Consider the following 110,743-nt stretch of genomic DNA (forward strand, 5'->3'; position numbering starts at 1 on the left):
CAAGAACGGCCTGATCGAGCAGGGCATTCATATCATCACCGACAATGAAGCTCTTGTTCATGTGTCCGGCCACCCGCGCCGCAGCGAGTTGCAGCAGATGTACCAATGGGTCCGTCCGCAGATCCTCGTGCCGGTGCATGGCGAAGCCGCACATCTGACCGCGCACGGCGAACTTGGCCGGCAGTCAGGTATCGCCAGCGTTCCGCGCCTGCGCAACGGCGAGATGCTGCGATTGGCACCGGGTCCTGCTGAGGTCATCGATACCGTGCAGCATGGCCGCATCTATAAGGACGGTTCGCTGATCGGCGATTTTGAGGAGATGGGCATCGGCGAGCGTCGCAAGCTTTCCTTTGCCGGACATGTCTCCGTCAACGTCGTGCTCGACAATCGTTACGATTTCCTCGGCGATCCCGATCTCGTTGCGGTCGGCCTGCCGGAGTTCGACGACGAGGGCGAGGACATGGAAGACACGCTCTACGACGCGGTGCTTGGTGCAGTCGAAAGCATTCCGCGCGCCAAGCGCAAGGATCTGGCCATGCTGCAGGAGGCGGTGCGTCGCGCGGTGCGCAGCACGGTCAACCAGATCTGGGGCAAGAAGCCCGTGGTCACGGTGTTCGTCACCAAAGTCTGATTTTCTCGGAGCCCCCGCCGTCGTAGACGTGCGGGGGTCTCTTTTTGCAGGTTGGAGGATCGTGATGCTTGGACGGGTCAACCACGTGGCAATCGCCGTGCCGGATCTGGCATCCGCCACGGCAAGCTACCGCGCGACGCTCGGCGCGACGGTAACGGAGCCACAGGCCCTGCCGGAACATGGCGTGACCGTCGTCTTCGTCACGTTGGCCAACACCAAGGTCGAGTTGCTCGAGCCGCTCGGCGAGACTTCGCCGATCGCGGCGTTTCTCGCCAAGAACCCCTCCGGCGGCATGCATCACATCTGCTACGAGGTCGAGGATATCCTTGCCGCCCGCGATGCTCTCAAGGCGTCCGGCGCGCGCGTCCTCGGCGACGGAGAACCGAAAATCGGCGCCCATGGCAAGCCGGTGCTGTTTCTGCACCCGAAGGATTTTCAGGGCACTTTGATTGAGCTTGAACAGGTGTGACAGTTGATCGCGTGGCGCGGATTTGTGTGATCGCGCCCTTGGCGTTATAAGCACTGCGAGAATGTCGAGAGGATCGTTTCCCTCTGCAGGAAATGATCTTCATCAGGAGCCGGAAATGCCGATTTTTTCCACCTTTGCCATCTACTTCATTATCTGGTGGCTGACGCTGTTTGCCGTGCTGCCGCTCGGCGTGCGCACACAGGCGGAAGAGAACGAAGTCGTGCCCGGCACCGTCGAAAGTGCTCCAGCGCGGTTCCGCGCCAAGCGCGTCCTGCTTTTGACGACAGCGATTGCCGCTGTCATTCAACTCGCCTGGTACATCGTATCGGTGCGGCTCGGCTACGGCATCGACAGCATCCCGCGCTTTTACCCGAAGTTCTACTGAGGCATCTGCCGAGGGGGGCCAGACGTGCTCGGCAGCGGTCGGGATCGAGCGCCGGTGTTCGAGTGCCAACAATCCCCAGTTAAACATCCGCGAATTTTCAGCTGAAAGTCTCGCCGAAGGGCTTCGGACAGCCCTCGGAGTGAAACCCGGGCATTCCTACGATTGACCGCCTCTAAATTGACATATTTCAAGAACGCATGACTGCTTCGTCATTGGCTTGCTTGCTGAAAGGCAAAAAAAAACAAGGCTAAAAGCCTTGTTTTTCAAGTATCGCGTGATCTTTAATCCGTTTCCGGCGGCAGCGGCGAAGCGCGCCTAAGATCTTATCCTCCCAAGACTTGACCGCGAAAGTCGGCAAGAATTTAGACTTCATGCCTGTTTTGTGAGCCGAAATTAGCCCAAACATTGGGCGATGTCACCCTGTTTTTTTGCATTTTTGCTACAGTTGGATAAAATTTCTCCGTTGACAAGCATCGTCGTAATCCTGTTACTAGCGTGCTCTTTTGACGCAGCTTTCGCTTGCTGTCGCTTCCTCCGATCTCTCCATTTGGGTCTGCGCTGTTCTTGCCTCAGGCAGGGTTTTCATCGGGGCGCGAAGCGGCTATGAACGCAGGGCTCGGAAAGGTTCCTGCCGATTTGTCGGCGACGGAAATTTGAGAGCCGACCCCAAGAAGCAATGGTCGCCTTTGCCTGTTTTCGGTGAGACCGGCGTGCCTGCGCTCAACGTCATTTCGCCCGAATCCGTCGATAGTGCGACGTTCATCAAGTTCTGGAACCCGTCATGCGCCTGTCCCGCTTTTTCATGCCCATCTTGAAGGAAAATCCGAAGGAAGCGGAAATCGTTTCCCACCGTCTTATGCTCCGGACGGGCATGATCCGGCAGCAGTCTTCGGGCATTTATACCTGGCTGCCACTCGGAAAGCGGGTTCTCGACAAGGTCAATGCGATCGTTCGTGAAGAGCAGAACCGCACAGGCGCAAACGAGCTGCTGATGCCGACGTTGCAGTCGGCCGAGCTCTGGCAGGAAAGCGGCCGCTACGATGCATACGGCAAGGAAATGCTGCGCATCAAGGACCGGCAGGACCGGCCGATGCTCTACGGTCCGACTAATGAGGAGATGATCACCGACGTCTTCCGTTCCTACGTGAAGTCCTATCGTGATCTGCCGCTCAACCTCTACCATATCCAGCTGAAGTTCCGCGACGAGATCCGTCCGCGCTTCGGCACCATGCGCTCGCGCGAGTTCCTGATGAAGGACGCCTATTCCTTCGACCTCGATCGCGAAGGCGCAGAACACGCCTATAACAAGATGTTCGCCGCCTATCTGCGGACCTTCTCGCGCATGGGACTGCGCGCCATTCCGATGCGCGCCGACACCGGTCCGATCGGTGGCAATCTCAGCCACGAATTCATCATTCTCGCCGAAACCGGAGAGTCCGAAGTGTTCTGCCACAAGGACTTCCTCGGCTTCGACATTCCCGGAGAAGATACCAATTTCGACGATGTCGCCGGCCTGAAGACTATCTTCGACAAGTGGACCTCGCGTTACGCCGCCACCTCTGAAATGCACGACGAGGCTGCTTTCAACGAAGTCGCCGAAGGCGACCGCGTTTCGGCGCGCGGCATCGAGGTCGGCCACATCTTCTATTTCGGCACCAAGTACTCCGACGCGATGGGTGCAAAGGTTCTGGGACCCGACGGCAAGGAGCACGCGGTCCACATGGGATCCTACGGCATCGGCCCGACACGGCTGGTTCCGGCGATCATCGAGGCTTCGCATGACGACAACGGCATCATCTGGCCGAAGTCGATCTCGCCGTTCGATGGCGTGATCATCAACATGAAAGCGGGCGATGCCGCTTGCGACGCAGCCTCCGAGACGCTCTATTCGAAGCTCGGCGCCGCCGGATTCGATGCGCTGCTCGACGACACCGACGACCGCGCCGGCGCAAAGTTCGCGTCCGCCGATCTGATCGGCGTGCCGGTCCAGATCATCGTCGGACCGCGTTCGATCGCCAACGGCGAAGTCGAGCTCAAGGATCGCAAGACCGGTGAGCGTGAAACCATGACTGTCGAGGCGGCCCTCAACAAGCTGATCGCGACGAAGTAAGTGAGGCAAGGGGAGGCAGGATGACCGCCGTGACGGAAGATCAGGTTCAGGCCGCTGGCCAGTCCGCAAAGTCCGCCAGCCGCCCCTTTTCCGCCTTCGAGCGCATGGTCGCCTGGCGCTACCTGCGCTCGCGGCGCAAGGAAGCCTTCATTTCGGTGATCGCCGGCTTCTCCTTCATCGGCATCATGCTCGGCGTTGCCACGCTGATCATCGTCATGGCGGTGATGAACGGCTTTCGCACCGAACTCATCTCGCGCATCCTCGGCATCAACGGTCACATGATCGTCCAGCCGATCGATGGTCCGCTCAACAACTATGCCGATCTTGCCACGCGCTTTTCCGGCGTGAAGGGCGTGACGATGGCGATCCCGCTCATCGAGGGCCAGGTGCTGGCGCAGGGGGTCGGCGACAGCTCGACAGGCGCGCTCGTGCGGGGCATCCGCGCCGATGATCTTGGCAAGATGAAGTCGGTCTCCGAGCACATCAAGTCCGGCGACCTCGTCGGCTTTGCCGCAGGCACCGGTGTCGCGATCGGTTCGCGCATGGCCGATCAGCTCGGCATCCAGGTGGGCGGCACCATCACGCTGACATCGCCGAATGGCGACGTTACCCCATTGGGCATGAACCCGCGGGTCAAGGCTTATACGGTCTCGGCGGTATTCGAGATCGGCATGTCGGAATACGATTCGTCGATTATCTTCATGCCGCTTGAGGAGGCTCAGCTCTACTTTAACGCCGAGGGGCTGGCGCAGCAGATCGAGATCTTCGTCGAGCATCCCGATCTGGTCGACGAACTGCGACAACCGGTCGAGGATGCCGCCCAGCGGCAGATCTTCATCACCGACTGGCGCGACCGCAACAAGACCTTCTTCTCTGCGCTCGAGGTCGAGCGCAACGTGATGTTCATGATACTGACGTTGATCGTGCTGGTCGCGGCGCTGAACATCATCTCCGGCCTCATCATGCTGGTGAAGGACAAGGGAAGCGACATCGCCATTCTGAGGACAATGGGCGCGACGTCCGGGTCCGTCATGCGGATTTTCTTCATGACCGGGGCTGCGATCGGTACGGCCGGAACCGTTGCCGGCGTGTTGCTCGGCGTTGTCGTCTGCCTCAACATCGAATCCATCCGGCAGTTCTTCTCCTGGATTTCAGGCACCACGCTGTTCAGCCCGGAACTCTATTTCCTGAGCCAGTTGCCGGCAGACATGAATGCCGACGAGACGATCCTCGTGATCGTCATGGCGCTCGGACTGTCGTTCCTTGCCACCATCTTTCCGGCATGGCGCGCCTCGCGTCTCGATCCTGTGCAGGCCCTGCGTTACGAATGACAAGGACATCATCTGAATGAATGCGCGTGTGGCACTGCAGCTTTCGGGCATCGAGCGTAACTACGGGCAAGGGGATACGTTCCTCTCGATCCTCAAGGGGGCGGACTTCACGCTCATGAGCGGCGAGACGGTCGCTCTGGTGGCGCCCTCCGGCACCGGCAAGTCGACCCTGTTGCACGTCGCCGGGCTGCTGGAGCGCCCGGATGGCGGGAAGGTCGTGGTCAACGGTCTGACCTGCGACGGTCTAAACGATGACCGTCGAACGGCTATTCGTCGCAACGAGATCGGCTTCGTCTACCAGTTCCATCATCTGCTCCCGGAATTCACTGCGCTCGAAAATATCATGATGCCGCAGTTGATCGCCGGCCTAGGGAAGGCGGAGGCCGCCGAGCGGGCGAGGGCACTGCTCGACTACATGCGCATCGGCCATCGAGCCGAGCATCGCCCGTCGGAGCTTTCAGGCGGCGAACAGCAGCGCGTGGCGATTGCCCGTGCCGTTGCCAACGCGCCGCTGGTATTGCTGGCCGACGAACCGACCGGCAACCTCGATCCGGAAACTGCAGGTTATGTCTTCGAGGCGCTCGAAGCGCTGGCGCGCCAGTCGGGGCTTGCAGCCCTGATCGCCACGCACAACCACGAGCTTGCATCGCTCATGGACCGGCGGGTGACGATCGAAGATGGCAAGGTCGTCGAGCTGAAATAACGCGCGAAGCGCTTTTGGCTGACCTGCACTTCATCACTTTGTATCGACCCGGGGCATCAGGTCGATATCGACGTACTTTGCCAGCCTTGGCCTAAGGTACGATAAGACCGCCGCGATAGTCGAGCTCGTAGGCTTCGTCGCCGTCGACGAAGATGACCTCGCGGCCCGAAAAGTGCCCCGTGTCACCGCGGCTGCTGTCGATGTAGGTGCCGAAGGCGTGTCGATACTCCATGCCCCCGAGGAAATGCCGCTTCTCGCGATACATGGTCTCGAGCGCAGCCTTGATGACGATGCCGGCGCGTTCGCCATCGATCAGATCCGGACGGACGACGCGGCCGAAATAATTCATGACCCAACGGGTATCGCCGTCGAGCCAGACGGTTTCCTGCCCGGCGAAATCCGTCCCACCGAAATAGCTGTCGAGATATTGCCACCGGTCGCGCTGGTAGCCGATATCGCGTGCGCCGGCGCGTGATGCCGGACTGGCCGTGCCGCCACCGATATAGGTCTTCGATTTCGCTTCCACGATGAAGTCTTTGAGCTGTTCGATGCTGGCCATGGGACACCCTGCTTGTTCCCTTGGAGCATGCCGCGACATCGCAATGATGTAAAGAACAAAAAGAGAACGAAGCTTCGATTATTGGATCCCGCAGGCGCGCTGACCGCGGTCGTCGGTCCAGTCCTTGAGCAGTACCAGTTGACCCTTGGCGATGACGGGCTTGTCGTTCGCCTTGCCCTTTCCGGTGAGCACGTTCAGGTCGCATTGCGCGGTGTTGTTCGGCTCGAGAGTGTCGTAGGAGGCATAGGTGTAGCCGGCGACAACGAAGTCGAAGTTGCGGTAGGCAACCGTCAGTTTCTGTTCCCAGCGATCGCGGCCGATCGCGTCGTTATGGGTGGTAATCACCAGCGAGCCATTGGCAAGCGCGGTGATGGTCGGCGCCTGGCCGGCCATTCCGTATTGACCCCAGACCTTGTTTGGGATCGCTGACTTGAGCGTCAGTGGACCGTCCTCACCAGCAAGGTAGATGTAGACCCCATTGTCCTCATCGGTCCCGTCTTCTGGTTTGACGAGCAGAGCCAGGTCGCTTGCGCCGTCCTTGTCCCAGTCGCCGGTTGCGGCCGAAACGATGCGGCTGGGGTCGATTGCCTCGGCGGCAACCGCCAGGGAAGGAAGCAGGCAAAGCAGGGGCAGAATCAGGCGTGCGGTCATGTCGCTTGTGCTCCGTGTGATGCTCCGGTTCTAAGCGGGTTGAACGATGCGCTCAAGCGTTCGGTTAATTGCCTCGATCGGTCCGTCTGGCCGCGGTTAACCATGCGCAGTGGAAAGCGGGCGCTGTGTTCAACGGCGATTGACGCATGAACAAAAATAGAACAAAGTAAAAACATAACGGAAAAGGAGCCATGTTATGACTGATTTTGTTCGTGACCTCGCCGCCTTCACATCGATGGGCCTGTTCGTCGCAAGCGTAGCCTTTATCGCGCTCGGTCTTTGATCCCCGGGCATCTATGCGAATTGATGCGATCCCGTTGCGGGGTCGCGTGATCCCATCCCGGCATCGCACCGTTGAAAAGAACGCTGGCTCACGACGCAAAACTGGACATGGCGGGTGAGAAACGGGATATCCTGACACCCTGAACGGAATCAGGGTGTGGCAATGGCGGATCTAGGCAGCGTGGAACGGAACGATCAGGTGGCGGCGGACCCACAGTTCGTGCATCTGCGCGTCCACTCGGCCTTTTCGCTGCTTGAAGGCGCCTTGCCGATCAAGAAGGTCATCGGCAAGGCCGTGGCCGATGCCCAGCCGGCGATCGGCATCGCCGATACCAACAATCTCTTTGCAGCGCTCGAATTTTCCCAGAAGGCGGCCGACGACGGCCTGCAGCCGCTGACCGGTTGTCAGTTGTCGATCGACATGCAGGACGAGGGCGAAGGCGATCGTCGTGGCAACGCACAGCAGCTCGCCAAATTGCCGGCGATCGTTCTGATCGCGGCAACGGACGACGGCTATACGCGCCTGGTCGATCTGGTCAGCCGCGCCTATCTCGGCGGAGAGGGCAGCCAGGTCACCAGGATCACGCGGTCGTGGCTCGAAGAGAGCGGTACGGAGGGGCTGATCGCGCTTTCGGGTGCCGGCGGCGGGCCGATCGACATGGCGGTCAGGTCCGGATCGATGGCCCTGGCCGAAGCGCGCCTGGAAGCGTTGACGGACCTTTTCGGCGACCGGCTCTACATCGAACTTCAGCGACACGGCAACTTCGATCGCCGCCATGAACGTCGCATGATCGATCTTGCCTACAAGTTCGATGTGCCGCTGGTCGCGACCAACGAGGCGTTCTTTCCCGCGCCCTCCGACTACGAAGCCCATGACGCGTTGATGGCGGTCGCGCACAACGCCATGGTCTCCGATGACAGCCGTTTCCGCCTGACCCCTGATCATTATCTGAAAACCCGCAAGGAAATGGCGGCGCTCTTTGCCGATCTGCCCGAAGCGCTCGAAAACACCATCGAGATCGCGCGACGGTGTTCGTTCATGCTGAAGACCCGCGGGCCGATCCTGCCGCGCTTCACCGGCGCATCCGATGATCCGGAGGAGGCCGAGCGCGCCGAATCCGGCGAGTTGCGCCGACAGTCGGAAGAGGGGCTCGACGACCGCCTGCGCACGCTCGGCATGGCGCCCGGCTACACCGAGGAAGAATACCGCGAGCGACTGGCGTTCGAACTCAGCGTCATCGAGCGCATGAAGTTTCCCGGTTACTTCCTGATCGTTGCCGACTTCATCAAATGGGCCAAGCAGCACGACATTCCCGTCGGTCCGGGCCGCGGTTCGGGCGCCGGATCGCTGGTCGCCTATGCGCTGACGATCACCGACGTCGATCCGATGCGGTTCTCGTTGCTGTTCGAGCGCTTTCTCAATCCTGAACGCGTATCGATGCCCGACTTCGACATCGACTTCTGCCAGGACCGGCGCGAAGAGGTCATTCGCTACGTCCAGGCGAAGTACGGCCGTGAGCAGGTCGCGCAGATCATCACTTTCGGTTCGCTGCAGGCGCGCGCCGCATTGCGCGACGTCGGCCGCGTGCTCGAGATGCCCTATGGCCAGGTCGACAAGATCTGCAAGCTCGTGCCCAACAACCCGGCCAACCCGACGCCCTTGTCAAAGGCGATCGAGGAAGAGCCGCGCCTCCAGGAAGAGGCCGAGAAGGAGCCGGTGGTCGCCCGTCTGCTCGATATCGCGCAGAAGATCGAGGGTCTTTACCGCCACGCCTCGACGCACGCAGCCGGTATCGTCATCGGCGATCGACCTCTGTCGAAGCTGGTGCCGATGTACCGCGATCCGCGCTCCGACATGCCGGTCACCCAGTTCAACATGAAATGGGTCGAGCAGGCCGGGCTCGTAAAGTTCGACTTTCTCGGCCTGAAGACGCTGACCGTGCTGAAGGTGGCCGTCGATTTCGTCAAGCTGCGCGGCATTGAGGTCGATCTCGCCAGCATTCCGCTGGACGACGAGAAGACCTACGAGATGCTTTCGCGTGGCGAGACGGTCGGCGTGTTCCAGGTGGAAAGTGCCGGCATGCGCAAGGCGCTGATCGGCATGCGCCCCGACTGCATTGAGGACATCATCGCGCTGGTGGCGCTGTATCGCCCCGGCCCGATGGAGAATATTCCGGTCTACAACGCCCGCAAGCACGGCGAAGAAGAGATCGAATCGATCCATCCCAAGATCGACTATCTGCTCAAGGAAACGCAGGGCGTTATCGTCTATCAGGAGCAGGTGATGCAGATCGCCCAGGTCCTGTCAGGCTATTCGCTCGGCGAAGCCGACCTTCTGCGTCGCGCCATGGGCAAGAAGATCAAGGAGGAGATGGACAAGCAGCGTGCCCGCTTCGTCGACGGTGCGGTCAAGAACGAGGTGTCGAAGCCGCAGGCCGACCTGATCTTCGATCTGCTTGCGAAGTTCGCCAACTACGGCTTCAACAAGTCGCACGCCGCCGCCTACGCCATTGTCTCCTACCAGACTGCCTTTATGAAGGCGCATTATCCGGTCGAGTTCCTGGCGGCGTCGATGACGCTCGACATGGCCAACACCGAAAAGGTCAATGATTTCCGCCAGGACGCAGGCCGTCTCGGCATCCAGGTGATAGCGCCGTCGGTGCAGTCGTCGTTCCGGCATTTCCAGACCGGCGACAAGCGCATCTATTATTCGCTGGCCGCCATCAAGGGCGTTGGCGAATCGGCGGTCGAACACATCGTTGCCGTTCGCGGCGATCGCGAATTCGCGAACCTTGAAGATTTCTGCCTGAGGATCGACCCCAAGCTCCTCAACCGGCGTGTGTTCGAAAGCCTGATTGCGGCGGGCGCCTTCGATTGTTTCGGGTACGACCGAGCGGAACTCGTCGGCGGTCTCGACCGCATTCTCGGCTTTGCCCAGCGCGCGCAGGAAAACAAGACAAGCGGACAGGGCGATATCTTCGGCGCAGGGGCCGCGACTGGACCGGAACGGATCTCGCTTCCATCCTATACGCCGTGGCTTGCATCAGAGAAACTGCACCGCGAATTTCAGGTGCTCGGGTTCTATCTCTCGGCGCATCCGCTCGATACGTACAATCCGCTGCTCGCCAAGATGCGCGTCCAGACATTTGGCGATTTCGCCGGCGCCGTGAAAAAGGGAGCAACGGCCGGCCGCCTTGCCGGTACCGTCACGTCCAAGCAGGAGCGCAAGACCCGAACCGGCAACAAGATGGGCATCATCGCCTTTTCCGATTCGTCCGGTCAGTTCGAAGCCGTGCTGTTCTCTGAAATGCTGCATCAGTACCGGGACCTGCTCGAGCCCGGCAAGTCGCTGGTCATGACCGTGCAGGCGGAGGAGCGGCCGGAAGGCATCGGCCTTCGCATCCAGACACTGCGCTCCCTCGAGGAAGAATCGCTGCAGATGCAAAAGGCGCTGCGCGTCTATGTGCGCGATTCCGGTCCGTTGAAGTCGATCGCTGCCCATTTGAATGCGCGCGGTGAGGGCCTCGTTTCCTTCATCGTCATCAAGGACAATGGACAGCGCGAGATCGAGGTCGAGCTCAACGAAAAGTTCCGGATCTCGCCGGAGATTGCGGCAGCCCTGCGCTCGGCCCCGGGCGTGGTGGACGTCGAACTCGTCTGACCCGCGCCGGCCCGAATGCATGGGGCTCGCTCCGGCACTTGCTTGGACGGCCTGATGCCGCCCCTGAGGGCGGCGTCGTTGGGCTTTGCGGGCTCACCCCCGCGGCGATGCCCGCGTGATGGTGATGAAATCCGTGCCGTCGCCGGTGTCAAGCCCGCTCTCCACGTCGGAAATCGACAAGGAAGAGCCATCCGCAAGCAAATGGCCGATCCGTTTGCGCACGTCGTCGGCAACAGTCAGACGTCCGAGCGTGCGCTGGATGGCGTTGAAAGCGGAGGGGTCGGCGTCCGTGGTAATACCAAGGCGGTTCTTCGCTGCGGTCGGCAGGTGGTTTTCAAGCGCCACCCCGTACCATTTTCCTTCGCCTCCGTTGGCGCCAACGTCATGAAATTGCAGGAAATGGGTGCCGAGGGCCTGTTCCGGTCCGTCGATAGACACATCCGCCTCGAAAATCGGCTTGAAACCTTGGCGAACAAGGATGACGCCGTTGGCGGGCGCGTCGCGCCCCGCCTTCTTGAAGATGGCTTGCGTCAACTCTGGCGACAGCTTGCCATCAACGGTCAGCTTCTCGCCCGTCTGGAAGGCACGAATGGCGGCGGTCGTGTCCGGGCCGACGTGGCCGTCGGCGATACCGGCGATGTAGCCGAGTTCGTTCAGAGCCGACTGGACGTTGCGCCGGATGTCGCGCTCGCCGCGCCGGGTGATCAGCATGCGGATCGGCTCGCGGTCTTCAGCAGCGACGGCCGGCTTCCCGGTCGGGGCCTCCGTCATTGCCACTTCGACGGGCCCGTTCGCCGCCTGGCTGATTGTCGGGCGGAGCGGCACGTCCGACAGCGGCGCGGGCGTTTCGCCCGGCGCCGGTTCGGGTTGAAACAGCATTGTACTCGACACTTCGACGGGGCTGACTTGCCGGTCCGTCACGAGCACGTGCATGCCGCGCGATGTCATCTTGAAGAGGTCGGCTGCAAACTTGCTCGGCAGGCGCACGCAGCCGTGCGAGGCCGGGTAGGCCGGGACGTGGTTTGAACCGTGCAAGGCGATGCCCGACCAGGTCAGCCGCTGCATGAACGGCATCGGAGCGTTGGAATAGATATTGGACTTATGGTGACGTCGCTTTTCCAGGATCGAGAAGATGCCCGTCGGGGTCGAATGCCCGGCCTTGCCGGTCGAAACCGCCGACGTCGCGATCACCGCGTCGCCGTCATAGACGACGAGGGATTGCTGGTTCTTCGAGACGATGATTTGCAGCGGAGCGCCGTTGCCGGCAACTCCGGCTGCAGGCGAAAACAGGAAGACGACGACGCTGGCCGTGAGAGCGAAACGCGATACCATACACTCATCCCAACACGTAAACTGGCCGGCGAGCTTAGCCTGCAAACTTTAAAGAATTCGTCCGCACCCGGCGCAGGAAGCGTCAAGGGGGCGCCGATAACGCACTATTGATCGCGCTTGCGGCTGCCGAACGTGTAGCCGGTCTCGACGCTTGCCTTGCCGAACTTGTCGCGCAGCCTGTTGATGGCGTCTTCTGCGGCAGCGCGCCGGGTCGCCGCCGGATCGACGAGATCGGGCGGGTCGGCGAGATCAGGGCTCGAAAGATCGCTGACGCCGATGCCGATCAGTCGATACTTCGTGCCATCGACCTCTTTTTCCAGCAATTGCAGGCCGGTGCGGAAGATCCGGTCTGCGAGCCGCGTCGGGCTGTCGAGGCGCCGGTTGCGGGTCCTGGTCTTGAAGTCGGACGTCTTCAGCTTCAAAACCACCGTCTGCCCGGCGAGCTCGGATTTGCGCAGCCGGTGCGCGACCTGCTCGCTCAGGCGGCGCAGGTGCGTCACGAGATCGTCGTGACGGGCGAGGTCGTCGTTGAATGTCGTCTCCGACGACACGCTTTTCGCTTCGCCATCGATCTCTACCGTCCTTTCGTCCAGGCCGCGAGACAGGCGAAAGAGCCTTTGACCCATGGTGCCGTAGCGGCGCATGAGGTCGGCCTCCTCCATCGTTTGCAACTGGCCGATCGTGCGGATGCCATCGCGCTCCAGCGTGGCAGCGAACGCCTTGCCGACGCCCCAGATCAATGTCACCGGCTTCTCTCTCAGGAATTCGAGTGCCTCGGTCTGGCCGATCACTGAAAAGCCGCGTGGCTTCTGCAGATCCGACGCGACCTTGGCGAGGAACTTGCAATAGGAAAGCCCGACGGAGACGGTAATGCCGATTTCCTGTTCGACCCGGCGGGCAAAGCGTGCGAGCGTTCGGGCCGGGGGATCGTGGTGCAGCCTCTGCGTACCGCTCAGCTCCAGGAACGCCTCGTCGATGGAGAGCGGTTGCACCAGGGGCGTCAGCTCCTGCATCAGCGTGCGAACCTCGCGGCCGACGCGAACGTATTTTTCCATGTTGGGTTTGATGACGATGGCCTGCGGACAGGCTTCGAGCGCCTTGAACATCGGCATGGCCGAGCGCACCCCGTGGATGCGGGCGATATAGCAGGCGGTGGAAACCACGCCACGCTTGCCGCCGCCGATAATCACCGGCTTGTCGGCAAGCTCGGGATTGTCGCGTTTTTCGACGGAAGCGTAGAACGCATCGCAATCGATATGGGCGAGCGTCAGATCGAAGAGTTCCGCATGGCGCAGGATACGCGGACTGCCACAGGCAAGGCAGCGTCGCGCGGTCGCGGTCTGATCCCTGAGGCAATCACGGCAGAAGCCTGGAGTCTGAGAACCACTGTCGAGCATATCTGGAACAAATGTTGAACATTGCGAGCTTACGCTCTACTCTGGCGAGTCTCAAGGGAGGCGGCATTGGAAATTGCCTTGCATTTGCACTTGCCGATGACCACCCGCCGGACAGTTCCGGTGTGTCGGGCGGCATTTGCGTCAGCGCTGAAAATGCGCGTGAATGGCGTTGGCGGCGTCGGTCCAATCGGCGGCGATGTGAACGCAGTCCGCCGGAGCGGGCGCGAGCGCGCGAAACTCCTTGTTCGCCATCAGATTGATCAGCAGGCAGGACGGCGCGTGGGCCTGCACGGATTCCAGATTGCGCGCGATGTCGTCGATGAAAACGACAGGAAGCGCGCGCCCGGCATGCAGTCGCTGAACGATCGGTCCTTTCGGGTCCTCGGACGCGAGCAACGGGTAGGGGAGGCCGAGCCGGTCGAGCAGGGCCCGACGCACGGTCGCATGGCGCGGCGGCATGGCCGTGAGGAAGACGATATCCGCGTGGCGCGACAGGCCGCGCAGGGTTTCGACAACGCCGAGTGTCGGCGTCTGCCAACGATCCTGCGTCGCATAGAATGTTTCGAGCAACTCGTTGACCGCCGCCTCGCTCGCGGCCTCCTGCGTTTCCCGGTGGACGACGTTGCCCGTCAGCCGGAACGAGCGCGGCAGCAGAACATGGTCGCAGCTTTCGAGATAGGCTTGGAATGGGCTGAGGAATTCGAGCACCACCTCGTCGATGTCGCTGACGACGAGCGGGCGATCGCCAAGCCGGATGTCGCCTTCGAGGATGGTATCGCTCACGTTCAGCTGTCCTGCAGGTCGGCGGCGCCGGAGAGTTTCTCATGCGCCCGCACGACATCCTGGGGTGCAGTCCCCGTTGCCTCGCAGAAAGCAATCAGTGTCGGCTCGTGGTCCATGAGAAAGGCGATGAGCCCGCCCATGAAGCCCGGTTCGCCGATTGCATTGCGCAGCGAAGATGGATCCGTGCCGGTCAGCGCCAGAAATCGGGACAGGAGGTCCGGCTCACCGGCAAGCCAGGAAAGAATGTCGATGGCGATTTCGTCGGCGCTCTTCAATGTATTGGCCTCCTACTGTTTTTACGCCCGGAATTACCTATTTTTCAACCAAATAGGATTATCGTTGAACTCGAGGAAATGGGTCGAGTCGTTTGCTCTGCAACTTAGATGTCTTGAGAAGACTTGCAAGAAGACGACGGACAACAAGGGATCGACATGCCCAAACAGGTAATGATTGTTGAGGATAACGAGCTGAACATGAAGCTCTTCCGAGACCTGATTGAGGCTTCCGGTTACGCGACGATCCAGACGCGCAACGGGATGGAGGCGCTCGAGCTGGCGCGGAAGTATCGTCCCGATCTGATTTTGATGGACATCCAGCTGCCGGAGGTCTCCGGTCTCGAAGTGACGAAGTGGCTGAAGGAAGACGATGAGCTGCACGTCATTCCGGTCATTGCCGTCACGGCCTTCGCGATGAAGGGCGATGAGGAGCGTATCCGCCAGGGTGGATGCGAAGCCTATGTTTCCAAACCGATTTCTGTGCCAAAGTTCATTGAGACGATCAAGACCTACCTTGGCGATGCCTGATTGGCGGGAAAATTGATATGACTGCGCGCATTCTTGTTGTCGACGACGTGCCTGCCAACGTTAAGCTTCTCGAGGCGCGTCTGCTCGCAGAGTATTTCGACGTACTGACCGCGAACGACGGCTATGCGGCTCTGTCGCTCTGCGAGACGACGCCGGTGGATCTGGTGCTGCTCGACATCATGATGCCAGGCATCGACGGGTTCGAGGTCTGTGAGCGTCTGAAGGCCAATCCGCGCACCGCCCACATCCCTGTCGTCATGGTGACCGCACTCGACCAGCCTTCCGACCGGGTCCGTGGTCTGAAGGCCGGTGCCGACGATTTTCTGACGAAACCGGTCAATGATCTGCAATTGATGTCGCGGGTGAAGAGCCTCGTCCGTCTGAAGAACGTCAGCGACGAGTTGCGGCTGCGGGCTCAGACCGCGCAGACCATCGGCTTGCAGGAACTGGCACGCCAGGACCGCCCGGACGAGCCGGGCAATATCCTCCTGGTCGATGGCCGCGGTTCGTCGCAGGAACGGCTGCAGCGCACGCTGAAGCCGATCGCCGACGTTTCCGTCATCTCGGACCCTCAGGCGGCACTGTTCGAGGCAGCGGAGAACAATTTCGACCTGGTCATCGTCAACGCCAATTTCGACGACTACGATCCACTGCGACTGTGCTCGCAGCTGCGCTCGCTCGAGCGCACGCGGTTCATTCCGATCCTGCTGATCACCGAACAGGGCAACGATGAGATGATCGTGCGGGCACTCGATCTGGGTGTCACCGATTACATCATCCGTCCGGTTGACCCCAATGAACTGGTCGCCCGCTCGCTGACGCAGATCCGGCGCAAGCATTGCAACGACATGCTGCGAAAGAGCGTGCAGCAGACGATCGAGCTGGCGGTTACCGATGGCCTGACGGGCCTGCACAATCGTCGCTACCTGGACAATCATCTGAAGCTGTTGCTCGACCGGGCGGCAGCGCGTGGGCGCCCGCTGTCGATCTGCATGACCGACATCGACCGGTTCAAGCAGGTCAACGACACCTATGGCCACGATGTCGGCGATGAGGTGCTGCGCGAATTTGCCAGCCGCATCCGCTCGACCGTGCGCGGCGCAGATCTCGCCTGCCGCTTTGGCGGCGAAGAGTTCGTCGTGGTCATGCCCGATACATCGCCGGAGATGGCCGCGACTGTCGCCGAGCGGCTGCGTCACATTATCGAGAGCCAACCGTTCTCGATACCGCACGTCGACGGTGCCCTGGTCATCACCGCATCGATGGGTATCGCCGGGCTCAAGCCCGATAGCGATAGCGCCGAGGCGCTGCTGAAGCGGGCGGATATGGCGCTCTATCAGGCGAAGAACGAGGGGCGAAACAGGGTGGTCGCGGCCGCCGCCTGACACCTGACTGCGTTTCCGCCGTCAACGCAAACCCGGACAGATTTTTAAGGTCGCCTCTTGCGGAGTGACCTTAAAGTTGTATTCTTCGACGCGCCGATGCTACCGAGGGGTTTGGTAGCGGTGGCGCGCAGGCTTTCAGATGTACCGGTACGATACAGAATTAACCATGCGCTGAGCGAGACCGCTTAGCGCATTAAGAATTCATTGATTTTTTTCTATTTTCAGGTGATGCTGATAAATACGGGGGCATAGCTTCCATCAGTATCGGTTACCCCATGATGCTCAGGTCCGCCGCATCTCCTGGGTCGTGGGGTCGGTCGGTTGGCTTTTGACACCTGCGGAATCCTCGTGCCGCGGTTAGAAGCCAGCCGACCCCCAATTCACAGCGCTGTTCCGCAAGGGGCGGCGCTTTTTGATTCGTGACCAGGTATTCCCGCTGCCGCGCCGACTCAGAGCTTATGGACAGGGCGAAATGTGATCTTTCTCGCTCGAGGCAAGGCAAGGATGTGGCGCGTTTCCATGACCCTGTTTGAGCCGTAAACGCGGCAGGGCAGGGTCCCTGCGACTGGCGCGGCGGTATACGGTGCACCAACGGAAAGGGGCGCCAAACCTTGCGGTCGGCGCCCCTTGATCCCACGAAACGTCAGATCTTACTTGATCTTGGTTTCCTTGAATTCGACGTGCTTCTTGGCGACCGGATCATACTTGGTCTTCGTCATCTTGTCCGTCATGGTACGGCTGTTCTTGGTCGTGACGTAGAAGAAACCCGTGTCGGCTGTCGACAGCAACTTGATCTTGATGGTGGTGGCTTTTGCCATGGTCGTCCTGCCTTTATGAAATTGAAAGCCGTGGACAACCGGTTGCGGGCCACGGGCAAGGTTGGCGCGAAACTACAAATCGCGGCCGAAAAGTCAAGGCCGTTTTGGATTCAAAACGATCCTTACAACCGAAAGCGCGACGTAAAGGCCGAAAAACCCGGCAATTGCCCAGGCAAAGCCGTTGTTGCCGGCCACATCCATAGACGCGCCGATGACCTGCGGGCCGGCGACTGTGCCGACCGCATAGGAGAAGACGAACGCGGCGTTGGCAGCCGCAAGGTCTGAACCCTGCAAGCGGGAGCCGAGATGGCTGAGGCCGACCGTATAGAGCCCCGAGACGCAACCGCCCCAGAACAGCAGCACTACCGCCATCAGGAACCAGCTTTCCGCCAGCATCGGCAGGCAGAGGGCGCCGATAAGGCCGATGACGGTCATCCCCGACAGCAATGTGCGCCGGTCCTTCACGCGATCCGACAACATGCCGAGCGGGATCTGGAAGATAAAGTTGCCGATCCCCATGACCGTCAGCAGCAATGCGGCCTGCGATTCGGTGAAGCCCGATCGCGTTCCGTAGATCGGAAAGAGCGACAGTCCGCCTGATTCGACCGCGCCGAAGATGAAGACGGCAGCGGTGGCCGTGGGCACGAGGAATATATAGCGCACGAAGTGCCGGTCCGGCTTCTCGTCGATCACGGGGCTCTCATTGCGCGCGATGACGATCGGCACGGCTGCAAGCAGGATGACGCCAGCGCCGACGACGAAAGGCAGGACGCCTTCGCTGCCAAGGATGGAGAACAGCAGGGGCCCGGTGAGGAAGCCCAGCGACAGGCCAGTGCCATAGATGCCAAGCACGAAGCCACGTCTTGCCGGCGGGGCCGTGGCGTTGATCCAGAACTCCGACAGGATGAACAGGACGGTGATCGCGCCGTGAAAAAGGACGCGCAGCGGAAACCAGAGCCAGAAATTGGTGATGTAGTAGAAGCCGAAGGCACTGATGGCGGCCAGGAGCACGGCCCAGAGCATTGTGGGCGCGACGCCGTGGCGATGGGCGAACTTGGTGGTGAACGAGGCTGCCACCATGGAGGCGAGACCCGCCATGGCCGAATTGAGGCCAATCAGCGTCGACGAGATGCCGCGCTTTTCCATGATGATCGACAGCAGCGGCAGCCCAAGACCGATGGCGATGCCGACGGCGCTGATGGCGGAGACCGCGGCAATCAGCGACGGCCAGTGAATTTCCTCAACCGGTGCTGGGCACCCGGGCGTCGGCTGTGACATGCGGCTGTGGTCCTTAGAGAAGCGTGCGGATGAACCGCCCACGGCGCGTGAAATAGAAAGGCACGGAGCGCTCATAGGGAAGCGTCGGGTCCGCATTAAGGCCGCTTCTCAGATCCGCAAGGATGATGGCGGTTATCTCCGGTATCCGGAGCGAGGGCAGGTCGTTGACATCGATCCACTGCAAATCCTGGAGCTCCCGGCTTTCCAGAACGCTCGACGTATCGACGTCGGCTTCGTCCGCGAAGATCGCGAAAAAGCGTGTATCGAACCGCCTCGAGTGCCCCGGAGGAGTTATGGCACGAGCCATATAGCGCAAGTTTGCAAGATCTGGAAGAAAGGGCAGGGGCGCTTCGGTCTCCATGTGGCTCAAGCCAAGGGGAACACCCGCTTCCTCGTAAAGCTCCCGCAGCGCTGCCAGCGCCAGCGCCCTGGCGCGGGCGTCACTGACCGGTTGCCCCACAACGCTTTTCAGCGACTGGAGAACCACGGGGTTGAGGTCGCTCGAAAATGCCAGACGGTGGTCGGTCGGATCTCTTCGGCCACCGGGAAAGACGTATACGTCGGGCATGAAGGCATGGGCGCTGCTGCGCCGTCCCATCAACACCCGCACGCCGCTGCCAGAGCGGTCGAGCAGCATGATCGACGCTGCGTCTCGTGGCCTCACGCGCCGCTCGGGGCCGTTTGATGCCGGAGGGACGCTTTGGCGTCCTTGCGTCATGCGGAGGGGTCTCGTGCCGGCAAGACATCCTCGGGGGCATCTTCCTGGCCGCCGAAGCCGTGCATCTTCAGCGCCCACTGCAGGCCGATAACGGCACCCTTGATCGGCTGCAGCAGCGCCAGCGAGCTTATCACCGTGATCGGTGTCCAGATGGCAAGATGCTGCCACGAGTTCAACGGCAGGATCATATCGGTCATCATGTAGCCGACAAGCACCAGGTGGCCGACGATGGTGACGACGATATACGGCGGAAAGTCGTCAGCGCGCTGGTGATCCATGCGTTCGCCGCAGGCCGCGCACGCATCGACCGCCTTGACGTAACTGCGGAATAGCTTGCCGCTGCCGCAGGCAGGGCAGGCGCCGAGAAAGCCGCGGCGCATGGCGCGGCCGACAGGACGTTCCTCGGTGGCATGACCTCCGAGATGAAGCGTTTCCTTGTCCGTTGCCGTCATGTGAATTCTCTCCTTGTCGCCGTCGCCGGCCACATCATTGCCTAGCGCTTTCCGCGTGGCGGTCGTGTTCCCGGCTTCTTGCGCGGGCCCGAGCGATCACGACGCCCCGACTTGTGGAAAGAGCGTGTGGCGGTCGGCATCTTGCGCCCTTCGCTGAGCATTTCGAAGCGAAGCGCGCCGGCGAGCGGCACCGCTTCGACCAGCTTGACCTCGACCTGATCGCCAAGACGGAAGCCGAGCCCGGTCTTTTCGCCGGAAAGGGCCTGATGGGCTTCATCATAGATGAAGTAGTCTCGCCCGAGCGTGGATATAGGCACGAAGCCGTTGGCGCCATAGGCCGGCAGGGTGACAAAAAGCCCCGCCTTGGTCACGCCGGCGACACGGCCCTCGAATTCCTCGCCGATGCGGCCGTTGAGGTGATGGGCGATCAGCCGGTCGACGGTGTCGCGCTCGGCAGCCATGGCGCGGCGCTCGAAGGTCGAGATTTCGGCGGCGATATCGTCGAGAACAGCTTCTTCCTGCGGCGTCAGGGCGCCTTCGCCGAGCCCGAGCGAGGACACGAGCGCCCGGTGCACGATCAGATCGGCGTAGCGCCGGATGGGCGAGGTGAAGTGCGCGTATTTCAAAAGGTTCAGGCCGAAATGGCCGATGTTCTCGGGGCTGTAGATCGCCTGGCTCTGGGAGCGCAGCACCATCTCGTTGACCATGGTCTCGAACGGCTTGCCCTCTGCCTTGGACAGGATGCCGTTGAAGTGGTTGGAGCGCATGTTACCGCCCTTGACCAGCGCGATGTCGAGCGTGGCGAGGAATTCGCGCAGGCTCTCCTGCTTGGCCAGCGAGGGCTGGTCGTGCACGCGGTAGATCAGCACCTGGCGCTTCTGCTCGAGCGTCTCGGCGGCAGCGACGTTCGCCTGGATCATCATCTCTTCGATGAGCTTGTGCGCGTCGAGGCGGTCGGGCACGAAGACGCGATCGACCGTGCCGTCGGACTTCAGGATGATCTTGCGCTCGGGCATGTTCAATTCGAGCGGCTGGCGGCGGTCACGACCGCGCGTCAGGATGCGGTATCCCTCCCACAGAGGCTTCAGGATCGTTTCGAGGATCGGGCCGGTCTTGTCGTCGGGGTTGCCATCGATCGCCGCCTGGGCCTGCTGATAGGAGAGCTTGGCAGCACTTCTCATCATGATGCGGTGGAAGGTATGGCCCGCCTTGCGGCCCTCCTTGGAAAAGCGCATGCGAACGGCGAGCGCCGGCCGGTCGACGCCTTCCTTCAGCGAGCAGAGATCGTTGGAGATCCGCTCGGGCAGCATCGGAACGACGCGATCGGGGAAATAGACGGAATTGCCACGCTTCAGCGCCTCGAGGTCGAGCGCCGACTTCGGCCTGACATACCAGGAAACGTCGGCGATCGCGACGGTGACGATGACGCCGCCCGGATTGTCCTCGGAGGTGTCCGGCTCCGCATGGACCGCATCGTCGTGGTCTTTGGCATCGGCAGGGTCGATGGTGATCAGCGGCAGTGAGCGCCAGTCTTCCCGGTGCGCCATCGTGGCGGGGCCGGCGTCCGCGGCTTCCTGCATGACGCGCTCGGGGAAGACGTGCGGTATCGCGTGGGCATAGATGGCGATCATCGAAATCGCCTTTTCCGATGCGACGGAACCGACGACGTTTTGAACCTGGGCGCGCGGCAGGCCGTAGCGGCCGAGGCGGGTCAACTGCACCTCGATCAGGTCGCCGTCCTTGGCATCGCCGACGAAATCAGGATCGACAAGGATTTCCTCGCCGCGCTTCTCGATCGGCATCAGTCGGCCACCGCCACCGGGGGTCGCGCGGAAAACGCCGAGGACCGCGTCCTTGCGCTTGTCGAGCACCTTGATGATGCGTGCGGTATAGGCAGGACCACCCCGGTCCTTGGCCGGGAAAATCTTGGCAAGCACACGGTCGCCAAGGCCGCCGACCGGCGTCTTGCCTTTTTCCTTGCCAACCGTCGACTGCTTGATCAGTACGGCCGGCGCAACGCCGTCCTCATCCAGCCACTCGGCCGGACGGCCGATCAATTCGCCATCGACGTCGCGCACGGTGATATCGAGAACGGCCACAGGCGGAAGGGCGCCGGGGCGCACAAGCGACTTGCGCTTCTTCTCGACCAGCCCGTCCGCTTCCAGCGAGCGCAGCAATGCCTTGAGTTCGACGCGGGTGTCGCCCTTGAGGCCGAAAGCCTTGGCAATTTCCCGCTTGGAGGCGCGGTCCGGATTCTCGGCAATGAACCGCATCAGCACGTCGCGCGGAGGCACCGCGCCGTGGATGATCGCGGTTTTCTCCGGTGCCGGCGCGGCCCTTGCCGCGCGGCCCTCTTTCCTGCCGGAGCCTTTTCCGGATCTTTGGGTCGGGTCGCGCGGTATTCTGGTCAAGATCAGTCCTTCTTGGCCTTCGCGGCCGTCTTTGGTTTTGCTTTGGCGGGCGCCTTGGCCTTGGTGGCCTTCTTGGTCGCACCGTCAGCCGCAGCCTTCGTCGACTTCGTCGCCGTTTTTGCCTTGGCCTTCGTTGCCTTGCCCTTGCCGGTGCCGCTCTTGGCCGCGCGTTCGGCGATGAGCGCGAGCGCCTCTTCGACCGTCACGGACTGCGGGTCCTTGCCCTGCGGCAGGGTCGCGTTCACCTTGCCCCAGTTGACATAGGGTCCGTAGCGACCGTCGCGGACGGTGACCGGGCCACCTTCCGGGTGCTCGCCAAGCTCCTTCAGCGCGACAGCAGCCGCACGGCCACGACCGGCGCCGGCCTTCGACTGCTTGTCGGCAAGCACCGACACGGCGCGGTTCAGGCCGATCGAGAACACGTCTTCGATCGATTCGACATTGGCATAGGTGCCGTCATGCAGCACGAACGGCCCGTAGCGGCCAAGGCCCGACGAGATCATCTTGCCGGTCTCGGGGTGCGCGCCGATGTCGCGCGGCAACGAGAGCAGAGCCACGGCTTTTTCGTGGTCGATGGTGGACGGGGTCCAGCCCTTGGGCAGGCTTGAGCGCTTGGCTTCCTTGCCGTCGCCGCGCTGGACATAGGGGCCGAAGCGGCCGCTGCGCAGCGTGATTTCCTCGCCGGTATGCGGATCCTTGCCCAGCGCCTGCGGTTCGTTCGAGACCGAGGCCTCGGCGTCACTGTTGCCGTCGGAGGAAAGCTGGCGGGTGAAATTGCATTCAGGGTAGTTCGAGCAGCCAACGAAGGCGCCGTACTTGCCGAGCTTCAGCGACAGCTTGCCCGTGCCGCAAACCTGGCAGATGCGCGGATCGCTGCCGTCTTCGCGCTTGGGGAAGACCAGCGGTGCCAGTTCCTCGTTCAGCGCGTCGAGCACGTTGGTAACGCGCAGTTCCTTGGTTTCCTCGATCTGGGCGAAGAAATCCTTCCAGAAATCGCGGAGAACGTCCTTCCAGTTGACCTCGCCGGCCGAGACCTGGTCGAGCTTTTCCTCGAGCGACGCGGTGAAGTCGTAGCCGACATAACGCGTGAAGAAGCTCTCCAGAAACGCCGTGACGAGCCGTCCCTTGGCCTGGGGCACGAGCTTGCGCTTGTCGTTGGAGATGTAGTCGCGATCGAGCAGGGTGGTGACAGTCGCCGCATAGGTGGAAGGACGGCCGATGCCGAGCTCTTCCATCTTCTTGATCAGCGTTGCTTCCGAGTAGCGCGGCGGCGGCTCGGTGAAATGCTGGGAGGCGTTGATCTTCTGCTTGGCCAGGCTTTCGCGGGCATTGATCTCCGGCAGGCGGCCGTCTTCGTCGCCGTCGTCGGTCTGCTCGCCGTCTTCCTTGGCATCGGTATAGGCGGCAATGAAGCCATCGAAACGAATGACCGAGCCGGTGGCGCGCAGGCCGGCCTTGTTGCCGGCGTTGTCGGCGGTGATTTCGGCGGTCGTGCGCTCAATCTCGGCAGAAGCCATCTGGCTGGCGATACCGCGCTTCCAGACGAGATCGTAAAGCTTCAGCATGTCGCCATCGAGGAAGCGGCGAACCTGATCCGGCGTCCTGTTGAAGTCGGTTGGACGGATGGCCTCGTGCGCTTCCTGGGCGTTTTTCGCCTTTGTCGAATAGATGCGCGGCTTTTCCGGCAGGTAGCGGTTGCCGAACTGGCTTCCGATCGCCTCACGCGCGGCTTCGATCGATTCCGGCGCCATCTGCACGCCATCGGTACGCATATAGGTGATCAGACCGACGGTTTCCCCGCCGATATCGACGCCTTCGTAGAGCTTCTGTGCGACCTGCATGGTGCGCGACGCGGAGAAGCCGAGCTTCGACGAGGCCGCCTGCTGCAAGGTCGATGTGGTGAATGGCGGTGAGGGGTTCCGCTTGACCGGCTTGGCCTCGATGCTGTCGACCACATAGGTCGCGCCATCGAGCAGGCTCTTCAGTCGGTTGGCTTCCTCGCCATTGCCGATGGCACGCGGGGCCAGACGCTTTCCGTCCGCCGAGACGAGGCGTGCCTCGAATTCGTCGCCGCGCGGCGTCTTCAGGAGCGCTGACAGGTTCCAGTATTCTTCGGAGACGAACCGTTCGATTTCCGATTCGCGGTCGCAGACCAGCCGCAGCGTCACCGACTGGACGCGGCCGGCGGAGCGCGCTCCGGGCAGCTTGCGCCACAGCACCGGCGACAGGTTGAAGCCGACGAGATAGTCGAGCGCGCGCCGTGCCAGATAGGCATCGACCAGCGGGATGTCGAGTTCGCGCGGATGGGCGATGGCGTCGAGAACGGCCTTCTTGGTAATGGCGTTGAACGCCACCCGCTTGACCGGCTTGTCGCCGAGGACCTTCTTCTTGCGCAGAAGATCGAGCACATGCCAGGAAATCGCTTCACCTTCGCGATCCGGGTCGGTCGCGAGGATCAGGCCATCGGATGCCTTCACGGCATCTGCGATATCCTTCATGCGTTTGGCCGACGCGGCGTCGACCTCCCAGGACATCTCAAAATCTTCGTCAGGACGCACGGAGCCGTCCTTGGCAGGCAGATCCCGCACATGGCCGAACGATGCAAGAACCTTGTAGCCGGGGCCGAGGTACTTGTTGATCGTCTTTGCCTTCGAAGGCGATTCCACCACTACAACATTCATCGTCATTTTTCTGAGACAACCGGGTTTGGCACTGCACCAGCGCTGTTCGCACCGAGCGTCGCCGAATATCGATGCCCCGAAATGGACAGGGATTCGAGCGCGGTCAAGGGGTTTCCTTCAAAATAGCGACAGGGCGGCGTTATGCAGCCATCGCGGGAACGGGTAAACACATCGCGTTTTAATTGAGCCGGACGCATTTTCTTCGTATCTGCGAATGTACTTTTGTGTTGCCGGTTGTCGACAGGATCGTGCGCAAACAAGAAGTTTTATTGCTCGCCTTCGAGCGACACGAGGCCCGACACATGGCGGTTGAGGCGGCCGGCGAGGTCGAGCTCGATCAGTGCCAGGTAAACCTCGGCCGCGGGCAGCCCGGTATGGCGAATGACGTCGTCGATATCGACGGGCGTCGGGCCGAGCGCATCGGTGATGGTCACGCGGTCACGGTCAGCGAGCGGTTGCGGCTGTCTCGAGGGGAATTCCTGGGCCGGCTCACTGGCTCCCGTCGGAAAAGGCAAGGTAGGCTGGCTGAGCGGAGCGAGGGCATCGAGTACATCGTGCGATGTCGTCGTGACGATGGCCCCCTGCTTGAGGAGGTCGTTGGTGCCGTGGCAACGCGGGTCAAGCGGCGATCCGGGAACGGCAAACACCAGGCGGCCGAAGTCGGCGGCATAACGCGCCGTGATCAGTGAACCGGAGCGGTTGGCCGCCTCGACGACCGCCACGCCGAGGCTGATGCCGGCGATCAGGCGGTTGCGTCGCGGGAAATCGCGCGCACGCGGCTCCCATCCGAACGGCATCTCGCTGACGGCCAGGCCTTCGCCAGCCATGATGTCGTCAAGGAGCCCGATGTTTTCGGGCGGATAGGGCCGGTCGATACCGCCCGCAAGCACGGCGATCGTTCCGCTCGCAAGACTTGCTCTGTGGGCGGCGGTGTCTATGCCGCGCGCAAGTCCCGACGTGATCGTGTAACCGGCCTGTCCGGCGTCACGCGCCATCATGCCGGCAAATTTCGCGCCGCTGACCGAGGCGTTGCGCGAGCCGACGATGCCGAGTGACGGACGCCTTGCGGCATCGAGGTTGCCCTTGACTGCAAGAAGAGGAGGGGCGCCGTCGATCTGGCGCAGAGCGAAGGGGTAGTTCGGTTCGCCGATGGCGATGAAGGTCGCGCCGAGACGGTGGGCGATTTCGAATTCGCGCTCCGCTTCGGCGGTTGTTGCGACACGGAAGGTTCGCGCGCCGGCGCCGCGCCTGGAGAGTTCCGGGAGCGCGTCGAGTGCAGCGTCGGCGGTGCCGAAATGATTGATCAGATCGCGGAAGGTGACCGGGCCGACATTGTCGCTGCGGATGAGCCGCAGCCAGGACATCTTTTGTTGATCGGTCAGCGCAACTCCGGTTCGTCGTGCGCTGACATCCAACATTATCCCTTGTCTCCGATCCTGCTCTCGGTGCCTGCGAGCAGCCGCTTGATGTTGGCGCGATGCTTCACCCATGTGATCAGGGTCATGACCGCGAACAGCAGAGCGACTTTCTCGTGTCCTGCAAAGTAGAGTACAACCGGAATGACCGCCGTTGCAACCAGGGCCGAAAGCGAGGAATAGCGGCTGAGTTTCGCCATCGCCAGCCAGATCGCGGCAAAGACGAGAACCATCCACGGCACGAGGCCGAGCAGCACGCCGATATAGGTGGCCACGCCCTTGCCGCCCTTGAAGCCGAGCCAGACCGGGTAGAGGTGGCCGAGGAAGGCTGCAAGGCCGGCGGCGATGCCGGCTTCGACACCCCAGTGCGATGCGATCGCGGCCGCCGCCGTGCCTTTCAGGGCATCAAGAAGAAGCGTTGCCGCGGCAAGCTTCTTGTTGCCGGTGCGCAGGACGTTGGTGGCGCCGATATTGCCCGAGCCGATCTTTCGAACGTCGCCAAGGCCGGCCATGCGCGTCAGGATGAGCCCGAAGGGGATCGAGCCCAACAGGTAGCCGAAGGCGAGGCTCAAGGCTGTCAGGGGCAGCCCGAGCTGCCAGGAAAATAGATCCACCGGTTCCTCCCGCGCGACCGCTGTCGCTTATGCCGAATGCACGAGCTTGCCGGCAACATAGGTTTGCACAACCCGCCCGGTAAAGCGCGCATTTTCGAATGGCGTGTTCTTGGACCGCGAAACGATCGCTTCCTTGTGGAGGACCCAGGGCTCTTCAAGGTCGATGACCGTGATGTCGGCCTTGGCACCCGGCTTCAGCGTGCCGGCGTCCAGTCCGAAGATCGCTGCGGGGCGCGTCGACATCGCATCGATAAGCCGCATCAGGGGCACCTGACCGCTGTTGTAGAGACGCAGGGCGGCCGCAAGCATCGTTTCGAGCCCGATCGCGCCGTTCTCGGCGTCGGAAAACGGCAGGCGCTTGGTGTCGACGTCCTGGGGATCGTGCGAGGAAACGATGATGTCGATGGTGCCGTTGGCAAGGGCTTCCGCCATCGCGACCCGGTCGTCCTCTCGGCGCAGGGGCGGCGAGAGCTTGAAGAACGTCCGGTACTCGCCGATGTCGTTCTCGTTGAGCGCAAGATGGTTGATCGAGATGCCGCAGGTAACGTTGGCGCCGCGGTTGCGGGCCGTCAGCACGGCGTCGGCCGATTCGGGAACCGAGATCTTGGCGGCGTGGTAGGCGGCCTTGGTGAGGCTGGCGATGCGCAGGTCGCGTTCGAGCGGGATGATCTCCGCCTCGCGCGGCACGCCGGCAAGACCGAGCCAGCTTGCAAGCAGCCCCTCGTTCATCACGCCGTTGCCGAGATACTTGTCGCGTGTTTCGAGCGCGATGACGGCGCCGAACTCGCGGGCATAGGTCATCGCACGGCGCAGCATCAGTGTGTCGTGGATCGCCCGGCGACCGTTGGTAAAGCAGACCGCGCCTGCCTCGCGCAGCAGTCCGAATTCGGTCATCTCTTCGCCGGCGAGCCCCTTGGTCATCGCGGCTGCCGGATAGACATTGACGAGCGCCTTGTCGCGCGCCGTCTTCTGCATGAATTCGACGAGCGCGATGTCGTCGATGACGGGGTCTGTGTCCGGCATCGAGATGAAGGACGTCACGCCGCCGACCGCGGCCGCCCGCGACGCCGATTCGATCGTTTCGCGATGTTCGGCACCCGGCTCGCCGACAAAGACACGCGCATCGACGAGGCCCGGTACGGCCGTCAGCCCGTCGCAGTCCTTGACGAAGGCGCCGTCCGGCGTGCCCTGGTTGTGGGCATCCTTGCCTGCAGCGAGGATCCGGCCGTCGTCACCGACGATAACCGTGCCGGTTTCATCGAGATTGCGCGAGGGATCGATGATGCGGAGGTTTCTAAGAACGAGCGGTCTGGTCATGTGCGCGGCCCCTGGTTCTGCGAAAGAAGAAGCGTTTCCATCACTGCCATGCGCACGGCGACACCCATCTCGACCTGCTGTTCGATCACGCTCTGCGGACCATCGGCGATCTCGGAGGCGATCTCCACGCCGCGGTTCATCGGGCCCGGATGCATCACGAGTGCGTCTTCCTTGGCAGCTTTCAGCTTTTCGGCGTCGAGGCCGTAATAGTGGAAGTATTCGCGCACCGACGGCACGAAGGAACCGGCCATGCGCTCGCGCTGCAGGCGCAGCATCATCACCACGTCGGCATCCTTCAGCCCCTCGGCCATCGAGTGGTAGACCTCGACGCCCATGTCGGCGATGCCCGACGGCAGCAATGTCGCCGGTGCGACGACGCGTACCCGTGCACCCATCTGGTTGAGAAGAAGGATGTTGGAGCGGGCAACCCGCGAATGCAGCACGTCGCCGCAGATCGCCACGATGATGCGCGAGAGCTTGCCCTTGATGCGGCGGATCGTCAGCGCGTCGAGCAGCGCCTGGGTCGGGTGCTCGTGCTGACCGTCTCCGGCATTGACCACCGAGCAGGATACCTTCTGCGCCAGAAGGGCTGCGGCACCTGCCGAAGAGTGACGCACGACCAGCACATCCGGGTGCATGGCGTTCAGCGTCATCGCCGTGTCGATCAGCGTTTCGCCCTTCTTCACCGAGGAATTGCCGACCGACATGTTCATCACGTCGGCGCCAAGCCGTTTGCCGGCGAGTTCGAAGGAGGATTGTGTCCGCGTCGACGCTTCGAAGAAGAGATTGATCTGCGTCAGTCCACGAAGGGTGGACGTCTTCTTCTCTCGCTGACGGGAGATCTTGACGGCTTCATCGGCACGATCGAGCAGGTGCGTGATATCCTGCTCCGTGAGACCTTTGATGCCGAGCAGGTGGCGATGCGGGAAAGTGGTCATGGGCCGCCCTTGCGCTCTGGAATGTGGCTCGCTCTATAAGACGTGACCCCCGGCACGGCAAGCGGTGCGCATGCCCGTCCGCAGAAAACTTGGGTGCGGCATCCTATCTTTCCCGGGCCCCGTTTCGTGGCCGGCAAACTTGCGCTAGAACCGGCCCATGAATCAGATGAACCGGACCGAACAGAAACTCGCCGAGCTGAACCAGCCCAAGCCCTGGTCCGGCATTAATGCCTATCGTTCCGATCCGCTGGTCGTGGACATCACCTCGGGCATGACGAAGGCGCTGCGCGACGAATTCGACACGCTCGGCCGCTACGTGACCTCACCGGAGGCGCAGGAACTGGCGCGCATGGCCAATGAAGGCGCGCCGAAGCTGAAGACGCACGGTCCGCGGGGCGAGCGCCTCGATGTCGTCGAATTCCATCCGGCCTGGCATGCACTGATGCGGCGCTCGATGACCTCGGGCCTGCACGCATCCGCCTGGGAAAACCTGCCCGACGAGCGCAACCAGTCGCACAAGACGCGCGCCATCCGCTTCTATCTGACCGCGCAGCTGGAATGCGGACATCTCTGCCCGCTGACGATGACGAGCGCTTCGCTGGCCGCGATCACCGCATCGCCAGCCGTCCAGAAGGAATGGGCGCCGAAAATCCTGTCACGCAAGTATGATTCGTCGAACAAGCCCTGGATGCAGAAATCCGCCGTCACCGTCGGCATGGGCATGACGGAAAAGCAGGGCGGCACCGACGTGCGCGCCAACACCTCGACCGCCGAGCGCGTGGGCGAGGGCATCTATCGCCTCAATGGGCACAAATGGTTCATGTCGGCGCCGATGAGCGACGCGTTCGTGATGCTGGCGCAGACCCGCGACGGCCTCGGTTGTTTCCTCGTGCCGAGACTGCTCGAGGACGGTGCCGCCAACGGCCTGCGCTTCCAGCGGTTGAAGGACAAGCTCGGCAACCGGTCCAACGCATCCTCCGAAGTCGAGTTTTCCGACACGTTCGGTTTCGTGCTAGGCGCCCCGGATGCCGGCATCCGCACCATTCTCGACATGGTGACGCTGACCCGTCTCGATTGTGCACTTGCGTCCGCCGGCATCATGCGGGCTTCGCTCGCCGAAGCGGTGCACCACACGCGTGGAAGAAAAGTGTTCGGCAAGCCGCTGGTCAGCCAGCCGATGATGACCCGGGTTCTGGCCGATATGGCGCTCGACGTTGCCGCCGCCAGCGCCCTGTCGTTCCGCCTTGCCGATGCCTTCGATAAGGCGCATGGCAGTTCGGAAGAGGCAGCCTACGCCCGCATCATGACGCCGGTCGCCAAGTACTGGTGCTGCAAGATCGCACCGGCGCTGATCTATGAAGCGATGGAGTGCCTCGGCGGCAACGGCTATGTCGAGGAACGGGCATTGGCGCGGCACTATCGCGAGGCACCGGTCAATGCGATCTGGGAAGGCTCGGGCAACGTCATGGCGCTCGATGTCCTGCGCGTGCTTCTGAAGCGCAAGGACCTGTTCGAGCAGCTGTTCGCGGTTCTGAGCCGCGATCTCGGCCCGGCCGGTCGCAAGACCATCGACGTGCTGCGCGCGGCGATGTCCCTGTGTGAGCGCGACGAGGGCGCCGCCCGCATGCTGGTCGAGCAACTTGCGCTCGCCGCGGCTGCCGCCGAACTCTATCGGCTCGGTGCCGGCCGCATCGCCGATGCCTTCCTCGAATCGCGCCTGGCCGCCGGTTGGCGCTCGACCTATGGCATGCTCGATTCGCGCTTCGATTCGGCCTACATTCTCGACCTGCTCTATCCGGCTGCGACGTAAGCCGTCACCGAGAGCACCAGCGGTATCGTGAAAAAGGAGACGACGGTCTGGACCGTCGCCACCGCCGCATAGAGCTCGGCGTCTCCGCCCATCTGTTTGGCCAGCAGGTAGCCGTTCATCGCTGTCGGCACGGCAGCGCCGAGCGCGATGACGCACAACGCGTCGCCGCGGATGCCGAGCAGGAAGCTGGCGCCGACCATGAACACCGGCATGACGATCAGCTTCAGGAAAACCGCGAGCAACGCGGAACCGGTCGGCTTCAAGGCGTCGGACACCCGCAATCCGGCACCGACCATCACCAGCCCGAGACTGAGCGACGCGCTCGCCAGCATGTCGATCGTCGTCATCACCGGCCCATAGACCTTGATGGCCGCGAGGTTGAAGAGGATGCCGAGTACCGATGCGACGATTAACGGATTGGTGACGATCTTGGCAAAGAAACGCCGGAAATCTCGATTGCCGCCGCCGAACCAAACCAGCACGCCGACGTTGTAGAGATTGATCGGGATGATCACGAGGGTCATCACCAGCGCCGTCAGCGTCAGCCCGATCGGACCATAGAGTTTCTGGGCGATCGCCAGTGCCATGAAGCCGTTCCAGCGCGTCGCCGTCTGGAAAACCGAGGTGAAGGAAGCGCCGGAAACCTGCCTGCTGCGAAACAGCGGCCAGAGCGCAAGCACGAAGATCGACATCAGGCTGACGCTACCAATGGTGGCGATCGCGGTTGCATCAGCCTTCATGCCGGAAAAATCGGCCTGGGCCAGCGTCGAAAACAGGAGGGCGGGGAAAAGGATGTAATAGCCGAACTGTTCGAGGCCAAGCCACAGGTTCTGATCGACAAGCGTCGTGCGCTTCAGCCACACGCCGAGCAGGACCAGAAGGAAGATGGGAAGGATGCTTTCGAAAACGATGATCATGGCGGGCCCGCTCGGGAGAGGGCCTCACCGTTACTGCATAATGCCCCGGATCGGAATCCATTTCAGATGAAATTCGTGAGGAGACATCTTGGTCCTGCGGTCTTTTCGCAAGGCCGGAAGGACCGCCAGCGGCAGGCGGCCTGTGAAAATTAACCTTAACAAATGGTTTACATTGCGCGATCGGAGCCGAGCGTGGACAGTGGTCGGGTAACGCAATGAAATCCGGAATGGAGCGGTTCGGTGAGAACTGGTCTTTTGATCATCATGATGATGTTTTTCGCCGGACTGGCGCTCGATATCGTGGTCCCCGCGACGGTTCTGCTTGCCTTGGTGCTGGCAGACCGTGCACTCTATCCACTGTTGTCCAGGCGCCTATCGGAAAGGGGGGCCGCATGAAGTGGTTTCTGATCCTGTGGGCTTGTCCCGTCATGCTTCTGGCCGCTTGGTACGGCCTTTCCTACTACGACATGAGCTTCGGCTTCTTCATGCTGACGCGCCAGACCCACGACATGGTCTTTCAGGTCTATGGCAACGTGCTCGGCATTCCGCCCGAGAGCATTCCGCCGCTTGTTGCGCGCGCCATCATCGTCGACAGTTTCATAGTTCTCGGCATCATTGCCTTTCGCAAGCGGCGTGAGCTTTCCGCCTGGTATCGCCGACGCTTCGTGACATCCGGCGTTCAGTCGCGCGATGCGCCGTCCCTGGCAAGGGACGCCAGCCTGTCGAGCGCACCCTGAAGAATGAAGGATGCGGCGGCCGAGTCGATGCGCTCGGCCCGCTTCTTGCGTGAGACGTCCATCTCGATCAGCACCCGCTCGGCCGCGACCGTCGACAGTCGCTCGTCCCAGTAGACAAAGGGCAGGGGTGTCTTCTCGACCATGTTTCGAACGAAGGCGCGGGTCGCCTGGCATCTGGGCCCCTCGCTGCCGTCCATGTTGACCGGCAGGCCGATGACGAAGGCCGAAACCCGTTCCTTCTCGGCAACCGCCAGAAGCGTCATGGCATCGATGCCGAACTTGACCCGCTTGATGACTTCACGCGGCGTGGCGATCCGGCGTCCAAGGTCTGACACCGAAATGCCGATCGTCTTGGTGCCAAGATCGAGGCCGGCGATGGCCTGGTTGGGCTGCAGATGGCTCGCAAGCTCTTCGATGGTCAGAATTGTCATTTGGTTTGCCGATTCGATCTTTGCAGGGGCTCGTTTCGTTCCATATAGCTGGATCAACGCACAAATCATCTGGGAGAATGTCATGAAGATCAAATGGCTTGGCCATTCCGCCTTTCACGTCGAAACGGCAGCGTCGAAGATCCTGATCGATCCCTTCTTTACGGGCAATCCCGCGTTCCTCGACAGCGAGCGCCGGGAGGTAACCTCCGGGCTCACCCATATTCTCTTGACGCATGGGCACGGCGACCATGTCGGCGACACCGTCGCCATTGCCAAGGAAACGGGAGCCGTGGTCGTTGCCAACTTCGATCTCTGCATGTGGCTCGGTCGCCAGGGTGTTTCGGCGATGGAGCCCGGTAACACCGGCGGCACCATCCATCTCCCGGGCTTTTCCGCAACCTTCGTCAATGCGCTGCATTCGTCGGCACAGATCACCGAAGACGGCGTGTCGCATTCGCTCGGCAGTGCCAACGGTCTCGTCCTGCATTTCGAGGACGAGCCGACGCTCTATCACATGGGCGACACCGACATTTTCTCCGACATGGCGCTGATCGAGGAGCTGCACCAGCCCGAGATTGGCCTCGTTCCGATCGGCGACCGTTTCACCATGGGCGGTGCCGTGGCCGCGCTCGCCTGCCAGCGCTATTTCAAGTTCTCGACCGCCATTCCCTGTCACTACGGTTCCTTCCCGATCATCGACCAGACGCCGGAAAATTTCATCGTCGGCATGGATAGCGCCTCGACCAAGGTCGCGACACCTGCGGTCGGCGGCGTCGTCACCGTTTGACGGCAAATGCCGTCGGGGCATCGGCAGGCGAGCGATCGGGCGATTCCCCCGTTGCGCGCCTCGCCGCGCACCATTATAGCGGGGGAAAGTTCCAGAGACCGGAGACGACCATGTCCGTAGACCTTGCCACCGTGAAGCGCGTCGCGCGCCTCGCACGCATCGCCGTCAGTGAAGATGAAGCCACGCGGATGGTGGGCGAAATCAACGGCATCCTTGGTTTCGTCGAGCAGCTCTCCGAGGTCAATGTCGAAGGCGTGGAGCCGATGACGTCGGTAACGCCGATGGAGATGAAAAAGCGCCTGGACGTCGTGTCCGATGGCAGCAAGGCCGACGACATCGTCGCCAATGCTCCCAATACCGATCGCAACTTCTTCCTCGTCCCGAAGGTCGTCGAATAATCCGACTGCCTGCCGCCCCGACGTCCCTGATTGCGAAAGCCCGATTTCACCATGACCGAACTCACCAGCCTGACGATCGCCGAAGCCCGCACCAAGCTTGCCGGCAAGGAAATCACCGCCGTTGAACTGACTGACGCCTATATCGCCGCGATCGATGGCGCCAACGAAGCGATCAACGCCTATATCGCGGTCACGCCCGACAAGGCGCGCGAAATGGCCAGGGCTTCGGATGCGCGCATCGCCGCCGGCAAGGCCGGCGCGCTCGAAGGCATTCCGCTCGGGATCAAGGATCTCTTCGGAACCGAAGGCGTGCACACGCAAGCCTGCAGCCACATCCTCGATGGCTTCGCGCCGCGTTACGAATCGACCGTCACCCAGAACCTCTGGAACGACGGCGCGGTCATGCTCGGCAAGCTCAACATGGACGAGTTCGCCATGGGCTCCTCCAACGAGACGTCCTATTACGGCGCCGTGAAAAACCCCTGGCGGGCCAAGGGCTCCAACCTCGATCTCGTTCCGGGTGGCTCGTCCGGTGGTTCTGCGGCAGCCGTGGCTGCCCATCTGTGCGCCGGTGCCACCGCAACCGATACCGGCGGCTCCATCCGTCAGCCGGCAGCCTTTACCGGCACCGTCGGCATCAAGCCGACCTACGGTCGCTGCTCCCGCTGGGGTGTCGTCGCCTTCGCGTCCTCGCTCGACCAGGCCGGCCCGATCGCGCGTGACGTGCGCGACGCCGCGATCCTGTTGCAGTCTATGGCAAGCGTCGACGCCAAGGATACGACTTCCGTCGATCTGCCGGTGCCGAACTACGAAGCCTCGATCGGCCAGTCGATCAAGGGCATGAAGATCGGCATTCCGCGCGAGTATCGTGTCGAGGGCATGCCCGAGGAAATCGAAGCCCTGTGGCAGCAGGGCATTGCCTGGCTCAAGGACGCCGGTGCCGAGATCGTCGACATCACCCTTCCGCACACGAAATATGCGCTGCCGGCCTATTATATCGTCGCTCCGGCCGAAGCGTCGTCGAACCTTGCCCGCTATGACGGTGTCCGCTACGGCCTGCGCGTCGACGGCAAGGACATCGTCGACATGTACGAAAAGACCCGGGCCGCGGGCTTCGGCCAGGAGGTCAAGCGCCGCATCATGATCGGCACCTACGTGCTTTCGGCTGGCTACTACGACGCCTATTATCTGCGCGCCCAGAAGGTTCGCACGCTGATCAAGCGCGACTTCGAGCTGGCCTTCCACGCCGGTGTCGATGCGATCCTGACGCCGGCGACACCGTCCTCCGCCTTCGGCATCGCCGACGAGGATCTCGCATCCGATCCGGTCAAGATGTACCTCAACGACATCTTCACGGTGACGGTCAACATGGCCGGCCTGCCGGGCATCGCCGTTCCGGGCGGCGTCGACCACAAGGGCCTGCCGCTTGGCCTGCAGCTGATCGGCAAGCCGTTCGAGGAAGAGACCCTGTTCAAGACCGCACATGTGATCGAACAGGCAGCCGGCCGCTTCACGCCCACCAAGTGGTGGTAAGAAACTGAAGGCGCAGCGCCCCAGGCGGCTGCGCCTTCGACGCCGTCTGGCAAACCCGGCGGCCGCATGATCTAGTGACGCGGAGAGGGGGACCGCGCCATGCCTTTGATCCGACATGCCCGCCAGGATGAGGTCGACGCTCTGATCGCGATCGGCCTGCGCGCCTGGGAAGGCGCGATCACTGGCCTTGCCGACGTCAATCGGATGCGACGCCTGGCAGAAAACGCCTTCGCCGATTTTCTTGCCGCCCACTGGCTTTCCGTTTCCCTGGTCGAGCTTGACGGCAGACCGCGTGGCTGGGCAGCGCGGGAAAATTTCGACGAGAGCATTTCCGACCTCTGGATCGAGCCCGAGGCGCAGCGGCGGGGGCTCGGCGGTCTCCTGCTCGCAGATCTCGAGCGTCGCATCGCAAGTGACGGCTTCGAGGCCGTGCAAATAAAGACACATGCACAGAACACGGCAGCCATCGGCTTCTTCCGCAAGCAGGGCTATGGCGTCAGCTGGCTGTCGACTGCCTATGCGCCGAGGCTCGATCGGGACGTCGAGTTCATCGGCCTGAGCAAGTCGCTGGCGGTCGCCGCTCCCGATCTCTACGGCCGCTGAGCTGAAAGGCATGATGTTTTTTGCGAGATAAGGCTCCCTGCCGAATATTCACCTCGCATTCATTCGACCCATGAAATATTAGGGGTATTGAAACTACGTGGCGACGCAGGGGACGTTCGTTGCAGATCCTCCAAAATACCGTAGAGCAATCGGCGTCTTATAGGTCATCCGTTCGCCCGCTATGGCTTGTCGGCTTCGGCCTGGCGATATTCTCAGCCTGCCTGCTCGGTATTTTCAGCCGCCCTTTTGGTATGCTCGCTTCCGTGTGGCCGGCTAATGCCATCCTGCTCGGCTTGCTGGTGCGTCATCCCGCGTTGAGCACGCCGACCGCCTGGACCTGCGCAGCCCTGGCTTACCTTTTGGCCGACCTTCTGACCGGCTCGGGGCTCGGCGCAGCCGTGGCGCTCAATGCCGCCAATCTGATCGGCGTCGGTGTCGGCTACATCCTCTTCATGCGTCTGTCGACAGAGCATCGTCATCTGCGCCGGCCCCTGGCCGTGCTCTACATGTTTTCGATCGCGGTCATGGCCGGCGGCAGCGCGTCGATTGTCGGCTCGCTCGCGGTTGTGCACTATTTCGGTGAACCGGCCTCGCGCGCCGTTGTCGCTTGGCTGATGACCGAGCTGGTCAATTACGTCGTCATCCTGCCGGTGTTTCTGGCAATGCCGGGGCTGGTCGACCGGGAGCGGATTGTTCCTGCGGCGGGCGTCAATCCCTGGCCGATCGTTTCCCTGGTGGCGTCTTGCGCTGCCGCACTTTTGATCGGTGGTCCGGGCGCAATTGCCTTTCCCGTGCCGGCGTTGCTGTGGTGCGCCTTGACCTACCGATTGTTTGCCGTCGCCGTGCTGATGGCAATCGTCTGCATGCTGGCCCAGGTCGCCGTTGCGTCAGGCGCCCTGCATCTCGGCGGCGATCGTCTCGCCGAGGCGACACTCATATCGACGCGCCTCGGCATTACGCTTCTGGCGCTCGGGCCGCTGACCGTGGCAAGCATCGACGCGGCGCGCCGAACCTTGATCGCCCGGCTTTCCCATGCGGTCGACTATGATTTCCTGACGCAATGTCTTGCCCGCGCCGCTTTCATGGTGCGGGCGTCCGCCTCCATCGAAGCCGAAAATCGGAAAACACCGATCTTCGCCATGATGCTGGATATCGATCGCTTCAAGGTGATTAACGATACCCACGGTCATGCAGCAGGCGATCGTGTGCTGCAGGCGGTGGCACGGACCGTCCGCATGACGCTGCGCTCCGACGACCTCTTCGGCAGGCTCGGCGGCGAAGAGTTCGCGATACTTCTTGTCCGGCAGGCGCCGGCGAATGCGGATCGCGTTGCCGAGCGGGTCTTAGCCGCCATCCGTGCACTCGGTGTCGAGCTTGAGAATGGCGAGACGCTCTCGGTGACAGCCAGCATCGGCATTGCCGAGCGGCTGCCAGCCGGTTCCGGACTGGAGGCCATGCTGTCGCAGGCCGACAGGGCGCTCTATGTCGCCAAGGCGGAGGGGCGCGATTGCATCCGCACCTTTGCCGACGGCACGCCGGCAGCCGATACGACGGTCGCGCGGCTCGATGCTGTACGCCAGCGATAACGCGCAGTGCCGCCCCGCCATTCGTGCGTGAAGCAAGGAGGCCTTCCGCATGCGTGGGGAGGCAGGTGCGAAGATGCCAGGCTGCGGCCCGGCATCTTCTCTGATGTGCCCGGTTACCGATTGTTGAGTTCGGAGCGGACGAGAAGCAGGCCTTGCTGGGTGATGCGGTAGGGCTTGCCTGACGATGACGAGATCGCCTTCTTCCGCTTCAGTTTGCGGAAAAGCTCGAGGTCAAAGCTTGGATAGACCCATCCGTCACGGGTGAAGCATCGGATGTCGATGATCGCCTTGCCGTCGCGGGTGATTTCGATGCGGCCGCCCTGGGCCAAATGATGAAGGATGCGCTGCTCAGCGCGTGAGATATCCATTTCTGAATGTTCCGGAATAGCGTTCGTAAGAACGCAGAAAAACGTTCCGCAAATCTTGGGAAAAGCGGGGTTACGTTTCCGGCCCGTGCGCGCAGTCTTTAGAAGAAAGCGGGCAGGGGCCCTTACCGGGACTCAGACGATGAGAACATCAAAACTCCATTCGAACGGGTCTGACCTAGAAGAGGCGAGCGAAGGTGTCAAGAGCGCCGCTCGCAAGGATTGCGAAAGCGATTGTCGCAATCGTCTGAAGCCGGACGATCAGAAGCAGACGTGTGCGAAACGGTTCCTTGCGCGTCTTATGCCTGAAGACCTTCCGGCCCGCCAGGGCACCGATGCTACCGCCGAAAAACGCCGATTGCAGCAATGTGCGTTCACGGATACGGCGCCAGCCTTTGCGTGCGGCGTGCTTGTCGTACCAGAACAGGCAAAAGCTCGTGACGTTGATCGCTGCGAGGGCGTACAGGGCGATGATGGTGATGGCGGGCATGTTCGATTTTTGCACGCGGGACGCTAAGCGTCGGTTAAACCGGGCAACACGTCGGCGCACGCCGGGCGATTGCGCCTAACAACTTGCACCATTGCGGCAATTGCTCTACCGAGAAACCAAGAATTCAGGCTTCAAAGAAGAGCATGATATGAGCATTGTCGACGTCCGTACCCCCGATTCCAAACGCTTCATCCCCGGCGCCACAGGCGACTGGGAAGTCATCATCGGCATGGAGGTCCATGCCCAGGTGCTTTCCAATTCGAAGCTGTTCTCGGGTGCGTCGACCGAATTCGGCAAGCCGGCGAATGCAAACGTGTCGCTCGTCGACGCGGCCATGCCAGGCATGCTGCCCGTCATCAACGAGGAATGCGTCAAGCAGGCGGTGCGCACTGGCCTCGGCCTCAAGGCCGTGATCAACAACCGCTCGATCTTCGACCGCAAGAACTACTTCTACCCCGATCTGCCGCAGGGCTATCAGATCTCGCAGTTCAAGGACCCGATCGTCGGCGAGGGACAGATCGTCATTTCCGTAGGGCCGGATCGCCAGGGCCAGTTCGAGGATGTCGAGATTGGCATCGAGCGCCTGCACCTGGAGCAGGATGCCGGCAAGTCCATGCACGACCAGCACCCGTCGATGTCCTATGTCGATCTCAACCGCTCCGGCGTTGCCCTCATGGAAATCGTCTCCAAGCCCGACATGCGTTCGTCTGACGAAGCCAAGGCCTACATGACCAAGCTGCGCTCGATCGTGCGCTATCTCGGTACCTGTGACGGCAACATGGACGAGGGCTCGATGCGCGCTGACGTCAACGTCTCGGTTCGCCGCCCCGGCGAGGCTTTCGGCACGCGTTGCGAGATCAAGAACGTCAACTCCATCCGCTTCATTGGCCAGGCGATCGAGTATGAAGCGCGTCGCCAGATCGGCATTCTGGAAGATGGCGGTTCGATCGACCAGGAAACCCGCCTGTTCGACCCGAACAAGGGCGAAACGCGCTCGATGCGTTCCAAGGAAGATGCGCACGACTATCGCTACTTCCCGGATCCGGATCTGCTGCCGCTCGAATTCGACCAGGCCTTCGTCGATGCGCTCAAGGCCGACTTGCCGGAGCTGCCCGATGACAAGAAGGAGCGCTTTGTCAGTTCCCTGGGTCTGTCGGTCTACGATGCCTCCGTGCTCGTTTCGGAGAAGTCGATCGCTGACTATTTCGAGGCTGTGGCCGAGGGGCGTGACGGCAAGATCGCCGCGAACTGGGTGATCAACGACCTGCTTGGCGCCTTGAACAAAGCCGGCAAAGCCATTGAGGAGACTCCGGTTTCCCCCGCCCAGCTCGGCGGTATCATCGATCTCATCAAGGCGGAGACCATCTCCGGCAAGATCGCCAAGGATCTTTTCGAAATCGTCTGGAACGAAGGCGGAAATCCTGCTGAGATCGTCGAGGCGCGCGGTATGAAGCAGGTGACGGACACCGGCGCCATCGAGAAGGCCGTCGACGAGATCATCGCCGCCAACCCGGATCAGGTCGCCAAGGTGCAGGCAAAGCCGTCGCTCGCCGGCTGGTTCGTCGGCCAGGTGATGAAGTCGACTGGCGGCAAGGCCAACCCGCAGGCCGTTCAAGCCCTGGTCAAGGCCAAGCTCGGTATCGAGGAATAATCGATGTTCTTCGTCCGCACGGCGAGTGAGCGTGATCTGGAAAAGGTTCGCGTGTTGCTCGCCGAGACGTGGCACGCGACCTACGACACCTTCTATGGTGTCGAGAAAGTCAACGAGCTTACAGGGCGCTGGCATTCACTGCCGGCGCTGAAGAGCCGGCTGGAACGCAAGAACGCGGAGTTTCTCGTGGCCGACGACGGCCGTAACATCGGCGGCATGGGCTATGCGGCGATGTCCGACACATTGAAGAAGACCGTCGTGCTCCACCAGCTCTACGTCCTGCCGAAATTGCAGCGGCAGGGGATCGGCCGGGATATTTTCGCTGAATTGGAAACCTGTTTTCCGGACGCCGAGCGCATGCGCGTCGAAGTCGAGCCGCAGAACCTTCACGCGCTTGCCTTTTATCGCGCTCATGGCTTTTCCGAAGTCGGCCGGACAAGCGATTGCGGCGACGCGTCAGGACTTCCGGCACTCATTCTCGAAAAACCGTTGGTCTGAGCCGCGTTCCCTTGGAGCTGGTGCCTTCGCCTTTCTTTGTGGAAAAGACAGGGTTCGCGATTGGTTGTCACGAAGCCGTAGCCTCGTGATGATTGACGGTTAGTGTTGATGGTCACTTGCGGAGGACGATATGGACGCGACGACCGACCTGGAAATTCGCAAGGCCGCTCGGACCGATCTTCCCGCCATCATCGCGCTTTTTGCCGCCGACAGCGTTGGCGGACATGACGACACGACCGCGACCGAGGCGTTTTCCGATTATCTCGCAGCTTTTGAGCGCATAGAGGCATCCGAGCTGCAAACCCTGTACGTTGCCCGACTTGGCGACGACGTGGTCGGCACGTTCCAGACGACTTTGTTGACGTCGCTTCCAGGGCGTGGTCAGCCGAGACTATTGGTCGAGGCGGTGCAAACCCGCGAGGATGTACGCGGGCGCGGTATCGGCGAACGCATGATGCTCTATGCGATCGAGCGGGCGCGCGAGAGGGGCGCTGCAAAAGTACAGCTCTCCTCGAATGCGACGCGGGCAGCTGCTCATCGGTTCTATGAGCGTCTCGGTTTCGTGCGCAGCCATTTCGGCTTTCACATGCCGTTGAAATGACCGGGTTCGCCTCGGAAACACTGGACAAGGCCGGAGTGGCGGGGCATAAGCGGGGACATAGTTTTGGTATCCGGCCGCCTTCCCAACGGTCGGTTGAGGACGGCATCCATGAAGCTCCTGCTGCAGATTTTCACCTGGTGGAACCAACAGACGATCGGAACGCGCTTCCACACCTGGCGTAACGGTCAGCGTGTCGGCGAAGACGAGCTCGGCAACGTCTATTATCAGGGCGGCAAGGACTCGGAAGGCCGCACGCGCCGCTGGGTGATCTACAGCGGCTACGCCGAAGCCTCGGCGATTCCGGCCGGCTGGCATGGCTGGATGCATCACCGTACCGACGTATCGCCGGCTGACGAAAAGTATGTCGCTCGCGAGTGGCAGAAGCCACATCGCCCGAACCCGACCGGCACCGCCAACGCCTACAGGCCGCAGGGTTCGATCGCAGGTGCCGGGGCTCGTCCGCGTGTGACCGGTGACTACGACGCCTGGACGCCGGGTTCCTGAGACACTTGTTCTCGGACAAGCGTGCGCCGCTTCGCCAAATGGTCCGGTGACCACGGGGCGGCCACATTTCATGTTTAGCGCCTGATACTCATCAACAGTGAATGCAAGGCGCGCGGGAGACAGGCGGGAATGGCGGGTTCTTATCTGCGGAAATCAATCGGCCAGACATCGCGCCGGCTCTGTGTTGCCGCGCTTGCTGCGCTGCCGATGGTTTCCTCGATCGGCACTGCCGAAGCCGCGCGTATCAACAACGCCGTCGCCGTCTTTTCCGGCATCGACAAGATCACCGGCCGTATCACGACCTTCGACGTCTACATCGGCGAGACTGTGCAGTTCGGCGCCCTGCAGGTAACGCCGCGCGTCTGCTACAACAGGGACGATACCGAAGCGCAGAAGATCACCACCTTCGTGGAGGTCGACGAGATCACCCTCGATCGCAAGATCAGACGGATCTTTACTGGCTGGATGTTTGCCGACAGCCCGGGTCTCAATGCAGTCGAGCACCCGGTCTATGACGTCTGGCTGCAATCCTGCAAGGCGACTTCGGATCTGCCGCCACCCGATACCGCGTCCAAGAAGTAACGAGCCCTAACGGACACGCTTGTCGGCGCGCAGCAAAGGTTCTGCGTGTCTTTGCGCACTCATCCTGACAGGAAAAATGGAACCACCGGGCTGGTGACCCTGGCAAGGCGGGCGATATCGTCTTGCCGGACGACGTCGGGCGCGGGTGCAGCGCGCTTGCGCCGGGCGAACGAGCGTAGCGTCGGAAAACGGGTCAATACAAAGAGATAGAGCGTCGGCATGATTCAGTTTGCGAATGCTGACGCTGGCCCCATATGCCGCGAAGGCGCGCAAAAATGGACGGCGCCTGCTTTGTGATAGCGACCGCAATGCCAGCGATCCGGCGTTGTTCTCAGAACGTCAAATCAGGTGAATTCATCGCATTGGCGAGCATGATCTCATACTCGGCCTTCGGCACGTCGACCGCACCGAACGACTTGAGATGTTCTGTCGTAAACTGTGTGTCCAGCAGTTCGAAGCCGCGTGCGCGCAGGCGCTCCACCAGATGCACAAGGCAGATCTTCGAGGCATCGGTCCGTCGGGAAAACATGCTTTCACCGAAGAATGCAGAGCCGAGCGAGACACCGTAGAGACCGCCGACCAGAGCGCCATCCTTCCAGGCTTCGACGCTGTGGGCGTAGCCCATCGCGTGGAGGGTGGCGTAGAGGGTGCGGATCTTGCCGTTGATCCAGGTGGTCGGACGATCGGGCGCCGGCGCAGCACAGCCTTCCATGACCGCTTCGAAGGCGGTGTTGAATCGGATGTCGAACTGGCTCTTGCGGATTGTTTTGGCGAGGCTGCGCGAGACGTGAAATCCATCGAGCGGGATAACGCCGCGGATCTCCGGCTCGACCCAGAAAAGTTCCGGGTCGTCGGCCGAATCGGCCATCGGAAACAGGCCTATGGAATAGGCGCGCAGCAGCATGTCCGGTGTTACGTCGGGTTGCTTGCTGCGCGTCCCTTTCAATGCACGGTCCTATTCGGACGTGGAGGCCAGATGATTCTCCAGCCAGTGGATATCATACTCGCCATTCGCGATATCCTGATTGTTGATCAGGTCCTGGAACAGCGGCAGCGTCGTCTTGATGCCGTCGATGACGAACTCGTCGAGCACGCGGCGAAGGCGCATCATGCATTCGACGCGGGTACGGCCGTGAACGATGAGCTTGCCGATCAGGCTGTCGTAGTAGGGGGGGATCCGGTAGCCCTGATATGCGCCTGAATCCACGCGAACGCCGAGGCCGCCCGGTGCATGGAAATGCGTGATCGTGCCCGGCGAGGGGACGAAGGTGCGCGGGTCCTCGGCATTGATGCGGCACTCGATCGCGTGACCGGAAAACACGATGTCTTCCTGCTTGACCGAGAGCCCGCCGCCCGATGCGACGCGGATCTGTTCGTGCACGAGATCGATACCGGTGATCGCCTCGGTGATCGGATGCTCGACCTGAAGACGGGTGTTCATTTCGATGAAATAGAACTCGCCGTTCTCGTAGAGGAACTCGACCGTGCCGGCGCCGCGATATTTCAGCTTGCGCATGGCGTCGGCGCAGATTTCGCCGATCTTCATGCGCTGTTCGACGTTGAGGGCGGGGGAGTTTGCCTCTTCCCATACCTTCTGGTGACGACGCTGCAGCGAGCAGTCGCGTTCGCCGAGATGGATCGCGTTGCCCTGACCGTCACCGACGACCTGGATTTCGATATGGCGCGGCTTGCCGAGATACTTTTCCATGTAGACCGCGTCATTGCCGAATGCGGCAAGCGCCTCGGAACGAGCGGTCGACACGGCTTCTTCGAGATCGGCTTCGCTCTTGGCCACCTTCATGCCGCGGCCGCCGCCGCCCGCGGTTGCCTTGATCAGGACAGGGAAGCCGATCTTGCGCGCGACTTCGAGCGCATTTTCGGGGCGCACTTCGCCGTCGGAACCCGGAACCACGGGGATGCCAAGTTCCTGCGCCGTCTTCTTGGCGGTGATCTTGTCGCCCATGATGCGGATATGTTCCGCAGTCGGTCCGATGAAGGTGATGTCGTGCGCTTCGAGGATTTCGGCAAACTTGGCGTTTTCCGACAGGAAGCCGTAGCCCGGATGCACGGCATCGGCGCCGGTGATTTCGCAGGCCGCGACGATCTGGTGAATGTTCAGATAGCTATCGCGCGACGGCGGAGGGCCGATGCAGACGCTTTCGTCGGCGAGACGCACGTGCATGGCGTCGCTGTCGGCCGTGGAGTGCACGGCCACCGTGGCGATGCCCAGTTCCTTGCAGGCGCGCAGTACGCGAAGTGCGATTTCGCCGCGATTGGCAATGAGAATTTTCGAGATCATCGCAGCGCCGCCTTATTCGATTACGATCAGCGGCTCGCCATATTCGACGGGGGCTGCGTCCTGGACGAAGATTTCGGTCACCTTGCCCGAACGCGGGGCAGGGATCTGGTTCATGGTCTTCATCGCTTCGATGATCAGAACCGTCTGGCCTTCCTTGACCACGGTGCCGACCTCGATGAAGGGGCGGGCGCCTGGAGCGGGTGCGAGGTATGCCGTGCCGACCATGGGGGCCGTGACAGCGTTCTTGGAAGTGCGGCTGGTCTCCGCCGGGGCGGCGGCAGCGGCTGGCTGTGCGGCATGGACAGCCGGCTGGGCCTGGTAGGTCGGCATCGAGACAGCGACCGGCGTGCCGGCGCGCGATACGCGGATGCGGAGATCTTCCTGTTCCACTTCGATCTCGGTGAGATCCGTGTCGTTCAGGATATTGGCGAGATCGCGGATCAGCGCCTGGTCGATACCGGGTTTCTTGTCAGCCATGGGATATGAGCCTCGTGTTCTTTTTATTTCGACGTTTCTGTCAGGTTCTTTAGCGCATGCAGCGCCAGAATGTAACTCTGCGCACCGAAACCGCAGATCACGCCTTTGACCGCGGGCGCGATCATCGACTTGTGGCGGAATTCTTCACGCGCGTGGATGTTGGAGAGATGCAACTCGACCACCGGAATGCCGATGGCGCGGATGGCATCATGCAGCGCGATCGACGTGTGGCCGTAGGCGGCCGGATTGATCGCGACGCCTTTAGCCTTTTCGCCGGCCTCGTGCAGCCAGTCGACCAACGTGCCTTCGTGGTTGGATTGCCGGAAATCGACCGCGAGCCCCAGCGTCTTGCCTTCCGTGGTGCACATCGCCTCGATGTCGGCGAGTGTCTGGCCGCCATAGATCCCCGGTTCACGCTTGCCGAGCGCATTCAGGTTGGGGCCGTTCAGCACGAAAATTTTGGTTGGCATGCGGGATTCCGGTCCGGTGATGGTGGGTTACCTATAGACTGATGGTCCCGCGAGGAAAAGCCCTTTGGGTCCTCGCGGGATTTGTCCACAGTTGGGGCAGATCGTCCAGGGGTGCAGGTCAGCAGGCGGTCTTGCCACAGCTGCGCATATTGGCAACCTTGCTGCTGATTTCCTCGGCGCCGACGGCGCCAAACACGGCCTCGTTGCCGATCACGTAGGAGGGCGTGCCGGTGATGCCGAGGTCGTTGGCGAGGGTATAGGCCTCGCGCACCGCCGCGTCATGCGGCTCCTTCTCCATCTTGGCGCGCAGCTGCTTTTCAGTCACGCCGAGCTTGCCGGCAACGGCAATCGCAGTTTCCTCGGTCGCGCGGTCCTCGCCACCCAAAAGGGCCCGGTGGAATTCGCCAAACTTCTCGGGCGCCACCAGACGGAATGCGGCGCTGACCTTATGGGCGGCCAGCGAATCCGGGCCGAGGATCGGCAGTTCCTTCAGCACGAAGCGGACGTTCTTGTCCTTGGCAAGGATGTCTTCCATGTCCGTCAGTGCACGTTTGCAGTAGCCGCAGTTGTAGTCGTAGAACTCGACGACCGTGACGTCTCCGTCCGGGTTGCCAAGCACCATGTCGTACTGGGAATTGAAGATCGCCTTCTTGTTCTCGGTGATCGCGCCTTCTGCCGCTTCCTGCTGCTTGGCGCGCTGCTTGGTGGCCAATGCTTCCTGGACCTCGAGCATGATCTCGGGATTGGCCAGCAGGTATTCCTTGATGAAGGCGCCAAATTCGTCCTTCTGCTTCTGGTCGAGCGCGAGAGCGCTTTGCGGCAAGCTGACGCCTGCCAGGAACGCGGCCAGCGTTCCCGCGGCAATCATTTTCGTGCTGAAATTCATATCGTCCTCGTTGTCTCTGCTTGCCCTGTCTGTCGTCCATGTCGCGATACACGGTCAATGCGTGCTTTAAAAGACGACAGGAATCTCCGGCCCCGCAACACGGCGGCAGCATAGGGTGGCGCCCGGGGAAACGAAACGGCAAAATCGGCGGAAATACGGCGCTCGCGGACTTGTGAAGCTTCAGATGATCGGGCAAAGGGGCTCCCTGGGTATCAGCGCAGGTTGCTCCGCGCCGCTTCTTGAGGAAATCGCCTTGGTAGAATTGTCGAACCGCAGCGCCGTCGAACCTTTCCACGCCATGGATGTCCTTGCCGAGGCGACGCGCCGGCGCGACGCCGGCCATCCGGTGATTTCCATGGCTGTCGGCCAACCGGCGCACGCCGCGCCGAAGGCTGCGCTGGATGCGGCGCGCAAGGCGCTCGAGCATGGCCGGCTGGGTTACACAGATGCGCTCGGCACGCTTTCGCTTCGAACCGCGATCGCCAGGCATTATCAAAATCGCCATGGCATTGCGCTCGACCCGCAACGTATCGCCGTGACCACCGGCTCGTCGGCCGGGTTCAATCTTGCTTTCCTTGCCCTGTTCGACCCGGGCGATTGCGTGGCGATCGCGCGGCCGGGCTATCCCGCCTATCGCAACATTCTTGCAGCCCTCGGCCTGACGGTCGTGGAGGTGGAAGCCAATGCCGAGAGTGGCTTTACGCTGACACCGGAAAACCTGGCGCGGGCCGCCGCCAGGGTCGGGCGCCCCTTGAAGGGCGTGCTGCTGGCGAGCCCGGCCAATCCGACCGGAACGGTGACGGGCAGGGCGGGTCTGAAGGCGCTCGCCGACTATTGTCGCGCCGAAGACATCGCCTTCATCTCCGACGAGATCTATCACGGCCTGACGTTTGCCGGCGAGGAGGCAAGCGCCCTGGAGGTGACGGACGACGTCGTCGTGATCAACTCCTTCTCGAAATATTATTGCATGACCGGCTGGAGGATCGGCTGGATGGTGCTACCGGAAAAGCAGGTCCGCGGCTTCGAACGCATCGCCCAGAGCCTCTACATCTCGCCGCCGGAATTGTCGCAGATCGCGGCGGAGGCATCCCTTGGCGCACAGGTCGAACTCGACGGCTATAAGGCCGCCTATGCCGCCAATCGCGAGATGCTGCTGAAGCGCCTGCCGGAAATCGGCTTCACGATCGCCTCGCCGATGGATGGCGCCTTCTACGCCTATGCGGATGTCAGCCGCTTTACCAATGACAGCATGGCGTTTGCCCGCCGCATGCTGGCGGAAATCAATGTGGCCGCGACACCCGGCTTCGATTTCGATCCGCTTGAAGGTCATAGGACGATGCGTTTCTCCTATGCCGGGTCGACCGCGGACATGAGCGAGGCCATGGACCGCATTGCCCGCTGGATTTCCTGATCGGCAGTCATTTCAACGGCTTGGGTCCGTCACCGGATTCTCGTTGAGAAACCCTTGATTCAAATTGTCAGGTAGACAGGCACTCTGGTCTTGTCGCCGGGCGCAGGCTTGCGCCCAAACGAGCCGCGCGTCGCCGACCGTCACGTTTCCCAGAAAAATGTGCAGCAGTCTTGCGTCAGACGTGCGTCGAGACGGACACACCGAGCATTTCGATGTTTCCTGATAAATCGAAAACGCCCCAAACGAGAAAAGCCCGGACCATGTCCGGGCTTTTCTGTTCTTTCGAAGGTGAGCGGGTCGCTTAGAAGAACCCGCGACGCTGCCACCATCCGCCCTTCTTGGGCTTGGACTGGTCTTCCTCGGCGCCTTCGGTCTTGTTCGTGACCGTCGAGGTCAGCACCGGCTCCGAGGCGATCGTCGAGATGTCGCGGTTCGCGCGGGCGGGCTTGCCTTCGTCGAGATCAGCGGCAGCCTCGACGATTGCTTCCGGGACCGGCTCCTCGGCTGCCGTTTCCGGCTGTGCTTCGACCGCGCTCTGGGCAGCTTCGTCGGCGCTCGTCACAGGCTCCTCGGCCTTGACGGCCTTCTTGCGTGTGCGCTTCGGCTTGGCGGCCTTCTCGGTGACCGGTTCCACGGCTTCCGCAACGATCTCGGCTTCGGCAACCACGGCGACCGCTTCAATCTCGGCTACCGACGGTGCTTCCGCATCGCCCTGTTCGTCGGCTTCGCCGTCGGCAGATGCAGCAGCCTGCTCTTCGCCCTCGACTTCACCTTCGCCCAATTCTGGACGGTTGCGACGGCCACCGCGCTTGCCGCGGCGGCGACGCTTGCGCTTCTGTTCGCCGTCGGCGGTCAGCGCATCCGTATCGTTTTCGTCCTCGTCGCCATCGGTCTCGGCGGCGTCTTCGGCATCATCGGCGGTATCGCCGTCCTGCGCGGCAGCGCCTTCAGCCTGCTGGCTGCCCTTGCCACGCCGACGGCGGCGACGCTTGCGCTTGCGGCCGTTCTGGTCGTCGGCCTGGGCGGCAGCCTTCGGCTGCTCCTGGCGCTGTTCGACCACGACTTCTTCTGCTTCTTCTTCGTCGAGATCCTCTTCGATGACGATATCGTCGTCCTCTTCAGGCTCCGGCTCGAAGTGCAGGATCTGTTCGATCTTGACCGGGTTTTCCACCGGTTCGCCGCGATCGATCGCGAAGTGCTGCGCGCCGACATGGGCGTCAGCCTCGATGATGATCGAGACGCCGAAGCGCTGCTCATAATCCATGATCGTGGAGCGCTTGTGGTTGAGCAGATAGAGCGCGATATCCGGGATCGTGCGCACCGTGATGTTGTGCGTGGTGTTCTTGAGCAGATACTCTTCGATGCCACGCAGGACATGCAGCGCGACCGACGACTGCGAACGGACGTGACCCGTGCCGTTGCAATGCGGGCAAGTCTGCATCGTCGATTCGAGAACCGAAGCGCGGATACGCTGGCGCGACATTTCGAGCAGGCCGAAGTGCGAGATGCGACCGACCTGGATACGGGCGCGATCGTTCTTCAGGCAATCCTTCAGGCGCTTCTCGACAGAGCGGTTGTTCCGCTTTTCTTCCATGTCGATGAAGTCGATGACGACGAGACCGGCAAGGTCGCGAAGGCGCAGCTGGCGCGCAACTTCTTCGGCGGCTTCGAGGTTGGTCTGAAGTGCCGTGTCCTCGATCGAATGCTCGCGGGTCGAGCGGCCGGAGTTGACGTCGATCGAAACCAGCGCTTCCGTCTGGTTGATGATGATGTAGCCGCCGGACTTCAGCGTCACCTGCGGCTGCAGCATGCGGTCAAGCTGCGCTTCGATGCCGGAGCGCGAGAAGATCGGATGCACGTCACGGTAAGGTTGAACCACCTTGGCGTGGCTCGGCATCAGCATCTTCATGAAGCCCTTGGCTTCCTTGTAACCTTCTTCGCCGGAAACGACGATCTCGCTGATGTCCTTGTTGTAGAGGTCGCGGATCGAGCGCTTGATCAGGCTGCCTTCCTCATAGACGAGGCAGGGGGCCGTGGAATTGAGCGTCAGCGTGCGGACGTTCTCCCAAAGGCGCATCAGATATTCGAAGTCGCGCTTGATCTCGACCTTGGTGCGGTTTGCACCGGCCGTGCGCAGAATGACGCCCATGCCCTGCGGCACTTCGAGGCCACGTGCGATTTCCTTCAGGCGCTTGCGGTCCTGCAAGTTGGTGATCTTGCGGGAAATGCCGCCGCCCCGGGCCGTGTTGGGCATCAGCACCGAGTAGCGACCGGCAAGCGACAGATAGGTCGTCAGCGCTGCGCCCTTGTTGCCGCGCTCTTCCTTGGCCACCTGAACGAGCAGGATCTGGCGACGCTTGATGACTTCCTGGATACGGTACTGCTTGCGCGGCTTGCGAACATGCCGATCGGGAACCTCTTCCATCGCGTCTTCGGCGCCGACGGACTCGATGATTTCCTTTTCGCCGTCGTGATTGTCGTCATCATCGTCGTCGTCATCGCGACGGCGACGGCTGTCGACATCTTCGGAGATCGAATCGGTGTCGACCATGGCGGCCATCTCGCCGCCATTGCCGTCTTCGCCGGCCTCTTCGGCTGCAGCCGCAGCAGCAGCTTCTTCGGCGATCTTTGCCTTGGTGCGACGGGGACGCTTCGGCTTCGCCTTGGTCTTTTCGGCGGGCGCTTCGGTCTCGACGACGGCTTCAGGCGCTACCTCGGCGACCTCGGCTGTGACTTCCGCCTCAACCGCCTCGACGGCAACGTCCAGATCGACGGGAACGCCGAGCGTGGTCTGCGTCGGCGTTGCCGTTTCGACATGTTCGATATCGTCGTCGCGGCGCGCTTCTTCGGCTTCAGCCTTCAACAGCGCCTGACGGTCGGCAAGCGGGATCTGATAGTAGTCGGGGTGGATTTCGGCGAAGGCCAAGAACCCGTGGCGGTTGCCGCCGTAGTCGACAAAGGCGGCCTGGAGCGAGGGCTCCACACGCGTTACCTTTGCGAGGTAGATGTTGCCGCGGATCTGTTTCTTGTGTTCCGATTCGAAGTCGAATTCTTCTATGCGGTTCCCGCGAACGACAACGACGCGCGTCTCTTCTGAATGAGACGCATCGATAAGCATTTTCTCTGCCATCTAAATGGTGCTCCTCGACGCGACAACGGAACGGGCGGCAGGCGTTCTTCCATGGGAAGACTGCCACTCGCGTCGGATGTTGCGCCGGATGTGAAAGGTCCTGTCTGGTGCAGGTGATGGTGCAGCAGCCAGATGGCAGCCGGAACGATGTCGTTCCGGGGCCTCTTTACTTCTGACCGATACCGCTGAGTCAACATCAATGACCAAACAAGAATGCCAATGTCAAAGGTCTCATAAAGACCCGATGAATGCGCCCGCTTGCGGGCTTTCCGGTGAAAAATCACCGCCAAGAGCTCCGGCCACCGCCGGAAATTTGCGATCCAGTATACGGGGAGGAAATGCAGCGACGGCGGATGAACACCTTGCGGCCGCGGAAAGATGATACGGTTACAACCGGCAATTCCGGCCCGACCACTCCCTGGCGCCAAGCTCTGGAAAGCTCCGGCTGCCCGGCCGACGATTCTATCCCGTCAACACTTTCTCCTTGTGATGCTTTTATGTTTTCTATGTCACATTGGCAAGGGAAAAGCCTGCGCTGCCACAATAATGATCGATTCGCTTGCCCCCGTAGAGTAGGTCGGACGACGGCGAATCGCATGCCTTGGCCGCGTTGCTTCAGGAACGCTGTCAAGCTTTGGTTAACCGTAAGGGTTCATTGATCGGGGGATGTGGCGGTATGGCGGGCGAATGTCGTGCGCGCTTGCCGCTTTATGTTCGTGGATAGACGGAGAGACCGGGGTGAAGCCTTCGGCTAATCATATGTGCGCTTCACTGTTGTCGCGGTTGCTGCGTTTTCGCGGCCGTGTCGTTGCGTCGATGCTCGTTGCCGGTGCCTTGATGGTGGCTGGCACCTTTGCGCATGCGACCGAACCTGCTCCAACGCCCCTGTTGGCGTTCGCGGCGCGTGTGGCCGGCGACGATGCGCGCACGCGCGTTGTGGTGGAGTTCGATCGCAAACCGGAATTCTCCATACATTATGTCGCAAATCCGGTTCGGGTTGTCGTCGACCTGCCCGAGACAGCTTTCGGCCTGAAGGCCGAGAGCCTGGAAGCGCGCGGCCTGTTCGAAGCCATTCGATACGGAGGCATGGGTGCCGGCAGTTCGCGCCTTGTCTTTACCTCGAAGGGACCGGTCGCCGTCAGTCATGCCGAAGTGATCGAGGAGGAGGGCGGTAAAAGCTACCGCCTCGTTATCGATGCGGAGAAGGTGGATCAGACCCGCTTCGATGCCCTTCTGGGAGAACAGCAGTGGACCGGTTCCATCGTCGCCGCAAAGACGGACCGGCCGAGCGTTACGCCTGCGCAGAAGAGCGGCGCCTTCGTAATTGCGATCGATGCCGGACACGGCGGGATCGATACCGGTGCGATCGGCAGCGGCACCAAGACTGAGGAAAAGCACGTCACGCTCGCCTTCGCACAGGAGCTGGTCACCACCCTCAATCGCGAAAGCGGCATCGAGGCCTTTCTGACGCGCGACAAGGACGTGTTCCTGTCTTTGCCGCAACGGGTCCAGATCGCCCGAAACAAGGGCGCCAACCTGTTTATCTCGATCCACGCCGATACGCTGAAGCAGAAGGACATTCGCGGCGCGACCGTTTATACGATCTCTGACAAGGCGTCCGACCATCTGGCGGCAGATCTGGCGCAGCGCGAGAACCTCTCTGACGAGATCGCCGGCGTACCGCTGCAAAGCGAGCCCGCGGAAGTCGCCGATATCCTCATCGATCTGACCCGCCGCGAGACGCAGGCATTCTCGGTCAACATGGCGCGCACGGTGGTTTCGTCCTTCGAAGGGCAGATCAATCTGATCAACAATCCGCACAGGCACGCGGGCTTCCGTGTGCTGCAGGCTCCGGATGTTCCTTCGATCCTGCTGGAGCTCGGCTTCATGTCGAACAAGGACGACGAGAAGCTGCTGCTGGACCCCGAATGGCGCAAGAAAGTGTCCGGTCTTCTGGCCGTCGCGGTAAGGCGCTACCGCGAGCAGGCGGTCGCAAACGGCGGCTGACGACCGGTTACGGCACGCCGTCCGACACTGCGGCATAGGAAGTGATTTGTGTCGCCCCGGTAACAGCGATATGCTTTTCAACAGGATGCGCACTCGATAATCGTAAACAAGCCCTATTTTACGCACAATCCGGGACCTATCCCGTGTTGCGCCCGGATTTGTTGGGAAACATGTTGATGCCCGGTGCCCCTCGCCATATGAGGAGCTGGGTGGCGCGTATAGCCGCGATGCCAGATGTTTTCTGATGGAAGCGTTTGGTCAGGCCGATGGGACGGGAAGCGTCTCGATCGGTTCGAGTGGCCTGGCGATTGGACGATAATAAGGTACCGGTATCTGACTGATGATCAGACTGATTGGATATTTCTTCGGCATTGGTGCGTTCTTGCTGCTCGGTGTCGCCGCGGCCGTTGCCATCTATCTCGGCAGCGTCACCAAAGATTTGCCGGATTACGAGGTGTTGGCGAAGTATTCACCGCCGGTCACCACGCGTTTTCACGCCGGTAACGGCGCGCTGATGGCGGAATACGCCCGCGAGCGGCGCCTCTATCTGCCGATCCAGGCGATCCCGGACCGCGTCAAGGCGGCGTTCATTTCGGCTGAAGACAAGAACTTCTATCAGCATCCCGGCGTCGACATTACCGGTCTTGCGCGCGCGATCGCCGTCAACCTCCAGAACTTCGGATCGGGCCGCCGCCCGGTCGGCGCGTCGACGATCACCCAGCAGGTGGCCAAGAACTTCCTGCTCTCGTCGGACCAGACGATCGACCGCAAGGTCAAGGAAGCGATCCTCTCCTTCCGCATCGAGCAGGCCTACAGCAAGGATCGCATCCTCGAGCTCTATCTCAACGAGATCTTCTTCGGCCTCAACTCCTACGGCATAGCCGGCGCAGCGCTCACCTATTTCGACAAGTCCGTGACGGAGTTGACGATCGCTGAAACCGCCTATCTTGCAGCGCTGCCGAAGGGCCCGGCCAATTACCATCCCTTCCGCAAGGCGGATGCCGCAATCGAGCGACGCAACTGGGTCATCGACCGCATGGTCGAGAACGGCTACGTCACCAAGACGGACGGCGAGGACGCCAAGCAGCAGCCGCTCGGCGTCAATCCGCGCCGCGGTGGCGCGCATCTCTTTGCCTCCGACTTCTTTGCCGAGGAAGTGCGTCGGCAGATCATCCAGAAATACGGCGACAACGCCCTTTACGAGGGTGGCCTTTCGGTTCGCACCTCGCTTGATCCGCGCATGCAGATCGCCGCGCGCAAGGCGCTGCAGGACGGACTGCTCAGCTATGACGAGCGCCGCGGTTTCCACGGTCCAGTCAAGTCGATCGAGATCGGCGGCGACTGGGGCGAACCGCTCGGCAAGGTCGTTGCGCTGTCCGACGTGCCGGAATGGAAGCTGGCGGTCGTGCTTTCGGCCGATGCCCAGGGTGTCGAGATCGGCATCCAGCCGGACAAGGAAGCGTCCGGCAAGATCATTGCCGAACGCGTGACGGGTCATATCTCGGCCAAGAACATGCAATGGGCCTACCGTTCGGCAAGTGGCGAACGCAAATCCGCAAAGTCGCCTGAAGGTGTGCTGGGTCCGGGTGACGTCGTCTATGTCGAGCCGCTGGCGGATAAGGGCGAATACCGCTTGCGCCAGCCTCCGAAGGTTCAGGGCGGCCTGGTCGCCATGGATCCGCAGACCGGCCGCGTGCTCGCCATGGTCGGCGGCTTCTCCTACGGCCAGTCGGAATTCAACCGCGCCACGCAGGCGATGCGCCAGCCCGGTTCCTCTTTCAAGCCCTTCGTCTACGCGGCAGCACTCGACAACGGCTACACGCCGGCATCGGTCATTCTCGATGCGCCGATCGAGATCGTCGCCGGAGGCCAGGTCTGGCGTCCGGAAAACTACGGCGGCGGCTCGGCCGGCCCGTCGACGCTGCGCCTCGGCATCGAGAAGTCGCGCAACCTGATGACGGTTCGCCTCGCCAACGACATGGGCATGAACATCGTTGCCGAGTATGCCGAACGTTTCGGCATCTACGACAAGATGCCGCCGCTTCTGGCGATGTCGCTGGGCTCCGGTGAAACCACGGTTCTGCGCATGGTGTCGGCCTATTCGGTTCTGGCCAACGGCGGTAAGCAGATCAAGCCGTCGCTGATCGACCGCATCCAGGACCGCTATGGCAAGACGATCTTCCGTCATGAAGACCGGACCTGCGACAATTGCAATGCGGGCGATTGGGCAGAGCAGGACGAGCCTGTGCTGACCGACAACCGCGAGCAGGTGCTCGATCCGATGACCTCCTATCAGATCACTTCGATGATGGAAGGCGTGGTCCTGCGCGGCACCGCCGCCGGCAAGATCAAGCTCGACCGCCCGGTGGCCGGCAAGACCGGTACCACCAACGACGAGAAAGACGCCTGGTTCGTCGGTTACACGCCTGATCTCGTCGCCGGCCTCTATCTCGGTTTCGACAATCCGGCACCGCTCGGCCGCGGCGCCACCGGCGGCAGCCTTGCCGTGCCGATCTTCAACAATTTCATGCAGGAAGCCGTGAAGGGCTCGCGTCCCGGCAAGTTCGTTGTGCCGGAAGGCATGAACATGATCGCCGTCAACCGCAAGACCGGCATGGCCGCCTATGAGGGTGAGCCGGACACCATCATCGAAGCCTTCAAGCCCGGCACCGGTCCGGCCGATACCTTCTCGGTCATCGGCGGCCTCGACCAGTACGTGCCGCCGGAGGAAATCCTGAAGAATTCTCCGCAGGCCAATCAGGCCGTCACCTCCGGTTCCAACGGCCTGTTCTAGGGCTATCCTTCGTCTCCCGATGCCCGCCGCCTTTACATCAGCGGCGGGCATCGCTATTTGACGCTCACGTTAATTCGGGTTCACAAGAAGCAGGATCATGCGCAGCGAAATCGAGAACATTGTCGACGAAATCAAGCAGGCCATAAGCCTGCTGAGGAGGCATCTTTGACTGGGATCAGGCGGTAAGACGACTGGACTGGTTGAACAACAAGGCGGAAGATCCGTCGCTGTGGAATGATGCGACCGAAGCGCAGAAGCTGATGCGCGAGCGCCAGCAGCTCGATGACGGCATCAACGGCCTGCGCCGCTTCGAGCAGCAGCTGCGCGACAACATCGAACTGATCGAGCTCGGCGAGGAAGAAGGCGACGCAGCCATCGTCGCTGACGCCGAACAGGCGCTGCGCGAGTTGCGCAACGAGGCGGCCAAGAAGCAGGTCGAGGCGATGCTCTCGGGCGAAGCCGATCAGAACGACACCTATCTCGAAGTCCATTCGGGCGCCGGCGGCACCGAAAGCCAGGATTGGGCCAACATGCTGTTGCGCATGTACACCCGCTGGTCCGAGCGCCAGGGATACAAGGTCGAACTGATGGAAATTCAGGACGGCGAAGAGGCGGGCATCAAGTCGGCGACCTTGCTCGTCAAGGGCCACAATGCCTATGGGTGGCTGAAGACCGAATCCGGCGTTCACCGCCTGGTGCGCATCTCGCCCTATGACAGCAACGCGCGTCGCCACACGTCGTTCTCTTCGATCTGGGTCTACCCCGTGGTCGATGACTCGATCCAGATCGACATCAACGAGAGCGATTGCCGCATCGACACCTATCGTTCGTCGGGCGCCGGCGGCCAGCACGTCAACACGACGGACTCGGCGGTGCGTATCACGCACATACCGTCGGGCATCGTCGTGCAGTGCCAGCAGGAGCGTTCGCAGCACAAGAACCGGGCCAAGGCCTGGGACATGTTGCGCGCACGCCTTTACGAGTCGGAGCTGAAGAAGCGCGAAGACGCTGCCAACGCCGAAGCGGCATCGAAGACCGATATCGGCTGGGGCCACCAGATCCGTTCCTACGTTCTGCAGCCCTACCAGCTGGTCAAGGACCTGCGCACGGGCGTAGAAAGCACGGCGCCGGGCGACGTGCTCGACGGCGAGTTGAACGAGTTCATGGAGGCTGCCCTTGCCCACCGCGTCAGCGGTGGTGCGGATGCCGCCGTGGATGACCTGAACTAGTCCGGTAGCGGGCGGCTCACGCCTTGCAGATATGAAACGAAAAAGGCCGGATGTTTTCATCCGGCCATTCTTTTTGGTATTTGACGCATCGAAATTTCCCGCAAACGCAAGCGGCGGCGCTCAAGCCCTTTCCTTGCTCTGATCGTCGTCTCAGGACCATGGCAGAGCGGCTATGAGACAGGGTTCAGTTCGATGCCCGCTCGACCTTGATGTCGCCGAGGTCGTCGATCAGCACCGTCCAGGTCTCGGGCTCGCGTGCGGCGGGATCGGTTTTGAGATAGACGGTCGCGAACATGCCGGGCTGGGCGGTAACTCCGGTCGACGTTTCCGGCCTGATGTCGGTCACATAGGCCTTCAGCGACGAGAATTCTTCCAGTTCTGCCGAGGAGACGACCTCCGGTCCGGCAGGCGTCGCCTCGATCTGCTGCAGGTGGATCTGCGCTGTGCCGTCCTGTTGCCGAAGCGCGATCAGCTTGTAGTAGCCGCGTCTTGCGACGTCGGCATTGCCCGGTTCCGACGGTGGCTCCGCCTGCGCGCTGTTGGGATCCAGCCCGGAAAGCGGATCGCCGCTTTCTTCCCAGTAGCCGGTGCTGGTGACGAAGGTCACTTGCGGCGAAACCACGTTTGCATCCTCGGCATGGACGCTCGCGCCGGTTAAGGCGAGAAGAAGCGCAAGGATGAGTGGCTTGTGCATCGCTATTGATTTCCCGTTCGAACCGCGACGCGGTGCTTGTTGTGGAATCGACCCATGGCTGGGCAACCGGCGGTCGCCGCAATCATAGCATATCGCGCCTCGGAGCCGTCGGCTCAATTGGAAAACTGTTCGGCAAGGATCCGGTCTGACCAGGAATGATCGGGATCGGACAGGATGCGGGCGGTCATCTTTTCCGATTCGGCGATCCGCACCTTGGCGACCGACTTGACCTCCTGGTGGTCGGCGACGGCGTTGACCGGCCGCTTGTCCGCCTCCAGGATTTCGATCTCGACCGTCACGTGATTGGGCAACAGGGCGCCGCGCCACCGTCGCGGGCGGAACGGGCTGACGGGTGTCAGCGCGAGAAGCGGAGCCTCCAGCGGCAGGATCGGTCCATGCGCCGAAAGATTGTAGGCTGTGGAGCCAGCAGGCGTCGCCAGCAACAACCCGTCGCAGGTCAGTTCCTCGAGCCGCGTCTTGCCGTCGATAACGACACGCAGCTTGGCGGCCTGGTAGGATTGACGGAACAGGTAGACTTCGTTGATGGCGAGCGCCTTGAACGTCGCGCCGTCACCGTCGGTGGTCTGCATCTCCAGTGGGCGAAAGGCATTTTCCACCGCGTTGCAGATCCGCGCCGTCAGGTTCTCGGTGCTGTAGCGGTTCATGAGAAACCCGACCGATCCCCGGTTCATGCCATAGACGAGCTTGCCCGTGTTCATCGTCTGGTGCAGCGTCTGCAGCATGAAGCCGTCACCACCGAGTGCAACGATGACATCGGCCTTCTCAGCATCATGATCGCCGTAGATCGCCTTCAGATCGGCCGCCGCCTTTTGCGCCTCTTCTGCAGGGGACGCCAGGAACGCGAGAGAAGTGAACGTGCGGGCCATGAATTTTCAGTCCGTTCAACAGGTTGGGCATCGCCGCGGTGGCCGAGCCTAGGCTTCGTTTCTGGCACGGAGTGACCCCGAACGCATCTGAAAAATTGGGACAATTCGCAATTTTGCTTTACACGACGTGAGATTATGATAACTCCCACGGCAGAAAGTGCCCTTATAGCTCAGTTGGTAGAGCATCTGATTTGTAATCAGAGGGTCGGGAGTTCGAGTCTCTCTGGGGGCACCACTTTTTCCAGCAACGTCGTTATTTCAAGTGGCCTCTGTCTTGTGCGGCCAAGGCATCGCTGCGCCCAACTGGGCGGGCAGCATCCAACTGTGATCCCGATGCCGATGTGGTCATGGTCCGCCGGCAAGGCGGTCTTGTTCAGATCTCGAACGACCCGGCTGCCTTTGGAACAACCTCGCGGCATTTCTGCATCGCGTTCAGAAGATTGTCGGCGAGGTACTCGATGAGGGCGCGGGTCGCCGGCAACATGCCGTGGCGCGATGGGAAGACGAGGTGGACGACGACGTCGCCCGAACTCCATTCCGGCAGCACCGGGGCGAGCACGCCGGCGCGGAAGGCGCGTTCGCAAATGTGGTCAGGTAGAAGCGCCACGCCCATGCCTTCGATGGCGGCGCGCTCGAGAATCAGGAAATCGCTACAGCCGATGATGGGTCGATGCGAAATCTCCGTGGTCTTTCCATCGGTATCGACGAGGCGCCAGACATCGGTGGCGTGGCTCTCGTTCATCGACAGCGTCGGCATTTCGCTCAGATTGTCGATCGTGATGTCGTCGAGGCGGGTGAGCAGGGTAGGGCTCGCCGCCAGCCTCTGGCGCACCTCTCCGAACCTGCGAATGATCAGCTGGTTGTCGGTGTCGAGCTGATCGCGAGCGCGAAGCGCCACGTCGATGCGTTCCTCGATCAGATCGATCCGTCGATTGGTCGCCGTGATCAGCAGCCGAACGCCCGGATAGCGGCGATGGAAGGCGGGCAGGATGTCGGCGAGCATCGGCGTGAAGCCGAGCGGGCATGCAAGGCGCACAGTGCCGGTCGGCTCGGCCTTGACCGCGGCAATCTCCGCTTCGGCCACGGCGATGCCGTCGAGTAGGCTCTGGCAATGCTCGTAGAAGACCTGGCCGATCTCGGTAACACGCAGCTTTCGCGTCGAGCGCTCAAGCAACCGGACGCCAAGCTGCTCTTCCAGGCGCGCCACGTGCTTGCTGAGCTTGGATTTGGGTATGTTCAGATCGCGTGCGGCAGCGCTGAAACCGTTGTTGCGCACGACGGCTGCGAAAAGAGCCATGTCGTTGAGGTCCTGCATCGGCTTGTCGTCTCCCATCGCCGGATCACCGGTGTCACTGTTTCCATCTGGAAACAGTATGTCAAATAACCACCGACTTATCGCGCGATTGTTTTCCAATCATATGTGAACCACCGCAACGCCAACACAAAGGTGCTTCACATGAACGTCCTTCACATCGACTCCGGTATCCTCGGTGATCACTCGGTTTCCCGTCGCCTGACCGCTGCCATCGCCAGCCAGATCAAGGCTGATCGCCCGGATGCCAAGGTTACCTATCGCGATCTCGCCACCAGCCAGATCCCGCATCTGACCGGTGCCCAGATCATGGCACCTGCCGATCTTGCAGGTGTTGATGCCAGCCTGGCCGCCGAAGTCAAGATCGGCCGCGAGATGCTTGAGGAATTCCTGGCTGCCGACACGATCGTCGTCGGCGCGCCGATGTACAATTTCTCCATTCCGAGCCAGCTGAAGGCCTGGATCGACCGTCTGGCCGTCAATGGCAAGACCTTCCGTTATACCGAATCTGGCCCGGAAGGCCTGGCCAAGGGCAAGAAGGTCATCGTCGCCTCGACCCGCGGCGGCCATTATTCCGCAGGACCAGCCTCGGCGATGGATCACCAGGAAGCCTACCTGAAGACGGTCTTCGGTTTCTTCGGCATCACTGACGTCGAGTTCGTCCGCGCCGAGGGCCTGAACCTCAGCGCCGACTCCAAGCAGGTTGCGATCGCCGAAGCCGAAAAGACCATTGCCGAAGGCACTGTTCTTCGCCTGGCCAGCTAATCAAAAGTTTACCGGATCGCGTCAGCGATCCGGTAAAGGGCCGTTGGCCCCATTGCGGACGGTGCCGGTTGCGCATGCAGCCGGCATTGTCCGTTTTCGGATGCGTGCATCTGTATTATGATGTGATTATGAGAGACCGGCGAGGAAGGCTTTTGGCTGTAATCGCTGCGGTGGTCACGCTGGTGGCCGCCGATGCTGGATTTGCGGCTCCGCCCGACACGCGCTGCACCTGCCGCAATCGCGACGGCTCAAAATACGAGCTCGGCCAGACCGCCTGCCTTCGCGTAGACGGCAACGCTTATCTCGCGCGCTGCGAGATGAACCTCAACGTCACCACTTGGAAGAAGCTCCGGGACGGTTGCCCGACGGCGAGCAACGAGAGCCGATGGCTCGAGGCCGATACCGCGGAACGTTTCTGAAGTTTGTCACCAGACCCGACGACCGTCTCCGGCTCCAGAAAGCCGGAGAGCGTTTTCCATCTCTGGCCGCGGCAGCCAGGCTTACTTGGCCAGGAACTGCCGGGCCGCATACATGGCGATCGCCGCTGCATTCGACACGTTGAGGGACTTGATTGCACCGGGCATGTCGAGACGGGCGAGGGCCTTGACGGTCGACCGCGTCTTCTGGCGAAGACCCTTGCCCTCCGATCCGAGCACCAGCGCAACCTTTTCTCCGGCAAACGTGCCTTCGAGCGGTTCGGGTCCCTCCGAATCAAGCCCAATCGTGTGGAACCCGAGACGATGCAGTTCCTCGATCGTGTCGGACAGATTGGTGATCTGGATATACGGGATCATTTCGAGCGCGCCGGAAGCCGACTTCGCCAGAACGCCCGATTCGGTCGGGCTATGACGGATGGTGGTGATCAGGGCGCCTGCATCGAACGCGACGGCAGAACGCATGATTGCGCCGACATTGTGCGGGTCGGTGACCTGGTCGAGTACGAGGATGAGCCGGCAGTCGCTGAGCGCTTCGAGCTTGCGCAGGGGCAGCGGTTTGGTTTCGAGCATCACGCCCTGATGGATTGCATCGGGCCCGAGGATCTTGTCGAGATCATGCGGCGCTACGGTCTCGACCGGGAAGGGGAGTTCGGACAATTCGCCGAGTTCGAGCCGTGCAGCGGCGTTCTGGGTGACGCACAGGCGAACGATCTTGCGCGACGGGTTGTCGAGTGCCGCGCGTACCGTATGAAGGCCGTAGAGCAGTACCTGTTCCGGTGCCAGTGTCGGCGGCTTCCAGTCGCCCGGCTGCTTGCGCCAGCGATCCTGCTTGGGTGTCGGGATTTCCCCGCGCTCGCGCTTGGCATCGCGGTGGGCGCGTCGGAGAGTGGCGTAATGGGTGTTCTTGGCGCTCTTGTCGCCGATATCATCTTTGCTCATGCTGGCCTTATAGAGCGCTTCGCCTGACCTGGGAACGGAATTCGATGGCAGTGGATAAAACGAGCCTGCTGAGAAATTCCCAAAAAATTCCGTTGAGGCGTGTTGACAGGAGCAAGGCGGGCCGTCATATACCCCCCGCAGAACGAGAGGCGGCCACGACAAATCGCTGGATGTCTCACGATCTCAAATGCTTGGTCGACTTGATCCCGACAGAATAATGGAGGGATGCCCGAGTGGTTAAAGGGGACGGACTGTAAATCCGTTGGCTTCGCCTACGTTGGTTCAAATCCAACTCCCTCCACCATTCTGCTTCTGGATCGAAGGCCCGCGGGTATAGCTCAATGGTAGAGCAGCAGCCTTCCAAGCTGAATACGCGGGTTCGATTCCCGCTACCCGCTCCAGCAGCGCCAACCTCCCATCGCTTGTTAACATGACACTTCAATTGCTTTGCGTAAGCCGTTGTTTGTTCGTTATTCGACCCCCAACCTGATTCGCGAATCGGTGCGGCTTGTATCTTTGCTGCTCCGTTCTTACATGTTGCTGGGAAATGGCCGCCGTGGCCGGTCCGGGCGCACGCAATTAAGTCTTGCGCAAATCCCTTGAAACCCTTAAACGGCTCCACAAACCGGCCCCGCCGGCTGATCAATCATACTTGACCACAGGAAACGTACCCATGGCAAAGAGCAAATTTGAGCGCAACAAGCCGCACGTTAACATTGGCACGATTGGCCACGTTGACCATGGCAAGACGTCGCTGACCGCAGCGATCACGAAGTACTTCGGTGAATTCAAGGCGTATGACCAGATCGACGCTGCACCGGAAGAAAAGGCCCGTGGTATCACGATTTCGACGGCTCACGTTGAGTATGAGACGCCGAACCGTCACTACGCGCACGTCGACTGCCCCGGCCACGCCGACTACGTCAAGAACATGATCACCGGTGCTGCCCAGATGGACGGCGCGATCCTGGTTTGCTCTGCAGCTGACGGCCCGATGCCGCAGACGCGCGAGCACATCCTGCTTGCTCGCCAGGTTGGCGTTCCGGCGATCGTTGTGTTCCTGAACAAGGTCGACCAGGTTGACGACGCCGAGCTTCTCGAGCTGGTCGAGCTTGAAGTTCGCGAACTGCTGTCGTCCTACGAATTCCCGGGCGACGACATTCCGATCATCAAGGGCTCTGCACTTGCTGCACTTGAAGATTCCGACAAGAAGATCGGTGAAGACGCGATCCGCGAGCTGATGGCCGCTGTTGACGCCTACATCCCGACGCCTGAGCGTCCGATCGACCAGCCGTTCCTGATGCCGATCGAAGACGTGTTCTCGATCTCGGGCCGTGGTACGGTTGTGACCGGTCGCGTTGAGCGCGGCATCGTCAAGGTTGGCGAAGAAGTCGAAATCGTCGGCATCCGCGACACGTCGAAGACGACGGTTACGGGCGTTGAAATGTTCCGCAAGCTGCTCGACCAGGGCCAGGCCGGCGACAACATCGGCGCGCTGGTTCGTGGTGTTAACCGTGACGGCGTCGAGCGTGGTCAGATCCTGTGCAAGCCGGGTTCGGTCAAGCCGCACAAGAAGTTCATGGCTGAAGCCTACATCCTGACGAAGGAAGAAGGCGGCCGTCATACGCCGTTCTTCACCAACTACCGCCCGCAGTTCTACTTCCGCACGACGGACGTAACGGGTATCGTTACGCTTCCGGAAGGCACGGAAATGGTTATGCCTGGCGACAACGTCACCGTTGCCGTTGAGCTGATCGTTCCGATCGCGATGGAAGAAAAGCTGCGCTTCGCTATCCGCGAAGGCGGCCGTACCGTCGGCGCAGGCATCGTCGCTTCGATCGTCGAGTAATCTGCTGATTACAGATCAATAGAGAGGCCCTGCCGGAAACGGCGGGGCCTTTTTTGTTTCGGACGCCGCCAGGACTTCGTCGATGAAGGCGCGCTTACCGTGGGTGTAAATGTCCCAGTTGCCTTCGGCCTCTTTGGCGAGGCGTTTCTTCAGGGTTTCGTAGCGGCGCGCATGCTCCGGCTGTCCACGCAGGTGGTCCCGAAAAAGCAGGCGCGCGGCATGGGCGGCGTTGCCGTCCTCACAGAGATAAAGCCGTGTGCCGCAAGGGCGCGTTTGGCTCGTGAAGGTCCAGAGGCCGCTTGCGTAGGGGTCTCCGTGGAAGGCGTAGCCCGCATTGAGAAGGCGCGCATTGAGTTCATGCAATGCGTTCAGATCCGTGACGACCGCGTCGATATCGATCTTCGGCTTTGCCGCCAATCCAGGCACCGCGGTGCTGCCGACGTGATGAATTTCGCGGATGTAAGGCGAAAGCAGGGTTGCGATCGCCGAGGCGAGCTCGTCGAACAGCGATGGCCAGCAGGGATCATATTCGACAAGTGTGATGCGCGTCATATGATTCGGGATCCGGAGGATTGCCGGAAGGATAGCGTATGGCGGGCTTCGCGGATGTGGAAAATTCCGTCAAGCTCGACAATGACTTGCGCCGGACTGTCAGGTTCCCGGGCGCCAGGGAAGGGGCGTCACATTTTCCGTGAGTATTTTTCGTTTCTTCCGTCAAAGGCGCTTGTCATCGCCCGATAAACTGAATAATAAGCCGCTGACTTGATGCACTGACCGGTTCGAGAATGACCGGTGAAAGTGATCTAGGGGTATAGCTCAGTTGGTAGAGCGGCGGTCTCCAAAACCGCAGGTCGTCGGTTCAAGCCCGGCTGCCCCTGCCATTGCCTCCGACCTTTGCAAACGGCTCGAAGCCGGTTAGGGTAGGGGGAGGTCGGATAGGCCGATCATCGAAATTCACAGAAAAGACCGAATGCCTCTTGTGATTTGTGGAATCGGTCTTTATGTAGGGTCCAAACAGACACGCGGTGCGTGGGGCTGAATCATCGGCTTTACGCGCCGTAATGGCGTGAGCATTACATGGCATCCAAAACGAATCCGTTTACGTTTCTGCAGCAGGTTCGCTCAGAGGCGTCGAAAGTAACTTGGCCTTCCAGGCGCGAGACGATGATCTCGACGCTGATGGTTTTTGTCATGGTCTTTTTTGCCGCTGCCTTCTTCTTTGCTGCGGACCAGTTGATGGGTTGGCTTATCGGCCTAGTCCTCAACGCTGGCGCTTGATTGGGTGGAGGGTAGTATGGCTGCACGCTGGTATATTGTTCACGCCTATTCGAATTTCGAAAAGAAGGTGGCTGAATCGATCGAGGAAAAGGCCAAGCAGAAGGGCCTTGAGCACCTGTTCGAAAAGATCCTCGTTCCGACTGAAAAGGTCGTCGAGGTTCGCCGTGGTCGCAAGGTTGATGCTGAGCGCAAGTTTTTCCCGGGTTACGTCCTGGTGCGCGCCAACCTGACCGATGAGGCCTATCACCTCATCAAGAACACACCGAAGGTTACCGGTTTTCTCGGTACCGACAGCAAGCCGGTTCCGATTCCGGACCATGAGGCCGATCGTATCCTCGGCCAGGTCCAGGATGGCGTCGAGCGTCCGAAGCCTTCCGTTTCCTTCGAGATCGGCGAGCAGGTTCGCGTCTCGGATGGTCCGTTCGCCTCGTTCAACGGCATCGTTCAGGATGTCGACGAGGAGCGGTCGCGCCTGAAGGTCGAAGTATCGATCTTCGGCCGTGCGACCCCGGTCGAGCTGGAATACGGCCAGGTCGAAAAGGTCTGAGAAGATCAAAAGAGATTGGGCAAGTCGTTTCGGCCTGCCCTGGCGGAGAAATCCGCATGCGCGTGGAAGGACGTCGGCCTTAGCCGGGACGAAGGGTCCGCACCACGCAACCGCAGCCGCCGATCCACGGGTCGGCAGAATGCCGGGAGACCGGCGCAACAGTTCCTCGTTTCGATCCGTCGGGATGAGGCAATGAGAGGCAGAGAGAAATGGCTAAGAAAGTTGCAGGCCAGCTCAAGCTGCAGGTGAAGGCAGGGTCGGCCAATCCGTCCCCGCCGATCGGTCCTGCACTTGGTCAGCGTGGCATTAACATCATGGAATTCTGCAAGGCGTTCAACGCCGCCACGCAGGAAATGGAAAAGGGTATGCCGATCCCGGTCGTCATCACCTATTACCAGGACAAGTCGTTCACCTTCGTCATGAAGCAGCCGCCGGTCAGCTACTTCCTGAAGAAGGAATCGAAGATCACGTCTGGTTCGAAGACGCCTGGCAAGGCCAAGGCTGGCTCGATCACCAAGGCTCAGATCCGCACGATCGCAGAGGCCAAGATGAAGGACCTCAACGCGGCCGATATCGAAGGCGCAATGGCAATGGTCGAGGGTTCTGCCCGCTCCATGGGCCTGGAAGTGGCGGGCTAAGACCATGGCGAAGATTGCAAAGCGTGTACAGAAGTCCCGCGAGGGCATCGACCCGACGAAGATCTACGGCCTCACCGAAGCTGTTTCGTTGGTCAAGGAACGTGCAACCGCCAAGTTCGACGAGACTGTTGAAGTCGCGATGAACCTCGGCGTTGACCCGCGCCACGCCGACCAGATGGTCCGCGGCGTCGTCAACCTGCCGAACGGCACCGGCCGCACGGTTCGCGTCGCCGTGTTCGCACGTGGCGCCAAGGCTGACGAAGCCAAGGCTGCCGGTGCAGACGTTGTCGGTGCTGAAGAGCTCGTCGAAATCGTCCAGGGCGGCAAGATCGACTTCGATCGTTGCATCGCGACCCCGGACATGATGCCGCTCGTCGGCCGTCTCGGTAAGGTACTCGGCCCGCGCGGCATGATGCCGAACCCGAAGGTCGGTACGGTCACCATGGACGTTGCCGGTGCTGTCAAGGCATCCAAGGGCGGCGCTGTCGAGTTCCGCGTCGAGAAGGCTGGTATCATCCACGCCGGTATCGGCAAGGCTTCGTTCGACGCCAAGGCTCTGGAAGAAAACATCCGCGCTTTCGCTGACGCCGTCGTCAAGGCGAAGCCGGCTGGCGCCAAGGGCAACTACGTCAAGCGCGTAGCTATTTCGTCGACCATGGGCCCGGGCCTGAAGATCGACCCGGCAACGCTCAGCGTCGCCTAACGAATTTCGGGCTTCGGCCCGGGAAAGAATTTCCGGCCCTTCGGGGCCGGAAATCCGGATTTCGATCCGGAACTCCTGTCCGAGATTGCGGGTGGTTATACCTTAATCACTTCGGCCTGCATGAGACGGGTAAGATCTGAATTTCACGATGACGCCGGAGGCGTCGAAATTCGGTTCGAGCCTCGCTTGCCTTGTGTCAGACCCGGCTTTCCGGGAACGCCAAGGGACAGGATCCTCAAGCGTTGCTCGGGATCTTCGTAAGATGATCCCTGGTGACAAAGGCAAACCCGGCGGGGCTGCATCATTGCAACCCTGCCTACTGGAGACAGACAGTGGAAAGAGCGGAAAAACGCGAATTCGTCACGGAGCTGAACGAAGTCTTCAAGGCTTCCGGTTCGGTTGTCGTGGCCCACTATGCTGGTGTCACAGTTGCGCAGATGAACGACTTCCGTTCGAAGATGCGCGCTGCTGGCGGCACCGTCAAAGTCGCGAAAAACCGCCTGGCCAAGATCGCTCTTCAGGGCACCGAGTCGGAAGGGATGACAGATCTCTTCAAGGGTCAGACGCTGATCGCATTCAGCCAAGACCCGATCACGGCTCCTAAGGTCGTCATGGATTTCGCCAAGACCAACGACAAGCTCGTTGTCCTCGGCGGCGCCATGGGAACAACCACGCTCACCGCCGAAGCAGTCAAGTCGCTTGCGACCCTGCCTTCGCTGGACGAGCTGCGCGCAAAGCTGCTGGGCCTTCTCAATGCCCCGGCAACTCGCGTCGCTACGGTTGTTGCAGCACCGGCAAGTCAGCTTGCCCGCGTGTTCGCCGCCTATGCCAAGAAGGACGAAGCCGCCTAAGGCGGATTTTCGCTGTTGTATTTAAAACCAGTTCGAACCGAACAAAAGGAAAAGTAAAATGGCTGATCTCGCAAAGATCGTTGAAGACCTCTCCTCGCTGACCGTCCTGGAAGCTGCTGAGCTTTCCAAGCTGCTCGAAGAGAAGTGGGGCGTTTCTGCCGCTGCTCCGGTTGCTGTTGCTGCTGCTGGCGGCGCTGGCGCTGCTGCACCGGTTGAAGAAGAAAAGACCGAATTTGACGTTATCCTCGTTGACGCTGGCGCCAACAAGATCAACGTCATCAAGGAAGTCCGCGCCATCACCGGTCTCGGCCTCAAGGAAGCCAAGGACCTGGTCGAAGGCGCTCCGAAGCCGGTCAAGGAAGCAGTTTCCAAGGCTGAAGCTGCTGACCTCAAGAAGAAGCTCGAAGACGCTGGCGCCAAGGTTGACGTCAAGTAATTCGGCATTTTGCAAGGGGAGGTGGCCATTTCGGCCGCCTCTCTTTGACCGTTTTTAGAACATATTACCCAAAAGCCTGTCGCAAAACGGCTTTTGGGTAATGGGTTCTTCAAGAGGATGGTCTCGAACGGAATTCAGCACAGCAATCCGCGCTGGGCGTTTTCCGCAAGTTAGACGAGATTGAACTACTCATTGATTGACGGGGTCGACTGGCCATCGGTTCCCGTCCGTTGCAGGCCCGGATGCAAGATTGACAAGGAGCGACGATGGCTCAGACCCTTTCGTTTAACGGTCGCAGGCGCGTACGCAAGTTTTTTGGTAAAATTCCAGAAGTCGCAGAAATGCCGAACCTCATCGAGGTTCAGAAGGCATCCTACGACCAGTTTCTGATGGTTGAAGAGCCCAAGGGCGGACGCCCTGATGAGGGCCTTCAAGCCGTTTTCAAATCGGTTTTCCCGATCAAGGATTTCTCCGGCGCATCGATGCTCGAGTTCGTTTCTTACGAATTCGAACAACCGAAGTTCGACGTCGAAGAGTGCCGTCAGCGCGATCTGACCTACGCAGCGCCGCTCAAGGTGACGCTGCGTCTGATCGTGTTCGATATTGACGAGGATACCGGCGCGAAGTCGATCAAGGACATCAAGGAACAGAACGTCTACATGGGCGACATGCCGCTCATGACCGACAATGGTACCTTCATCGTCAACGGCACCGAGCGCGTTATCGTTTCGCAGATGCACCGCTCCCCGGGCGTGTTCTTCGACCACGACAAGGGCAAGAGCCACTCTTCCGGCAAGCTGCTCTTCGCTGCTCGCGTCATCCCGTATCGTGGTTCCTGGCTCGACATCGAGTTTGACGCCAAGGACATCGTTCACGCCCGTATCGACCGTCGCCGCAAGATCCCCGTGTCTTCGCTGCTGATGGCGCTTGGCATGGACGGCGAGGAAATCCTCGACACCTTCTATACGAAGTCGCTCTACCAGCGCGATGGCGCAGGCTGGCGCGTGCCGTTCCAGCCGGATGCGCTGAAGGGCCAGAAGGCGATCACCGAGATGGTTGACGCCGACACCGGCGAAGTTGTTGTCGAAGCCGGCAAGAAGCTGACGCCGCGCTTGCTGCGCCAGCTGCAGGACAAGGGTCTGAAGGCCCTCAAGGCGACCGACGACGACCTCTATGGCAACTACCTTGCCGAAGACGTGGTCAACTTCGCGACCGGTGAAATCTATCTCGAAGCAGGCGATGAAATCGACGAGAAGACGCTTCCCGTCATCCTGTCGGCCGGTTTCGACGAGATCCCGGTTCTCGACATCGACCACATCAATGTCGGTGCCTACATCCGCAACACGCTGACCGTAGACAAGAACGAGAACCGTCAGGACGCTCTGTTCGATATCTACCGCGTGATGCGTCCGGGCGAACCGCCGACCATGGATTCCGCGGAAGCCATGTTCAACACGCTGTTCTTCGATGCCGAGCGTTACGATCTCTCGGCCGTTGGCCGCGTGAAGATGAACATGCGCCTCGACCTCGACGTGGCCGACACCGTGCGCATCCTGCGCAAGGAAGACATCCTGGCTGTCGTCAAGATGCTGGTCGAACTGCGTGACGGCAAGGGCGAAATCGACGACATCGACAACCTCGGCAACCGCCGTGTTCGTTCTGTCGGCGAGTTGATGGAAAACCAGTACCGCCTCGGTCTGCTCCGCATGGAGCGCGCGATCAAGGAACGCATGTCGTCGATCGAAATCGATACCGTCATGCCGCAGGACCTGATCAACGCCAAGCCGGCCGCCGCTGCCGTCCGCGAATTCTTCGGCTCGTCGCAGCTGTCGCAGTTCATGGACCAGGTGAACCCGCTGTCGGAAATCACCCACAAGCGTCGCCTTTCGGCACTTGGCCCGGGTGGTCTGACCCGCGAGCGCGCAGGCTTCGAAGTCCGCGACGTTCACCCGACCCACTACGGCCGTATTTGCCCGATTGAAACGCCGGAAGGCCCGAACATCGGTCTGATCAACTCGCTTGCGACCTTTGCCCGCGTCAACAAGTACGGCTTCATCGAAAGCCCGTACCGCAAGATCGTCGACGGCAAGGTGACCAACGACGTCGTCTATCTCTCGGCGATGGAAGAAGCGAAGTATCACGTCGCCCAGGCAAACTCGGTTCTCGAGAGCGATGGTTCGTTCTCCGAAGAATTCGTCGTCTGCCGTCATGCCGGCGAAGTTATGCTGGCACCGCGCGACAACATCAACCTGATGGACGTTTCGCCGAAGCAGCTCGTTTCGGTCGCAGCCGCGCTCATCCCGTTCCTCGAGAACGACGACGCGAACCGCGCACTGATGGGCTCGAACATGCAGCGTCAGGCCGTGCCTCTGCTGCGCGCCGAAGCTCCGTTCGTCGGTACCGGCATGGAGCCGGTCGTTGCCCGCGACTCCGGCGCTGCTATTGCAGCCCGTCGTGGCGGTGTCGTCGACCAGGTCGATGCGACGCGTATCGTTATCCGCGCCACCGAAGACCTCGATCCGTCGAAGTCGGGCGTCGATATCTACCGGCTGCAGAAGTTCCAGCGCTCCAACCAGAACACCTGCGTCAACCAGCGTCCGCTGGTCACCGTCGGTGACATCCTGAACAAGGGCGACATCATCGCGGACGGTCCGTCGACCGACCTCGGCGATCTGGCTCTCGGCCGCAACGCGCTCGTCGCGTTCATGCCGTGGAACGGCTACAACTACGAAGACTCGATCCTGCTCTCCGAGCGTATCGTTCGTGACGACGTGTTCACCTCCATCCACATCGAAGAGTTCGAAGTGATGGCGCGTGACACCAAGCTCGGCCCGGAAGAAATTACCCGCGACATTCCGAACGTTTCGGAAGAAGCGCTGCGTAATCTCGACGAAGCCGGCATCGTCTACATCGGTGCGGAAGTTCAGCCGGGCGATATCCTGGTCGGCAAGATCACGCCGAAGGGCGAAAGCCCGATGACGCCGGAAGAAAAGCTTCTGCGCGCCATCTTCGGTGAAAAGGCCTCTGACGTCCGCGACACCTCCATGCGCATGCCCCCGGGCACGTTCGGTACCGTTGTCGAAGTTCGCGTTTTCAATCGCCACGGCGTTGAGAAGGACGAACGTGCGATGGCGATCGAGCGCGAGGAAATCGAACGCCTGGCCAAGGACCGCGACGACGAACAGGCGATCCTCGATCGCAACGTCTACGCGCGTCTCGTCGACATGCTGCGCGGCCACACCGCGGTTGCAGGTCCGAAGGGCTTCAAGAAGGGCACCGAGCTTTCCAACCTCGTCGTCAGCGAATATCCCCGCTCGCAGTGGTGGATGTTTGCCATCGAAGACGAAAAGGCTCAGGGCGAGATCGAAGCGCTTCGCGCCCAGTACGACGAATCCAAGTCGCGCCTTGAACAGCGCTTCATGGACAAGGTCGAAAAGGTCCAGCGCGGCGACGAAATGCCTCCTGGCGTCATGAAGATGGTCAAGGTCTTCGTCGCTGTGAAGCGCAAGATCCAGCCGGGCGACAAGATGGCCGGCCGTCACGGCAACAAGGGTGTCGTGTCGCGTATCGTGCCGATCGAAGACATGCCGTTCCTGGAAGATGGCACGCACGTCGACGTCGTTCTGAACCCGCTCGGCGTGCCTTCGCGCATGAACGTCGGCCAGATCCTCGAAACCCATCTCGGCTGGGCTTGCGCCGGCATGGGCAAGAAGATCGGTGCGATGCTCGATGCCTACAAGGCAGGTGCCGACATCCAGCCGCTGCGCGATACCATCGACAGCGTCATCGGGTCGGGCCCGAAGGGTGAGCCGATCAAGCAGTACGACGACGCGTCGATCGTGCGGCTTGCCGAGCAGACCCGTCGCGGCGTTTCGATCGCAACGCCGGTCTTCGACGGTGCTGTCGAAGCCGACGTCAACGAGATGCTGGAGCAGGCGGGCCTGAAGGTATCGGGTCAGTCGACGCTTTATGATGGCCGTACCGGCGATCAGTTCGACCGCCAGGTGACCGTCGGCTACATCTACATGCTGAAGCTGAACCACCTTGTCGACGACAAGATCCACGCCCGTTCGATCGGTCCTTACTCGCTCGTGACCCAGCAGCCGCTGGGCGGCAAGGCGCAGTTCGGCGGTCAGCGCTTCGGGGAAATGGAAGTCTGGGCGCTCGAAGCCTACGGCGCCGCCTACACCCTGCAGGAAATGCTGACGGTGAAGTCGGACGACGTGGCCGGCCGTACCAAGGTCTACGAAGCGATCGTCCGTGGCGACGACACCTTCGAAGCGGGCATTCCCGAGAGCTTCAACGTTCTCGTCAAGGAAATGCGCTCGCTGGGCCTCTCGGTCGAACTCGAGAACACCAAGGTCGACGAACTCGGTGCAGGTCAGCTGCCCGACGCAGCCGAATAAGAAACATCAAGGTGCGTGCCGCGTCGCGGCGCGCACCGCTTCCTCCGCAAGGCTTCATTGGCAAGCGAGAGGAACGGGGCCGCATCAGATGCGGTTTTAGCTGTTTATGGGGTAGGGGCCGGCGCCCGGGATTTGTCGGCACCCCGCCAAGCTCAGGGCGTTAAGCCCGTAAAGGAGACAGGCATGAACCAAGAGGTCATGAATCTTTTCAATCCGCAGGTGCCTGCACAGACTTTCGATTCCATCCGGATTTCGATCGCCTCGCCGGAGAAGATTCTTTCCTGGTCTTACGGTGAGATCAAGAAGCCGGAGACGATCAACTACCGCACGTTCAAGCCGGAACGCGATGGTCTTTTCTGCGCCCGTATCTTCGGTCCGATCAAGGATTACGAATGCCTGTGCGGCAAGTACAAGCGCATGAAGTACAAGGGCATTATCTGCGAAAAGTGCGGCGTTGAAGTTACGCTTTCGCGCGTTCGCCGTGAGCGCATGGGCCATATCGAGCTCGCCGCTCCCGTTGCCCACATCTGGTTCCTGAAGTCGTTGCCGTCGCGCATCTCCACGTTGCTTGACATGACGCTGAAGGATGTCGAGCGCGTTCTGTACTTCGAAAACTACATCGTGACCGAGCCTGGTCTGACGTCGCTGAAGGAAAACCAGCTCCTCAGCGAAGAAGATTACATGCTCGCCGTCGATGAGTTCGGCGAAGACCAGTTCACCGCGATGATCGGTGCTGAAGCGATCTATGAGATGCTCGCTTCGATGAACCTCGAAAAGATCGCTGGCGATCTGCGTTCGGATCTGGCCGAGACCACCTCGGATCTGAAGCAGAAGAAGCTGATGAAGCGCCTGAAGATCGTCGAGAACTTCATGGAATCCGGCAACCGTCCGGAATGGATGATCATGAAGGTCGTTCCGGTGATCCCGCCGGACCTGCGCCCGCTCGTGCCGCTTGACGGGGGCCGTTTCGCGACGTCGGATCTGAATGATCTCTATCGCCGCGTGATCAACCGTAACAACCGTCTTAAGCGCCTGATCGAACTGCGCGCACCGGGCATCATCATCCGTAACGAAAAGCGCATGCTGCAGGAATCTGTGGACGCGCTGTTCGACAACGGCCGTCGCGGCCGCGTCATCACCGGTGCCAACAAGCGCCCGCTGAAGTCGCTGTCCGACATGCTCAAGGGCAAGCAGGGCCGCTTCCGTCAGAACCTGCTCGGCAAGCGCGTCGACTATTCCGGTCGTTCGGTCATCGTGACCGGTCCGGAACTGAAGCTGCACCAGTGCGGTCTGCCGAAGAAGATGGCGCTCGAGCTGTTCAAGCCGTTCATCTACGCCCGCCTCGACGCCAAGGGTTACTCCTCGACGGTCAAGCAGGCCAAGAAGCTCGTCGAAAAGGAAAAGCCGGAAGTCTGGGATATCCTCGACGAGGTCATCCGCGAACATCCGGTTCTGTTGAACCGCGCGCCGACGCTGCACCGCCTGGGCATCCAGGCCTTCGAACCGACCCTGGTCGAAGGCAAGGCGATCCAGCTGCACCCGCTCGTCTGCACGGCCTTCAACGCCGACTTCGACGGCGACCAGATGGCCGTCCACGTGCCGCTGTCGCTCGAAGCGCAGCTCGAAGCCCGCGTGCTGATGATGTCGACCAACAACATCCTGCACCCGGCCAACGGCGCACCGATCATCGTTCCGTCGCAGGACATGGTTCTGGGTCTGTACTACTTGTCGATCCTCAACCAGAACGAGCCGGGCGAAGGCATGGCGTTCTCGGACATGGGCGAGTTGCATCACGCGCTCGAAACCAAGGCCGTGACGCTGCACGCCAAGATCCGTGGCCGCTTCAAGACCGTCGACGCCGAGGGCAACCCGGTTTCGAAGATCTATGAGACGACGCCTGGCCGCATGATCATCGGCGAACTGTTGCCGCGCAACGTCAACGTGCCGTTCGAGACCTGCAACCAGGAAATGACCAAGAAGAACATCTCCAAGATGATCGACACGGTCTACCGTCACTGCGGTCAGAAAGACACGGTCATCTTCTGCGACCGCATCATGCAGCTCGGCTTTGCCCATGCTTGCCGCGCCGGCATTTCGTTCGGCAAGGACGACATGGTCATTCCGGACACCAAGGTGAAGATCGTCGGCGATACTGAAGCGCTCGTGAAGGAATACGAGCAGCAGTACAACGACGGCCTCATCACCCAGGGCGAAAAGTACAACAAGGTTGTCGACGCCTGGGGCAAGGCCACCGAGAAGGTCGCCGACGAAATGATGGCCCGCATTAAGGCTGTCGAGTTCGACGACAACGGCCGTCAGAAGCCGATGAACTCGATCTACATGATGTCGCACTCCGGCGCCCGTGGTTCTCCGAACCAGATGCGTCAGCTGGGCGGCATGCGCGGCCTGATGGCCAAGCCGTCGGGTGAAATCATCGAGACGCCGATCATCTCGAACTTCAAGGAAGGCCTCACCGTTAACGAGTACTTCAACTCGACCCACGGTGCCCGTAAGGGTCTGGCCGACACCGCCTTGAAGACCGCGAACTCGGGTTACCTGACCCGTCGTCTCGTCGACGTGGCACAGGACTGCATCGTCAACTCCGTCGATTGCGGCACCGAAAACGGTCTCACCATGACGGCGATCGTCGATGCCGGTCAGGTCGTGGCTTCGCTCGGCGCCCGTATTCTCGGCCGTACTGCTCTGGACGATATCGATCACCCGGTCACGGGCGTTCGCCTCGTCGACGCCGGCCGGATGATCCTGGAACCCGATGTCATCGAGATCGAAAAGGCTGGTATCCAGTCGATCCGCATCCGTTCGGCTCTGACCTGCGAAATCCAGACGGGCGTTTGCGGCGTCTGCTACGGCCGCGACCTGGCACGTGGTACGCCGGTCAACATGGGCGAAGCGGTTGGCGTTATCGCCGCACAGTCGATCGGTGAACCGGGCACCCAGCTCACCATGCGTACCTTCCACTTGGGCGGTACGGCGACCGTGGTCGACCAGTCGTTCCTGGAAGCGTCCTACGAAGGCACGGTTCAGATCAAGAACCGCAACATGCTGCGCAACTCTGACGGCGTTCTCGTCGCCATGGGTCGTAACATGGCCGTGCAGATCCTCGACGAACGTGGTGTCGAACGCTCCTCGCAACGCGTCGCCTACGGCTCGAAGATCTTCGTGGACGATGGCGACAAGGTGAAGCGCGGCCAGCGCCTCGCCGAGTGGGACCCCTACACCCGTCCGATGATGACGGAAGTGGAAGGTACCGTTCACTTCGAAGACGTCGTCGACGGCATCTCGGTCCTGGAAGCGACCGACGAGTCCACCGGCATCACCAAGCGTCAGGTTATCGATTGGCGTTCGACGCCGCGCGGTACCGACCTGAAGCCGGCGATCGTCATCAAGGACAAGAACGGCGCCGTGCTGAAGCTGTCGCGTGGTGGTGACGCCCGCTTCATGCTTTCGGTCGACGCCATTCTGTCGGTCGAGCCGGGCACGAAGGTCTCGCAGGGTGACGTGCTTGCACGTTCGCCGCTGGAAAGCGCCAAGACCAAGGACATCACCGGTGGTCTGCCGCGCGTTGCCGAACTGTTCGAAGCGCGTCGTCCGAAGGACCATGCCATCATCGCTGAGATCGATGGTACGATCCGCTTCGGTCGCGACTACAAGAACAAGCGTCGCGTGCTGATCGAGCCTGCTGAAGACGGTGTCGAGCCGGTCGAATACCTGATCCCGAAGGGCAAGCCCTTCCATCTTCAGGATGGCGACTACATCGAAAAGGGCGACTACATCCTCGACGGCAACCCGGCGCCGCACGACATCCTGGCGATCAAGGGCGTGGAAGCACTCGCTTCCTACCTGGTCAACGAAATCCAGGAAGTCTACCGACTGCAGGGCGTTGTGATCAACGACAAGCACATCGAAGTCATCGTTCGTCAGATGCTGCAGAAGGTGGAAATCACCGATGCCGGCGACTCGACCTACATCGTCGGTGACAATGTCGATCGCATCGAACTCGAAGACGTCAACGACGGCCTGATCGAACAGGGCAAGAAGCCGGCATACGGCGACCCGGTCCTGCTCGGTATCACCAAGGCCTCGCTGCAGACACCGTCGTTCATCTCGGCGGCGTCGTTCCAGGAAACCACCAAGGTCCTGACCGAAGCGGCGATCGCCGGCAAGGTCGATGGCCTGCAGGGTCTGAAGGAAAACGTCATCGTCGGTCGTCTGATCCCGGCCGGTACCGGTGGAACCATGACCCAGATCCGTCGCATCGCCACGGCGCGCGACGAGATGATCCTCGAAGAGCGTCGCAAGGGCACGGGTGCAGATGTTGCAACCCCGATGCTTGCCGACCTCGCCAAGGAAAACGCAGCAGCGGAATAATGGGAGGAGGGCGGTCACCGCCCTCGTTTCCCGAGAACAAAAAAGCCGCCCGGAGCGATCCGGGCGGCTTTTTCATTGGGGAAGGGGGACTGACGCGCCATCCGCGCGTCGAAGGCCTCAGGCGAAACGGATGATCGCGACTTCGCCATCAAGTGCGCCTTGATAGGCTGAGGCGTGGGGCTCTTCGTTCGGTACGTCGGTCAGCGTCCCGATCTGGTCGAGGTCGGCCTCCAGGAAGCCTTCCTCGGCGAGCGCGTTCAGCGCCTCGCGCACGGCGGTGTCGTCGTCGGGTGCGCGCAACATCACGTGAATGTCGACACCTTCTTCGTCTCCGTCGGTCTCATAGGCCTTGCCGATGATGATGAAGACCATCGGTTCGTCAGGTGCATTGTCGTTGTCAGGCGTGACGCTCATTGAATTTCCTTTCGAGTGCGTGCCCGACTTTAACGCCCTTTTCGGTGCAGCGCGAAAGAAATAGCAAAATGGCCACAGGCTTTGCCGGCAGGTAGAATCGCTGCGGTGGAAAACCGTCATAAAGTGGTTGCCGATTCCTTAACCCTGTCAGAAACTGCCTGAGGTCGAAGGACATTGCGCACTGCCGCGGGCGGGCCAGACCCGCGCAAAAGCCTTGTTTTCCGGGCATGTGACGTCTGTATGCCGGAGTTTATTTGTTAATTGCCCTTGACTGTCGGCCTTGAAATCAGTACACCCCGCCGCATCGGAGCCCATGTGAGGCTGGCTGGTTCGGAACGTCGCGTTCTGGAGTTCGCCTCAAACAAGGTTCGAAACGCACGCTGACTACAAAAAATGCTGCACGCATGACGCGCGAAACGCTGTGTCCTCTGCTTTTTGTAGGGCCATCCGCGATAAAGCGGATCGGTCCTCGTTTGCGCATTTTACAGGCGTTCGTATCGCCGGCGACGGCAACGATCCGCCCGCAAGGGTAACGAGACAAGATTTTGCAAGGGATGGTTACATGCCTACCGTAAACCAGCTGATCCGCAAGCCGCGTCAGGCACAGGTAAAGCGCAACAAGGTTCCTGCTCTGCAGGAAAACCCACAGAAGCGCGGCGTATGCACCCGCGTTTACACGACGACCCCGAAGAAGCCGAACTCGGCTCTGCGTAAGGTTGCCAAGATTCGCCTGACCAACGGCTTCGAAGTCATCGGCTATATCCCGGGTGAAGGCCACAACCTTCAGGAACACTCGGTTGTCATGATCCGCGGCGGCCGCGTAAAGGACCTTCCGGGTGTCCGTTACCACATCATCCGTGGCGTACTCGATACGCAGGGTGTCAAGAACCGCAAGCAGCGCCGCTCCAAGTATGGTGCGAAGCGTCCGAAGTAATTTCGGGTTTCACGAATTCGGCGCTGCGCGAGGTTCTCCGCGTGTTAAGGCGCCAGTCAACAGTTGAGAGACAAAACGTATGTCACGTCGTCACAGTGCAGAAAAGCGCGAGATCAACCCGGACCCGAAGTTCGGCGATCTGGTTGTCACCAAGTTCATGAACGCCATCATGCTTCATGGCAAGAAGTCGGTTGCTGAAAGCATCGTTTACGGTGCCTTCGATGCCGTTCAGGGCAAGCTGAAGCAGGAGCCGATTGCCGTGTTCCATTCGGCCCTCGACAACATCGCTCCGCACGTCGAAGTCCGTTCGCGTCGCGTTGGTGGTGCAACCTACCAGGTTCCCGTCGACGTTCGTCCGGAACGCCGTCAGGCGCTCGCCATCCGCTGGCTGATCGCTGCTGCCCGCAAGCGCAACGAAACGACCATGGTTGATCGCCTCTGCGGCGAACTCATGGACGCTGCGAACAACCGCGGCAGCGCCGTCAAGAAGCGCGAAGACACGCACAAGATGGCCGACGCCAACCGTGCATTCTCGCACTACCGCTGGTAATCGACGACCAATTTCGAAAGGGAGTCCCTATGGCTCGCGAATACAAAATCGAAGACTACCGCAATTTCGGTATCATGGCGCACATCGACGCCGGCAAGACGACGACGACAGAACGTATTCTCTACTACACCGGCAAGTCCCATAAGATCGGCGAAGTCCATGACGGCGCCGCTACCATGGACTGGATGGAGCAGGAGCAGGAACGCGGCATCACCATCACGTCTGCTGCGACCACGACCTTCTGGAAGGGCCGTGACGGCAAGACCCGCCGCTTCAACATCATCGACACCCCCGGCCACGTTGACTTCACCATCGAAGTCGAGCGTTCGCTGCGCGTTCTCGACGGTGCCATCGCACTTCTCGACGCCAACGCCGGTGTTGAGCCGCAGACGGAAACCGTCTGGCGTCAGGCTGAGAAGTACAATGTCCCGCGGATGATCTTCTGCAACAAGATGGACAAGACCGGCGCTGACTTCTACCGCTCTGTCTCGATGATCAAGTCGCGCCTCGGTGCGATCCCGGTCGTCATGCAGCTGCCGATCGGCGCTGAGACCGAGTTCAAGGGCGTCATCGACCTGATCGAGATGAACGCACTCATCTGGCGCGACGAATCGCTCGGCGCACAGTGGGACGTCGTCGAAATTCCGGATGACATGAAGGCAGAAGCGCAGAAGTACCGCGAACTCCTGATCGAGACCGTTGTCGAGATCGACGAAGCCGCGACCGAAGCGTACCTCGAAGGCAACCTGCCCGACAACGACCAGATCCGCGCGCTCGTTCGCCGTGGCACCATCGACGTGAAGTTCCACCCGATGTTCTGCGGTACCGCGTTCAAGAACAAGGGCGTTCAGCCGCTTCTCGACGCCGTCGTCGACTATCTGCCGTCGCCGCTGGACATCCCGGCGATCAAGGGCATCGACGTCAAGACGGAAGCCGAGACCGAGCGTCACGCTGACGACAGCGAGCCGCTTTCGATGCTCGCCTTCAAGATCATGAACGACCCCTTCGTCGGTTCGCTGACCTTCGCCCGCATCTACTCCGGCAAGCTCGAAAAGGGCACGTCGGTCATGAACACGGTCAAGGAAAAGCGCGAGCGCGTCGGCCGTATGCTGCAGATGCATTCCAACAGCCGTGAAGACATCGAAGAAGCCTTTGCTGGCGACATCGTTGCTCTGGCTGGCCTCAAGGAAACCACCACTGGCGATACGCTCTGCGATCCGCTGAAGCCGGTTATCCTCGAGCGCATGGAATTCCCTGAGCCGGTCATCCAGATCGCGATCGAGCCGAAGACCAAGGGCGACCAGGAAAAGATGGGCCTCGCGCTCAACCGCCTGGCTGCCGAAGATCCGTCGTTCCGCGTCAAGACCGACGAAGAGTCCGGCCAGACGATCATCGCAGGCATGGGTGAACTTCACCTCGACATCCTGGTTGACCGTATGCGTCGCGAATTCAAGGTCGAAGCAACCGTCGGCGCACCGCAGGTTGCCTACCGCGAAACCATCACGCGTCAGCACGAAGAAGACTACACGCACAAGAAGCAGTCCGGTGGTACCGGCCAGTTCGCGCGCGTCAAGATCGTCTTCGAACCGAACCCGGATGGCGAAGACTTCAAGTTCGAGTCCAAGATCGTTGGTGGTGCTGTTCCGAAGGAATACATCCCGGGCGTTCAGAAGGGCATCGAAAGCGTTCTGTCTTCGGGTCCGCTCGCAGGCTTCCCGATGTTGGGCGTCAAGGCGACGCTCATCGACGGTGCCTTCCACGACGTCGACTCGTCGGTCCTGGCGTTCGAAATCGCTTCGCGTGCCTGCTTCCGTGAAGCAGCCAAGAAGGCCGGCGCTCAGCTCCTCGAGCCGATGATGAAGGTCGAAGTGGTAACGCCGGAAGATTACGTCGGTGACGTTATCGGTGACCTGAACTCGCGTCGTGGCCAGATCCAGGGCCAGGAATCGCGCGGCGTTGCCGTCGTGATCAACGCGAACGTCCCGCTGGCGAACATGTTCAAGTACGTGGACAACCTGCGCTCGATGTCTCAGGGCCGCGCCCAGTACACGATGACCTTCGATCACTACTCGCCGGTCCCGTCGAACGTCGCACAGGAAATCCAGGCAAAGTATTCCGGTCAGAAGTGACCGGAATACCCTTTCGCTGAAACAGATAGATAAGATTTCCCCGACAGGGGACAGGAAACGGAGAGCCGAAAATGGCAAAGAGCAAATTTGAGCGCAACAAGCCGCACGTTAACATTGGCACGATTGGCCACGTTGACCATGGCAAGACGTCGCTGACCGCAGCGATCACGAAGTACTTCGGTGAATTCAAGGCGTATGACCAGATCGACGCTGCACCGGAAGAAAAGGCCCGTGGTATCACGATTTCGACGGCTCACGTTGAGTATGAGACGCCGAACCGTCACTACGCGCACGTCGACTGCCCCGGCCACGCCGACTACGTCAAGAACATGATCACCGGTGCTGCCCAGATGGACGGCGCGATCCTGGTTTGCTCTGCAGCTGACGGCCCGATGCCGCAGACGCGCGAGCACATCCTGCTTGCTCGCCAGGTTGGCGTTCCGGCGATCGTTGTGTTCCTGAACAAGGTCGACCAGGTTGACGACGCCGAGCTTCTCGAGCTGGTCGAGCTTGAAGTTCGCGAACTGCTGTCGTCCTACGAATTCCCGGGCGACGACATTCCGATCATCAAGGGCTCTGCACTTGCTGCACTTGAAGATTCCGACAAGAAGATCGGTGAAGACGCGATCCGCGAGCTGATGGCCGCTGTTGACGCCTACATCCCGACGCCTGAGCGTCCGATCGACCAGCCGTTCCTGATGCCGATCGAAGACGTGTTCTCGATCTCGGGCCGTGGTACGGTTGTGACCGGTCGCGTTGAGCGCGGCATCGTCAAGGTTGGCGAAGAAGTCGAAATCGTCGGCATCCGCGACACGTCGAAGACGACGGTTACGGGCGTTGAAATGTTCCGCAAGCTGCTCGACCAGGGCCAGGCCGGCGACAACATCGGCGCGCTGGTTCGTGGTGTTAACCGTGACGGCGTCGAGCGTGGTCAGATCCTGTGCAAGCCGGGTTCGGTCAAGCCGCACAAGAAGTTCATGGCTGAAGCCTACATCCTGACGAAGGAAGAAGGCGGCCGTCATACGCCGTTCTTCACCAACTACCGCCCGCAGTTCTACTTCCGCACGACGGACGTAACGGGTATCGTTACGCTTCCGGAAGGCACGGAAATGGTTATGCCTGGCGACAACGTCACCGTTGCCGTTGAGCTGATCGTTCCGATCGCGATGGAAGAAAAGCTGCGCTTCGCTATCCGCGAAGGCGGCCGTACCGTCGGCGCAGGCATCGTCGCTTCGATCGTCGAGTAATCGACGACGGGTGGATTGGACGGGGCGCATCGGTATGCGCCCCGGACATAGCCGCCCAGCAAGATTTTATTGGTCGCACGGCTTGCCGACGACGCCGAAATAGTGCAAATGGCGCGCAAGCGTGATTTGCACGGTGCGTTGGCATTTTGCGATCACGAAAGTACAGGCCGGCCACGGCCGCTCAAATAGGAATGGGCAGGGGAACCTGGTCCTTCCGATCTTTGAAAAATTAGCGGACTGGCCGAACATCAAACGAAGTTCAATGCGTGTTTCTCCACGGAAACCGCAATTAACATGAACAAGGATAAGTCGTATGAACGGCCAGAACATCCGCATCCGCCTCAAGGCGTTTGATCACCGGATCCTCGATGCCTCGACGCGCGAAATCGTCTCGACGGCCAAGCGCACCGGTGCCAGCGTGCGCGGTCCAGTACCGCTGCCGACGCGCATTGAAAAATTTACGGTCAACCGTTCGCCGCACGTCGACAAGAAGAGCCGCGAACAGTTCGAAATGCGTACCCACAAGCGCCTTCTCGATATCGTAGATCCGACCCCGCAGACCGTTGACGCGCTGATGAAGCTCGACCTCGCTGCCGGCGTAGACGTGGAAATTAAGCTTTAATAACAAGGAAGGTACGTGGACTTCGGTCCAACGGCTTCCAGAAACGGGCGACCCGACGTTCCGCAAGGATCACAGGGAGACCTTAAACAAGAGATGCGAAGGGGCTCGCCCCGACGTTAACTCTCAAGAGGAATGAACCGATGCGTTCAGGTGTGATTGCACAGAAAGTGGGAATGACCCGCGTCTATAACGACGCCGGCGAGCATATCCCGGTAACAGTACTGCGGCTGGAAAACTGCCAGGTGGTAGCCCAGCGCACGGACGAAAAGAACGGCTATACCGCTGTCCAGTTGGGCGCCGGCACTGCCAAGGTGAAGAACACGCCGAAGGCGATGCGCGGCCACTTTGCTGCTGCCAACGTCGAACCGAAGGCGAAGCTCGTCGAATTCCGCGTTTCTGCGGACAATCTGATCGACATCGGCTCCGAACTGAGCGCCAACCACTTCGTAGCGGGCCAGCTCGTCGACGTGACCGGTACCACGATCGGTAAGGGCTTTGCCGGCGCCATCAAGCGCCACAACTTCGGCGGTCTTCGTGCAACGCACGGCGTTTCCGTATCGCACCGTTCGCATGGTTCGACCGGCTCCAACCAGGATCCGGGTCGCGTCTGGAAGGGCAAGCGCATGGCTGGTCACATGGGCCAGACGCGCGTTACCACGCAGAACCTCGAAGTCGTATCGACCGACGAAGATCGTGGTCTGATCCTGGTCAAGGGCGCTGTCCCCGGCTCCAAGGGTGCCTGGATCGTCGTTCGTGACGCCATCAAGTCGGGCACCCCGGAAGGCGCACCGCGCCCCGCGGCCGTGCGCGCCGAAGCATCCAAGTAAGGGAGCCGAATTATGGATCTCACCGTCAAAACCCTCGAGGGCAAGGACGCGGGAAAGGTTTCCCTTTCGGACGCCATTTTCGGTCTCGAACCCCGTGAAGACATCATTGCCCGCGTCGTTCGCTGGCAGCTCGCCAAGAAGCAGCAGGGCACGCACAAGTCGAAGGGCCGCGCAGAAGTTTCGCGCACCGGCGCCAAGATGTACAAGCAGAAGGGTACGGGCCGCGCCCGCCACCACTCCGCTCGCGCGCCGCAGTTCCGTGGTGGTGGTAAGGCTCATGGCCCGGTTGTTCGCAGCCACGCCCATGACCTGCCGAAGAAGGTTCGTGCACTCGGCCTTCGCCACGCTCTGTCTGCCAAGCTGAAGGCTGAAAACATCATCGTCCTCGACGATCTCGTTGCCGCAGAAGCAAAGACCAAGACCCTCGCAGGCGTTTTCGCCTCGCTGGGCCTGACCAATGCTCTGATCATCGGTGGCGCCGAAATCGAGAACAACTTCAAGCTCGCCGCTCAGAACATCCCGAACGTGGACGTTCTGCCGGTTCAGGGCATCAACGTTTACGACATTCTGCGCCGTGGCAAGCTCGTGCTTTCCAAGGCTGCCGTGGAAGCTCTGGAGGAGCGGTTCAAATGACGGATCTTCGCCACTACGACGTGATCGTGTCTCCCTCGATCACTGAAAAGTCGACGCTGGTTTCCGAACAGAACCAGATCGTCTTCAACGTCGCCAAGGGCGCTTCGAAGCCTGAAATCAAGGCTGCTGTCGAAGCTCTGTTCGGCGTCAAGGTTACGGCCGTGAACACGCTCGTCCGCAAGGGCAAGACCAAGCGCTTCCGCGGCTTTACCGGGAAGCAGAAGGACGTGAAGAAGGCGATCATCACGCTCGCCGACGGTCAGTCCATCGACGTCTCCACCGGTCTCTAACGGATAGGCCCATTAGGGTAAAAACCCAAAAGGGAACAATAAAATGGCATTGAAAAGTTTCAATCCGACGACCCCGAGCCAGCGCCAGCTGGTCATCGTAGACCGGTCCGGCCTCTACAAGGGCAAGCCGGTCAAGGCGCTGACCGAAGGTCTGCACTCCAAGGGCGGTCGCAACAACCTCGGCCGTATCACCGTTCGCTTCCAGGGCGGCGGTCACAAGCGGACCTACCGTCTGGTCGACTTCAAGCGTCGCAAGTTCGACGTTGAAGGCACCGTCGAGCGTCTGGAATATGACCCGAACCGCACCGCGTTCATCGCGCTGATCACCTACGCCGATGGCGAACAGGCCTACATCCTCGCTCCGCAGCGCCTCGCTGCCGGCGACAAGGTCATCGCTTCTGGCAAGGCAGCCGTCGACGTGAAGCCCGGCAACACCATGCCGCTGCAGTTCATCCCGGTCGGCTCCATCATCCACAACGTGGAAATGAAGCCGGGCAAGGGTGGTCAGCTGGCTCGTTCGGCCGGTACCTACGCTCAGCTCGTTGGTCGTGACCAGGGCATGGCGATCCTCCGCCTGAACTCTGGCGAGCAACGCCTTGTGCACGGTTCGTGCCTGGCATCGATCGGCGCCGTGTCGAACCCCGACCACGGCAACATCAATGACGGTAAGGCTGGTCGTTCGCGTTGGCGCGGCAAGAAGCCGCACGTTCGCGGCGTCGTCATGAACCCGGTTGACCATCCGCACGGCGGTGGTGAAGGCCGCACATCCGGTGGTCGTCACCCGGTTACCCCGTGGGGCAAGCCCACGAAGGGTAAGCGGACGCGCTCGAACAAGTCGACCGACAAGTTCATCATGCGCTCGCGCCACCAGAAGAAGAAGTAAGAGAGGAAGTCTCGAATGACTCGTTCAGTATGGAAAGGTCCGTTCGTTGACGGCTATCTTCTCAAGAAGGCTGAGAAGGTCCGCGAAGGCGGTCGTAACGAAGTGATCAAGATGTGGAGCCGTCGCTCCACGATCCTTCCGCAGTTTGTCGGCCTCACCTTCGGCGTCTACAACGGCAGCAAGCACGTTCCGGTCAGCGTCAATGAAGACATGGTCGGCCACAAGTTTGGCGAATTCTCTCCGACCCGGACCTATTACGGTCACGGTGCGGACAAGAAGGCAAAGAGGAAGTAACAATGGGCAAGGCAAAAGCCGAACGCCGGCTGAAGGATAATGAAGCGCAGGCAATTGCGCGCACGATCCGCGTCAGCCCCCAGAAGCTCAACCTGGTTGCCGCGATGATCCGCGGCAAGAAGGTCGAGCGCGCTCTGGCCGAACTCGAGTTCTCGCGCAAGCGGATCTCCGAGACGGTCAAGAAGACGCTTGAATCCGCGATCGCAAACGCTGAGAACAACCACGACCTCGACGTTGATTCGCTCATCGTTGCCGAGGCGTATGTTGGCAAGTCGATTGTGATGAAGCGCTTCCACGCTCGTGGTCGCGGCCGTGCATCGCGTGTTGAGAAGCCGTTCTCTCACTTGACGATCATCGTTCGTGAAGTGGAAGCCAAAGGGGAGGCTGCATAATGGGCCAGAAGATTAATCCGATCGGTTTCCGTCTCGGCATCAACCGGACCTGGGATAGCCGTTGGTTCGCTGATAACGCGGAATACGGTCAGCTTCTGCATGAAGACCTGAAGATCCGCGCTTACCTGATGGAAGAGCTGAAGGCCGCTGGCATCGCCAAGGTCGTGATCGAGCGTCCGCACAAGAAGTGCCGCGTGACGATCCACTCGGCTCGTCCGGGTCTGATCATCGGCAAGAAGGGTGCAGACATCGAAAAGCTCCGCAAGAAGCTTTCCGAGATGACCAACTCCGAAACCCACCTCAACATCGTTGAAGTGCGCAAGCCGGAAGTTGACGCAACCCTCGTTGCTCAGTCGATCGCTCAGCAGCTCGAGCGCCGCGTGGCTTTCCGCCGTGCGATGAAGCGCGCTGTTCAGTCGGCCATGCGTCTTGGCGCCGAAGGCATCAAGATCACCTGCGCCGGTCGTCTCGGTGGTGCCGAAATCGCTCGTACCGAATGGTACCGCGAAGGTCGCGTTCCGCTGCACACGCTGCGTGCGGACATCGACTACGGTACGTCTGAAGCTGAAACCGCTTTCGGCATCTGCGGCATCAAGGTTTGGATCTTCAAGGGCGAAATCCTTGAGCACGATCCGATGGCCTCCGAGCGTCGCGCCATCGAGAGTGACAATCAGGGCGGCAGCAGCAGAGACCGTCGTCGCGAAAACGCGTAACACGCGTCTGGCAGCCAATATCGGAGAATTAAAAAAATGTTGCAGCCAAAGCGTACGAAGTATCGCAAGCAATTCAAGGGCCGCATCAAGGGCGTAGCCAAGGGCGGATCTGATCTTGCCTTTGGTGAATTCGGCCTGAAGGCTCAAGAACCAAACCGCGTCAATGCGCGCGAGATCGAAGCGGCCCGCCGCGCGATCACGCGTCACATGAAGCGCGCCGGTCGCGTCTGGATCCGTGTGTTCCCTGACGTTCCGGTCACAGCCAAGCCTACCGAAGTCCGCATGGGTAAGGGTAAGGGCTCGGTCGAATACTGGGCATGCAAGGTCAAGCCTGGTCGTATGATGTTCGAGATCGATGGTGTCAGCGAAGAACTCGCCCGTGAGGCACTTCGTCTTGGTGCTGCCAAGCTCTCTGTCAAGACGCGCTTCGTGCAGCGTATCGCAGAGTAAGGAGTGAATCTCATGAAAGCCGCAGATGTTCGCGCTTTGAGCGCCGATCAACTCAACGAAGAGCTTGCCAAGCTGAAGAAAGAGCAGTTCAATCTGCGTTTCCAGAAGGCAACCGGCCAGCTCGAAAAGTCGTCGCGTATCGACGAAGTCCGTAAGGACATCGCACGCGTCAAAACAATTGCCCGCCAGAAGGCGGCAGAAGCCAAGGCCTAAGGACCACAAAATATGCCGAAACGCATTCTGCAGGGCACTGTTGTCAGCGACAAGAACGACAAGACCGTCGTCGTAAGGGTCGAGCGCCGCTTTGCGCACCCGATCCTCCAGAAGACCGTCCGCCGTTCGAAGAAGTACAAGGCGCACGACGAAAACAACCAGTACAAGGTTGGTGACGTTGTTTCCATCGAGGAATGCGCGCCGATCTCCAAGGATAAGCGCTGGACGGTGGTTGCCGCCCAGGCTTGATTTCTGCGGGTTTTGACCGCGAGACCCTTGCGTCTTGGGCAAATACCTGTATGAAGCACGCAATTGAAGTGAAGGAACGCTCGAGTCCGGGCGTTCTTTTGCTTTGAGATAGGCACAATAAGCCGGGCGAGGGGGTCTCGACCCAACCGGCCTGGTAACAACAAGAAGGCGACCTGACATGATTCAGATGCAAACAAACCTCGACGTGGCGGATAATTCCGGCGCACGTCGTGTCATGTGCATCAAGGTGCTGGGCGGCTCCAAGCGTAAGTACGCGTCGATCGGCGACATCATTGTCGTTTCGATCAAGGAAGCCATTCCGCGCGGCCGCGTGAAGAAGGGTGATGTCATGAAGGCTGTTGTCGTTCGCACCGCGAAAGACATCCGCCGTGCGGATGGCAGCGTCATTCGTTTTGACACAAACGCAGCCGTTCTTATCGATAACAAGAAAGAGCCGATCGGCACCCGTATCTTCGGACCGGTTCCGCGCGAACTTCGCGCCAAGAACCACATGAAGATCATCTCGCTGGCTCCGGAAGTACTCTAAGGGAGCGTTGAGAGATGCAAAAGATTCGTAAAGGCGACAAGGTCGTCGTTCTCACCGGTAAGGACAAGGGCCGTACCGGCGAAGTCGTACAGGTAATGCCGAAGGAAGATCGGGCTGTAGTGCGTGGCGTAAACATGGTGAAGCGTCACCAGCGCCAGACCCAGAGCCAGGAAGCCGGCATTATCAACAAGGAAGCCTCGATCCATCTTTCGAACATCGCGATTGCCGATCCGAAGGACGGCAAGCCGACCCGCGTCGGCTTCAAGATCGACGGTGACAAGAAGGTCCGCGTGGCCAAGCGTTCGGGAGTAGTGATCGATGGCTAAGTCCGCTTATGAGCCCCGGCTCAAGAAGGAATATGTCGAGCGTATTCGTGCGGCTATGCAGGAGAAGTTCTCCTACGCCAACGAAATGCAGATCCCGCGCCTCGACAAGATCGTCATCAACATGGGTGTTGGCGAATCGACCGGCGACTCCAAGAAGCCGACCGTCGCAGCTGCCGATCTTGCTGCGATTGCTGGTCAGAAGCCGGTAATCACCCGCGCTCGCAACTCGATCGCCGGCTTCAAGCTGCGCGAAGGCATGCCGATTGGTGCCAAGGTTACCCTGCGCGGCGTTCGGATGTATGAGTTCCTGGACCGTCTCGTGAACATCGCTCTTCCGCGCGTTCGCGACTTCCGTGGCCTCAACCCGAAGTCCTTCGATGGCCGTGGCAACTTCGCCATGGGCGTCAAGGAGCACATTGTGTTCCCTGAGATCAACTACGACAAGGTTGATCAGATGTGGGGCATGGACATCATCGTTTGCACGACGGCTACTAACGACGACGAAGCACGCGCTCTGCTCACAGAGTTCAACTTCCCGTTCCGTCAGTAATCCGTAACGACAAGCGTAAAGAAGGATAACTGTTATGGCGAAAACGAGCGCAGTTGAAAAGAACAAGCGCCGCCGCAAACTGGTTGCCGGGCAAGCCTCTAAGCGTGCCGCTCTGAAGGCAATCATCATGAACCAGTCTCTGCCGATCGAAGAGCGGTTCAAGGCAACCATCAAGCTGGCTGAACTGCCGCGTGATGGGTCCAAGACCCGCATCCGCAACCGTTGTGAAGTTACGGGCCGTCCGCGCGCCTACTATCGTAAACTTCGCATGTCGCGTATTGCGCTTCGCGAACTGGGCAACTCTGGCCGCGTGCCGGGTATTGTCAAGTCGAGCTGGTAAGGAGACGGGCACATGGCAATGACTGATCCGCTGGGCGATATGCTCACCCGTATCCGTAACGGCGCGGCACGCCGCAAGTCGAGCGTTTCCACGCCGGCTTCGAAGCTCCGCGCACGTGTTCTGGATGTCCTTCAGGCTGAAGGCTACATCCGTGGATACTCTGAAGTCGTATTTGGCAACGGCAAGGCCGAGCTGAACATCGAACTGAAGTACTACGAAGGCGCCTCCGTAATCCGTGAGATCGGACGCGTTTCCAAGCCGGGCCGCCGAGTTTATGTCTCGGTTAAGTCCATTCCGCAGGTCGCGAACGGCCTCGGCATCACCATCCTTTCGACTCCGAAGGGCGTGATGGCCGATCATCAGGCACGCGAACAGAATGTTGGTGGCGAGATTCTTTGCTCCGTCTTCTAAGACGTAACATGATCTCCATAGCGAACAGACAGGTATAAAAATGTCTCGTATCGGTAAGAAGCCCGTTCAAGTTCCTGCAGGCGTCACGGCAAGCGTGGATGGCCAGAAGGTAACGGCGAAGGGCCCTAAGGGCGAACTGTTCTTTGTTGCAAACGACGAAGTATCGGTCGCTCTCGAAGAAAACGCGGTTGTTGTACAGCCGCTCAACCAGAGCAAGGATGCTCGTTCTAAGTGGGGCATGTCCCGCACGATGATCGAAAACATCCTGAAGGGTGTCAAGGACGGTTACGAGCGCAAGCTCGAAATCAACGGCGTCGGTTACCGCGCGTCGCTGCAGGGCAAGAACCTGCAGCTGGCACTCGGTTTCAGCCACGACGTCGTCTACCAGACGCCTGAAGGCATCACGATCGCTGTACCGAAGCCGACGGAAATCATCGTCTCCGGCATCAACAAGCAGCAGGTCGGCCAGGTCGCAGCGGAAATCCGCGAATACCGTGGCCCCGAGCCCTACAAGGGCAAGGGCGTCAAGTATGCCGAAGAGCGGATTGTCCGCAAAGAAGGCAAGAAGAAGTAAGGATCACGCGAAATGGCTAGCAGGAAAGATACTCTTGTGCGTCGCGCCAACCGCGTGCGCCGTCAAATCAAGGCGGTCGCGAATGGCCGTCCGCGCCTGTCGGTTCATCGCTCGTCGAAGAACATCTACGTACAGGTTATCGACGATGTGGCCGGCAAGACGCTTGCGTCTGCCTCCACGCTCGACACCGATCTGCGTTCGTCGTTGAAGACGGGCGCTGACGCGGCAGCTGCTGCTGCCGTCGGCAAGCTCATCGCTGAGCGTGCCGTAAAGGCTGGCGTCAAGGACGTTGTCTTTGATCGTGGCGCCTTCATCTATCACGGTCGCATCAAGGCTCTGGCCGAAGCTGCACGTGAAGGTGGTCTGAACTTCTGATCGGTTGCCAGGCGGGTCCAAAGCCCGCCTGGAACCCTCAAAAGTTTCCGGTCGCTTCCGATCCATGTGACGGGGGCGACTTTTGTCAATCTGCCGATTGCACCCGGAAAAGAAAAAGGAAAAGGACAATGGCACAGGAAAGAAGGGGTTCTCGCGAAGATCGCCAGAACCGCGAAGAGCGCGACAGCGAATTTGTCGACAAGCTCGTAGCAATTAACCGCGTCGCCAAGGTGGTGAAGGGCGGTCGTCGTTTCGGTTTCGCAGCTCTCGTCGTCGTTGGCGACCAGAAGGGCCGCGTTGGCTTCGGTCATGGCAAGGCGCGTGAAGTGCCGGAAGCCATCCGCAAGGCAACGGAAGCCGCCAAGCGCGACCTGATCTTCGTCCCGCTGCGTGGTGGTCGTACCCTGCATCACGACGTTCACGGTCGTCACGGCGCCGGCAAGGTGCTGCTGCGTTCGGCCAAGGCCGGTACCGGTATCATCGCAGGTGGCCCGATGCGCGCCGTCTTCGAAACGCTCGGCGTTCATGACGTCGTCGCTAAGTCGACCGGCTCGTCGAACCCGTACAACATGGTTCGCGCAACGTTCGACGCCCTCAAGAACCAGATGCACCCGAAGGACATCGCAGCTCAGCGCGGCATGAAGTACGCCACGCTCCAGGCTCGTCGTGTTTCCTCCGGCGCTGCTTCCGAAGAATAAGGGAGCTGACAGATGGCTAAGAAAGAAAACGCTGCGAAGACGGTTACCGTCGAGCAGATCGGTAGCCCCATTCGCCGTCCGGCCGTACAGCGTCAGACGCTCATCGGCCTGGGCCTCAACAAGATGCACCGGGTTCGCACGCTGGAAGATACCCCAGCTGTTCGCGGCATGATCCGGTCGGTCCAGCACCTCGTTCGCGTCGTCGACGAGAAGTGAGGGGGATAAGCTCATGAAACTGAATGAAATCAAGGACAACGAAGGCTCGACCAAGAACCGCAAGCGTCTTGGTCGCGGCATCGGCTCCGGCTCCGGCAAGACCGCCGGTCGCGGTGTGAAGGGTCAGAAGGCTCGTTCGGGCGTTGCCATCAACGGCTTCGAAGGCGGCCAGATGCCAATCTACCGTCGTCTGCCGAAGCGCGGCTTCAACAACATCTTCGCTTCGGAGTTTGTTGTCGTGTCGCTCGGCCGCATCCAGACGGCAATCGACGCCAAGAAGCTCGACGCTTCGAAGACCGTCGACGCAGCGGCCCTCAAGGCTGCCGGCGTGATCCGTCGCGAAAAGGACGGCGTTCGCGTTCTCGCTGACGGCGAACTGAAGGCGAAGGTTACGATCGAAGTTGCAGGTGCTTCCAAGCCGGCGATCGAAAAGATCGAAAAGGCTGGCGGCTCCATCAAGCTGCTTTCGGCTGCCGCCGAATAATATTACTGATCAACCGCCCGGGGTGCTTCACTCCGGGCGGTTTTGCTCCCATATGTGAGCCTCACGTCCGCGATGGCGAATCGCTCGCCTCGGCGGACATAGCGGAAACCACGGTGAGGCATCCGATTGCAGACACAATCGCCTCGCGTCCGGTTTTCAAGACGAAAAGTTAGTCCTTCCGGAACGGACAGGGTACTCCCGCTGATTCCGAGATTTGGTACGCGGAGAATTGCATGGCTTCTGCAGCGGAACAGCTCGCCTCGAACCTGAATTTCTCGACTTTCGCCAAGGCGGAAGATCTGAAGAAACGACTGTGGTTCACGCTTGGTGCGCTTTTGGTCTACCGTCTTGGCACCTATATCCCGCTGCCAGGCCTCAATCCGGACGCGTTTGCGCAGGCCTTCCAGGGCCAGAGCGGCGGTATCCTCGGGCTCTTCAACATGTTTTCGGGCGGTGCAGTTGAGCGCATGGCGATCTTCGCGCTCGGCATCATGCCCTATATCTCTGCCTCGATCATCGTTCAGCTGATGACCTCCGTCGTTCCGGCGCTGGAACAGCTGAAGAAGGAAGGCGAGCAGGGTCGCAAGATCATCAACCAGTACACGCGCTACGGCACGGTGCTTCTCGGCGTCATGCAGGCCTATGGCATTGCAGTCGGCCTTGAGAGCGGCAACGGCCTCGTAAACGATCCGGGCTGGTTCTTCCGCATTTCCACTGTTATCTCGCTGCTCGGCGGCACGATGTTCCTGATGTGGCTCGGCGAACAGATCACGTCGCGCGGTATCGGCAACGGTATCTCGCTGATCATCTTCGCGGGCATCGTCGCCCACCTGCCGACCGCTCTTGCCGGCACGCTCGAACTCGGCCGCACCGGCGCGCTTTCGACGCCGCTGATCCTGGCGATCATCGTCATGATCGTTGCCGTCATCGCGCTCATCGTCTTCGTGGAGCGCGCCCAGCGCCGGCTTCTGATCCAGTATCCGAAGCGCCAGGTCGGCAACCGCATGTTCCAGGGCGACACCTCGCACCTGCCGCTGAAGCTCAACACCGCGGGCGTCATCCCGGCAATCTTCGCTTCGTCGCTACTGCTGCTGCCCGCAACGCTTGCAGGTTTTGCCAACACCGCGACGCTGCCCGGCTGGGCCACGTCGATCGTCAGTGCGCTTGGCCACGGCCAGCCGCTCTACATGGTGCTCTACGGCGGCATGATCGCGTTCTTCGCCTTCTTCTACACGGCCATCGTCTTCAATCCGAAGGACACGGCCGACAACCTGAAAAAGCACGGCGGCTTCATTCCGGGCATCCGTCCGGGCGAGCGCACCGCCGAATATATCGATTACGTCCTGACGCGCATCACGGTTCTCGGCGCGATCTACCTGATCTTCGTCTGCATCCTGCCTGAAATTCTCATCGCGCAGACCGGCGTGCCGTTCTACCTTGGTGGTACGTCGCTTTTGATTGTTGTCAGCGTTACCCTTGATACGGTAGCACAGATCCAGGGTCACCTCATCGCTCAGCAGTATGAGGGGCTGATCAAGAAGTCGAAGCTGCGCGGAGGGAAGAGGGGACGATGAGACTGATTTTTTTGGGACCGCCCGGAGCTGGCAAGGGGACGCAAGCCAAGCTTCTGACGGAGAGGTACGGTATTCCGCAGCTTTCCACAGGTGACATGCTGCGGGCGGCCGTCGCCCAGGCGACAGACGTCGGTAAGCGTGCCAAGGCTGTCATGGACGCCGGCGAGCTGGTTTCCGATGCGATCGTCAACGAGATCGTGTCCGACCGGATCGACGCTCCGGATTGTGCCAAGGGTTTCATCCTCGATGGATATCCGCGCACGGTTCCGCAGGCGGTCGCTCTCGGCCAGATGCTGGCGGGCAAGGGCCTGAAGCTCGATGCGGTCATCGAGCTCAAGGTCGACGAGACCGCGCTTGTAAAGCGCATGGAGAATCGCGTAGCGGAAACCATCGCTGCGGGCGGCTCTGTCCGGTCGGACGATAACCCTGAGGCCTTCAAGCGTCGGCTGACGGAATATCGCGAAAAGACCGCGCCTTTGTCGGAGCATTATGCCGGCACCGGTGAGCTGAAGACGGTCGATGGCATGGCTGATGTGGATGCCGTGACTGCACAGATCGAGAAGATTCTGGCTTAGACCCTGGGTCTTTGCCGAAAAGGAACCGCCGGGGAGTTGACTTTTCCGGCTGATTCCGACTAAGACAGCGCCAACTCGCGACATGGGAGCGATCGGCGCGGTCTTCGACGAAACGAAGTCCGGGTACGGTCGTTTTTGACGTGTCTCGAACCTCAATCAACGTGCGGCTCTTGAGGTCGCGTAACGAAGCACCTATTGCCGGATGGCAACTGGAACGCAAGGAGAATAGACGTGGCACGTATCGCTGGCGTCAACATCCCGACGGCAAAGCGCGTTGTTATCGCGCTGACCTACATTCACGGGATCGGACCGAAATTCGCACAGGAAATCGTCGAGAAGGTCGGTCTTCCGGCTGATCGCCGCGTGCATCAGTTGACGGATGCTGAAGTTCTTCAGATCCGCGAAACGATCGACCGCGATTACCAGGTTGAAGGTGACCTGCGTCGCGAGACGTCGATGAACATCAAGCGTCTGATGGACCTTGGCTGCTACCGCGGCCTGCGTCATCGTCGCAGCCTGCCGGTGCGCGGTCAGCGTACCCACACCAATGCCCGCACCCGCAAGGGTCCGGCAAAGGCGATCGCCGGTAAGAAGAAGTAATTTCCCGAATAGGGAGATTGGGAGGCTGGCGCACGCGCCGGCCTCCTTTTGCAGTTTGGGAAGGGCGATGCCCGACCGTTGCGGAGCCGGACCGGTTTCGTGAAATGCCTGCAGGGCCGGTTCCTCCGGTCCTGGATGAAACTGAAGAAGCAGGGCAGGGGACGAAAATTCCTTTCCCGGTGGAGCCGCTGGAATTACGGCGGTGCAGAGATCTAAGAAAGGGATCCTATGGCCAAGGAAGCCACCCGCGTTCGCCGTCGCGAACGCAAGAACATCACGTCTGGCGTTGCGCACGTCAATTCGTCGTTCAACAACACCATGATCACCATCACCGACGCACAGGGCAACGCAATTGCCTGGTCGTCTGCCGGTGCCAAGGGTTTCAAGGGTTCGCGTAAGTCGACCCCGTTTGCCGCTCAGATCGCCGCTGAAGACTGCGCCAAGAAGGCCCAGGAACACGGCATGAAGTCGCTTGAAGTCGAAGTTTGCGGGCCGGGTTCCGGCCGTGAATCCGCTCTTCGCGCACTGCAGGCAGCGGGCTTCATGATCACCTCGATCCGCGATGTGACCCCGATCCCGCACAACGGTTGCCGTCCGCGCAAGAAGCGCCGCGTCTGATCATTGGCGTTCAAAATGCCGGTGAGGGCGCTTCGGCGCGCTCCCGGACTTCGGGGCTCGGTTGTCACGATTGGATGGTGACAACGAACGGAAGGCACAAAACATGATCCAGAAAAATTGGCAGGAACTGATCAAGCCGAACAAGGTGGAGTTCATCTCCTCGGGCCGCACCAAGGCAACGTTGGTGGCGGAACCGCTTGAACGCGGCTTTGGTCTGACGCTCGGCAACGCGCTTCGCCGCGTGCTGCTGTCGTCGCTTCGCGGTGCTGCTGTCACCGCGGTGCAGATCGACGGCGTCCTGCACGAGTTCTCCTCGATCCCGGGCGTCCGGGAAGACGTGACGGACATCGTGCTCAACATCAAGGAAATCGCCATCAAGATGGATGGCGACGACGCAAAGCGCATGGTCGTGCGCAAGCAGGGTCCGGGCGTTGTAACCGCCGGTGACATCCAGACGGTTGGCGACATCGAAATCCTCAACCCGAACCATGTGATCTGCACCCTCGACGAGGGCGCCGAGATCCGCATGGAGTTCACCGTCAACAACGGCAAGGGCTACGTTCCGGCTGACCGCAACCGTTCGGAAGACGCTCCGATCGGCCTCATCCCGGTCGACAGCCTGTACTCGCCGGTCAAGAAGGTCTCCTACAAGGTGGAAAACACCCGCGAAGGCCAGGTTCTTGACTACGACAAGCTGACGATGTCCATCGAGACGGACGGCTCCGTCACCGGTGAAGATGCGATCGCATTTGCGGCCCGCATCCTTCAGGACCAGCTGTCGGTTTTCGTCAACTTCGACGAGCCGCAGAAGGAAGCAGAGGAAGAGGCAGTCACCGAACTCGCCTTCAACCCGGCGCTTCTCAAGAAGGTCGACGAACTGGAACTTTCCGTCCGTTCGGCCAACTGCCTGAAGAACGACAACATCGTCTACATTGGCGACCTCATTCAGAAGACCGAAGCAGAAATGCTCCGCACGCCGAATTTTGGTCGCAAGTCGCTGAACGAAATCAAGGAAGTTCTCGCTTCCATGGGCCTGCACCTCGGCATGGAAGTGCCGTCCTGGCCGCCTGAGAACATCGAAGATCTCGCCAAGCGTTACGAAGACCAATACTAACCATTAGACTGCGGGCGGATGCCTGCAAGTGAAGGAGAATAGCAATGCGCCACGGTAAAGCCGGCCGCAAGCTGAATAGAACCGCCAGCCACCGCAAGGCGATGTTTGCCAACATGGCAGCTTCGCTGATCGAGCACGAGCAGATCGTAACGACCCTGCCGAAGGCCAAGGAAATCCGCCCGATCGTTGAAAAGCTCGTCACCCTCGGCAAGCGCGGCGACCTGCATGCTCGCCGTCAGGCGATCTCGCAGATCCGCGACGCTGTTGTCGTTGCCAAGCTGTTCGACACGATCGCTTCGCGTTACGCTACCCGCAACGGCGGCTACCTGCGTATCATGAAGGCTGGCTTCCGCCAGGGCGACAACGCCGCTCTCGCCGTCATCGAATTCGTTGACCGCGACACCGATGCAAAGGGTGCGAAGGATCGCGCTCGCGTCGCAGCTGAAGCTGACGCCGCAGAAGCAGCCTGATCCTTTCAGGTTGATCGAATCGAAAACGGCCGGGTGTATTTCACCCGGCCGTTTTTTATTGCGCTGTTGAGATCGACGGTGAAATTGCGCGATCGATCCGTCCGGTCCGGTTGAGAAGCAGTAGTCTCGGGGCGATTATAGTGCTACCGCATCCTTGGCGCGTTCGCGCGGCGTGGCTGCCTGGCGCTTGCGCCTCAGGTAACGCTTGCGCACGAGCCGCCACCCCAGGAGCAACGTAACGAGGGCGATGTAGGTCATCTGCTCGAGACCGATGACCTTTACTGACATGGCAAAATGCAGGGCACCCGCGGCTGCGATGACATAGGCGAGCTTGTGCAACCGGTTCCAGCGGCCGCCGAGACGGCGGATCGACCAGGCGTTCGACGTGAGCGCCAGAGGGACGAGCATGACGAGTGCGGCCATGCCGATGGTGATGAACGGGCGCCGGGCGATGTCGGCGATAATGGCAGGGATGTTCAGCACCTGGTCCAGCAGGAAATAGGCCAGGAAGTGCATGACGACATAGTAGAAGGCGAGTAGCCCCAGGGCGCGCCGGTAGCGCAGCCAGTTGATCCCAAGGAGATCGCGGATCGGGGTGATCGCCAGCGTGGCGACGAGAAAACGCAACGCCCAGATGCCCAACAGATGCTCGAATTCCTTGACGGGATTGCCTGGCAGTTGCCCTGTTGCGCCGAGGTAGAAGGCGGCCAGTGCGGGACAGAGGCCAAGCCCGTAGAGTGCCCAGACGGACGCCGCATGGAAGCGCTTCGGGAGGACGGGCAGCGTTGCCATTGTCAGAAATTCGCTCTCAGATCCATGCCGGCATAGAGGCCGGCGACCTCGTCGGCATAGCCGTTGAAAGGCAGGGTGTCGCGCCGGTTTGCGCCGAAGAAGCCACCGCCGCCGATCCTGTTTTCGGTCGCCTGGCTCCAGCGCGGATGGTCCACCGCCGGATTCACATTGGCGTAAAAGCCATACTCACTGGGCGCCGAGAGGTTCCAGGTCGAAGGCGGTGGTGTTTCCGTCAGCGATATCCGCACGATCGACTTGATGCCCTTGAAACCATACTTCCAGGGTGTGACGAGCCGGATCGGGGCGCCATTCTGGTTGGGCAGGGTTTTGCCGTAGACACCAACCGAGAGCAGGGTCAGCGGGTGGCGGGCCTCGTCGAGGCGCAGGCCCTCGCGGTAGGGCCAGGGCAACGGCTGAAAGAAGCCGGATTGGCCGGGCATCTGCTCCGGACGCACCACGGTTTCGAACGAAACATATTTGGCACTTCCGAGTGGCTCGACCTGGTCGAGTAGTGCCGCGAGCGGGAAACCGGTCCAGGGAATGACCATGGACCACGCCTCGACGCAGCGCATGCGATAGACGCGTTCCTCGAGCGGCAGCGCCAGCAGTTCCTCCAGTCCGAATTCTCGCGGCTTTGACACGAGGCCGTCGACCTTCACCGTCCATGGCGTCGGCTTGAAGTCGGCCGAGTTGGCGGCCGGATCTGCCTTGCCGGTCCCGAACTCGTAGAAATTGTTGTAGCCGGTGACATCGGCCTCCGGCGTCAGGTCCTCGTCGACGGTATATTTGCCCTTGGGCGCCACAAGTGCTGCAGCCTGAGCGGCAGCCGCGCCGGCGCCCAGCGACAGGACGCCGCCGGCCGTCGTTGCCAGAAACGTGCGACGCGAGAGAAAGCAGGCCTCCGGTGTGATCTCGGACGATGCGATTCTCGGTGGACGATAGACCGGCATGATATTTTCCGCTTTCAAGATATGGAGCTTGTCTGCTCAAACTGACCAGAGTTTCGATCACTGAGAAAGAGCCGGATAACCACGTTTTCGTGCGTTGGGCGTGATGCCTGCCAAATTGCATATGTCATGGCGACGTTTGCCTTTTTTCTCGCGAAATCCTATCTGAACGTAGCTGCGACGAATAGGAGAATGCTTCATATGATCTTTGCTTCAAGAGCGCTTGCAACGCTCGTTCTTGCTGTTTCCCTGTCCTGTCCGACGTTCGCCCAGGACACGAAAACCGTGCCACAATCGCGCACCGAAATGCAGCTTTCCTTCTCGCCGCTGGTCAAACAGACGGCAAATGCGGTCGTCAACGTCTATGCCGAGCGCGTCGTCGAGCGCCGCTCGGTCTTCTCCGGCGATCCCTTCTTCGAGGAGTTTTTCGGACAGCGCATGCCGAACCGCAGCGAGAAGCAATCGTCGCTCGGTTCCGGAGTGATCGTCGGCAAGAACGGCATCGTCGTCACCAACAACCACGTCATCGAAGGTGCCGACGATATCAAGGTCGCGCTGGCGGACGGCCGCGAATATCCGTGCAAGGTGGTGCTGAAAGATGACCGGCTTGATCTCGCGGTCTTGAAGATCCAGTCCGACGGCCCGTTCGACATCATCCCGATCGGCGATTCCGATGCGGTCGAGGTTGGCGATATCGTGCTGGCGATCGGCAATCCTTTCGGTGTCGGTCAGACGGTGACGAGCGGCATCGTGTCGGCGCTTGCCCGCAATCAGGTTTCATCCGGTGATTTCGGCTTCTTCATCCAGACGGACGCTGCCATCAACCCGGGCAACTCCGGCGGTGGCCTGATCGACATGAACGGCGCGCTCATCGGCATCAACACCGCGATCTTCTCCAAAGGCGGCGGCTCCAACGGAGTCGGTTTCGCGATCCCTGCCAACCTCGTGAAAGTCTTCGTCGCATCGGCCGAAGGCGGCAACGGCTCCTTCGTGCGGCCCTTCATCGGCGCATCCTTCGAACCGGTGACGTCGGAAGTCGCCGAAGCGCTCGGCCTTCAGCGTGCCCGCGGCGCGCTGGTCACCGCTGTTGTCGATGGCGGCCCGGCGGCAACCGCCGGCATCAAGCCGGGACAGGTGATCACCGCGGTCAACGGCATTGCGGTCGAACATCCTGACGCGCTCGGCTATCGCCTGACGACCGTCGGCATTGGCCATGAGGCCCGCGTGACCGTGTCTGAAAACGGCAAGCCGCACGATGTCAGCATCAAGCTCGACCGCGCGCCCGAAACGTCGCCCCGCGACGAGCGTCTGATCGAGGGCCGCAATCCGTTTGCCGGGGCGGTCGTCGCCAACCTCTCGCCGCGATTGGCGGAGGAACTTCGCATGTCCACATCGCTGCAGGGGGTTGTCGTCACCCAGATCAATCGCGGCTCGCCTGCCGCTCGGATCGGGCTTGCTCCCAAGGATATCATTCGCTCCGTCAATGGCGCGGCGATCGACAGTTCGAAGACGCTGGAAAGCGTCATGGCCGACAGTGCCTCCTTCTGGCGTGTCGAGATCGAGCGTGACGGTCAGATCATCCGCCAGTTTTTCCGATGAGCGATCTTTTCTCGTCCTCCGAGCCACCGGAAATGACGTCGGCAAGGCCGCTTGCTGACCGGCTGCGTCCGCGCACGCTTGCGGATGTCACCGGTCAGGAGCACCTGACCGGTGAGGACGGCGTGCTGACGCGCATGATCGCGTCAGGGTCGCTTGGATCGATGATCTTCTGGGGACCACCGGGAACCGGCAAGACGACCGTGGCCCGGTTGCTGTCGGGCGAGGCGGGGCTGGCCTTCGAGCAGATCTCGGCGATCTTTTCCGGCGTCGCCGATCTCAAGAAGGTGTTCGAAGCGGCGCGGGCGCGGCGGATGTCGGGCCGGCAAACCCTGCTCTTCGTCGATGAGATCCATCGCTTCAATCGCGCCCAGCAGGACAGTTTCCTGCCGGTGATGGAAGACGGCACGGTGATCCTGGTGGGGGCAACGACCGAAAATCCGTCCTTCGAGCTCAATGCCGCTCTCCTGTCGCGCGCCCGCGTACTGACGTTCAAGCCGCATGGCGAGGAAAGCCTCCAGGAGCTGTTGAAGCGCGCGGAGGAAACGGAGGGCAAGCCCTTGCCGCTCGACGCGGATGCGCGGGCAAGCCTGATCCGCATGGCCGATGGCGACGGCCGGGCATCGCTGACGCTTGCCGAGGAAGTCTGGCGCGCGGCGAGGGCCAACGAGATTTTCGATGTCGAAGCGCTGCAGCGGATCGTTCAACGGCGCGCGCCCGTCTACGACAAGGGGCAGGACGGCCACTACAACCTGATCTCGGCCCTGCACAAGTCAGTGCGCGGTTCGGATCCGGACGCAGCCCTTTATTATCTCTGCCGGATGTTCGATGCCGGCGAGGATCCTCTCTATCTTGGCCGCCGGCTCGTGCGCATGGCGGTGGAGGATATCGGCCTTGCCGATCCGCAGGCGCTTGCGATCTGCAATGCCGCCAAGGACGCTTATGATTACCTCGGCTCGCCGGAAGGCGAACTCGCACTCGCCCAGGCTTGCGTCTATCTCGCCACCGCGCCGAAATCGAATGGTGTCTACATGGCCTACAAGGCGGCGATGCGGGCTGCCAAGGAAAACGGGTCGCTGCTGCCGCCGAAGCACATTCTCAATGCGCCGACCAAACTGATGAAGGGCGAGGGTTACGGCGACGGTTATCGCTACGACCACGACGAGCCCGATGCGTTCTCGGGCCAGGACTATTTCCCGGAGAAGATGGGCCGCCGAACCTTCTACGATCCGCCGGAGCGCGGTTTCGAGCGCGAGATCCGCAAGCGACTGGAGTGGTGGGCGAAGCTGCGCCGGGAACGCAGCTGATCGCGCGTCCGGTTGCCGTTGCCGGAACAGGCGGCGCGTTCTCGCCGCGACGGCCGGAGCCTTGCCGGCGGTGCAGGGCTGATTTGCCCGGCGATATCTTGCTGCCGTCCGCAAAGCGTGAGATAGAGACGGCGATGCAGACGGCTGCACGGTCTTGACGCTTTCGACACCGAACATCCGCGGGGACGGCCTCGCTCCATAGTTTAGGAGTTTGAAATGGCCTGGTTAATCCTCTTTCTCGCTGGCATCCTCGAAATCGGCTGGGCGATCGGTCTCAAATATACCGAAGGTTTCACGCGGCTGACGCCGACGATCCTGACCGTCGGTTCGATGATCGTCAGCATTGCCCTGCTGGGTCTGGCCGTCAGAACACTGCCGCTCGGCACGGCCTACGCCGTCTGGACCGGCATCGGCACCGTCGGTACCGTCATTCTCGGCATCGTTCTTTTCGCCGAGCCGGCCACTTTTGTCCGCCTCGGTTGCATCGCGCTGATCGTTGCCGGTATTGCCGGGCTGAAGCTCTCCGCTTAACGCTGAGTCAGAAACCTCTCGCAAGAAGAGCTTTCTTCCGCAAAGTGTTTCGACGCGCCGCTATCGCAGCGCGTCGAGTACATCAGTTGCCGCCTGCATTTCCTGCCAGCGAAGTTCGCGGCGCTTGAACGCTTCCTCGTCCGTTCCCCAATGCTCGATCTGCCAGTCCTCGTCGACATGGGCGGCGGTCCAGGCTTGTTCGGCCGTCAGCCGCCCGGATGCGAAGGCGACCGCAAGCAGGGCCGAGCCTGTCAGGGTGGTGATCGTATGCACGCAGGTGAGGCCGAGCGGTGTCGCAAAGGCGCGCAGACCCTCGGCATAGGCGGTGATCGCTTCCGCCGGCTGTTCCTGGTGGATGATGCCTTCGGCCAGAATGAATCGGGCGCCCAGCGACTGTGCTGCCCATTCAAGCACCGGGTTCCAGATCGCGTTCTGTCGCCCGACGAGCCCTTCCGGGCTGTCGGCTCGGTAGCAGATAAGGTCGGTCCCGGCGAAGCGCAGGATGTCCTCGAAAACCGAGCGCTGGTCCTTGGCCACGCCGTCGAGCGCGGTGTTGGCGATCCGTGTAATCGGCATTTTCGCGGGGTCGATGACCTCGGCCTGAGCGTCCCATTCCGCTGCCAGCATTTCAGCAAGCTTGAGGGTCGGGACGGCCAGTGGATTCTTAGCCGGCGTGCGGACAGGCCGGCCGTCGAGGAGGACGCTGTGGCCGCCATCATCCGATGCGCCGATGCTGACGTCCTTGTAGAAGCGCTTCGGCAGCGGCTTCAGCATCTGGATCTGTGCGCGCCGGACCGGGTCCTCGTGGCTGAGCGCACCGATGAGTTCATCGCGAATATCAGGCATGATACTGTTCCATCCACTCAATGATGTCGGCCGGCGTGCGAGCGATGTAATCGGCGCCGGCCTCGACGAGGTCGGGCACGCTGGCATAGCCCCAGGCAACGCCGATGCCGGCAGCACCTGCGGCCTTTGCCATCTGCATATCATAAATCGCATCGCCGATGACTACGGTATCCCTTGGATCGATGCCGGCTTCCGAGCAACATTCGGTCACCATGGCCGGATGCGGCTTGGAAGGGCAATCGTCGGCGGTGCGCGACACGAAGAACATCCGGTCGAAGCCGTGCGTCTCGGCAATATGCGTCAGGCCGCGGCGCGATTTTCCGGTGACCGCGCCGATCAGCAGTTCGTCGCGAACGGACAGCGTCCGCATCATCGCTGCGATGCCCGGAAACAAGAGCTCCTGAAAGCCCGCTTCGGCGCGAACGCCGGCAAAAATCGACTTGTAGTGCGCCGTCATCGCCAATGCCTGATCGTCGACATGGTCGCGTCCGAGCAGACGGGCGATGGCGATATCGAGCGTCAGGCCGATGATACCCTTGGTCGCTGACAGGTCGGGTCGTGCGAGGTCGAAGTCTTCGAACGTGCGGGCCATCACTTCATGGATGAGGCCGCCGCTGTCGACCAGCGTGCCGTCGCAATCGAAAAGCGCCAGTTTCATCAGTCGTCCTCGCCAGGCTCGTTCTCTTCGAAGCCAAGCAGGTTCCAGCTCTGGACCATGTGCGGCGGCAGCGGCGCCGTCACCCGCAGGCGACCGCCGTCCGGGTGGGGAATGTCGATGTGGCGGGCGTGCAGGTGCAGGCGGTTCTGCATGCCACCCGGCAGGCTCCAGTTGATATCGGCGTCGAAATACTTGGGGTCGCCAAGGATCGGGTGGCCGATGTGCAGGGCATGCACGCGCAGCTGATGGGTACGGCCGGTATAGGGCTCCATCTCCAGCCAGGCGAGGTTTTGTGCTGCCTGCTCGCGAATGCGATAATAGGAAATCGCGTGATCGGCGCCGTCTTCGCCATGCTTGGCGATGCGCATCCGGTCGCCGTCCGGCGTCTGCTCCTTCACCAGCCAGGTCGAGATGCGGTCTTCGCGCTTGCGCGGAACGCCCTTGACCAGGGCCCAGTAGGTCTTCTTGGTGTCGCGCTCGCGGAAGGCGGCCGTCAGCTTCTGCGCGGCGCCACGCGTGCGGGCGATCACGAGCACGCCTGAAGTGTCGCGGTCGAGACGATGGACGAGACGGGGCTTTTCGCCACGCTGGTTGGTCCAGGCCTCAAGCATCTTGTCGATGTGACGATTGACGCCCGATCCGCCCTGGACGGCAAGCCCGGCTGGCTTGTTCAGTACGATGACCTTTGCGTCCTCGTGCAGGACCATGCGCGACAGCAGTTCGCCATCGGGCGAGTGACGAAGGTCACGCCCGGCGATCGGACCCGTCTTCACCTCTTTCGCGTCGACGTTAAGGGGAGGGATGCGGACAGTCTGGCCGGGCTGCAGGCGCGTGTCGGACTTGACACGGCCGCCATCGACACGGATCTGGCCCGAGCGCAGCAGCTTCTGCAGCGGACCGAAACCCAGCCCGGGAAAATGTACCTTGAACCAGCGATCGAGGCGCATGCCTGCCTCGTCGCCGTCCACCTGCTTGTGTTCTATGCCTGCCATCTCAGCGAACCTGCTTCCTGTTCTTTAGAGGCAGCCTTTAGACCATTGCGCGCATCAGGGCCAGCCCGGCAAAGACTGCAAGGATCGAAAGCACGACGCTTGCTGCGATATAGGTGATGGCAAGGACGGTATCGCCGCGCTCGAACAACGTGATCGCATCCAGCGAAAAGGCCGAAAACGTTGTATACCCACCGAGCACGCCTGTTATCAGGAACAATCGCATGTCCGCCGAAGCGCCGAACTTGCGCATGATCAACTCGGCGAGCAGGCCGATCAGGAACGAGCCGGTGATGTTGACGCCGAGCGTTCCCCATGGAAAGCCCGGCCCAAACCGCTGAAGCGTCCAGAGACCGATGAGATAGCGGGCCATCGATCCGATGGCGCCGCCGGCACCGACAAGCAGAAGGTTGGACATTGGAGGCTCCCGCAATCTCGCTTGGATCAGGCCAGCCGTTCGGCATGCCACTTCAGATGATCGTCCATGAAGGTTGAGATGAAGTAATAGGAGTGATCGTAGCGCTCATGCATGCGCAAGGTCAGGCCGATGCCGGTATCCTTGATCGCCTCCTCGAAGAGCCATGGCCTGAGGCCATTCTCGAGGAAACTGTCGGCCTTGCCCTGGTCGATCAGGAATTCCGGGAAGCGTGCGCCATCCTTGACGAGCGCGCAGGCATCGTACTGGCGCCAGGCGGCCTTGTCCTCGCCGAGATATTTTTCGAAGGCGCCGATCGACCAGTCCGCTGTCGACGGCTCGACGATCGGTGCGAAGGCCGAGCAACTGCGGAAGCGCTCCGGGTTCTTGAGCGCGACGGTCATGGCGCCGTGGCCGCCCATCGAATGGCCGAAAATGCCTTGCCGGCTCATGTCGATGCGGAAGTGCTGGCTGACGAAGGCCGGCAGTTCCTCGGTGATATAGCTGTACATGCGGTAGTGTTCGGCCCAGGGCGTCTGCGTGGCGTCCAGATAGAAGCCGGCGCCCTTGCCCATCTGCCAATTGGTGAGTTCGTCCGGCACCTCGGTTCCGCGCGGGCTCGTGTCGGGGCAGACGACGATCAGCCCCAGCTCGGCCGCCATGCGACGATACTCACCCTTTTCCATGACATTGGCATGGGTGCAGGTGAGGCCGGAGAGATACCAGAGCACCGGCCGAGGCTCCTTGATCGCCTGCGGCGGCACGAAGACGGCGAAGGTCATCTCGCCCTTGCAGGCGTCGGATTCGTGCGAGAACACACCCTGCATGCCGCCAAAGGCGGTGTTCTGGGAAAGGACTTTCATCAAATGCTCCTTGAATAGTGCGGGATCAGCCGGCGAGCTGCACGGCCGCATTCACGGCGGCGGCGACAAGCACGGTGTTGAAGAAGAAGGACACGATGGCGTGCATCAGGTTGATGCGCCGCATCGCGGTGCTGGTGATGGCGACATCCGACGTCTGGGCCGTCATGCCGATCACGAAGGAAAAATAGAGAAAATCGTAGCCGCCCGGCTCCGGCGTCTCGGGAAAGTCGAGCCCGCGCTGCGGGGCGGGTGCCTGCGCGCTTTCATCAGGCACCCAATAGACGTGGGCATAGTGCATGGCCGCCATCACATGGATGGTCGCCCAGCCGAGAACGACGGATGCAAAGGCCAGGCCCAACTCGAGCGTCGGTCCCTTGCTTTCGCCATTCAGCGCGAAGAACAGCGACACCAAAGCCGTGGCGGCAGCGCCGAAGGTGACGAGAAAGATGACGGCTTCGGGTTCGTCGGTATTTCGCGCATGCGTTTTCAAGTGCTTGCCGGTCATCATCCGGAGCCTTCGGCCACTCATGACGAGGTAGATGCAGAAGAACGTGATCGCTGCCGCCTCGAGCATGTAGCTTGGCGCGCAGAACCAAGTGATCGGCAGGCTTAGCAGGGCGCACAGCGATGCGGTGTAAAACGGCCAGTGCCTGAGCCTTGTCGTCGCTGTCATCGAGATGCCCTTGCGATCCCTGGTGGATTGCTGCTGCGCTTCACTTTTTCGTCTGGCGTGCGAGTCGGTCAAGTGTCTCGAGGAAGGTCGAGCGGTCGCGCGGGGTGAAAGCGGCATTGTAGCCCTTGCTTTCGCCGGTTTCGCGCAGGTGCTGGCCCAGGTCGCGCATGGCAGACGCCATGCCGATATTGGCCTTGTCGAAGACGCGGCCGGAGGGACCTGTGACAAGCGCCCCGGCAGCGACGCAGCGCACCGCCAGCGGTACGTCGGCGGTGACGACGATATCGCCCTCATGCGCGCGTTCGGCGATCCAGTCATCGGCGGCGTCGAAACTCGAAGACACGATGACGTTATGGACCATCGGGTCGCGCGACGGCCTGAGGCCCGAATTGGCAACGAAGGTCACCTCGAAGCCGTGGCGCTCGGCCACCTTCAGCACTTCCGCCTTCACCGGGCAGGCATCGGCATCGACATAGATCATCTTGAATCAACTTCTGAACGGGACTGAAAAAGCGCCGGAATACAATCGATTCCGGCGCCTTCCTGAATCGGATTACGAAGCAATTCCAGGAAAAGCGCGAAACGGTCTTCCGCCCGGAATTGTTCAGGTGGCGCTTAGTAGAGAACGACCGAGCGGATGCTTTCACCCGAATGCATCAACTCGAAACCCTTGTTGATGTCTTCGAGCGGCATGGTGTGGGTGATCATCGGATCGATCTCGATCTTGCCCTCCATGTACCAGTCGACGATCTTCGGCACGTCGGTGCGGCCACGCGCGCCGCCGAAGGCCGTGCCCATCCAGCTGCGGCCGGTGACAAGCTGGAACGGACGGGTCGAGATCTCCTGGCCGGCGCCGGCAACGCCGATGACGACAGATTTGCCCCAGCCGCGATGCGAGGCTTCGAGCGCCTGACGCATCACCTTGGTGTTGCCCGTGCAGTCGAAGGTGTAGTCGGCGCCGCCGATCTGGTCGGCGCCACGCTTCGTCATGTTGACGAGGTAGGCCACGATGTCGTCGCCGACTTCCTTCGGGTTGACGAAATGGGTCATGCCGAAGCGTTCGCCCCAGGCCTTCTTGTCGTTGTTGAGATCGACGCCGATGATCATGTCGGCGCCGGCAAGCCGCAGGCCCTGGATGACGTTGAGGCCGATGCCGCCGAGACCGAAGACGATCGCCGTTGCACCCATCTCGACCTTGGCCGTGTTGATGACGGCGCCGATGCCGGTGGTGACGCCACAGCCGATGTAGCAGATCTTGTCGAACGGCGCGTCCGGATTGACCTTAGCAACCGCGATCTCCGGCAGAACCGTGTAATTGGCGAAGGTGGAGCAGCCCATGTAGTGATGGATCTTGTCCTTGCCGATCGAGAAGCGCGAGGTGCCATCCGGCATCAGGCCTTGCCCTTGCGTCGAGCGGATCGCGGTGCACAGGTTCGTCTTGCGCGACAGGCACGACGGGCAGGAGCGGCATTCCGGCGTGTAGAGCGGAATGACATGATCGCCCTTCTTCACCGACGTGACGCCTGGGCCGACATCGACGACGATACCGGCACCCTCATGGCCGAGGATCGCCGGGAACAGGCCTTCGGGATCGGCACCCGACAGCGTGAAATCGTCGGTGTGGCAGATGCCGGTCGCCTTGACCTCGATCAGCACCTCGCCGGCCCGCGGGCCTTCGAGCTGAACGGTCATCACTTCCAGCGGCTTGCCTGCCTGAACGGCAACGGCGGCGCGTACATCCATGAATAAGTCTCCCTTGGAATAACAATGATTTCGGGCGGCATCGGCGCATCGGCCAATGCCGCCCGTTGGAATCGGCAATGGACTAACGAACAGTCTGTTGGACGCGATTGAGTTCCATCTCAAGTGCGGCGATGGCCTTGCCGGTCTGTTCGTGCAATTTCTTGACGAGCGCGAGCTGTTCGCGAAGGTTTTCACCCGAAGCGCTCTTCGTCTCGTCATCAGGCGCGCGGCCCATGCCGGCGATGAGCCATGCCGGTGTTACGCCAAGCACGCCGGCAAGCATGAACAGGCGGTTGGTGCGCGGCTCCGCCCGATCCCGTTCCCAGGCGGCGACCGTTTCCACCCGGACGCCGAGCTGATCGGCGAGATCCTTGGTCGAAAGATTGGCCGCGTCGCGCGCGCGCCAGATGCGTCCGCCCAGCGTATCTCCGTCGCCGGTGTCGCGCAGGCGGGCAATCATCGTTTCGGTGGACAAGCGCATGGATATCTCCTTTGCCGCGGTCACGTTCAAAGGTCCCGGATTGTGGCGGAGAAGGGAAGCGCTTCTCCTCCGGGGCGGAAGATGAAGTGAGCTTATAGGCATTCGGCCCATCGCGGACCACCCCGGAGCGGCAAAAACACGGTCAAAAGCGGCTCGGGCCATGAAAAGCGCCCTTTCGCGTCGTGCCCGCATGCGTTGAAAAGCGCTGCGAACGTTCTAATGTGGCGAAGCCAAATCGGAACAGAGCCATGACCGCGCCAGTATCGTCAGCAGCCACGCCCCAGAACACGGTGATGCAGGGCGTCGCCATTATGCTCTTTGCGATGGTGATCCTGCCCGGCATGGACGTGATTGCCAAGTACATGGCCGTCGTCGAGGGCATGGCGCCGGCGCAGGTGACGTTCTATCGCTTCTTCTTCCAGCTGGTCGCGACGCTGCCTTTGCTCCTGACGATGGGGGGTATGCGGGCGCTACGCCCGAAGCGCCTTTGGCTTAACTTGCTGCGCGGGGTGCTTTTGGCGGCGGCGGCCCTGTTTTTCTTCATTTCGGTAAAATACATGCCGCTCGCCGATGTGTTCGCGATCTATTTCGTCGAACCGTTCATCCTGACATGCCTGTCGGCGCTGATCCTGCGCGAGCGGGTCGACTGGCGTCGCTGGCTGGCGATCGCCGTCGGCTTTGCCGGTGCGATGATCGTCATCCAGCCGAGCTTCGCCGCCTTCGGTGCAACAGCGTTGCTGCCGGTCGCCTGCGCGACTGTCTTTGCGTTCTATCTTCTGTTGAACCGCGCGGTCGGCACGGCCGACAGCCCGCTGACGATGCAGACGATTGCCGGCGTCGGCGGAACGCTGTTCATGGTCGGGGTCATCGCCATCGGCGACGGCATGGGCGTCGCGGACTTCGAGCCGTCGCTGCCGCAGACTGCGCTCGGCTGGGTGCTCGTCGTCATCCTCGGTGCGCTTTCCGGCTACGGTCACCTACTGGTGGTCAAGGCATTCCAGGCCGCGCCGGTTTCGCTGCTGGCGCCGTTCGCCTATTTCGAGATCGTCACGGCGACAGCGCTCGGCTACCTTATTTTCGGGGATTTCCCGTCATTGTCGAAATGGCTGGGCATTGCGATCATCGTGGTGTCGGGGCTC

115 protein-coding genes and 4 tRNA genes (2 of these 119 only partly in view) are annotated in these 110,743 nt (G+C 61.0%); 76 read left to right on the forward strand and 43 right to left on the reverse strand.

Translation table 11 applies throughout. From position 1 onward, the window contains the following. The 6 genes from RTP54_RS06530 to RTP54_RS06555 form a co-directional block, all read left to right on the forward strand. Window positions 1–631, forward strand: the 3' end of a protein-coding gene (locus RTP54_RS06530) for a ribonuclease J (protein WP_312361630.1). It extends 1,037 nt beyond the left edge of the window; the window shows 631 of its 1,668 coding nt (coding positions 1,038–1,668); its start codon lies beyond the left edge, outside the window; its stop codon occupies window positions 629–631. Between the two features lie 64 nt (window positions 632–695). After that, the gene (gene mce / locus RTP54_RS06535) at window positions 696–1,100 is read left to right on the forward strand and encodes a methylmalonyl-CoA epimerase (protein WP_312361632.1); all 405 of its coding nucleotides are present in this window, start codon (window positions 696–698) and stop codon (window positions 1,098–1,100) included. A gap of 115 nt (window positions 1,101–1,215) precedes the next feature. After that, window positions 1,216–1,485: a DUF1467 family protein gene (locus RTP54_RS06540; RefSeq protein ID WP_112809899.1), complete on the forward strand. Its 270-nt coding sequence runs from the start codon at window positions 1,216–1,218 to the stop codon at window positions 1,483–1,485. Window positions 1,486–2,266: 781 nt separating this feature from the next. Further along, entirely contained in the window at window positions 2,267–3,595 is a 1,329-nt protein-coding gene (proS, locus tag RTP54_RS06545) for a proline--tRNA ligase (protein ID WP_112809898.1), read from the forward strand. A 20-nt stretch (window positions 3,596–3,615) separates the two neighbouring features. Continuing rightward, entirely contained in the window at window positions 3,616–4,926 is a 1,311-nt protein-coding gene (locus RTP54_RS06550) for a lipoprotein-releasing ABC transporter permease subunit (protein ID WP_312361633.1), read from the forward strand. Between the two features lie 16 nt (window positions 4,927–4,942). After that, the gene (locus tag RTP54_RS06555; RefSeq protein WP_112808330.1) at window positions 4,943–5,629 is read left to right on the forward strand and encodes an ABC transporter ATP-binding protein; all 687 of its coding nucleotides are present in this window, start codon (window positions 4,943–4,945) and stop codon (window positions 5,627–5,629) included. A gap of 91 nt (window positions 5,630–5,720) precedes the next feature. Here the strand turns inward: RTP54_RS06555 and RTP54_RS06560 are convergent, their stop codons facing one another. Further along, entirely contained in the window at window positions 5,721–6,188 is a 468-nt protein-coding gene (locus RTP54_RS06560; protein ID WP_112808328.1) for a DUF5680 domain-containing protein, read from the reverse strand. 78 nt (window positions 6,189–6,266) lie between these two features. Next, window positions 6,267–6,839 carry a hypothetical protein gene (locus RTP54_RS06565; protein WP_312361636.1) on the reverse strand — a complete coding sequence of 191 codons (573 nt, stop codon included), beginning with the start codon at window positions 6,837–6,839 and terminating at the stop codon, window positions 6,267–6,269. A gap of 445 nt (window positions 6,840–7,284) precedes the next feature. On the opposite strand from RTP54_RS06565, the gene dnaE reads away from it, so the two are divergent. After that, window positions 7,285–10,782: a DNA polymerase III subunit alpha gene (gene dnaE / locus RTP54_RS06570; protein WP_312361638.1), complete on the forward strand. Its 3,498-nt coding sequence runs from the start codon at window positions 7,285–7,287 to the stop codon at window positions 10,780–10,782. Between the two features lie 93 nt (window positions 10,783–10,875). Here dnaE and RTP54_RS06575 read toward each other — a convergent pair whose 3' ends face one another. The 4 genes from RTP54_RS06575 to RTP54_RS06590 form a co-directional block, all read right to left on the reverse strand. Continuing rightward, window positions 10,876–12,114, reverse strand: a complete 1,239-nt coding sequence (locus tag RTP54_RS06575; RefSeq protein WP_312361639.1) for a L,D-transpeptidase family protein — start codon at window positions 12,112–12,114, stop codon at window positions 10,876–10,878. 104 nt (window positions 12,115–12,218) lie between these two features. Then, the gene (locus tag RTP54_RS06580) at window positions 12,219–13,511 is read right to left on the reverse strand and encodes a DNA polymerase IV (RefSeq protein ID WP_312361640.1); all 1,293 of its coding nucleotides are present in this window, start codon (window positions 13,509–13,511) and stop codon (window positions 12,219–12,221) included. Window positions 13,512–13,652: 141 nt separating this feature from the next. Next, a complete protein-coding gene (locus tag RTP54_RS06585) occupies window positions 13,653–14,294 on the reverse strand; it encodes a hypothetical protein (protein ID WP_312361641.1) in 642 nt (213 codons plus the stop codon). A 2-nt stretch (window positions 14,295–14,296) separates the two neighbouring features. Further along, window positions 14,297–14,569, reverse strand: coding sequence for a DUF3572 domain-containing protein (locus tag RTP54_RS06590; protein WP_112808316.1), 273 nt, complete (start codon window positions 14,567–14,569; stop codon window positions 14,297–14,299). Window positions 14,570–14,725: 156 nt separating this feature from the next. Here RTP54_RS06590 and RTP54_RS06595 point away from each other — a divergent pair, with 156 nt between their 5' ends. Both RTP54_RS06595 and RTP54_RS06600 read left to right on the forward strand, forming a co-directional pair. Then, entirely contained in the window at window positions 14,726–15,097 is a 372-nt protein-coding gene (locus RTP54_RS06595; RefSeq protein ID WP_025426610.1) for a response regulator, read from the forward strand. Window positions 15,098–15,114: 17 nt separating this feature from the next. After that, complete coding sequence (locus RTP54_RS06600) at window positions 15,115–16,482, forward strand: PleD family two-component system response regulator (RefSeq protein WP_312361642.1); 1,368 nt, start codon at window positions 15,115–15,117, stop codon at window positions 16,480–16,482. Window positions 16,483–17,132: 650 nt separating this feature from the next. On the opposite strand, the gene rpmG is transcribed toward RTP54_RS06600, so the two are convergent. The 10 genes from rpmG to RTP54_RS06650 form a co-directional block, all read right to left on the reverse strand. Further along, complete coding sequence (gene rpmG / locus RTP54_RS06605) at window positions 17,133–17,300, reverse strand: 50S ribosomal protein L33 (RefSeq protein ID WP_003547442.1); 168 nt, start codon at window positions 17,298–17,300, stop codon at window positions 17,133–17,135. Between the two features lie 93 nt (window positions 17,301–17,393). Continuing rightward, window positions 17,394–18,578: an MFS transporter gene (locus tag RTP54_RS06610; RefSeq protein WP_112808312.1), complete on the reverse strand. Its 1,185-nt coding sequence runs from the start codon at window positions 18,576–18,578 to the stop codon at window positions 17,394–17,396. A gap of 13 nt (window positions 18,579–18,591) precedes the next feature. Continuing rightward, window positions 18,592–19,296, reverse strand: coding sequence for an NUDIX hydrolase (locus RTP54_RS06615; RefSeq protein ID WP_112808310.1), 705 nt, complete (start codon window positions 19,294–19,296; stop codon window positions 18,592–18,594). After that, entirely contained in the window at window positions 19,293–19,748 is a 456-nt protein-coding gene (locus RTP54_RS06620; protein ID WP_162703413.1) for a DUF983 domain-containing protein, read from the reverse strand. Before RTP54_RS06620 ends, RTP54_RS06615 begins: the two co-directional genes overlap by 4 nt. A gap of 41 nt (window positions 19,749–19,789) precedes the next feature. After that, entirely contained in the window at window positions 19,790–22,159 is a 2,370-nt protein-coding gene (gene rnr, locus RTP54_RS06625) for a ribonuclease R (RefSeq protein WP_312361643.1), read from the reverse strand. Between the two features lie 2 nt (window positions 22,160–22,161). Then, entirely contained in the window at window positions 22,162–24,840 is a 2,679-nt protein-coding gene (gene topA / locus RTP54_RS06630; RefSeq protein WP_112808306.1) for a type I DNA topoisomerase, read from the reverse strand. A gap of 266 nt (window positions 24,841–25,106) precedes the next feature. Continuing rightward, window positions 25,107–26,258, reverse strand: a complete 1,152-nt coding sequence (dprA, locus tag RTP54_RS06635; RefSeq protein ID WP_312361644.1) for a DNA-processing protein DprA — start codon at window positions 26,256–26,258, stop codon at window positions 25,107–25,109. Then, entirely contained in the window at window positions 26,258–26,869 is a 612-nt protein-coding gene (gene plsY / locus RTP54_RS06640; protein ID WP_112808302.1) for a glycerol-3-phosphate 1-O-acyltransferase PlsY, read from the reverse strand. The genes dprA and plsY overlap by 1 nt, the downstream gene beginning before the upstream one ends. Window positions 26,870–26,896: 27 nt before the next feature. Further along, on the reverse strand, window positions 26,897–28,186 hold the full coding sequence (locus tag RTP54_RS06645) for a dihydroorotase (protein ID WP_112808300.1): 1,290 nt from the start codon (window positions 28,184–28,186) through the stop codon (window positions 26,897–26,899). After that, window positions 28,183–29,124 (reverse strand): aspartate carbamoyltransferase catalytic subunit, encoded by a 942-nt coding sequence (locus tag RTP54_RS06650; protein WP_112808298.1) that lies wholly within the window; start codon window positions 29,122–29,124, stop codon window positions 28,183–28,185. Before RTP54_RS06650 ends, RTP54_RS06645 begins: the two co-directional genes overlap by 4 nt. 157 nt (window positions 29,125–29,281) lie before the next feature. On the opposite strand from RTP54_RS06650, the gene RTP54_RS06655 reads away from it, so the two are divergent. Further along, a complete protein-coding gene (locus RTP54_RS06655) occupies window positions 29,282–30,934 on the forward strand; it encodes an acyl-CoA dehydrogenase family protein (protein ID WP_112808296.1) in 1,653 nt (550 codons plus the stop codon). Here the strand turns inward: RTP54_RS06655 and RTP54_RS06660 are convergent. Further along, window positions 30,916–31,851 carry an AEC family transporter gene (locus RTP54_RS06660; RefSeq protein ID WP_312361645.1) on the reverse strand — a complete coding sequence of 312 codons (936 nt, stop codon included), beginning with the start codon at window positions 31,849–31,851 and terminating at the stop codon, window positions 30,916–30,918. The genes RTP54_RS06655 and RTP54_RS06660 overlap by 19 nt on opposite strands. 240 nt (window positions 31,852–32,091) lie before the next feature. Between RTP54_RS06660 and RTP54_RS06665 the strand changes: the two genes are divergently transcribed. Both RTP54_RS06665 and RTP54_RS06670 read left to right on the forward strand, forming a co-directional pair. After that, window positions 32,092–32,247 (forward strand): hypothetical protein, encoded by a 156-nt coding sequence (locus tag RTP54_RS06665; protein ID WP_312361646.1) that lies wholly within the window; start codon window positions 32,092–32,094, stop codon window positions 32,245–32,247. After that, the gene (locus RTP54_RS06670) at window positions 32,244–32,588 is read left to right on the forward strand and encodes a DUF6105 family protein (protein WP_312361647.1); all 345 of its coding nucleotides are present in this window, start codon (window positions 32,244–32,246) and stop codon (window positions 32,586–32,588) included. The genes RTP54_RS06665 and RTP54_RS06670 overlap by 4 nt, the downstream gene beginning before the upstream one ends. On the opposite strand, the gene ruvX is transcribed toward RTP54_RS06670, so the two are convergent. Continuing rightward, entirely contained in the window at window positions 32,531–33,019 is a 489-nt protein-coding gene (ruvX, locus tag RTP54_RS06675) for a Holliday junction resolvase RuvX (protein ID WP_112818371.1), read from the reverse strand. The genes RTP54_RS06670 and ruvX overlap by 58 nt on opposite strands. Before the next feature lie 82 nt (window positions 33,020–33,101). On the opposite strand from ruvX, the gene RTP54_RS06680 reads away from it, so the two are divergent. From RTP54_RS06680 to RTP54_RS06700, 5 genes are all read left to right on the forward strand, one after another. Next, window positions 33,102–33,806, forward strand: a complete 705-nt coding sequence (locus RTP54_RS06680; RefSeq protein ID WP_112818370.1) for a metal-dependent hydrolase — start codon at window positions 33,102–33,104, stop codon at window positions 33,804–33,806. Between the two features lie 110 nt (window positions 33,807–33,916). After that, window positions 33,917–34,204, forward strand: coding sequence for an Asp-tRNA(Asn)/Glu-tRNA(Gln) amidotransferase subunit GatC (gene gatC / locus RTP54_RS06685; protein ID WP_112808286.1), 288 nt, complete (start codon window positions 33,917–33,919; stop codon window positions 34,202–34,204). Between the two features lie 51 nt (window positions 34,205–34,255). Next, window positions 34,256–35,737: an Asp-tRNA(Asn)/Glu-tRNA(Gln) amidotransferase subunit GatA gene (gene gatA, locus RTP54_RS06690; protein ID WP_312361648.1), complete on the forward strand. Its 1,482-nt coding sequence runs from the start codon at window positions 34,256–34,258 to the stop codon at window positions 35,735–35,737. Between the two features lie 99 nt (window positions 35,738–35,836). Beyond that, entirely contained in the window at window positions 35,837–36,340 is a 504-nt protein-coding gene (locus tag RTP54_RS06695; RefSeq protein WP_312361649.1) for a GNAT family N-acetyltransferase, read from the forward strand. Window positions 36,341–36,591: 251 nt separating this feature from the next. Continuing rightward, a complete protein-coding gene (locus RTP54_RS06700) occupies window positions 36,592–37,926 on the forward strand; it encodes a diguanylate cyclase (RefSeq protein ID WP_312361651.1) in 1,335 nt (444 codons plus the stop codon). Window positions 37,927–38,039: 113 nt separating this feature from the next. On the opposite strand, the gene RTP54_RS06705 is transcribed toward RTP54_RS06700, so the two are convergent. Beyond that, window positions 38,040–38,294, reverse strand: a complete 255-nt coding sequence (locus RTP54_RS06705; RefSeq protein WP_312361652.1) for a YjhX family toxin — start codon at window positions 38,292–38,294, stop codon at window positions 38,040–38,042. 175 nt (window positions 38,295–38,469) lie between these two features. After that, window positions 38,470–38,781 (reverse strand): DUF1294 domain-containing protein, encoded by a 312-nt coding sequence (locus RTP54_RS06710; protein ID WP_312361653.1) that lies wholly within the window; start codon window positions 38,779–38,781, stop codon window positions 38,470–38,472. Window positions 38,782–38,929: 148 nt separating this feature from the next. Between RTP54_RS06710 and gatB the strand changes: the two genes are divergently transcribed. From gatB to RTP54_RS06735, 5 genes are all read left to right on the forward strand, one after another. Beyond that, window positions 38,930–40,432 carry an Asp-tRNA(Asn)/Glu-tRNA(Gln) amidotransferase subunit GatB gene (gene gatB / locus RTP54_RS06715; RefSeq protein ID WP_112808341.1) on the forward strand — a complete coding sequence of 501 codons (1,503 nt, stop codon included), beginning with the start codon at window positions 38,930–38,932 and terminating at the stop codon, window positions 40,430–40,432. A gap of 3 nt (window positions 40,433–40,435) precedes the next feature. Next, window positions 40,436–40,930 (forward strand): GNAT family N-acetyltransferase, encoded by a 495-nt coding sequence (locus RTP54_RS06720; protein ID WP_112818364.1) that lies wholly within the window; start codon window positions 40,436–40,438, stop codon window positions 40,928–40,930. Window positions 40,931–41,060: 130 nt separating this feature from the next. Then, entirely contained in the window at window positions 41,061–41,531 is a 471-nt protein-coding gene (locus RTP54_RS06725; RefSeq protein ID WP_312361654.1) for a GNAT family N-acetyltransferase, read from the forward strand. 108 nt (window positions 41,532–41,639) lie between these two features. After that, window positions 41,640–42,035: an NADH:ubiquinone oxidoreductase subunit NDUFA12 gene (locus RTP54_RS06730; protein ID WP_112808270.1), complete on the forward strand. Its 396-nt coding sequence runs from the start codon at window positions 41,640–41,642 to the stop codon at window positions 42,033–42,035. A 129-nt stretch (window positions 42,036–42,164) separates the two neighbouring features. Then, window positions 42,165–42,617 (forward strand): DUF2155 domain-containing protein, encoded by a 453-nt coding sequence (locus tag RTP54_RS06735; protein ID WP_112808268.1) that lies wholly within the window; start codon window positions 42,165–42,167, stop codon window positions 42,615–42,617. Window positions 42,618–42,948: 331 nt separating this feature from the next. Here the strand turns inward: RTP54_RS06735 and aat are convergent, their stop codons facing one another. From aat to RTP54_RS06760, 5 genes are all read right to left on the reverse strand, one after another. Further along, the gene (aat, locus tag RTP54_RS06740) at window positions 42,949–43,563 is read right to left on the reverse strand and encodes a leucyl/phenylalanyl-tRNA--protein transferase (protein WP_112808266.1); all 615 of its coding nucleotides are present in this window, start codon (window positions 43,561–43,563) and stop codon (window positions 42,949–42,951) included. A gap of 9 nt (window positions 43,564–43,572) precedes the next feature. Further along, window positions 43,573–44,916 (reverse strand): acetyl-CoA carboxylase biotin carboxylase subunit, encoded by a 1,344-nt coding sequence (gene accC / locus RTP54_RS06745; protein WP_112808264.1) that lies wholly within the window; start codon window positions 44,914–44,916, stop codon window positions 43,573–43,575. Window positions 44,917–44,928: 12 nt separating this feature from the next. Further along, window positions 44,929–45,393 (reverse strand): acetyl-CoA carboxylase biotin carboxyl carrier protein, encoded by a 465-nt coding sequence (gene accB, locus RTP54_RS06750; RefSeq protein WP_112818362.1) that lies wholly within the window; start codon window positions 45,391–45,393, stop codon window positions 44,929–44,931. Window positions 45,394–45,416: 23 nt separating this feature from the next. Further along, a complete protein-coding gene (gene aroQ, locus RTP54_RS06755) occupies window positions 45,417–45,863 on the reverse strand; it encodes a type II 3-dehydroquinate dehydratase (RefSeq protein ID WP_112818361.1) in 447 nt (148 codons plus the stop codon). 118 nt (window positions 45,864–45,981) lie between these two features. Then, window positions 45,982–46,749, reverse strand: coding sequence for a DsbA family protein (locus RTP54_RS06760; protein ID WP_112808258.1), 768 nt, complete (start codon window positions 46,747–46,749; stop codon window positions 45,982–45,984). Between the two features lie 298 nt (window positions 46,750–47,047). On the opposite strand from RTP54_RS06760, the gene RTP54_RS06765 reads away from it, so the two are divergent. Further along, a complete protein-coding gene (locus tag RTP54_RS06765) occupies window positions 47,048–48,160 on the forward strand; it encodes a pyridoxal phosphate-dependent aminotransferase (RefSeq protein WP_409517115.1) in 1,113 nt (370 codons plus the stop codon). A gap of 301 nt (window positions 48,161–48,461) precedes the next feature. On the opposite strand, the gene RTP54_RS06770 is transcribed toward RTP54_RS06765, so the two are convergent. Beyond that, the gene (locus tag RTP54_RS06770) at window positions 48,462–51,290 is read right to left on the reverse strand and encodes a ribonuclease E/G (protein ID WP_312361656.1); all 2,829 of its coding nucleotides are present in this window, start codon (window positions 51,288–51,290) and stop codon (window positions 48,462–48,464) included. Window positions 51,291–52,106: 816 nt separating this feature from the next. Here RTP54_RS06770 and RTP54_RS06775 point away from each other — a divergent pair. From RTP54_RS06775 to prfB, 3 genes are all read left to right on the forward strand, one after another. Further along, entirely contained in the window at window positions 52,107–53,297 is a 1,191-nt protein-coding gene (locus tag RTP54_RS06775; RefSeq protein WP_409517116.1) for an N-acetylmuramoyl-L-alanine amidase, read from the forward strand. 340 nt (window positions 53,298–53,637) lie between these two features. Next, window positions 53,638–56,091, forward strand: a complete 2,454-nt coding sequence (locus tag RTP54_RS06780) for a penicillin-binding protein 1A (protein ID WP_312361657.1) — start codon at window positions 53,638–53,640, stop codon at window positions 56,089–56,091. A 97-nt stretch (window positions 56,092–56,188) separates the two neighbouring features. After that, window positions 56,189–57,320 (forward strand): peptide chain release factor 2 gene (prfB, locus tag RTP54_RS06785; RefSeq protein WP_312361658.1). Its coding sequence is split into 2 segments (ribosomal slippage): window positions 56,189–56,257 and window positions 56,259–57,320, totalling 1,131 coding nucleotides; the frame shifts between segments, so codons are not numbered across the junction. 184 nt (window positions 57,321–57,504) lie between these two features. Here prfB and RTP54_RS06790 read toward each other — a convergent pair. Both RTP54_RS06790 and RTP54_RS06795 read right to left on the reverse strand, forming a co-directional pair. Next, window positions 57,505–58,014: a hypothetical protein gene (locus tag RTP54_RS06790; protein WP_312361659.1), complete on the reverse strand. Its 510-nt coding sequence runs from the start codon at window positions 58,012–58,014 to the stop codon at window positions 57,505–57,507. A gap of 113 nt (window positions 58,015–58,127) precedes the next feature. Next, window positions 58,128–58,901 carry an NAD kinase gene (locus RTP54_RS06795; protein ID WP_112818355.1) on the reverse strand — a complete coding sequence of 258 codons (774 nt, stop codon included), beginning with the start codon at window positions 58,899–58,901 and terminating at the stop codon, window positions 58,128–58,130. A gap of 159 nt (window positions 58,902–59,060) precedes the next feature. On the opposite strand from RTP54_RS06795, the gene RTP54_RS06800 reads away from it, so the two are divergent. Then, window positions 59,061–59,136: transfer RNA gene (locus tag RTP54_RS06800), tRNA-Thr, on the forward strand. Between the two features lie 138 nt (window positions 59,137–59,274). On the opposite strand, the gene RTP54_RS06805 is transcribed toward RTP54_RS06800, so the two are convergent. Next, window positions 59,275–60,216 carry a LysR family transcriptional regulator gene (locus tag RTP54_RS06805; RefSeq protein WP_112808337.1) on the reverse strand — a complete coding sequence of 314 codons (942 nt, stop codon included), beginning with the start codon at window positions 60,214–60,216 and terminating at the stop codon, window positions 59,275–59,277. Between the two features lie 141 nt (window positions 60,217–60,357). Between RTP54_RS06805 and RTP54_RS06810 the strand changes: the two genes are divergently transcribed. Further along, the gene (locus tag RTP54_RS06810; protein ID WP_112808336.1) at window positions 60,358–60,978 is read left to right on the forward strand and encodes an FMN-dependent NADH-azoreductase; all 621 of its coding nucleotides are present in this window, start codon (window positions 60,358–60,360) and stop codon (window positions 60,976–60,978) included. Window positions 60,979–61,106: 128 nt separating this feature from the next. After that, window positions 61,107–61,397: a hypothetical protein gene (locus tag RTP54_RS06815; RefSeq protein WP_312363201.1), complete on the forward strand. Its 291-nt coding sequence runs from the start codon at window positions 61,107–61,109 to the stop codon at window positions 61,395–61,397. A gap of 81 nt (window positions 61,398–61,478) precedes the next feature. Here the strand turns inward: RTP54_RS06815 and RTP54_RS06820 are convergent, their stop codons facing one another. After that, window positions 61,479–62,354 (reverse strand): TrmH family RNA methyltransferase, encoded by an 876-nt coding sequence (locus RTP54_RS06820; protein WP_112808221.1) that lies wholly within the window; start codon window positions 62,352–62,354, stop codon window positions 61,479–61,481. Between the two features lie 219 nt (window positions 62,355–62,573). On the opposite strand from RTP54_RS06820, the gene RTP54_RS06825 reads away from it, so the two are divergent. The 3 genes from RTP54_RS06825 to tuf (RTP54_RS06835) all read left to right on the forward strand — a co-directional run bounded on the left by RTP54_RS06825 (window position 62,574) and on the right by tuf (RTP54_RS06835) (window position 64,203). Next, window positions 62,574–62,658 (forward strand) — tRNA-Tyr (locus RTP54_RS06825). Between the two features lie 23 nt (window positions 62,659–62,681). Continuing rightward, window positions 62,682–62,755 (forward strand) — tRNA-Gly (locus tag RTP54_RS06830). Between the two features lie 272 nt (window positions 62,756–63,027). Further along, entirely contained in the window at window positions 63,028–64,203 is a 1,176-nt protein-coding gene (tuf, locus tag RTP54_RS06835) for an elongation factor Tu (protein ID WP_112818702.1), read from the forward strand. Window positions 64,204–64,218: 15 nt separating this feature from the next. Here the strand turns inward: tuf (RTP54_RS06835) and RTP54_RS06840 are convergent, their stop codons facing one another. Next, on the reverse strand, window positions 64,219–64,755 hold the full coding sequence (locus RTP54_RS06840; protein ID WP_312361663.1) for a GrpB family protein: 537 nt from the start codon (window positions 64,753–64,755) through the stop codon (window positions 64,219–64,221). 253 nt (window positions 64,756–65,008) lie between these two features. Here RTP54_RS06840 and RTP54_RS06845 point away from each other — a divergent pair. From RTP54_RS06845 to rpoC, 9 genes are all read left to right on the forward strand, one after another. Then, a tRNA-Trp gene (locus tag RTP54_RS06845) sits at window positions 65,009–65,084 on the forward strand. A 196-nt stretch (window positions 65,085–65,280) separates the two neighbouring features. After that, entirely contained in the window at window positions 65,281–65,481 is a 201-nt protein-coding gene (gene secE, locus RTP54_RS06850; RefSeq protein WP_025426653.1) for a preprotein translocase subunit SecE, read from the forward strand. Window positions 65,482–65,497: 16 nt separating this feature from the next. After that, the gene (gene nusG / locus RTP54_RS06855) at window positions 65,498–66,028 is read left to right on the forward strand and encodes a transcription termination/antitermination protein NusG (protein ID WP_053247106.1); all 531 of its coding nucleotides are present in this window, start codon (window positions 65,498–65,500) and stop codon (window positions 66,026–66,028) included. Window positions 66,029–66,237: 209 nt separating this feature from the next. Beyond that, on the forward strand, window positions 66,238–66,666 hold the full coding sequence (gene rplK / locus RTP54_RS06860; protein WP_053247107.1) for a 50S ribosomal protein L11: 429 nt from the start codon (window positions 66,238–66,240) through the stop codon (window positions 66,664–66,666). Between the two features lie 4 nt (window positions 66,667–66,670). Next, window positions 66,671–67,369 carry a 50S ribosomal protein L1 gene (gene rplA / locus RTP54_RS06865; RefSeq protein ID WP_112811669.1) on the forward strand — a complete coding sequence of 233 codons (699 nt, stop codon included), beginning with the start codon at window positions 66,671–66,673 and terminating at the stop codon, window positions 67,367–67,369. A 332-nt stretch (window positions 67,370–67,701) separates the two neighbouring features. Further along, window positions 67,702–68,220: a 50S ribosomal protein L10 gene (rplJ, locus tag RTP54_RS06870; protein WP_112811668.1), complete on the forward strand. Its 519-nt coding sequence runs from the start codon at window positions 67,702–67,704 to the stop codon at window positions 68,218–68,220. A 58-nt stretch (window positions 68,221–68,278) separates the two neighbouring features. After that, a complete protein-coding gene (rplL, locus tag RTP54_RS06875; protein ID WP_025426658.1) occupies window positions 68,279–68,656 on the forward strand; it encodes a 50S ribosomal protein L7/L12 in 378 nt (125 codons plus the stop codon). Window positions 68,657–68,922: 266 nt separating this feature from the next. Then, complete coding sequence (rpoB, locus tag RTP54_RS06880; RefSeq protein WP_112811667.1) at window positions 68,923–73,062, forward strand: DNA-directed RNA polymerase subunit beta; 4,140 nt, start codon at window positions 68,923–68,925, stop codon at window positions 73,060–73,062. A gap of 183 nt (window positions 73,063–73,245) precedes the next feature. Continuing rightward, complete coding sequence (gene rpoC / locus RTP54_RS06885; protein WP_112811666.1) at window positions 73,246–77,451, forward strand: DNA-directed RNA polymerase subunit beta'; 4,206 nt, start codon at window positions 73,246–73,248, stop codon at window positions 77,449–77,451. Between the two features lie 117 nt (window positions 77,452–77,568). Here rpoC and RTP54_RS06890 read toward each other — a convergent pair whose 3' ends face one another. Further along, on the reverse strand, window positions 77,569–77,865 hold the full coding sequence (locus RTP54_RS06890) for a transcriptional regulator (RefSeq protein WP_112818687.1): 297 nt from the start codon (window positions 77,863–77,865) through the stop codon (window positions 77,569–77,571). A gap of 562 nt (window positions 77,866–78,427) precedes the next feature. Between RTP54_RS06890 and rpsL the strand changes: the two genes are divergently transcribed. From rpsL to rplQ, 31 genes are all read left to right on the forward strand, one after another. Beyond that, a complete protein-coding gene (rpsL, locus tag RTP54_RS06895; RefSeq protein WP_003507760.1) occupies window positions 78,428–78,799 on the forward strand; it encodes a 30S ribosomal protein S12 in 372 nt (123 codons plus the stop codon). Window positions 78,800–78,878: 79 nt separating this feature from the next. Continuing rightward, the gene (rpsG, locus tag RTP54_RS06900) at window positions 78,879–79,349 is read left to right on the forward strand and encodes a 30S ribosomal protein S7 (RefSeq protein ID WP_025426662.1); all 471 of its coding nucleotides are present in this window, start codon (window positions 78,879–78,881) and stop codon (window positions 79,347–79,349) included. 29 nt (window positions 79,350–79,378) lie between these two features. Continuing rightward, window positions 79,379–81,478 carry an elongation factor G gene (gene fusA / locus RTP54_RS06905; RefSeq protein ID WP_112811665.1) on the forward strand — a complete coding sequence of 700 codons (2,100 nt, stop codon included), beginning with the start codon at window positions 79,379–79,381 and terminating at the stop codon, window positions 81,476–81,478. Between the two features lie 71 nt (window positions 81,479–81,549). Continuing rightward, a complete protein-coding gene (tuf, locus tag RTP54_RS06910) occupies window positions 81,550–82,725 on the forward strand; it encodes an elongation factor Tu (protein WP_112818702.1) in 1,176 nt (391 codons plus the stop codon). A gap of 313 nt (window positions 82,726–83,038) precedes the next feature. Then, window positions 83,039–83,347 carry a 30S ribosomal protein S10 gene (rpsJ, locus tag RTP54_RS06915; protein ID WP_003507767.1) on the forward strand — a complete coding sequence of 103 codons (309 nt, stop codon included), beginning with the start codon at window positions 83,039–83,041 and terminating at the stop codon, window positions 83,345–83,347. A 140-nt stretch (window positions 83,348–83,487) separates the two neighbouring features. Further along, window positions 83,488–84,174, forward strand: a complete 687-nt coding sequence (gene rplC, locus RTP54_RS06920) for a 50S ribosomal protein L3 (RefSeq protein ID WP_112811831.1) — start codon at window positions 83,488–83,490, stop codon at window positions 84,172–84,174. Window positions 84,175–84,186: 12 nt separating this feature from the next. Continuing rightward, the gene (gene rplD, locus RTP54_RS06925) at window positions 84,187–84,807 is read left to right on the forward strand and encodes a 50S ribosomal protein L4 (protein ID WP_112811830.1); all 621 of its coding nucleotides are present in this window, start codon (window positions 84,187–84,189) and stop codon (window positions 84,805–84,807) included. Next, window positions 84,804–85,097 (forward strand): 50S ribosomal protein L23, encoded by a 294-nt coding sequence (locus tag RTP54_RS06930; protein ID WP_025426666.1) that lies wholly within the window; start codon window positions 84,804–84,806, stop codon window positions 85,095–85,097. The genes rplD and RTP54_RS06930 overlap by 4 nt, the downstream gene beginning before the upstream one ends. Window positions 85,098–85,140: 43 nt before the next feature. After that, window positions 85,141–85,980, forward strand: a complete 840-nt coding sequence (rplB, locus tag RTP54_RS06935) for a 50S ribosomal protein L2 (RefSeq protein ID WP_112811829.1) — start codon at window positions 85,141–85,143, stop codon at window positions 85,978–85,980. Between the two features lie 15 nt (window positions 85,981–85,995). Continuing rightward, entirely contained in the window at window positions 85,996–86,274 is a 279-nt protein-coding gene (gene rpsS, locus RTP54_RS06940) for a 30S ribosomal protein S19 (RefSeq protein ID WP_112811828.1), read from the forward strand. A 2-nt stretch (window positions 86,275–86,276) separates the two neighbouring features. Continuing rightward, window positions 86,277–86,666, forward strand: coding sequence for a 50S ribosomal protein L22 (rplV, locus tag RTP54_RS06945; protein ID WP_112811827.1), 390 nt, complete (start codon window positions 86,277–86,279; stop codon window positions 86,664–86,666). After that, window positions 86,666–87,379, forward strand: a complete 714-nt coding sequence (rpsC, locus tag RTP54_RS06950) for a 30S ribosomal protein S3 (RefSeq protein WP_053247115.1) — start codon at window positions 86,666–86,668, stop codon at window positions 87,377–87,379. The genes rplV and rpsC overlap by 1 nt, the downstream gene beginning before the upstream one ends. Before the next feature lie 36 nt (window positions 87,380–87,415). Further along, window positions 87,416–87,829, forward strand: a complete 414-nt coding sequence (gene rplP / locus RTP54_RS06955; RefSeq protein ID WP_011975175.1) for a 50S ribosomal protein L16 — start codon at window positions 87,416–87,418, stop codon at window positions 87,827–87,829. 12 nt (window positions 87,830–87,841) lie between these two features. Further along, window positions 87,842–88,042 carry a 50S ribosomal protein L29 gene (gene rpmC / locus RTP54_RS06960; RefSeq protein ID WP_025426672.1) on the forward strand — a complete coding sequence of 67 codons (201 nt, stop codon included), beginning with the start codon at window positions 87,842–87,844 and terminating at the stop codon, window positions 88,040–88,042. 12 nt (window positions 88,043–88,054) lie between these two features. Then, window positions 88,055–88,291 carry a 30S ribosomal protein S17 gene (gene rpsQ, locus RTP54_RS06965; protein ID WP_025426673.1) on the forward strand — a complete coding sequence of 79 codons (237 nt, stop codon included), beginning with the start codon at window positions 88,055–88,057 and terminating at the stop codon, window positions 88,289–88,291. Between the two features lie 178 nt (window positions 88,292–88,469). Then, complete coding sequence (gene rplN / locus RTP54_RS06970) at window positions 88,470–88,838, forward strand: 50S ribosomal protein L14 (RefSeq protein ID WP_003536525.1); 369 nt, start codon at window positions 88,470–88,472, stop codon at window positions 88,836–88,838. A gap of 14 nt (window positions 88,839–88,852) precedes the next feature. Beyond that, window positions 88,853–89,164 carry a 50S ribosomal protein L24 gene (gene rplX / locus RTP54_RS06975; RefSeq protein ID WP_025426674.1) on the forward strand — a complete coding sequence of 104 codons (312 nt, stop codon included), beginning with the start codon at window positions 88,853–88,855 and terminating at the stop codon, window positions 89,162–89,164. Continuing rightward, window positions 89,157–89,714 (forward strand): 50S ribosomal protein L5, encoded by a 558-nt coding sequence (rplE, locus tag RTP54_RS06980; RefSeq protein WP_025426675.1) that lies wholly within the window; start codon window positions 89,157–89,159, stop codon window positions 89,712–89,714. The genes rplX and rplE overlap by 8 nt, the downstream gene beginning before the upstream one ends. A 34-nt stretch (window positions 89,715–89,748) precedes the next feature. Next, a complete protein-coding gene (gene rpsN / locus RTP54_RS06985; RefSeq protein WP_025426676.1) occupies window positions 89,749–90,054 on the forward strand; it encodes a 30S ribosomal protein S14 in 306 nt (101 codons plus the stop codon). A gap of 12 nt (window positions 90,055–90,066) precedes the next feature. Then, entirely contained in the window at window positions 90,067–90,465 is a 399-nt protein-coding gene (gene rpsH, locus RTP54_RS06990; RefSeq protein WP_025426677.1) for a 30S ribosomal protein S8, read from the forward strand. Between the two features lie 40 nt (window positions 90,466–90,505). After that, window positions 90,506–91,039 carry a 50S ribosomal protein L6 gene (rplF, locus tag RTP54_RS06995; RefSeq protein ID WP_112811826.1) on the forward strand — a complete coding sequence of 178 codons (534 nt, stop codon included), beginning with the start codon at window positions 90,506–90,508 and terminating at the stop codon, window positions 91,037–91,039. A 12-nt stretch (window positions 91,040–91,051) separates the two neighbouring features. Next, window positions 91,052–91,414, forward strand: coding sequence for a 50S ribosomal protein L18 (rplR, locus tag RTP54_RS07000; protein ID WP_025426679.1), 363 nt, complete (start codon window positions 91,052–91,054; stop codon window positions 91,412–91,414). A 128-nt stretch (window positions 91,415–91,542) separates the two neighbouring features. Then, entirely contained in the window at window positions 91,543–92,112 is a 570-nt protein-coding gene (gene rpsE / locus RTP54_RS07005; protein ID WP_025426680.1) for a 30S ribosomal protein S5, read from the forward strand. A gap of 12 nt (window positions 92,113–92,124) precedes the next feature. Next, entirely contained in the window at window positions 92,125–92,328 is a 204-nt protein-coding gene (gene rpmD / locus RTP54_RS07010) for a 50S ribosomal protein L30 (RefSeq protein ID WP_025426681.1), read from the forward strand. Window positions 92,329–92,341: 13 nt separating this feature from the next. Beyond that, entirely contained in the window at window positions 92,342–92,812 is a 471-nt protein-coding gene (rplO, locus tag RTP54_RS07015) for a 50S ribosomal protein L15 (protein ID WP_112811825.1), read from the forward strand. 233 nt (window positions 92,813–93,045) lie between these two features. Continuing rightward, a complete protein-coding gene (gene secY / locus RTP54_RS07020; RefSeq protein ID WP_065785913.1) occupies window positions 93,046–94,386 on the forward strand; it encodes a preprotein translocase subunit SecY in 1,341 nt (446 codons plus the stop codon). Continuing rightward, complete coding sequence (locus RTP54_RS07025) at window positions 94,383–94,961, forward strand: adenylate kinase (protein ID WP_112811824.1); 579 nt, start codon at window positions 94,383–94,385, stop codon at window positions 94,959–94,961. The genes secY and RTP54_RS07025 overlap by 4 nt, the downstream gene beginning before the upstream one ends. Window positions 94,962–95,192: 231 nt before the next feature. Continuing rightward, a complete protein-coding gene (rpsM, locus tag RTP54_RS07030) occupies window positions 95,193–95,561 on the forward strand; it encodes a 30S ribosomal protein S13 (RefSeq protein ID WP_112811823.1) in 369 nt (122 codons plus the stop codon). A gap of 228 nt (window positions 95,562–95,789) precedes the next feature. Continuing rightward, complete coding sequence (gene rpsK, locus RTP54_RS07035) at window positions 95,790–96,179, forward strand: 30S ribosomal protein S11 (protein WP_003536496.1); 390 nt, start codon at window positions 95,790–95,792, stop codon at window positions 96,177–96,179. Window positions 96,180–96,282: 103 nt separating this feature from the next. Next, window positions 96,283–97,293, forward strand: coding sequence for a DNA-directed RNA polymerase subunit alpha (locus tag RTP54_RS07040; RefSeq protein ID WP_025426686.1), 1,011 nt, complete (start codon window positions 96,283–96,285; stop codon window positions 97,291–97,293). 44 nt (window positions 97,294–97,337) lie between these two features. After that, on the forward strand, window positions 97,338–97,763 hold the full coding sequence (gene rplQ / locus RTP54_RS07045) for a 50S ribosomal protein L17 (RefSeq protein ID WP_077498418.1): 426 nt from the start codon (window positions 97,338–97,340) through the stop codon (window positions 97,761–97,763). Window positions 97,764–97,898: 135 nt separating this feature from the next. On the opposite strand, the gene msrQ is transcribed toward rplQ, so the two are convergent. Both msrQ and msrP read right to left on the reverse strand, forming a co-directional pair. Then, a complete protein-coding gene (gene msrQ, locus RTP54_RS07050; RefSeq protein ID WP_312361681.1) occupies window positions 97,899–98,555 on the reverse strand; it encodes a protein-methionine-sulfoxide reductase heme-binding subunit MsrQ in 657 nt (218 codons plus the stop codon). 2 nt (window positions 98,556–98,557) lie between these two features. After that, window positions 98,558–99,505: a protein-methionine-sulfoxide reductase catalytic subunit MsrP gene (msrP, locus tag RTP54_RS07055; RefSeq protein ID WP_312361683.1), complete on the reverse strand. Its 948-nt coding sequence runs from the start codon at window positions 99,503–99,505 to the stop codon at window positions 98,558–98,560. 198 nt (window positions 99,506–99,703) lie between these two features. Here msrP and RTP54_RS07060 point away from each other — a divergent pair, with 198 nt between their 5' ends. The 3 genes from RTP54_RS07060 (at window position 99,704) to sugE (ending at window position 102,936) form a co-directional block, all read left to right on the forward strand. Then, the gene (locus RTP54_RS07060; RefSeq protein ID WP_112818506.1) at window positions 99,704–101,101 is read left to right on the forward strand and encodes a DegQ family serine endoprotease; all 1,398 of its coding nucleotides are present in this window, start codon (window positions 99,704–99,706) and stop codon (window positions 101,099–101,101) included. Beyond that, window positions 101,098–102,405: a replication-associated recombination protein A gene (locus RTP54_RS07065; RefSeq protein WP_112818507.1), complete on the forward strand. Its 1,308-nt coding sequence runs from the start codon at window positions 101,098–101,100 to the stop codon at window positions 102,403–102,405. The genes RTP54_RS07060 and RTP54_RS07065 overlap by 4 nt, the downstream gene beginning before the upstream one ends. A 216-nt stretch (window positions 102,406–102,621) precedes the next feature. Beyond that, a complete protein-coding gene (sugE, locus tag RTP54_RS07070) occupies window positions 102,622–102,936 on the forward strand; it encodes a quaternary ammonium compound efflux SMR transporter SugE (RefSeq protein WP_112811818.1) in 315 nt (104 codons plus the stop codon). Window positions 102,937–102,996: 60 nt separating this feature from the next. Here sugE and RTP54_RS07075 read toward each other — a convergent pair whose 3' ends face one another. From RTP54_RS07075 to RTP54_RS07115, 9 genes are all read right to left on the reverse strand, one after another. After that, a complete protein-coding gene (locus RTP54_RS07075) occupies window positions 102,997–103,782 on the reverse strand; it encodes an ATP12 family chaperone protein (RefSeq protein WP_112811817.1) in 786 nt (261 codons plus the stop codon). Beyond that, window positions 103,775–104,440, reverse strand: a complete 666-nt coding sequence (locus RTP54_RS07080) for an HAD-IA family hydrolase (RefSeq protein ID WP_312361684.1) — start codon at window positions 104,438–104,440, stop codon at window positions 103,775–103,777. Before RTP54_RS07080 ends, RTP54_RS07075 begins: the two co-directional genes overlap by 8 nt. After that, window positions 104,440–105,432: an RluA family pseudouridine synthase gene (locus RTP54_RS07085; protein WP_077498410.1), complete on the reverse strand. Its 993-nt coding sequence runs from the start codon at window positions 105,430–105,432 to the stop codon at window positions 104,440–104,442. The genes RTP54_RS07080 and RTP54_RS07085 overlap by 1 nt, the downstream gene beginning before the upstream one ends. Window positions 105,433–105,469: 37 nt before the next feature. Beyond that, complete coding sequence (gene crcB / locus RTP54_RS07090) at window positions 105,470–105,847, reverse strand: fluoride efflux transporter CrcB (protein ID WP_112811815.1); 378 nt, start codon at window positions 105,845–105,847, stop codon at window positions 105,470–105,472. Between the two features lie 26 nt (window positions 105,848–105,873). Continuing rightward, complete coding sequence (fghA, locus tag RTP54_RS07095) at window positions 105,874–106,707, reverse strand: S-formylglutathione hydrolase (RefSeq protein ID WP_312361685.1); 834 nt, start codon at window positions 106,705–106,707, stop codon at window positions 105,874–105,876. A gap of 25 nt (window positions 106,708–106,732) precedes the next feature. Next, on the reverse strand, window positions 106,733–107,380 hold the full coding sequence (locus RTP54_RS07100; RefSeq protein WP_312361686.1) for a DUF1345 domain-containing protein: 648 nt from the start codon (window positions 107,378–107,380) through the stop codon (window positions 106,733–106,735). A 40-nt stretch (window positions 107,381–107,420) separates the two neighbouring features. Then, window positions 107,421–107,861 carry a YaiI/YqxD family protein gene (locus RTP54_RS07105; protein ID WP_112811812.1) on the reverse strand — a complete coding sequence of 147 codons (441 nt, stop codon included), beginning with the start codon at window positions 107,859–107,861 and terminating at the stop codon, window positions 107,421–107,423. 134 nt (window positions 107,862–107,995) lie between these two features. Continuing rightward, complete coding sequence (locus RTP54_RS07110; RefSeq protein WP_312361687.1) at window positions 107,996–109,123, reverse strand: S-(hydroxymethyl)glutathione dehydrogenase/class III alcohol dehydrogenase; 1,128 nt, start codon at window positions 109,121–109,123, stop codon at window positions 107,996–107,998. Window positions 109,124–109,205: 82 nt separating this feature from the next. Further along, window positions 109,206–109,604 (reverse strand): helix-turn-helix domain-containing protein, encoded by a 399-nt coding sequence (locus RTP54_RS07115; RefSeq protein WP_112809897.1) that lies wholly within the window; start codon window positions 109,602–109,604, stop codon window positions 109,206–109,208. 248 nt (window positions 109,605–109,852) lie between these two features. On the opposite strand from RTP54_RS07115, the gene RTP54_RS07120 reads away from it, so the two are divergent. Continuing rightward, window positions 109,853–110,743: the 5' portion of a DMT family transporter gene (locus RTP54_RS07120; RefSeq protein WP_312361688.1), read on the forward strand. Its footprint extends 54 nt past the window's final position; the window shows 891 of its 945 coding nt (coding positions 1–891); the start codon lies at window positions 109,853–109,855; its stop codon lies beyond the right edge, outside the window.

Source organism: Ensifer sp. (genome assembly GCF_031989085.1).
Lineage (GTDB): Bacteria > Pseudomonadota > Alphaproteobacteria > Rhizobiales > Rhizobiaceae > Ensifer.

What these genes read in the sequence shown, in the direction of transcription:
- RTP54_RS06820 (WP_112808221.1), bottom strand. Translation starts at nt 62,354, where the DNA reads ATGAGCAAAGATGATATCGGCGACAAGAGCGCCAAGAACACCCATTAC.
- msrP (WP_312361683.1), bottom strand. Translation starts at nt 99,505, where the DNA reads ATGCCGGTCTATCGTCCACCGAGAATCGCATCGTCCGAGATCACACCG.
- RTP54_RS06660 (WP_312361645.1), bottom strand. Translation starts at nt 31,851, where the DNA reads ATGATCATCGTTTTCGAAAGCATCCTTCCCATCTTCCTTCTGGTCCTG.
- sugE (WP_112811818.1), top strand. Translation starts at nt 102,622, where the DNA reads ATGGCCTGGTTAATCCTCTTTCTCGCTGGCATCCTCGAAATCGGCTGG.
- RTP54_RS06840 (WP_312361663.1), bottom strand. Translation starts at nt 64,755, where the DNA reads ATGACGCGCATCACACTTGTCGAATATGATCCCTGCTGGCCATCGCTG.
- gatA (WP_312361648.1), top strand. Translation starts at nt 34,256, where the DNA reads ATGACCGAACTCACCAGCCTGACGATCGCCGAAGCCCGCACCAAGCTT.
- rpsL (WP_003507760.1), top strand. Translation starts at nt 78,428, where the DNA reads ATGCCTACCGTAAACCAGCTGATCCGCAAGCCGCGTCAGGCACAGGTA.
- RTP54_RS06770 (WP_312361656.1), bottom strand. Translation starts at nt 51,290, where the DNA reads ATGGCAGAGAAAATGCTTATCGATGCGTCTCATTCAGAAGAGACGCGC.
- RTP54_RS07110 (WP_312361687.1), bottom strand. Translation starts at nt 109,123, where the DNA reads ATGGATGTACGCGCCGCCGTTGCCGTTCAGGCAGGCAAGCCGCTGGAA.
- rpsN (WP_025426676.1), top strand. Translation starts at nt 89,749, where the DNA reads ATGGCGAAAACGAGCGCAGTTGAAAAGAACAAGCGCCGCCGCAAACTG.
- RTP54_RS06595 (WP_025426610.1), top strand. Translation starts at nt 14,726, where the DNA reads ATGCCCAAACAGGTAATGATTGTTGAGGATAACGAGCTGAACATGAAG.
- RTP54_RS06555 (WP_112808330.1), top strand. Translation starts at nt 4,943, where the DNA reads ATGAATGCGCGTGTGGCACTGCAGCTTTCGGGCATCGAGCGTAACTAC.
- RTP54_RS06560 (WP_112808328.1), bottom strand. Translation starts at nt 6,188, where the DNA reads ATGGCCAGCATCGAACAGCTCAAAGACTTCATCGTGGAAGCGAAATCG.
- RTP54_RS06765 (WP_409517115.1), top strand. Translation starts at nt 47,048, where the DNA reads ATGGATGTCCTTGCCGAGGCGACGCGCCGGCGCGACGCCGGCCATCCG.
- RTP54_RS06735 (WP_112808268.1), top strand. Translation starts at nt 42,165, where the DNA reads ATGGCGGGTTCTTATCTGCGGAAATCAATCGGCCAGACATCGCGCCGG.
- RTP54_RS06600 (WP_312361642.1), top strand. Translation starts at nt 15,115, where the DNA reads ATGACTGCGCGCATTCTTGTTGTCGACGACGTGCCTGCCAACGTTAAG.
- RTP54_RS06680 (WP_112818370.1), top strand. Translation starts at nt 33,102, where the DNA reads ATGAAGATCAAATGGCTTGGCCATTCCGCCTTTCACGTCGAAACGGCA.
- rplN (WP_003536525.1), top strand. Translation starts at nt 88,470, where the DNA reads ATGATTCAGATGCAAACAAACCTCGACGTGGCGGATAATTCCGGCGCA.
- gatB (WP_112808341.1), top strand. Translation starts at nt 38,930, where the DNA reads ATGAGCATTGTCGACGTCCGTACCCCCGATTCCAAACGCTTCATCCCC.
- topA (WP_112808306.1), bottom strand. Translation starts at nt 24,840, where the DNA reads ATGAATGTTGTAGTGGTGGAATCGCCTTCGAAGGCAAAGACGATCAAC.
- RTP54_RS06890 (WP_112818687.1), bottom strand. Translation starts at nt 77,865, where the DNA reads ATGAGCGTCACGCCTGACAACGACAATGCACCTGACGAACCGATGGTC.
- rpsS (WP_112811828.1), top strand. Translation starts at nt 85,996, where the DNA reads ATGACTCGTTCAGTATGGAAAGGTCCGTTCGTTGACGGCTATCTTCTC.
- secE (WP_025426653.1), top strand. Translation starts at nt 65,281, where the DNA reads ATGGCATCCAAAACGAATCCGTTTACGTTTCTGCAGCAGGTTCGCTCA.
- rpsH (WP_025426677.1), top strand. Translation starts at nt 90,067, where the DNA reads ATGGCAATGACTGATCCGCTGGGCGATATGCTCACCCGTATCCGTAAC.
- rplX (WP_025426674.1), top strand. Translation starts at nt 88,853, where the DNA reads ATGCAAAAGATTCGTAAAGGCGACAAGGTCGTCGTTCTCACCGGTAAG.
- rplE (WP_025426675.1), top strand. Translation starts at nt 89,157, where the DNA reads ATGGCTAAGTCCGCTTATGAGCCCCGGCTCAAGAAGGAATATGTCGAG.
- rpsE (WP_025426680.1), top strand. Translation starts at nt 91,543, where the DNA reads ATGGCACAGGAAAGAAGGGGTTCTCGCGAAGATCGCCAGAACCGCGAA.
- secY (WP_065785913.1), top strand. Translation starts at nt 93,046, where the DNA reads ATGGCTTCTGCAGCGGAACAGCTCGCCTCGAACCTGAATTTCTCGACT.
- RTP54_RS07105 (WP_112811812.1), bottom strand. Translation starts at nt 107,861, where the DNA reads ATGATCTATGTCGATGCCGATGCCTGCCCGGTGAAGGCGGAAGTGCTG.
- RTP54_RS07075 (WP_112811817.1), bottom strand. Translation starts at nt 103,782, where the DNA reads ATGCCTGATATTCGCGATGAACTCATCGGTGCGCTCAGCCACGAGGAC.
- rplR (WP_025426679.1), top strand. Translation starts at nt 91,052, where the DNA reads ATGGCTAGCAGGAAAGATACTCTTGTGCGTCGCGCCAACCGCGTGCGC.
- tuf (WP_112818702.1), top strand. Translation starts at nt 81,550, where the DNA reads ATGGCAAAGAGCAAATTTGAGCGCAACAAGCCGCACGTTAACATTGGC.
- ruvX (WP_112818371.1), bottom strand. Translation starts at nt 33,019, where the DNA reads ATGACAATTCTGACCATCGAAGAGCTTGCGAGCCATCTGCAGCCCAAC.
- RTP54_RS06775 (WP_409517116.1), top strand. Translation starts at nt 52,107, where the DNA reads ATGCTCGTTGCCGGTGCCTTGATGGTGGCTGGCACCTTTGCGCATGCG.
- rpmD (WP_025426681.1), top strand. Translation starts at nt 92,125, where the DNA reads ATGGCTAAGAAAGAAAACGCTGCGAAGACGGTTACCGTCGAGCAGATC.
- rplA (WP_112811669.1), top strand. Translation starts at nt 66,671, where the DNA reads ATGGCGAAGATTGCAAAGCGTGTACAGAAGTCCCGCGAGGGCATCGAC.
- RTP54_RS06720 (WP_112818364.1), top strand. Translation starts at nt 40,436, where the DNA reads ATGTTCTTCGTCCGCACGGCGAGTGAGCGTGATCTGGAAAAGGTTCGC.
- rplQ (WP_077498418.1), top strand. Translation starts at nt 97,338, where the DNA reads ATGCGCCACGGTAAAGCCGGCCGCAAGCTGAATAGAACCGCCAGCCAC.
- rpmG (WP_003547442.1), bottom strand. Translation starts at nt 17,300, where the DNA reads ATGGCAAAAGCCACCACCATCAAGATCAAGTTGCTGTCGACAGCCGAC.
- rpsJ (WP_003507767.1), top strand. Translation starts at nt 83,039, where the DNA reads ATGAACGGCCAGAACATCCGCATCCGCCTCAAGGCGTTTGATCACCGG.
- RTP54_RS06730 (WP_112808270.1), top strand. Translation starts at nt 41,640, where the DNA reads ATGAAGCTCCTGCTGCAGATTTTCACCTGGTGGAACCAACAGACGATC.
- RTP54_RS06575 (WP_312361639.1), bottom strand. Translation starts at nt 12,114, where the DNA reads ATGGTATCGCGTTTCGCTCTCACGGCCAGCGTCGTCGTCTTCCTGTTT.
- RTP54_RS06550 (WP_312361633.1), top strand. Translation starts at nt 3,616, where the DNA reads ATGACCGCCGTGACGGAAGATCAGGTTCAGGCCGCTGGCCAGTCCGCA.
- RTP54_RS06815 (WP_312363201.1), top strand. Translation starts at nt 61,107, where the DNA reads ATGAGAGACCGGCGAGGAAGGCTTTTGGCTGTAATCGCTGCGGTGGTC.
- fusA (WP_112811665.1), top strand. Translation starts at nt 79,379, where the DNA reads ATGGCTCGCGAATACAAAATCGAAGACTACCGCAATTTCGGTATCATG.
- accC (WP_112808264.1), bottom strand. Translation starts at nt 44,916, where the DNA reads ATGATCTCGAAAATTCTCATTGCCAATCGCGGCGAAATCGCACTTCGC.
- RTP54_RS06790 (WP_312361659.1), bottom strand. Translation starts at nt 58,014, where the DNA reads ATGCACAAGCCACTCATCCTTGCGCTTCTTCTCGCCTTAACCGGCGCG.
- rpoB (WP_112811667.1), top strand. Translation starts at nt 68,923, where the DNA reads ATGGCTCAGACCCTTTCGTTTAACGGTCGCAGGCGCGTACGCAAGTTT.
- rplK (WP_053247107.1), top strand. Translation starts at nt 66,238, where the DNA reads ATGGCTAAGAAAGTTGCAGGCCAGCTCAAGCTGCAGGTGAAGGCAGGG.
- rplV (WP_112811827.1), top strand. Translation starts at nt 86,277, where the DNA reads ATGGGCAAGGCAAAAGCCGAACGCCGGCTGAAGGATAATGAAGCGCAG.
- RTP54_RS06615 (WP_112808310.1), bottom strand. Translation starts at nt 19,296, where the DNA reads ATGACGCAAGGACGCCAAAGCGTCCCTCCGGCATCAAACGGCCCCGAG.
- nusG (WP_053247106.1), top strand. Translation starts at nt 65,498, where the DNA reads ATGGCTGCACGCTGGTATATTGTTCACGCCTATTCGAATTTCGAAAAG.
- rplC (WP_112811831.1), top strand. Translation starts at nt 83,488, where the DNA reads ATGCGTTCAGGTGTGATTGCACAGAAAGTGGGAATGACCCGCGTCTAT.
- dnaE (WP_312361638.1), top strand. Translation starts at nt 7,285, where the DNA reads ATGGCGGATCTAGGCAGCGTGGAACGGAACGATCAGGTGGCGGCGGAC.
- rplD (WP_112811830.1), top strand. Translation starts at nt 84,187, where the DNA reads ATGGATCTCACCGTCAAAACCCTCGAGGGCAAGGACGCGGGAAAGGTT.
- rplB (WP_112811829.1), top strand. Translation starts at nt 85,141, where the DNA reads ATGGCATTGAAAAGTTTCAATCCGACGACCCCGAGCCAGCGCCAGCTG.
- proS (WP_112809898.1), top strand. Translation starts at nt 2,267, where the DNA reads ATGCGCCTGTCCCGCTTTTTCATGCCCATCTTGAAGGAAAATCCGAAG.
- tuf (WP_112818702.1), top strand. Translation starts at nt 63,028, where the DNA reads ATGGCAAAGAGCAAATTTGAGCGCAACAAGCCGCACGTTAACATTGGC.
- rplO (WP_112811825.1), top strand. Translation starts at nt 92,342, where the DNA reads ATGAAACTGAATGAAATCAAGGACAACGAAGGCTCGACCAAGAACCGC.
- rpsK (WP_003536496.1), top strand. Translation starts at nt 95,790, where the DNA reads ATGGCCAAGGAAGCCACCCGCGTTCGCCGTCGCGAACGCAAGAACATC.
- RTP54_RS06645 (WP_112808300.1), bottom strand. Translation starts at nt 28,186, where the DNA reads ATGACCAGACCGCTCGTTCTTAGAAACCTCCGCATCATCGATCCCTCG.
- rplL (WP_025426658.1), top strand. Translation starts at nt 68,279, where the DNA reads ATGGCTGATCTCGCAAAGATCGTTGAAGACCTCTCCTCGCTGACCGTC.
- RTP54_RS06620 (WP_162703413.1), bottom strand. Translation starts at nt 19,748, where the DNA reads ATGACGGCAACGGACAAGGAAACGCTTCATCTCGGAGGTCATGCCACC.
- RTP54_RS06810 (WP_112808336.1), top strand. Translation starts at nt 60,358, where the DNA reads ATGAACGTCCTTCACATCGACTCCGGTATCCTCGGTGATCACTCGGTT.
- RTP54_RS07040 (WP_025426686.1), top strand. Translation starts at nt 96,283, where the DNA reads ATGATCCAGAAAAATTGGCAGGAACTGATCAAGCCGAACAAGGTGGAG.
- RTP54_RS06700 (WP_312361651.1), top strand. Translation starts at nt 36,592, where the DNA reads ATGCTCGCTTCCGTGTGGCCGGCTAATGCCATCCTGCTCGGCTTGCTG.
- fghA (WP_312361685.1), bottom strand. Translation starts at nt 106,707, where the DNA reads ATGAAAGTCCTTTCCCAGAACACCGCCTTTGGCGGCATGCAGGGTGTG.
- RTP54_RS06655 (WP_112808296.1), top strand. Translation starts at nt 29,282, where the DNA reads ATGAATCAGATGAACCGGACCGAACAGAAACTCGCCGAGCTGAACCAG.
- RTP54_RS06795 (WP_112818355.1), bottom strand. Translation starts at nt 58,901, where the DNA reads ATGGCCCGCACGTTCACTTCTCTCGCGTTCCTGGCGTCCCCTGCAGAA.
- RTP54_RS06565 (WP_312361636.1), bottom strand. Translation starts at nt 6,839, where the DNA reads ATGACCGCACGCCTGATTCTGCCCCTGCTTTGCCTGCTTCCTTCCCTG.
- mce (WP_312361632.1), top strand. Translation starts at nt 696, where the DNA reads ATGCTTGGACGGGTCAACCACGTGGCAATCGCCGTGCCGGATCTGGCA.
- RTP54_RS06650 (WP_112808298.1), bottom strand. Translation starts at nt 29,124, where the DNA reads ATGACCACTTTCCCGCATCGCCACCTGCTCGGCATCAAAGGTCTCACG.
- gatC (WP_112808286.1), top strand. Translation starts at nt 33,917, where the DNA reads ATGTCCGTAGACCTTGCCACCGTGAAGCGCGTCGCGCGCCTCGCACGC.
- RTP54_RS06580 (WP_312361640.1), bottom strand. Translation starts at nt 13,511, where the DNA reads ATGCTCGACAGTGGTTCTCAGACTCCAGGCTTCTGCCGTGATTGCCTC.
- accB (WP_112818362.1), bottom strand. Translation starts at nt 45,393, where the DNA reads ATGGCTGACAAGAAACCCGGTATCGACCAGGCGCTGATCCGCGATCTC.
- RTP54_RS06725 (WP_312361654.1), top strand. Translation starts at nt 41,061, where the DNA reads ATGGACGCGACGACCGACCTGGAAATTCGCAAGGCCGCTCGGACCGAT.
- RTP54_RS06780 (WP_312361657.1), top strand. Translation starts at nt 53,638, where the DNA reads ATGATCAGACTGATTGGATATTTCTTCGGCATTGGTGCGTTCTTGCTG.
- RTP54_RS06710 (WP_312361653.1), bottom strand. Translation starts at nt 38,781, where the DNA reads ATGCCCGCCATCACCATCATCGCCCTGTACGCCCTCGCAGCGATCAAC.
- RTP54_RS07060 (WP_112818506.1), top strand. Translation starts at nt 99,704, where the DNA reads ATGATCTTTGCTTCAAGAGCGCTTGCAACGCTCGTTCTTGCTGTTTCC.
- RTP54_RS06610 (WP_112808312.1), bottom strand. Translation starts at nt 18,578, where the DNA reads ATGTCACAGCCGACGCCCGGGTGCCCAGCACCGGTTGAGGAAATTCAC.
- rpsC (WP_053247115.1), top strand. Translation starts at nt 86,666, where the DNA reads ATGGGCCAGAAGATTAATCCGATCGGTTTCCGTCTCGGCATCAACCGG.
- rpmC (WP_025426672.1), top strand. Translation starts at nt 87,842, where the DNA reads ATGAAAGCCGCAGATGTTCGCGCTTTGAGCGCCGATCAACTCAACGAA.
- RTP54_RS06670 (WP_312361647.1), top strand. Translation starts at nt 32,244, where the DNA reads ATGAAGTGGTTTCTGATCCTGTGGGCTTGTCCCGTCATGCTTCTGGCC.
- RTP54_RS07025 (WP_112811824.1), top strand. Translation starts at nt 94,383, where the DNA reads ATGAGACTGATTTTTTTGGGACCGCCCGGAGCTGGCAAGGGGACGCAA.
- rpsG (WP_025426662.1), top strand. Translation starts at nt 78,879, where the DNA reads ATGTCACGTCGTCACAGTGCAGAAAAGCGCGAGATCAACCCGGACCCG.
- rplP (WP_011975175.1), top strand. Translation starts at nt 87,416, where the DNA reads ATGTTGCAGCCAAAGCGTACGAAGTATCGCAAGCAATTCAAGGGCCGC.
- aroQ (WP_112818361.1), bottom strand. Translation starts at nt 45,863, where the DNA reads ATGCCAACCAAAATTTTCGTGCTGAACGGCCCCAACCTGAATGCGCTC.
- RTP54_RS07080 (WP_312361684.1), bottom strand. Translation starts at nt 104,440, where the DNA reads ATGAAACTGGCGCTTTTCGATTGCGACGGCACGCTGGTCGACAGCGGC.
- msrQ (WP_312361681.1), bottom strand. Translation starts at nt 98,555, where the DNA reads ATGGCAACGCTGCCCGTCCTCCCGAAGCGCTTCCATGCGGCGTCCGTC.
- RTP54_RS06930 (WP_025426666.1), top strand. Translation starts at nt 84,804, where the DNA reads ATGACGGATCTTCGCCACTACGACGTGATCGTGTCTCCCTCGATCACT.
- rplF (WP_112811826.1), top strand. Translation starts at nt 90,506, where the DNA reads ATGTCTCGTATCGGTAAGAAGCCCGTTCAAGTTCCTGCAGGCGTCACG.
- RTP54_RS07085 (WP_077498410.1), bottom strand. Translation starts at nt 105,432, where the DNA reads ATGGCAGGCATAGAACACAAGCAGGTGGACGGCGACGAGGCAGGCATG.
- crcB (WP_112811815.1), bottom strand. Translation starts at nt 105,847, where the DNA reads ATGTCCAACCTTCTGCTTGTCGGTGCCGGCGGCGCCATCGGATCGATG.
- rpoC (WP_112811666.1), top strand. Translation starts at nt 73,246, where the DNA reads ATGAACCAAGAGGTCATGAATCTTTTCAATCCGCAGGTGCCTGCACAG.
- RTP54_RS07065 (WP_112818507.1), top strand. Translation starts at nt 101,098, where the DNA reads ATGAGCGATCTTTTCTCGTCCTCCGAGCCACCGGAAATGACGTCGGCA.
- RTP54_RS06805 (WP_112808337.1), bottom strand. Translation starts at nt 60,216, where the DNA reads ATGCAGGACCTCAACGACATGGCTCTTTTCGCAGCCGTCGTGCGCAAC.
- RTP54_RS07100 (WP_312361686.1), bottom strand. Translation starts at nt 107,380, where the DNA reads ATGACAGCGACGACAAGGCTCAGGCACTGGCCGTTTTACACCGCATCG.
- RTP54_RS06540 (WP_112809899.1), top strand. Translation starts at nt 1,216, where the DNA reads ATGCCGATTTTTTCCACCTTTGCCATCTACTTCATTATCTGGTGGCTG.
- RTP54_RS06760 (WP_112808258.1), bottom strand. Translation starts at nt 46,749, where the DNA reads ATGAATTTCAGCACGAAAATGATTGCCGCGGGAACGCTGGCCGCGTTC.
- rpsQ (WP_025426673.1), top strand. Translation starts at nt 88,055, where the DNA reads ATGCCGAAACGCATTCTGCAGGGCACTGTTGTCAGCGACAAGAACGAC.
- RTP54_RS06695 (WP_312361649.1), top strand. Translation starts at nt 35,837, where the DNA reads ATGCCTTTGATCCGACATGCCCGCCAGGATGAGGTCGACGCTCTGATC.
- dprA (WP_312361644.1), bottom strand. Translation starts at nt 26,258, where the DNA reads ATGTTGGATGTCAGCGCACGACGAACCGGAGTTGCGCTGACCGATCAA.
- RTP54_RS07115 (WP_112809897.1), bottom strand. Translation starts at nt 109,604, where the DNA reads ATGCGCTTGTCCACCGAAACGATGATTGCCCGCCTGCGCGACACCGGC.
- RTP54_RS06705 (WP_312361652.1), bottom strand. Translation starts at nt 38,294, where the DNA reads ATGGATATCTCACGCGCTGAGCAGCGCATCCTTCATCATTTGGCCCAG.